Origin of the sequence: Bacillus sp. PSXD-155, assembly GCF_049310765.1 — a bacterium.
Lineage (GTDB): Bacteria > Bacillota > Bacilli > Bacillales > Bacillaceae_G > Bacillus_A > Bacillus_A cereus.
In genome coordinates this window covers 1-115,063 of sequence record NZ_JBMOWC010000006.1, presented here as the reverse complement: position 1 = coordinate 115,063, position 115,063 = coordinate 1, and the positions used below count along the sequence as shown (strand labels likewise).

Sequence of the window (115,063 nt, the reverse complement as noted above, 5' to 3'; positions counted from 1 at the left end):
GCTGTAAAATAACACCTTTTTGACGTGTTTGAGCACTACCAGCAATTTTTCTTCCTTCCACTACAATTTCATACCAAGATGGTGCATCAAAACATACACCTGAACGTGGATTTTTCAAATTTTCACGATCTGCTTCTGTTTTTGGAACTGCATAATATGCTTCTAACCCTAATGCCTTAAAACCATCTAATAAGCCTTGCGAAATAACACGATATGCTTCTGTAACTGTTTTCGGCATATTCGGATGATCTTCAGACACAATAACACTATACGTTAACTCTTTGTCATGTAGTACACCCCTGCCGCCTGTTTGACGACGAACGAATCCATATTTCTTTTCGTTAACTACATCCATATTAATATCTTTCTCAACACGTTGAAAATATCCAACTGTTAATGTTGGTACTTCCCATTCATAAAAACGAATTGTTGGTGGCATTTTCTTTTCACTTTGCCAATTTAACAAACATTCATCTAACGCCATATTAAATGCCGGTGAACATTGACCAGAGTTAATATAACACCATTTTTCTTTTCCCATCCTGCACCTCATATAACCAATTATTTTTCACATTCTCTAGTCTACCAAATTCGACAAAATTTGTGAAAGAATACGAAATTTCTTCTTATATGCAAATGAATCTGTTGCATAAATACATATGGGCATTATAATATTGAAAGTAGGATAAGAAAAAAGGGAGCGATAGAATCGTGTCAACAACTTGGATTATTTTATTAGCCGTAATCGTAGCATTTATCGGCTACACTGTATGGATGTACTTCTATCAGAAAAAATTAATTAAAACTCTTACAGAAGAAGAATTTCGCGCTGGCTACCGTAAAGCACAGCTTATCGATATTCGTGAAGCAGACGAATATAACGCAGGGCATATTTTAGGTGCACGTAACATTCCGTTATCACAAATTCGCCTTCGCCATAAAGAACTTCGTCAAGATCAACCTGTTTACTTATATTGCCAAAGCGGATTCCGTACAGGTCGTGCAGCGCAATACTTAAAAAAACAAGGCTACAAAGATTTCTACCAATTACAAGGTGGATTTAAATCTTGGACAGGCAAAATTAAAAAGAAATAATAACATACAAAAAACTAGCTGAATAAATCAGCTAGTTTTTTCATTTCATCTTATTCGCAATGTATAATAAATTCTGCTTGATTACCTTTTCATCGTTCTCTTCTACATTCCGATACAGCAGCTGATATTCAATTCCTTTCTCTTTCCATATAAGCGTAGCAAATTCGTCACCACGTTCATAATCATCTTTATTTTTAAAATAAGCAGACGTTCCATTATTCAGTTTCATTTGTTCTTGAAATCGCTTCTCTTCCATAAGATCCGGAAAACTATAAGGAAAGTTCGCGACATTTAACTCAATATACTCATTTCTACCTGGCTCCTTCTGTTTATATTTAATCGTTAAGACAGCGTTCTTTTTCCCAAGCGTTCTTACTTCACCCTTCACATCACTTGTAATGTCGTACGGTAAAAACGTTGGAACTTTAAACTTCACCGGAAAATATTTTGGAAGTTCCTTTAGCGGAATAGGATCCGTAACACGATCCATAGCTCCTCCTGTTGTTCCCACAAAGTGTTTTTCTTCTTGCATCGTTTGCTGAAACGAACACGAACTAAGTACAAAACTAGAAAACACGAAACAAATGATTCTTTTTTTCAATTTGTTTCCGCCCTTTCATACCGCTCTCTTAACGAACGAAGCGTTGATATGCTCTTCATATTCGCTTTGTCATCAAACTCCACCTTTGAAAACTTTCTACGTTATTCTCACACATTTTGACAACACTTTTTGCAAACAAAAAAGACCCCCTATCATTCTTACGCCCAAGTGAAAAGGTTACGCGAATAAAAAGAAGTCTTATTAATACCATAGTTTGTGAAAAGCTTTTCAGGTCAAGATTTTTTCTTTCTTATTATTTTCCCTTTATAATAAGTGAAAGAGGTGATACATATGGCCAATATAAAACAAATTGCTAAAACTGCTGGTGTATCGATATCAACTGTTTCTCGTGTCCTGAATAATCACCCTTACGTAAAAGAAGAAAAGCGTAAGCGTGTTCTAGATGCTGTTGAAGAATTAAACTACGCAAAAAATATAAATGCTGTCCATTTAATAAGAGGGAAAACATATACAATTGGCGTTATGCTTCCTTTCATTAACCTCCCCTACTTCAGTACCATTATTGAAGGAATCGGTAACGAAGCATTATTAGCTGGATATCACATTAATTTATGCCAAACAAATTACGATAGCCTTGAAGAAATTCGTGTTCTTGAAATGATGAAAATGAAACAATTTGATGGGATGATTATTTGCTCCCGAACGAGCTCTTGGGAACAAATCGAACCTTTCGCAAAATTTGCCCCTATTATTTCATGTGAAAAAATGAAGCACCCCCTCATTTCATCCATCTACGTAGATCATTATGAAGGTTTCCGTCTCGGTACTGCCTATTTACTAAGTAAAGGCCATGAAAAAATCGGAATTTGTTTAGCAAGAAAAACAAGTGTAAATTCCATGGAGCGCGAAAAAGCGTTCGCCGATACCCTTCGTAACGAAGGGAAAACGTTGCATCCTGAATGGATTTTCCACCAATGCTATACAATGCAGGACGGAGCACAAATACTCCATCGTATTTTAAATATGAAAAATCGTCCAACTGCTATTTTTACAGCGAACGATCAAGTTGCAGCTGGTTTATTAACAGAGGCTCGAAAACATGGCATTCGAGTACCTGAAGACCTTGCTATCCTCGGATTTGATAATCATGAAATTTCAAAGGCATTAGAAATTTCCACAATTGAACATCCCGGTCTCGCAATGGGCTCACATGCTTTTTCTTTATTCCATAAGCAGATCCAAAGCGAGCAAATTGTCGGCAGTGCAAAAGAACTTTCATTCCATTTAATTGAGCGAGAGACTGTCTAAAAAGAGCGTTACCTATAACGCTCTTTTTCAGCTCTTCACCTATTGACATTATATTTTTCATCTCATATAATGAACCTAACGAACGGTAGGTAGGGGATGAAAATGACAGCAAACCGCATTAAAGCTGTAGCACTTTCTCATTTCGCACGCTACGGCTATGAAGGAACTTCATTGGCAAATATTGCTCAAGAAGTTGGGATTAAAAAACCATCGATTTACGCACACTTTAAAGGAAAAGAAGAGCTATATTTCATATGCTTAGAATCTGCTCTCCAAAAAGATTTGCAGAGCTTCACAGGCGATATTGAAAGCTTTTCCAATTCGTCTACTGAAGAATTGCTTTTAAAATTATTAAAAGGCTATGCAAAACGCTTTGGTGAAAGTGAAGAATCAATGTTTTGGTTACGAACTTCTTATTTTCCGCCTGATGCATTTCGCGAACAAATTATTAATAAAGCAAATGTACACATTGAAAACGTCGGAAAACTTTTATTCCCTGTATTTAAAAGAGCAAGCGAACAAGATGAGCTGCATAACATTGAAGTAAAAGACGCCTTAGAGGCTTTTCTATGCTTACTCGACGGTCTTATGGTTGAACTACTATACGCAGGTTTAAATCGTTTTGAGACACGTTTAGACGCTTCTTGGAAAGTATTTTGGCGCGGACTTTCAAACTGACGGATTGCTCCTTTGCAATGCGTCGTTTTTAAGCCCTTTACCTAACGACTGGTAGGAAGGAGAAATGACATATGGCATGGATTTATGTAATCATCGCTGGTATTATTGAAATCTTTTGGGTGATTGGACTAAAAAAAGCAGAGGCACCACTTGAATGGGCTGGTGTTGCTCTATTAATTACAATTAGTTTCGTCTTATTATTTAGAGCTTATAAAGATTTACCTGTCGGCACTGTATACGCAGTCTTTACAGGAATTGGAGCTGGTGGAATTGTTCTTACAGAGATTTTCATCTTCGGAGAACCTTTCTCTATCGTAAAAGTTTTATTAATCGGTTTAATCTTCTTCGGAGTAATTGGTTTAAAACGAGTAACAGAAGAAAAAGAAGCGAAGGAGGCCGCATAAAATGGCTTGGGTATTTTTAATTCTAGCTGGTATTTGTGAAATTATTGGTGTACTCTTTATGAAAGTAGCCACTGAAAAGAAAGGCTGGGCACCAAAAGTTATTTTAATCGCTAACTTCGGCGTAAGCTTCTTCTTCTTATCTCTTGCGATGAACACATTACCGATGGGAACTGCTTACGCAATTTGGACTGGAATCGGAACTGCTGGAAGTGCACTTCTAGGCATTCTCATTTTCCGAGAATCAGCGGATTGGCGTCGTCTTGCTTTCTTAAGCTGCATTCTATGCGGCGCTGTTGGCTTAAAACTATTAAGCTAACGTGAGGTGAATGTCATGTGGAAAGAAAATATTAGCATGGATCACACTTGGTATCGTCATTCTATTACAAATAAGTTTTCATATAATAGAATGGTTGTTTCATAAAGTAGTATCCATTCTTACCTTCCTTCCTAGCATGGCACTTGAAATTGCATCTATTGCTTGGTCAATTATTGCCTCCATTGCAATCGTCATTATATGGAGTATCGCCAAGCTATGGAATAAGTTATTTAAAAAGGACAGTACTTCTGAAAAAGAGTAACTGTCCTTTTTTGTATTCATTCAGATTTTCTATAAAAGTTAGATGCAATAAGACAAAGAAGACCAACTATGACAATACTTATACCAATTCCTTTATGCAAATTAGGAAACGGTGATGGTATGTCTGAATAAAAACTTGCTAATATGAGACCGATTGAAACAAAAAGTACCCCTATTCTATATAACCATTTTCTTTTGTTCATCATTCTCCCCTCCTAAAATTTTTCATACACTCCTTTCTTTTGGACATACTACCTAAAAAAGGAGTGAATAATATGCAAAATTCTATACATAAGCAAATCCTATTTTTATTTTTCCTATTTCTTATCCTCATCATCGTTTTCAGCTTTATATTACATACTCCGAAAGATGTACCAAATAGCGTTTCTTTTTATAAACTACTGCTCTCGTATTGTCGTTATTGAAGAAGGTGCCTTTTTTAAGGCACCTTTTAAAATTCTCTTTTTTCATATATTTTTACTGAAGCGAAGATAGATGCTATGAACATGCATATTGAACCAATGAATAACAAGCTGTTATATAGCTGAATTTGTTCTAGGTTGATTCCAAAGAAAATAGAAGAAACAGCCATAGGTGCTATTAGTATAAAAATCGCAATAAAAATAGTTTTCTTATACCCTAGCCAAAAGGATAGCGGTAAAACCAAACTTAAATACACTAAAATAAAGCTAATACTAGCAACTATTGTCGTTTCAATAAATTCAAATAAGTTAACCCCACTCTTCATTCCCATCGTGAAACAACCGACCGTTACACTTATAAAAAGAATAATAATTGCTACTATATATTTCGCATACACAATTTGTTTTCTCAATATTGGTAAACTATTTACTATAACTTCACTCTCATTTTTACTATCTGCTTCAAATGTTTTTACTGTTGCCCCAATTGTAATAATTACTGACATAATGATGAATAAATTTTCCGTATCTGTTAAGGCCATATAAAAGAAAACAGGATACAGTATGTACCAAATTAAAAATTTCCATTGAATGATGAAATCTTTTAAAATTAGTTGCTTGATCATGTATTACACCTCCTAATATGCAAATGTCCCTTCTATAACTCTGCCTCCTGAAACATTTTCATTGAGAGGAACATTGATATGAATATACTCACTAATACTCCGATACCAAGAAGACCCATTGCTAGTGTAGCCTCTTGAGAGTGGAGTACTTTTAGCATAATTATTTTATCACCAAAAATATTGCACATAAGGCCAATCATACCCATTAAAGGAAAAAACATAATCACATTCAAGGCAGTAATAGCTTTATATCCCCCAATGTAATTAACAGGTATCGTTACTACACAATAAATCAAAGTTGCTACTATTGCTGAAAACACTGCATATCCAGGCATGACTATATCCCTGCCCAATAAAATATTTCCTAATATTAAGACTATAAAAGTTACACTCAAACCAGCCATAATAAATAATGTGCTTGAAATATATTTAGCTATAATTATCTCTTTTCTCGTTATAGGCAAGCTCACTAATACTTTTTCCGCTTTACTTTTCTCTTCATAATAAAAAGAAATATATATAATCGTACTACATGTTATAAATAATCCTATTGCAATCCCCATTGGTTCGACGGAATCCTTAAAAATAGATAAAATGGGTATTAAAAAATAGAAAGGAAACATCTTCTTCTGTAAGAAAAACTCCTTCAAAATCAATTGTTGCATATAGATTCTCCTCTCTATAAATCACGTGCTCCGTAAATTTTAATTGTAAGAAACATAGAAGCGATATAAATACTAACTAATGTAATGAATCCAACTATAAATACACCAAGATGTAATGGATTCACAATCCAATCAATAAATGATGTCGTAGCGCTTTCTCCGTCACCAATAAACATTCCAATAATAACACCTATCCCAGCGGCTCCACCTGTAAATATTCCACGTACTACTTTTGATTTTGTCCCATAATAACTCGGGAATAATGCTGTAATATAAACTAAAGAATATACAGCACCTCTGACTACTACATACCAAGGAATTTCAATATACAAATTTGGATGATACACTCCAATATCACCAATGACGGCGATACCTCTTATAAGAAAAACAACTAGCATAGTAGAAATCATGCCACCTACAATGAATATTACACCCGAAATATATTTAGCAATAATGATATCCTTTCGTCCAACAGGTAAACTATTTATAATAACATCACTTTTATTTTTTTCATCCATCGCTATTAGTATCATAGAAGATGATATCGTTATGAGTAAGCAACTCATCGGAAATAACAATTCACCATCTGGATCTAATCCAAAGAAAACAAGGGGCATAATAAAATACACTAACCACATAACCCGAAAAAAGAACAAATCTTTATAGATTAGCTGACGCATAAGCACCTCTCCCTTTCGCAGTGTAAACGATGATATCGTCTAATGTAGGCTTTTCTAGTACAACCTCATTTCCAAACCAATCGATAATTGCTTGTTTATCCTTCGCTAAACCTTCGAAACCGAATTTATTTTTTCGTAATCCAACAAATAGTTCTTTTCCTTCTCGATCTAATAAATCATTGCTTCCCTTTACGATTACGTAGTTCTCCATTAATTCATCTTTTTCACCAGTAAATATAATTTCTCCATCGTTGATAAACGTAATATAATCTGCAATACGTTCTAAATCCGTTGTAATGTGGGTTGAGAATAATACAGATACTTCATCTTCCATTACAATTTCTTGCAACATATCAAGTAATTCACTTCGGACAACTGGATCTAATCCTGCTGTCGGCTCATCCATAATGATAAACTCTGCATGATGTGAAAGTGCGATGGCAATCGCAAACTTCATTTTCATCCCTTTAGATAGCTCTTTAATTTTTTTATACTTTGGAACTTGCAATCTTTGCATATACGATTGGTATTGATTTTCGTCCCACTTTTTATATAACGGTGCAATAATACGTTTCATTTGTTCACACGTTAAATCTTCGTAATAATGATTTTCATCATATACAAAACCAATATTTTGTTTTATGTCCTTTTCAGCTTTCTTATTGTCTTTGCCAAAAATTTTTATATCGCCGCTATCTTTTCTAATTAAATTCATAATCATTTTGATCGTTGTACTTTTCCCAGCACCATTTGGTCCGACAAACCCCATAATATATCCTCGTGGTAATGCAAAACTTATATTGTTCACTGCAAAATCTTGATAACTTTTACAAACATTTTTTAGCTCTAACATCTCTTATTCCCCCTTATATAAACACGCAATCATCTGCTGCAATTCTTCAAGTGAAAGCTGCAACACTTTACTTTCTTTTACGATTTCTTCAGCCTTACTTTCCAATAGACGTAGCCGCTGTTCTTTTAATAGTTCATTATTTTTACGTGAAACATAAGTCCCCTTCCCAGCAACAGTTTCTATATATCCTTCTTTTTCAAGCTCCTCGTACGCACGCTTCGTTGTAATTACACTAATTTGCAATTCCTTCGCTAAGCTACGAATAGACGGTAATTGGTCTCCACCCTTTAAACCACCATTTAAAATAAGCTGGCTTAATTGTTTTCTTATTTGCACATAAATAGGGTCTTGGGAAGAATTCGAAATAATAATATTCATGTTTTCCTCCAGTGTGTGTATATACTGTATATACCTTATATATACAGTATATACACAGCATCCTATTTTTGGCAAGAAAAAAAGACCAACATTTTCCTGTTGGTCTTTCGTATATGTATCACTTTTCAAAGCGATCTAACATCTCATCTCTCATTCCGAAACTTACTACTGCAATTCCTATATACATAAACAGAAGGAATGCCGGATGAACCGTGTTGTACCAGCTGCTGTCAACGATTAAATAAATCGTTAATGCCACAACAAGAACAAACGCTAAGATAAACATATAAAAGTGTCTTGTACTACCCATGATAAACTCCTCTCTTCTCACTTCACCATTCAACAGTTTATTTTATCGAATAATTCGATATGACTCAAGGTTAACTTTCTGTTATGTAATCAAGTTCCACCTTTACAATGTCCTCACATGCTATTGAAATGATTGTTCCTTGTTTATCAATCGCCGTCACTTCTCTATTATCCATTACACGATTTGCTACTCTTTCTAACACTTTTCCTTGGTCTCGATAGCAAAATTCTTTTACATCTTTAATTGTTTCTCCATTTTCTAAATGGTATACCATTCTATAACATCGATATCCCACACTTTCACCCCCGTCTTGTTCGTTTTTTCACATATACATAAAAATGAGTAAGCTTTGCCTCATCACATCTTCTTAATTTCAATAAAATTCTAACAAAAATAAATACTTTTATCAAACCGACTTTTTCAACAAAACTACCTATAAAACTACACCTTTACACCATTAGGAAACAAAAAATATAATTTTTTAACATTTTCTTCACTATTTCTGCACAAATTCTCCATACAAAAAAAGAACCCGCCGCAGCGAGTTCTTCTTTTGTTATTCTAATCAAACTTGTACAGGAGCTGGCTTTGCATAACGTAAAACTGGTTTACGTGCAGCCATCGTTTCGTCTAAACGTTTAATGACTGTCGTATGCGGTGCTTCTTGTACAACTTCTGGATTTTCTTCTACTTCTTTAGCGATTTGAATCATCTTATCAATGAAACCATCTAATGTTTCTTTTGATTCTGTTTCTGTCGGCTCAATCATAATACATTCTTCCACATTTAATGGGAAGTAAATTGTTGGTGGATGGTAACCGAAATCAAGCAGACGTTTTGCAATATCTAATGTACGTACGCCAAGTTTCTTTTGACGACGACCTGATAATACAAATTCATGCTTACAATGTCTATCGAATGGAAGATCGTAGAATGGCGCTAATCTTCTCATCATATAGTTCGCATTTAATACAGCATACTCAGTTACTGCACGCAAGCCATCTGGACCCATAGAGCGAATATACGTGTATGCACGAACGTTAATTCCGAAGTTACCATAGAATGGCTTCACACGACCAATTGCTTCTGGACGGTCGTAGTTGAAGTGATAACCATTTTCCGTTTTTTCTAAAATCGGTTTTGGTAAGTACGGAATTAAATCAGCTTTCACACCTACTGGACCAGAACCTGGGCCACCACCGCCGTGAGGACCTGTAAATGTTTTATGAAGGTTTAAATGCACAACGTCAAATCCCATATCTCCTGGGCGTGCTTGGCTTAATACCGCATTTAAGTTTGCACCATCATAGTATAACTTACCGCCTGCATTATGGACGATTTCTGCCATTTCTAAAATATTTTCTTCGAATAGACCTAATGTATTAGGATTTGTTAACATAAGTGCTGCTGTTTCTTCGTTTACAACACGTTTTAAGTCTTCTAAGTCAACAAGGCCATTTTCATTTGATTTTACTGTAATTGTTTCAAAACCAGCTACAGTTGCAGATGCCGGGTTCGTTCCGTGAGCAGAGTCAGGTACAATTACTTTCGTACGGTTAAAGTCACCTTTCGCTTCATGGTATGCACGAATTAACATTAAACCTGTCCATTCTCCGTGTGCACCAGCTGCTGGTTGTAAAGTAACAGTATCCATACCTGTAATTTCAATTAAATGCTCTTGTAAGTCATACATTAATTCCATTGCACCTTGTACTGTCTTTTCATCTTGCAGTGGATGAATATTTGCAAATCCTGCGAAACGAGCTACACTCTCATTAATTTTCGGATTATATTTCATCGTACAAGATCCAAGTGGATAGAATCCAGAATCAACACCGTGGTTACGGTTTGAAAGTGCTGTATAGTGGCGCATAATATCAAGTTCAGATACTTCTGGTAGCTCTGCATCTTCTACTCGAATATAATCGCTCTCAAACACATCTTCTAGTTTCACTTCTTCTACATCTAATTTGGGTAAGCTATATCCTATGCGTCCTTCTTTACTCACTTCAAAGATAAGTGCTTGGTCTTGATTCTTCATTGGATAGCCCCCATTTCGTTTACAAGTGTGTCAATTTCCTCTTTTGTACGAAGCTCAGTTACTGCTACAAGCATATGGTTTTCATGCTCTTTATAATCACGGCCTAGATCGTAACCACCGATAATATTCTTTTGTAATAATGCATCGTTTACTTCTTTCACTGGACGTTTGCAATCTACAACAAACTCATTGAAGAATGGTCCAGCAAATGTTACTGTGAAGCCTTTCGCCTCAAATTGACGTTTTGCATACTGTGCTTTAGAAATGTTTTGACGTGCCATTTCTTTCACACCTTGTTTGCCAAGTGCCGTCATTGCAACAGAAGCTGCTAATGCATTTAACGCTTGGTTTGAACAAATATTAGACGTCGCTTTATCACGGCGAATATGCTGTTCACGTGCTTGTAACGTTAATACAAATCCACGTTTACCATCTGAATCTACAGTTTGTCCAACAAGACGTCCTGGAATTTTACGCATAAATGCTTTCGTTGTTGCAAAATAACCACAGTGCGGTCCACCAAACTGCGTTGGAATACCGAATGGTTGTGCATCACCGATTACAATATCAGCACCAAATTTCCCTGGTGGTGTTAATGCGCCTAATGATAATGGATTTGAAGAAACGATAAATAATGATTTTTGTTGATGAACGATTTTTTCAATATCAGCTAATTTTTCAACTTGTCCGAAGAAGTTTGGATATTGAACGATTACACAAGCAACTGTATCATCTACTTCACTTTGTAATACGTCTAAATCTGTTACACCATCTTTATGATTAATTTCAACAACTTCAAGATTTTGACCTTTTGCATACGTTTCAAGTACTGCTCTTGATTCTGGATGAACCGCGCTAGATACAAGAATTTTCTTTTTGCGAGTATGGCCAGCTGCTAACATTGCCGCTTCAGCTAAAGCTGTACCCCCGTCATACATAGAAGAGTTTGCTACATCCATTCCTGTTAATTCACAAATCATTGTTTGGAATTCAAAGATTGCTTGTAATTCCCCTTGTGAAATTTCCGGTTGGTATGGTGTGTAAGCTGTATAAAATTCTGAGCGAGAAATAACATGATCTACAATTACTGGAGCATAATGATCGTATACGCCTGCTCCTAAGAAAGAAGCGTATTCTTTTAAGTTAGCATTTTTACTAGCCATTTGAGATAGCTCTTTTAAAAGCTCTGGCTCTGATTTTGCTTCTTTAATTTTTAAATCCCCTTTAAAACGAACACTCTCTGGAATATCAGAGAATAATTCATCGATCGTTTGAACGCCGATCGTTTGTAACATTTCTTTTTTGTCTTCTTCTGTCATTGGAAGATAACGATGCAACATGAAATCTACCCCTCTCCCCGTTACTTTGAACGTTTGTAAAATGGTGTTGGAACAACTACTGCTTTGACGCGTTTATTACGAATTTCAATTTCTACTTCTGTATCAACTGCTGCGTATTTTACATCAATTAGTGCTAAACCAATGCTTTTCTTTAACGTTGGAGATTGTGTACCACTCGTTACTTCTCCAATTTTTTCTTCACCAATAAATACAGGGTAATGCGTACGAGGAATTCCACGTTCGATTACTTCGATGCCGACTAATTTACGAGGCGCACCGTTTTCTTTTTGCTCTTTTAACGTTGCTTTTCCAAAAAAGTCTGCTTCTTTATTTGTTTTTACCGCAAAGCCAATTCCAGCCTCAATCGGTGTAATATCTTTTGATAATTCTTGTCCATAAAGTGGTAATGTTGCTTCGAATCGAAGTGTATCACGAGCACCTAAACCACATGCTTTTAAGCCCTCTTCTGCTCCAACTTCAAGAAGTTTCTCCCAAAGTTTTGCAGCATCTTCACTCTTACAGTAAATTTCGAATCCATCTTCACCTGTATAACCTGTACGAGATACAAGTGCTGGAATTCCATCTACAAGAATATCGTTTTTAAATTTAAAGAACTTAATTTCTTTCAAATCTTCTGACACAACTTTTTGTAAAATGCCTTCTGCTTTTGGTCCTTGAATTGCAAGCTGTGCAACTTCACTAGAAACATTGACTACTGTCGCATCGCCAATTACATGACTTGCTAACCATTCGTAATCTTTCTCGATATTTGATGCATTGATTACTAATAAATAGTCTTCTTCACCACGTTTGTAGATTAATAAATCATCTACTGTACCACCATTTTCGTAGCACATAGCTGTATATTGTGCGCCCCCTACCTTTAAGGTAGATACGTCATTTGTAACAACACGTTGTAAAAATGCTAAACTATCTACACCTTTTACTTCAACTTCTCCCATATGAGACACATCGAACAAACCTGCAGCTGTACGTACAGCTTCGTGTTCTTCTTTAATGCTTGAAAATTGAACTGGTAATTCCCAACCACCGAAGTCGATTGTTTTCCCACCATACTTCGCGTATACATCAAATAACGGTGTACGTTGTAATGTAATCATGCTCTCTCCCCCTTATGCTTTGACAAATCAATAAAAGTTGCTTCCCTTTTCTAAACATTTTCATTCTGAAAAGATAGGATATACGGAATCTCATTATATTTTTTTATGAAAGCGTAAATAAAAAATCACTTTCTTGGATAAAATACGAAAGATTCCACACATTTCACACCATTATCCTAACATCATTCGCTATATTTCATCAATATTCTAGCATAAAAAATAATTTAGAATTTTTTATGTTAAAACACAATAAATACAGCTTTTGAGATTTAATACTTTATTATTGTCTATCATATAGCCTTTAATAACGATAATTATGCCTTCTTTTAAGGCAAATCATCATACATTAAAAAATAATTACTTTAGTTTATAAAAGGTGGGAGAGTCGTAATGAATGTCGATATTTCCGTAGATCGGACGTGGCAAAACAATTTTTTAAATAGAATTGATGAAGATGGTCCTTGGACAAACTGGGATTTATATCACTTAGCTTATGAAACAGAAAAATCGTTACTTGTTCCTACTTTTGATGGACTACAAGCACCGAAACATTTATCCCATTTCACACCGCTTCCGCATCAATTAGAAGTCGCTCAAAATGTAATTGAACAAATGAATGGTAAAGCGATTCTAGCAGATGAAGTAGGTCTTGGAAAAACAATCGAAGCTGGACTTATTTTGAAAGAATACATGGTCCGCGGGCTTGTGAAAAAGGTACTTATACTTGTCCCAGCTTCTCTCGTATCACAATGGGCATACGAGCTGAATACAAAGTTTTTCATTCCCGCTGTAGCACAAAAGAAAAGCTACTCGTGGGAACAAGCTGACGTAATCGTATCATCAATTGATACTGCGAAACGTTCACCACATCGCGATATCGTGTTGAACTTAGAATATGACCTTATTATTATCGATGAAGCACATAAACTGAAAAATAATAAAACAAAAAACTATGAATTTGCACAACGATTAAAAAAGAAGTTTTGTTTATTACTAACTGCTACTCCTGTTCAAAATAAGATTGATGAAATTTTTAACCTTGTTTCTTTATTAAAGCCAGGACATCTAGGCAATCAATCCAACTTTGAAGAATATTACGCTTCCAAAAATCGTTCAGCCGAATCAGATGAAGACTTAAAAGCTCTCATTAACAAAGTAATGGTGCGAAATAGACGACATAATACCGGTATCGATTGGCCGAAGAGACATGTACGTACAATTTTTGTTGAGTTTAATGAACAAGAACAAGCTCTATATAATGATATCGAAAATTGGCGAGGACAAGACGCCTTCACATCTGCTTTCTCATCGTTAACTTTAAAACGGGAAGCGTGTAGTAGTCGTGAGGCTGTTTACTATTCATTGAAAAAGCATGTAGAAAAAAGACAGAAAGAAAATGAACATTATATAAAAGATCCACATATCGATGTGCTAATGGACAAAATTAATCATATTCCTTTCAACTCGAAAGCAACTAAAGCTCTAGAGCTTATAAAAGAAATTGACGATAAAGTCGTCATTTTCACGGAATACCGAGCATCACAGATGTACTTACAATGGTTTTTACAACAACACGGTATTTCTTCTGTCCCATTCCGCGGCGGATTTAAACGCGGGAAGAAAGATTGGATGAAGGAACTTTTCCAAAATCGTGCCCAAGTGTTAATTGCAACGGAAGCTGGCGGAGAAGGCATTAACTTACAGTTTTGTAGCCATATGATCAATTATGATTTGCCATGGAATCCAATGCGTCTTGAGCAAAGAATCGGACGTATTCACCGTCTCGGTCAAAAGAATGATGTTCATATTTATAACTTAGCTACAAAGCATACTGTTGAAGAACATATTCTGAAACTGTTATATGAAAAAATCAACTTATTCGAGCGTGTTATCGGTGAACTCGATGAAATTTTAACGAGAATTAATATGAAAAACATCGACGCGCATATTCAAGAAATTTTCGCGCAATCAAAAAGCGAAGGTGAAATTAGAATTAAGATGGAAAACTTAACATCTATTATCGACTTTGCGAAACGAAATGAAGCTGAGGTGCAAGGCTATGCAGCAACATGAAATTCATAATTACTTATACAATTTCTTTGAGGCGAATAACTGTGAAATTTTAGAACGTTCTCCTCATTTATTAGATGTACAGTTAACAATTGAGATGGATAAATTATTAATGAATCGCCCTTTTTATTGGCACTATCTTGAGAAAACAGGAGGCGTACCGAATCCGATGCGCCTTACTCTTATTACAAATCCAGAAAATGAAGAAAATGATGGTGAGCTTATTCACTACGGTTCACCACGTCTACATCAAATTTTCCAAACGACAAAAGAATTAGGCTCTTACATACGTTTATATGAGGATGTAAGACATAATGGGGCAACACATACACCGCTCCACCCTTGGCTCGGTATTAATATAAAAGTTTCCTATCAATGTGATCGAAAAAAAGACATCCTTCACTCGATTGGCATTCATCTCATTTCTGGAACAATGATGGCAAACTTTCATGAAACATTAACAAACATTAAACTTACACCAAAAATACCTGATTTTTGTTTTACGCTCTCGCCCATCATTAAACCTCAAAGTGGTTTACAACGCATAGAAGACGCTTTAAAAAATATAATTGCAGAAGATGACCATACGTGGGCAAAAGAAGCAAGAGTGCGTTGGAATCATGATTTAGACCTTTTAAACCGTTTTTATGAAGAAAGTGACGAACTTCCTGAGAGCTATGAAATTGAAAAACAAGCTCTGCAAGAACAGTATGAACCACGTATTACAGTGCAAATTATTAACGGTGGCCTTTTTTATGTTACCGCGAATCATTTTCTATCTTGAAGAAGCTCCTTCTGCTTTAGAAGGAGCCTCTTTTGAGCTATTTTCTACCCTACTCGCTATCGCCACTACGCTCTTGCTGTTTTTTCTGTGCCATACGTTTCTGCTGTGCACGATCCTTTGCGCTCACATGATTTGCATCAGTTGGAAGATTTTCTTTCGAACGTCCAATTCCATTGCTCATCTTTCCCACTCCTTTTTGCGTTTTTCAAAATACATGTTTATTTTCAGCTAGAGTTACAATCCTTATACAAAAAATAAGAGCAGCCATTGGCTACTCTTACTCGCTCACATATTTTTGAAACATATCATGGATGCCTTTATTTACTAGGTTCGAGATCTGCTCGTCAGATTTATTCGGATAACGATCACGCAATCTGATAGATGCCTTCACCATTAAATTTTCTAATACAGAACGGCCACCTTCTCCATAAATAATTTCAGCATATTTAACAAGCCTTCCATCCTCTACTGTTGCTGGATTATGATTGAAGAAAAATTTACTCATTGTCTCCACCTCTCTCTTTTGATAACGTTTACATTTATATAGATTATTTATGTTATTTATTTCACAATATTGTATGCATGTATATTTAATTAGTTTCATTATAAAGCAACATATCGATAGTAAATATGTGATTTTCCGTCCATTTTGTGAACAAACTAAAAATGAAAGCGTTTCCTTTATTATATACTAAAAAAACTTACTACGCTAGGGGCAATTTTTTTCAATCTACTAATCCCTCAAAAATTGATATATTTTTTCTTTTCCCATTAAACCTTATACAATTTTCAGAAATTATATTATAAAATATATGTATGACTTAAGGAGGCTTTGTATGAATCAAAATAAAAAAGCTATATTAGATCTTGTCTTTTATCTCGTAATCCCATTCCTCATTTGGAAATTTGCAAAACCTTATATCGATCCTTATTACGCGATGTTACTTTCCTCTGTTCCGGGGATTATTTATACACTGTATACCTTTAAAAAAGAAAAACAGTTTAACGTGACAGGGTTCTTTATTTTAATTACACTCATTTCTAATACAACGGTAGATCTATTATCTGGGTCAGCTGAACGAATGTTATGGAACGATGCGTATTATCACATCGTACTCGGTATTATCGTCATATGTACAATTTTTATAAAAAAACCACTTATGTTATATTTCGCAGCAGATATTGCCGCACTTCAAGGTCATGACCGTGATAAAAGTCGTGAGCTTTATCGTGATAGTCGTATCTATCCAGCACTGCAATATTTAACGTTATTTTTCGGGCTACAATTTATATTAAAAAGCTTTTTAAAAATTTATTTCATCTCTGTTTTTGGTGTAGATGGCTATGGTGAAATGAGAGCGATTATGACCGCTGTCGGCTGGGGCATTTCTATTTGTATCGGAATAGGGTTCGTATGGGTGAACAATAAAATACATGCCGTTACGGAAGAACAAGAATCCGTGCAGTAAACAAAGATGCCCTAGTGTATTACGACACTAGGGCATCTTTATTTTGCTAGACATATGACTAAAATTTAACTTGATTTTTTTCTTTTACTTTTTACATTTCGATAAAACAAAGCAGCACTCAGCGGCATAACACCAAACCACTTATTCATAAATGGCTCTTTTTCAGCACGGCGTTGTTCTTTCTTTTGTTTTCGATCTTCTTTTGGAGCATCCATATACGACACAAACTGCTGCGTCACAAAGCGAACATAATCATTAGTAGACATATTATCATCACCTCTACTTGATTAGTATGTCCACTTTTTTATACATTAATCTTTTCCTTTAATTCATTCATAATTTGCTTTACAGACTTATTTGTCGTATCGATATGAATATGAGCCTCTTCATAATAAGCTCGGCGTAATTCAAATTTCGTTACAAATGCATCTATATCTTTCTTTTGAAATAATGGACGTGTCGTATCTTCACGAAGCCTTTCTGCAATTACATGCGGATCACAATATAAATACACGACAGTTCCGTTCTCTTTCATCCACTTGCGATTTTCCGCTCGTTCAATAATTCCCCCACCAGTTGTAATAATGACATTATGGACTGGTAGCGAACGTAACATTTCGCTTTCATATTCCCGAAAAGCCGTTTCGCCTTCTTCGGCAAAAATATCACGAATTGCCTTCTCTTGCTTCTCTTCGATTTTTTGATCAGTATCTACAACATCCATTTGAAGTTCTTTACTTAACGCTTTTCCAATTGTTGTTTTCCCTGCTCCCATGTAGCCGGTTATGTATATAGATTTCATTTTCTGTCCTCTCAATCGTCATTTATTAATTGTTATTATAACGAAAGATGCTACTTTGTTTAATAAAAAAACGTTTTGTTCTTATACTATGAAGAACAAAACGTAACACTCGCTTTTACTTATAAGTACCTCTTCTCACCCACTGCGTTGCAATCCATTTCTCGCCTTTCGTTACAGGTGCCCCTCCGTGTAACGTAAGCTCATTTAGTGATTGATCTTGATAAAAATACTCAAAGTATACTGCCATTCCCTTTCTAGGATGTACAGAAAGATTTAATTTCGGGAAGTACGTTTCCCCGCCTTCTTCTACATCATTTAAGTACATTACAAGCGTACTAATACGATTGTTAGCAGCTGATCTACTATGTTCCGCAAAATAATCATAGTGTGCTTTATATTGTTGATCCACTTCATAATTTAAAATGTGTAATCCTTCACCATGCGACGCAGGAACATTCATGATAGATGAAATTCGTTTTTCAATCTTTGAAGTAAGTTCATTGTCTTCCAAAAATGCACCGCTACTTGTTCGAATATCATTTACATCACGTGATGAACCAACTTTAGACCGCTTCATTTTATTTTTAGACATTTCAATCAATTCACCACACTCTTCATCACTTAGTACATTTGCTAATACGACAATAAGAGGTTCTTCGAATTTTGAAATAATGTGTATTTCTCTATCCTCAGTCATAATCTTATTTCCTTTATGATCAAAAATAGTTTGTTCCTTATTTTCACCTATTTGATTGTTGTTTGTCATTTCCCTATTCTCCCTAAAAATAATGATTGGATAGCATGAATATATCACATTCTTTCTACCTTTCTCTTTTTTGAGAAAATTTAAACTTTTAATCGTTATATTTATCCATTTCTTCTAAAAAATCAATTCAATTTACAATAGAAATCCCTGGTTTTTCTTCTTATTTTTACATATTATCCTTCTATCCAATCGACTATTTTTCCATCCTTCTTTCTATACCGAAAGCTCACCGTATAGAAAGCTTCCTGTTTGAGTGTACACTGCAACGCAACGAGAATTAAATCATTTTCAAAGATATAATTTCCACTCACTTCTCCCTTTTCATACTGAAAGAAAAATGCACCTTCTTTTTCTTTTTGCTGTAAGTCTTTTTTTATATCTGTAATAGATCGGTTAAGTAGTTCATCCAGTAAAAACTTTTGTTCTATTTCTATATAAAAATTTTTATCTGTAAACAACATATTTGTTTCGTATATAAAAAAAGAAGTTAATAAAATAAGAAAGATGAGTGTTCCAGGCATTGTAAACCCATTTTTCCCTCTCATACATTCATTTCCATTTCACTATATCGCATAACTACACCTTCATATATTTTTCCGCTAGTATCTTTCACATTTATAATGAGTACATGAGGTGTTAGTTTGTAAGAAACCGTTCCAATATTTTGTAAAACAACTTCCCTCCCGCGCCTATTTACCTTTCTTATAAGACGACTATTCTCTTTTTCATACGATACTTCACTCCCATTACGCGATCGAAATCGTAAAATACTTTCTCCATTTTCAAATGCTAGCTGTTCTCCAGATGATACTTCACGAAACTCCAATTGCATTTGACCTAAAAATACATCCCACTCCCAATCATTTAATCCTTTTGACTGTTTATTTTCCATTTCAATGAAATGTAGGCGGGGAAAGAGCAAAAAAAATATTGATAATAGAAACAGACATACAATCATTTCTATTAATGAAAAACCAAATTCTAATTTATTTTTTCTCCTACATAAAAGCATTGTTCCATCACTCTGTCTTTCACATCTCTCCACATGGTACAAACTTCATTGCCTCCCCAATATGTGTAATACACAATTCCATTTATATTCTTTTCTATTATTCGCTTTTCTTCATTTCCATACATATATATAATTGCTTCCTTTTTTAATAATCCAGATGCCTTATAACGAATTTGTATATTTTTTCTTTCTTGCATAACTAATACTGTTTGCGGTAGTAGTAACGATACAGCCATCATTAAAATACTTAACGATACAATCATTTCAGCCATTATGGATCCTTTTTGACATTTCACGATACGTAAATCTCCCTCTTCCAAGCTGAAATACAATTTCATATTTATAATTTCGATATGAAATTATAATCGTACCACCTCTATTAATATTTCCACTTGGATTATATGTCATCGGATTTGGAAACGTATGCAAATCAATTTGTATATCTTCTTCATACTCCCGCTTGACGATATAATACTTTGTACCTGACTCTTTTATAGCATACATATTTCTATCTTTATGCCAACGTAATGTATAGTGCTTTTGACGATTTATCGCTAATTGCTGCATATACAAAATATCATTTGAAAACTGTCTCAAAAATTGTTCAACTTTTTGTCGCTCGTATAAGGAATGAACACTAAAATACGTAACTACACTTAATACAGAAATAGCAAATAAAACGAGTAACATTTCTAAAAAAGTAAACCCCTGTTGTTTCACAATGCCCTAATTGATACTGCGCCATCATCTGAAATATGAATAGATTCGCCATTCGGGCACTTATCAGTTGTAATATACTTTTCATCTGTCAGTTCTTTTAACGATGGAATTTTATTATGTTGTAATTGATATACTTGTATTTGTGCTTCTATAGATTTCACGTAAGCTGCACACCCTTTTCCTTGGACCGATGAACGCTGTGTAACTACATTTGGAATAATTAATAGTAATAATATAGTTATGACAACCATTACTAATAGCATCTCTAACAGAGTAAATCCTTCCTCATTCCGCATACAAATGCCCCCTAAATAGAATTTATCATTTGAAACATTGGCATAATCATCGCTAAATACATAAGGACAACGATTCCTCCAATACATGTAAATAAAATAGGCTGAATGATAACTAACATATGTTTAATTTTCCGTTCCATCTTTTCCATAATAAGATCGCTATAGTCACCTAATTCAATCGCTAAATTGCCGTTTGCTTGTCCATGCGTAATAACATAAGAAAGTTCTTTCTCGTAATACCCACTTTTAGCAATGATAGATTGTAACCGTTCTCCTCCAATTAATTGTCTTTCAATCCGGCTCGCTTCATATTGAAAGAACGGATGATATCTTTGCTCCATCATTATTGTTAAAGCTTCGCATACTGATAGTCCACCATTTAATAAACCACTCAACTGAGTAGCAAAATAATGTGAATGCTTTAAAATAAGAAATGTTTTGATGAGGGGCATACGAAGCATGATTTTTACCTGGCTAATATGTGGAAGTTTCCTAAAATACAACATATACAAACTACATCCAATAATAACAGTTAAAATAACGGTTAAAATAATGTAAGGCAGCAGTTTTATTGCACTTAAAATTTGTTCTGTAAGTAGTGGTGTATTAGAACCGAACGAACTATAAACCATTTCAACCTGAGGTAATAAAATGAGGTTGAAAATAAAAAGCATGATTAGTAGAAAAAACATTAAAAACATAGGATACTGCATGATTTTCATCATGTCTCTCCTATACTTATCTTTCTTATAAAGAAGTGCACTTCCTTGTTGCAAAGCAAAAGAAATATCACCATGTCGCTCGGCATAAAATAAATAACTTAACATGTCCTGATGAAACTTTAACTGATGAAAAGAATCGTGTAGACTTTTCCCATCTTTTAACCCCTCAATCATGTGCTGCAATTGTACTTTCTTTTCTACAGGTAATTGAAACTGTAAAAATTCTAATGCTTGTAAAAGAGAGTAGCCTTTTTCTAGTAATTCTCCTAAACGTTTCAACAATACTACTTGATCACTTAAACTCCAAGTTTTCTTAAACATAAACATCATCTTCTAAAAAACCTAAAGCATATCCTTTTCTTATTGACGATTCTAAAGTCTCATGTTTGTAAGTAACACATTCTCCATCTGCTTCTTTAAGCGCTTGTTTTAACTCATATCCATATAGCAGCTCATAAATGCTTGCTTGCCTTACTTGCCTCATTGATTTACATAAAGTTGAGCACTTTCCTCTGCAAAACGGACACTTCAATTCGACAAGTCGCTGTGCAGCTACAGCCAATAAAGACTGTTCAATCTCTTGCCTCGTTATACCATAATCCATGAAACGAATGATTGCTCCTTTCGCATCATTCGTATGCAACGTTGTCATGACTAAATGTCCTGTCAAACTTGCTCTTATAGCTATTTTTGCTGTTTCTTCATCACGGATTTCACCGACTAAAATAATATCTGGATCATGACGTAAAATAGCCTTTAATCCTGTTTCATATGTGAGACCCGCTTTTTCATTTATTTGAATTTGTAATACATCGTCACTTCTTTTTTCAACCGGATCTTCAAGTGTAATGATGCGACGTGTTTTCTTTTTTCTAATTACCTCTAATAATGCATACATTGTCGTTGTCTTCCCAGAACCAGTCGGTCCAGTAAACACGAGTAGCCCCTGTGAATAGCGTAAAAACGAGAGTAGTTTTGCTGCCGTACTTGGAAATAACGAAAGATGTGATAAGGGCTGCACAGATGCTTGTAAATGAAGGCGAATAACGAGACTTTCTTGATATACTGTTGGAAGTGTTGAAAGGCGTAAATACACTTCTTGTCCATCAATTTGCAAATACAACGAACCATTCTGTGGCTTCCGTTTCTCTCCTATGTCCATAGATGCTAAAAATTTAAAATGTGAGACAAGTTTTTCTCCAAACTCCTTTTTAATACAATGTCTCGTCATTAAATCTTTTCCTATACGTAGTTGCACCGCTACATCCTTCTGCCGGGGCACAATATGTAAATCTGACGCTTGTACCCTACACGCTTCTTTTAAAATTGTATTCGCAAAAATTTCAATCCCATTCATCACTTTTCCCTCCTCACTATGTATATAGCATGAAAACATGCACAATAAAAATTTTGAATTTTGTATTTTGACTAGAACAAAAAGGAAAAATATGTTTGTGAAATTATGAACAATTTCCGAATTATTGTCTGAAATTACCTATACTCATGTTTATCTGTATTATAATGTTATTATCTTGGATAAAGTGATAAAGGTGGAGATCCTCATGGAACAAGCTTTAAAAATTACAGGTGTATTATCTGACCCAACTCGTTATTACATTTATAAATATATTTCGCAAAAACATAGTTACGTAACGGTACAAGAAATTGCAGATGAGTTTGACATTCATCCAAACGTAGCGCGTTTACATTTATCTAAACTAGAAGATGTTCATATGCTAAAATCGGAAACGAAGAAAACTGGAAAAGGCGGACGACCGAGCAGATTGTATGTCTTATCTGAAGATGTTATCCAATTACAATTTCCATTCCGTGATTATCAATTGTTAGCAAGAATCGCATTTAATTCTTTACTTAGCCTTGGCGCTGCTGGTGAAAAAGCGCTATACGAAACAGGAAAACAATTCGGGGCCGAATTAATGCAACAACATATGCAACGTTTAAATGTGAGTGAAGATGCTTTAACAGTAGAGCAAAAAGTTCAAATTGCAAAAGAAGCTTTCTCAACAGCCGGCTTATCACCTGCATTTGAATTAAGTGCAGATGGAACAAAAATTTTCTATGATGTACACAATTGTCCATTTAAAGAAGTTGCTGTTCATCATCCAACTGAAATTTGTAACATGCACGGAGATATGATGAAAGGCATTTTTGAAATCCTATTCCCTAACATGGAATTAACTCGACATGATAGTCTATTAGATGGATGTAAATCTTGTAATTATAAACTAACAATTTAATTTATCATATAAAAAGAAGCCAATAATAATTGGCTTCTTTTTATATGAACGAATATTTACAATAGTAAGAAAAATAAACTATAATGAAAAGAGGTTTTACTTTTTCTAGAAAAGGAGGGAAATAGCATGGATCGCATGTTTCGCGTTCTCGGCTTTTGGACTGGAATTTTCTCGGTTATGTTTTACGTAGGAGATATGCAACAGGCTGCACTACTATTTTTAGGACAAACAGGTTTCTTCGTACTTTTAAGCTATTTAAAATTAACAGAGCGTATGTATATATACGTATTCGGGGCATATTTAACTGTTTTCTTCATAGGATTTACATACTACACGACATTTTTACTTGTCCCTGGGGCTGGACATTAAAAGATGGCATTTTGCCATCTTTTTTTTAATCCCGGAATTTCCTAGTTGACTTATAGGTTTTATTACCTTATATTCTATATAACAGATTGGAATTAGGGGGAATCAACATGAATACACTGCTTGTCGGAATTAACGTTGCAGTCATGCTCATCTTAGTTGGCGTATTATATTATATGCAACGTAAGCATGTATCTTTTAATAAACGTGTATTTACCGCTTTAGGAGTCGGAATTTTATTCGGTCTTATATTACAATTCATTTATGAGCCAACTTCTAAAGTAATTATTGAATCAAATACTTGGTTTGGCTTAATTGGTAACGGTTATGTGAAATTACTTCAAATGATCGTTATGCCACTTATTTTAGTATCTATTATTTCAGCATTTACAAAATTACAGTTAACGAAAAACCTTGGTAAAATTAGTGGTCTTATTATAGGAATTTTAATTCTTACTACAGGTATCGCTGCAGCTGTCGGTATCGCTGCAAGTGCAGGATTTGATGTATCTGCAACAGGCTTGCAACAAGGTGATGCAGAATCTGCTCGTCTGAAACTAGTTGAAGAAAGATTTACTTCTATTGAAAAGACAACAATTCCAGATAAATTATTAGAGCTATTGCCTACAAATCCGTTTCTTGATTTAACAGGCGCTCGTCCAACATCAACAATTTCTGTCGTAATATTTGCAGCCTTTATCGGCATTGCCTTTATAGGTGTAAAACGAAAATATCCAGAACAAGCAGAGCTATTTAAGAAAATGCTTGATGCTGTATATGCAATCGTAATGCGTATGGTAACATTAATTTTACGCCTTACTCCATACGGCGTATTAGCTCTTATGGCAAAAACAGTTGCTGGTAGCGATATAAATGCTATTTTAAAGCTTGGTAACTTCGTGTTAGCCTCTTATGTAGCACTTATCGTAATGTTTATCATTCACTTATTATTAATTGCATTGTCTGGTTTAAATCCAATTCAATATTTGAAAAAAGTGTTCCCTGTACTAACTTTTGCATTCACATCTCGCTCTAGTGCTGGTGCGATGCCATTAAATATTGAAGCTCAAAAAGAAAAGCTTGGTATCTCCGAAGGAATTGCAAACTTCGCAGCTTCATTTGGGGTATCTATCGGACAAAACGGTTGCGCAGGTATTTATCCAGCAATGCTTGCAATGATGGTCGCTCCAACTGTAGGAATTGATCCATTACAACCACAATTTATTTTAACTTTAATCGCTGTTGTTGCTATTAGCTCATTCGGTGTTGCCGGAGTTGGTGGCGGTGCAACATTCGCAGCTTTAATCGTACTATCTACAATGAACTTACCAATCGGTATTGTTGCTCTAGTTATCTCGGTTGAGCCATTAATCGATATGGGTCGTACAGCTCTTAACGTAAGTGGTTCTATGACAGCAGGTCTTATTTCAAGTAAATGGCTTGGTGAATTAGATCAAGATACGTACAATCAAGATGATACAAAAACTGGTGAAATTGCTTCATAATGAAAAAAAGACGCTAACATACAATTGTTAGCGTCTTTTTTATTCCGTTCCCTCTTTATAAATCTTATCTTGAGAATTATCACTCCAAGTATTCTTCTAATTGCTCTTTTAACTCTTCCTCAATCTCATAACAAGATTCATCAGCGAGTTCTCCTACTTTCTTACTACCCAAAATGTTTGATTGAATTGGCATTCCTAAAAAGATTCTTTCACATTCCTAAATTGGAATATTGTGAAATTTAATCATCTCTTTTTCTTCATCTAATATAGCTATAGCAACTGTTGAATAATAACCCACCTCAAAGGGATTCTCTTTTTCTCTTGCAAATCCCATATCTAATTCCATGTTTTTTCTATGTATAAATGCGAATACTCTTTATACAATTTAAGTGACATTCGCTCTATTTCCTTCTCCATACATTGAATGTTCTCTTTTAACTCCAACGTAAACTCCTGTTCTTTATATTTCATTTTCGCCTCCTTAAACATAGAAAAAGAGAATACAATAATATATTCTCTTTCCTCAAATATATTTCATTATCTCACAGCCCGTCCTTTTCACAAATAACCATTTTGTTCGCACCATTTATGAAATTGTCCTACGTCTACTCCAACTAACACGATATCCTTTAGCTCTACATCAATAATTTGTTCTCCAATTACAATAGCAAACTGCGATGCTAATTTTGTCTCGTTTTTCTTTACAATTCCAATTCGGTTCCGATGCGGTCCATCTTTTATATATGCTTTTTGTCCTACAATATCAAAGTTCAAGATTCTCACCTCTTTTACTGCGCTCAAATTGGAAATACGATCTCCACCTCGGAAAATTTCCTTTCATTGCACTATTTCTCTATATATATGACGAAACAATAAAAGAGTCCTTCCTTCTTTACAATTATTTTTTCTTTGTTTCATTTTTGTGATTGAAACGTAAAGTTTATAATAAAATACACTTGGAAGCGCTTTCTATGTAATTTTTTATGTTATAATATAAAAGTAGAACTTCGTAAAGAGGGTTAAAAAAATGAATACAAAAATGATTAAAAAAGTAATTGAAGCATTAAAAGTATATGGCTTTCAGGATGTATCATTCTGTGACAAAACGAGGCAATTTTTATTTCATAACGAAACCGATATTATGAGCGGCTATGCAGAAATAACATATAGTAGTCAATTTGAAAAATTCAACGTACAAATTCATCCAATTGAAACACATCACCAAGCAGAGTTACAAGAGGTTGAAAGACATATACAAGCTTGTATAAGAAAAGTGGAATATTTAAACGCACTTCTTACCGGGCAGACAAAACTAGATGATAAAATTATTATTATGTAAAAAAAGAACGTGATTGAATCACGTTCTTTTTTCATTATATGTTCATCTTTTCCTTTAGTTGTAATCCTGTAACAGATTCTAATACATCCATCGATTCTCCAAATGTCATATCAAAAATTGTATTGTCCTCTATGTACGGAAACTGTCTGAAACGCTTTTCTAACACCTTTACAGCATCTGATGTAAAGTTTGCACTATCAATGCCAAATTCTGTTTCAAGAAGAACGATCCAATCTAACACATGAAAACCTAATCCATTGACGAATGCAATAAGTTTTTCTTCTGGGTTTGAAGATAAGAATACTTGGCGTTCCATCTCACTAAAAAGTTCTTCTCCTAAGATTTCAGCTAACTCATCATCATGTTCACGTTCAACAAGTTCTTCGTAGCCGTAATCATCCACAAGCTCTTCTACTTCTTCACTATCCTGACAAAGCAATTGACTAAGAAGTGCCTCTTTCTTAAATTCACTATTTTGTACGACTTCTAAAAAGCTCGTTTCCCATCCATTTTCTAATTTCATATTATGTACTCCTTTATATACGTTTCTTATCATCACTGTACCCAAAAGATCACTTTTATAACCTTTTAGGTAGTTACTATTATTTCACATGATTCATAACATAAGATGCAAACTCAGCTACATCTCCTTCAAAAATATTTATTTCTGGCAAGTGATAGAACGTTGTTTGGAGCGGGTTTCCTGCATGATATACATATATCGTTTTCTCTAGTGCAATCGCCATTCCAAACTCTGTATGGCTCCCGTTTCCGCCATCTAATATAAGTAAAAACACATCCGCTTCTTTTACAGCATTTTTTTCTGCCTGACCAATTTCTCTTAATTGTTCTTGATTCACTGCTCTTTCGTTTTTGGTCCAATCATATGTATGGTGCCATCCTGCATGTTTCAGTTCATTTGCTACGGAACATACTAGATGTTTATTTTGGAAACCTGAGGCGATATAAAAATTCATTTATATACACTCCTTCATTATGTATCGGGAAACTCCTTTTTAGCGTTATTTGTTATAGCTATAATAAATAACAACTTCAAAAAAAATCCCCATCTTTAAAACTTATTTGCGTTTAAATGATGGGATGCTTCATGGTCTTCTTTTATTTTTTGTTTTTTATAACTTTCATCAGCTAACATTTCTAGTTCAGCTGTTATCTCTGATTTTTCAAGCTCTCTTTCTTGCGAAAATTTCCTTGAAATATAAACAATAACACTACCAACGTACAACACAAAGCATATAATAAGTGCAGTATTTTCATAGAGACTTAGCTCCAACACAGTCACTCCTAATCCATTCGTATTTTCACGCTTCATTAATTGGAATTTCCCTATTAACCCATTTGTTATCCCGCTATTTGAGGGCAGTAAACCCCCCTCCTCAAATTCCAGTGAAAGCAAAGAAGTTAGATGGAGGATGCCCCCAACTGATTAAAGTTTCACTTTATTGTAACATAAAAATATCAATTCTTGGAATCTTTCACCCTACTAAAAGAGGCATGATTGTTTCATCATGCCTCTGAAATATTTTGAATGATTGTTTTAATTGCTTCTTTTCCATTATATTTTTTTAGTGCTGTTTTATACTTCTCATTATTTTGATTCAATTCTTCGACATACTTTATAAGAGATTTTACAGTTACATCTTCTTCATATAATACGGAGGCATACCCTTGCCTTTCAAAGGACTCTGCATTTAATATTTGATCTCCACGGCTTGCAAATTTCGATAATGGAATTAAAACCATCGGCTTTTGTAATGTTAAAAATTCAAAAATTGCGTTGGAACCCGCGCGTGAAATAACAAAATCTGTTACCGCTAATATATCTGGCAGTTCTCCATGTACATATTCAAATTGTCTATATCCTTCTTTATTTTGTAAACTTTCATCAAGGTTACCTTTTCCGCAAAGGTGAACAATTTGATACTTTTTAAGAAGTTCTGGTAATGCTTCTCGAGCCGTATCATTAATTTTTTTCGCGCCCAAGCTACCTCCCATAATCGTAATAACTGGCTTTTTACGTGAAAAACCTAAAAATGCTAAACCTGTTTCTCGATTTCCCTTCAGCACTTCTTCACGTACAGGAGATCCCGTATATATTACTTTTTCTTTCGGTAAATGTTTCGCTGCTTCTTCAAATGTAACAAATATTTTCGAAGCAAAACGAAGCGCAATTTTATTTGCTAGTCCTGGCGTCATATCAGATTCATGTAATAAAACTGGTACTCTATTTAGCCATCCTCCAATTACGACTGGTACAGATACGAAACCGCCTTTTGAAAAAATCACATCTGGTTTTAGTTTTCGAATCCTTACATACGCATCCATAACACCGATACGATAAACTTAACTAAATCTATACAATTCAATCAAATTTACACGAGTTAGTGCTTCATCGTGTTCTCGCAGCCCCAAAGGGACGAGGGGTATAACACTCCACACGAGGCAGTATCGTTACCTCCTATTATCAAGCATTTATTTTACCCATCTTGATAAATTTATCGCAGCATTTACATCCCTATCGTGATAGCTATTGCATGAAGCACAACGCCATTCACGAATCTTTAAACTCCACTGTCCTTCTGGTTGAACTGAATGGTCGTATTTCACTCCGCAACATGAGCAAATCTTGCTTGAAGCGAACCATTTATCAGCTTTTACATACGCAATGCCGTACTTCTCGCACTTGTATGACAAACATTGAAAGAAGAAGTTTAATTTTTGAAATGAAAATGCTTTCGATAGTTTTTTGTTTTTTAACAGGTTTGAAATAGATAAGTCTTCCACAACAATCCTCATTGGTTTGGTTTTCACCAATTTAGCTGTTGCTTGATGGATATGGTTATTTCGGATATTCATAATTTTCCTAGATAACCGCAGGTGCTCAGCTTTCGCTTTTTCATATCCAGCAGATTGAATTTTCACACCTTTTTTAAATCTCCTAGACATATCTCTTTGCGCTGACTTTTTCCTTTTCAAAAATTTTTTAACCTTGGCATCTTTGTTTATATTTCGTTCTTTCGTACCATTAGAAGCTACAAAAAGCTCTTTTAAACCAACATCCACACCAATCGACTCATCGGTTAATTCTTGTGATTCAAAGTCTTCTTGGAACCCTACACTCATCCACCAGTGACGACCGTCAAAGGTAACTCTTGGATTGGATGGTTTTTTATTCCTTGGTAGTTGTTGGCTTGTTTTCACTTCTCCAATAGACTGAATATGAACTACTTTCTTTCCTATAACCAGTCTTTCATAATTGGCATAAAATCCTTGGATTAAATCTTTTTTGGATTTATAAGAAGTGTGATAACCATTTTTGTACTTTTTGAACGAATGTTTTCTCGCCGTATCAAAATCTTTTGAAGCCTGTTTGGGAACTTGTGCGTTGATGTCATTTAACCACTCATATCTCTTTCGCTTCTTGATCTTTGTAAATCGTTTCTGTAAAGCTAACTGTGAAACAGATTTTCCAAATAGCTTATAATACCTATCACTCATTCTTTTACAATAGTTATAAGCGAATCTTGCAGCACCAGCATGGTTTCTAAGCACTTTTTCTTGTTCAGGCGTTGGAATCAGTCTGACTTTCTTCGCTAATATCATCAGAATGTAACTCCTTTAATGAAAGATTTGTTCTTCTGAATCGTAGCGTGTTCCACCAGCATTCTCGTAAGACTACTCGGATGCAAACCTGTTAATTCTGATACTTGACTAACTCGTGAAAATTTCATTATTATTCTTACCTCATTGAACCCACAATAGCACATGCGTTCGATAGATTCAATGAGGTTTGATAGATTTAATTAAATGTATCTCGTTCAACTAAGGGCGCAATTCCTTAGCCAGTTCTCTTATGAACTTCTCATGTTTTCACATGAGCGCAGACTATATGTTTATCTCTTTAGAGATAGAGGATTTTTCCATCACCATAGGCTTGTGATGTACTCTCGTCAGTTATACGAGATAGTCGTTGAACGTTCATCTTATCGCTTTTGACTTAGATGATTCGAGGCGGAAGACCCATTGTTCTAGTGTTTAGGATTTAACCTTGCACGATCTGATTGATTTTTTCTGCTTTCGCAACATTCACGCTCGCCATTTCTAGCCACGTTGTAGTTCAATCAGCTTTAGGGATTGCCCGCAGTTAACCCTCACTACTAGCCAATCACTTGACTAGCAGGGCTTACTGATATATTTAATTAACTTTCGTTATAATTGGTTAAATAAATCGTAACAGTTAGTTACCCTTTATTACAAGAAAAGGATCTTTTATATTTTTCAAATCAAAATAACGACGTAGCTTTCCACTCGAAATACTATAGTAGGGAATGCCTTCCTTTTCTATAATCGTTTTCTCAATACCTTGATGAGAACCAATGTAAGAGATATCCCAGTTGTCTTCTTGTAAATATGGGATAATGGCTAAATTAGGTGTTACATGTCCTGCCGAACCGCCACCTGTAAAGACTATTTTCTTCATACGTCTCCCCCTTCTAGACTATAATACACTAAAATATCTTGCCTCAGGGTGAGAAAATACCATAGCCGTTACGGACGCTTCTGGCTCCATCATGAATCCTTCTGTTAATGAAATACCTATTTCCTCTGGATGAATTAAGCGAAATAGCTTTTCTTGATCTGCAAGTTCTGGACACGCCGGATAACCAAATGACACGCGTATTCCTCTATATTTCGTACGGAAACGTTCTTCCATCGTCAGTTCAGGTGAGTCTGGAATGCCCCAGCGGTCACGAATGAGCATATGTGTTTTTTCAGCAAGTCCTTCTGCTAATTCAAGCGCTAACGATTGAATGGCATGACTACGTAAGTAATCACCTTTCGCCTTCCACTCTTCAGCAATGTCCCGAACTCCTTCCCCAACCGTAACAGATAAGAAAGCAACATAGTCCATCTCATCTCCAATTGGGCGCAAATAATCGCCTAAAGTACGATAGGGAGCCTTTCCTTGTCTAGGGAATGTGAAACGCTCTATAACACGCGTATGATTTTCTGGATCATATATTACAATGTTTTGTCCGTCGCTTTGCGCTGGGAAAAATTGATACACTGCTTTCGGCTTTAACCAAGATTGTCCTTCCTGCAATAATTCATCTATTAAATCATTTAATTCATGTGCTCTCTTATCTCCCTCTTTCAAAAGCTTCTTCACATTTCCTTTTAATCCAAGGTGATGCCCAAGTAGCATTTGTCTATTTAAAAATGGAGCGAGATGAAGAGCCGGAATATCACGTAATACAATTCGTTTTGTTGAATCAGGCACCATAACCTCAGCCTTCGGTAATGGCTCAATTACTGTTGGAATTTCTATTTTCTTCTCCTCTTTTTTTACGATATGAAGATGACGTTCTTTTTTATCCTGTTTCATCTTCTCACGCTCTTCTTCTTTTTGAAGCTTATTAATAATATCGAGCCCCGTCATCGCATCACTCGCATAACAAACGAGCCCTTTATATGATGGTGAAATTCGATTATCTGTAAACTTTCTCGTTAACGCTGCACCACCTACAACAATGGGCACATCAATATTTGCTGCTTTTAAATCTTCAGCAGTCGTTACCATTTGTTGCGCTGATTTTACTAATAAACCTGAAAGGCCTATAATGTCCGGCTTCTTTTCTTGTACTTCTTGAACAATTCGATCCGAACGTACATTAATTCCTAAATTAATAATCTCATATCCGTTATTCGCTAAAATAATTTCAACGAGATTTTTCCCAATATCATGCACATCACCTTTTACAGTTGCTAATAATACTTTCCCTTTTTTTGCACTATCGCTAGATTCCATATGTGGCTCTAAATAACTTACAGCAGCTTTCATACTTTCGGCACTTTGCAATACTTCAGCAACAATAAGTTCATTATTATTAAATAGTCGTCCTACCTCATCCATCCCTGTCATAAGCGGACCGTTAATAATATCAAGAGGTTTTCTTCCTTCTTCAAGTGCAAGACTTAAATCCTCGTGTAATCCTTGTTTCGTACCTTCTACAATATAATTTGCTAGTCGTTCATCTAGCGTTAACGTTTCTTGCACAACGACATCTTTCTTTTTAGCGACTCGGTAAAAGTTTGTAAATTCTTCTAACGTCTCTTTCGTCGTTTCAAACAGTAATGCATCTGCAAGGTGTTTTTCTTCCTCTGGAATCGACGCATAGCGTTCTAATTTTTCCGTATTAACAATCGCGTAATCTAATCCAGCCTTCGTAGCATGATATAAAAAGACGGAATTCAATACTTCACGTCCAGCCGGTGGTAAACCAAATGATATGTTACTTACACCTAAAATCGTTAAACACTCTGGTAACGCTTCTTTAATAAGGCGAATGCCCTCTATAGTCGCTGCCGCTGAACCAATATATTCTTCATCACCTGTCCCTACTGGAAACACAAGTGCATCAAAAATAATATCTGACGGGCGTATCCCATATTTCGTCGTTAATAATTCGTAACTTCTTTTTGCAATTTCTAATTTTCTTTCAGCACTTACTGCCATACCATCTTCATCGATTGTACCAACTACAATTGCAGCACCATACTTACGAAGAAGCGGTGTTACCTTTTCAAAACGCTCTTCTCCATCTTCTAAATTAATAGAGTTGATAACAGCTTTTCCTTGAATATAAGTAAGTGCTCTTGCCATAACATTTTCATCCGTTGAATCAATCATAATCGGTACTTTTAACACTTTCGTAACTTCTGTCAAAAATTTCTCCATATCTTCTATTTCATCACGATCAGGATCTGCCATACAAATATCAATAATATGAGCATTTTTCTTCACTTGCGCTCTTGCCACTTCAGCAGCCTCTTCAAATTTCCCTTCTGCTACTAATCGTTTAAATTTACGTGATCCAATAACATTCGTTCTTTCACCTACAAATAACGGTCTCATAGACTCATCATATTGCAGTGCCTCTAATCCACTAATTCCATGTCCTTCTCTCTCATGATGGTCACGAGGCTTAAGAGATGCTAGTGCTTCTTTCATTGCTTTTATATGTTCTGGTGTCGTGCCACAACAACCACCGATAATATTAACCCATCCTTCTTCAGCAAATCGCTTCACCTTTTCAGCGAGAGAAGATGGAGACTCATGGTAATGTCCATCTTCATCAGGAAGACCTGCATTTGGATAACAAGAAATGTAACACTCCGATAAATCAGATAGTGAACGAATATGGTCCCTCATAAACTCCGGACCAGTCGCACAATTTAACCCAACAGATAATGGTTTCATATGTTCTACTGATAAATAAAAAGCTTCAATTGTTTGCCCAGCCAGAGTCGTTCCCATTGGCTCAATCGTTCCTGAAATCATAATAGGAACCGTTTTTTTCAGTTCTTCAAAAGCAGCTTGAATTCCAATATAAGCTGCTTTCACGTTACGCATATCTTGACTCGTCTCAACGAGTAATACATCAACTTCTCCCTTTAATAATCCTCGTGCCTGCCTTGTATAAGCCTCAATCAATTCTTCAAAAGTCACACCACCAGTAACACTAATTGCTTTCGTTGTTGGTCCCATCGCTCCCGCAACATATACTTCCTTACCGCTTTCTTTAACAGCTTGCTTCGCCAAAAGTGCTGCCTTTTCATTTAGTTCTTCATCTAAATGAGACAGCTCATAATCACTTAGTACAATATTCGTTGCCCCAAATGTATTTGTTTCAATAATATCCGCTCCAGCTTCAATATAAGCTTTATGAATCTTTAAAATAACGTCTGGTCTTGTTTCTACTAAATATTCATTACAGCCCTCGTACTCTTCTCCTCCGAAATCTTCAGCAGTTAAATCCTCTTGCTGAATCATTGTTCCCATTGCACCATCTAATATTAAAATGCTATTTTGTAATTTTTCTTCTATACACTTCATCAATTAATACCTTCTTTCACTTCTTGCTTTTCTCTTACATATTTAACAAGATGTTCTGTAATTTCATATTTTAAAAATGGTGTAATAAGATAAATACCATTAAAATATTTCATCGCTGCGTCGATCAATTCTTGCGAAATGCGAATCCCTTCCTCAATTGCCGCCTCTTTCGTTTCGTGTCCATCCATTCTCTCTCTTATTTCTTCTGGAAGAGTAATACCCGGTACCTCAAAATGAAGAAAATCTGCATTCCGCTTACTTACTAACGGCATAATTCCAATAAAAATAGGTTGTTCCAAATGCTTTGTCGCTTCATACACTTCTTCAATTAACGCGATATCGTAAATTGGCTGAGTTAAAAAATATTCCGCTCCAGCATCTATTTTTCGTTCCATTCGCTTAACCGCTGCTTTTAAGTGCCTCACGTGAGGATTAAATGCGCCGCCTACAGAAAACCTTGTCGCCGATCCAATTGATTTCCCTAAAATTGAACGTCCATCGTTCATTTCTTTAATCATTTTAATGAGCTCAATAGAGGACAAATCGTATACAGAAGTTGCACCAGGAAAATCACCAACGCGCGCTGGATCACCAGTTAAAGCTAACACTTCTTCCATCCCTAACGCCGATAAACCTAACAAATGAGATTGTAGTCCAATGACGTTATGATCCCTACACGTTAAATGTGTCAATACCGGGATATCATGCTTCGTTAATAACGCACCCATTGCCATATTAGAAATACGAGGCGATGCTAATGAATTATCTGCTAGAGTAATAGCATCTGCTCCCGCTCTTTTTAAAGCTCTTGCTCCTTCAAAAAACCGCTGTGTATCTAACGTTTTCGGTGGATCTAATTCCACTACAACTGTCGTTTGTTTTTTCGCTTTCTCTGCTAGAGTGACGTGAGCCTTCGAACGTTTCTCATGCGTATGAACAACTTTCGGCCTTTGAATGGTGTCTTTTTCTATTACAGGTGTAACATTCGCAACAGCGTGCTTCATACTTTGAATATGTTCTGGAGTCGTACCACAACAACCACCTAATAACCGAATACCTTGCTCAATAAATCTCGGCGTCATCGCCTCAAAATAAGCTGGGCTTCCCTCATATACGTAACGTCCCTCCACATAATTCGGGAGACCTGCATTTGGGTATGCTGATAAATAGCCATTTTGCGGAATCGATATCATTTTGAAAGCCTCCGTCATATGAAGCGGCCCTAGTTGACAATTTAATCCAACAACATTTGCACCGTAATCTATAAGTTGCTTTAATATTTCATTGACATCATTTCCATTTTGAGTCGTACCTGCTTCATGTAACGCTAATTGAGCAACAATTGGAATGTTCGTTTGCTTACGCAATACTTTAACAGCATGAAGTAATTCAAATTCATCGTAAAAAGTTTCTAATAGTAATCCATCAACCTGTTCTTCTAGTAAAGCCCCTGCCTGTTCAAGTAGCATAAACTCCCTTTCCATATCAGTCGTTGTAACGGCTCCGATATGTTTCATACCACCAATTGTTCCTAAAATTGCATTTTTATCTGTAACAGATGCTTTCGCCAGTTTTACTGCCGCTCTATTAATTTCTGTAACTTGATTTTCTAAGCCGTACATACGTAATTTCGCCTCATTTGCTCCATACGTATTCGTTTGAATTACATCTGCTCCAGCAGCTACATATTGTTTATGAATCGATATAATTAAGTCTGGATCAGATACATTCAATTCTTCAAAGCTACTTTGCAAGCCATGTGAATGCAATAACGTCCCAACCGCACCATCACCTATTACAATTCCTTTTGATAATAAATCTAGTAATTTCACGAATCTCCCTCATTTCTATCAATATAAAAACCCCCTCTTCACTTTGAAGAGGGGGACATAATCGTTCCTCCTCTTATTATGCAAAACATTCGTTTTGCAGGTATTAGCACCGTTTCAAACATTTCGTTTGAAGGTTGCCGGGTTTCACAGGGCCTTTCCCTCCACCGCTCTCAATAAGAGTTGTCTTTATTATTTTATTTATGTAGCTAAAAGGAAATGCGTTCCCCTTTTAACAATGTTTGTTAATTTTTTAATAAATTTAGCATGCACAAAAGTAAAAGTCAATGACACTTGCGGAAAAATAAAAAATATTTAAAATAAAGTTGCAATTCAATTATCTTTTGTTGTAAAGTTAAAAACATAATAAAAATTTCATACGAACATTCTTATCTAGAGAGGTAGAGGGACTGGCCCTGTGACGCCTCAGCAACCATTAACATTTTGTTAATAAGGTGCTAATTCCAGCAAATTGTGAAAGATTTGACAGATGAGAAGAAGACTCTATTCAAACCGAAAGCCTTCTTCTTAGAAGGCTTTTTTTATTTTATATTCACTTAATGTTTCAATTTAAAAAGGAGGAATTTTCACATGTCAACAATCGAAACAAAACTAGCACAAATCGGCAATCGCAGTGAAACTACAACTGGAACGGTTAATCCACCAGTTTATTTCTCAACCGCTTATCGTCATGAAGGAATTGGTAAATCTACTGGCTTTGACTATTCACGAACTGGCAATCCAACTCGAGGTCTTTTAGAACAGGCAATCGCAGACTTAGAATATGGCGAACAAGGTTATGCCTGTAGTTCAGGGATGGCGGCTGTTCTCCTCGTCCTTTCTCTATTCCGCTCTGGAGACGAACTTATTGTATCTGAAGATTTATACGGTGGAACGTATCGATTATTTTCTGAACATGAAAAAAAGTGGGATGTTCGATGTAGATACGTAAATACACAGTCTATTAAACAAATTGAGCAAGCTATCACAACTGAAACGAAGGCTATTTTCATAGAAACTCCAACTAATCCATTAATGCAAGTTACTGATATTGCTGCTGTCGCAACTGTAGCGAAAAGGCACGGACTACTTCTTATTGTAGACAACACATTCTACACACCTTATATACAGCAACCATTAACAGAAGGTGCTGACATTGTACTTCACAGCGCAACGAAATATTTAGGGGGACATAACGATGTACTAAGCGGACTTGTCGTTGCAAAAGGAAAGGAACTTTGTGAAGAAATCGCTCATTATCATAATGCATCAGGTGCAGTTTTAAGCCCATTTGACTCATGGTTATTAATTCGCGGTATGAAAACGTTAGCGCTTCGCATGAGACAGCATGAAGAAAATGCGAAAGCAGTTGTTGCATATTTAAATGATGAAGACGGGGTGACAGATGTATTTTATCCTGGAAGAGGCGGCATGATTTCATTTCGCCTTAAAGATGAAGCTTGGATTAATCCATTCTTACAATCTTTATCCTTAATTACATTTGCCGAAAGTCTTGGTGGTGTAGAAAGTTTAATGACTTATCCAGCAACGCAAACACATGCTGATATTCCTGAAGAAATTAGAACAGCAAACGGTGTATGTAATCGTCTTCTTCGATTCTCCGTTGGCATTGAAAATAGTAACGATTTAATTCAAGACTTAAAGCAAGCCATTAAACTTGTAAAAGAAGGTGTAAGAATATGAGTTATTCTATAGATACACTCTTACTACACAACCAATATAAACATGACTCGCAAACAGGAGCTGTGAACGTTCCTATCTATAACACATCAACTTTTCACCAGTTTGATGTAGATACGTTCGGAAAATATGACTATAGCAGGTCAGGAAATCCAACTCGTGAAGCTCTTGAAGATATCATTGCTTTATTAGAAGGTGGAACAAAGGGATTCGCCTTTGCATCAGGCATTGCAGCGATTTCCACTGCATTCCTCCTTCTTTCACAAGGTGATCACGTACTCATTTCAGAAGATGTATACGGAGGCACTTACCGAGTGATAACTGAGGTACTCTCCCGTTACGGTGTTTCACATACATTTGTTGATATGACCAATTTAGAAGAAATAAAACAAAGCATTAAACCAAATACAAAGCTCTTTTATGTAGAAACACCTTCTAATCCACTTTTAAAGGTGACAGATATTCGCGAGATTTCTAAACTTGCAAAATCTATTGGGGCTCTTACTTTTGTTGATAATACATTTTTGACACCACTATTCCAAAAACCACTTGAACTTGGAGCTGATGTTGTTCTTCATAGTGCCACAAAATTTATTGCTGGGCATAGTGATGTTACTGCCGGATTAGCAGTAGTAAAAGATGCAGAACTCGCTCAAAAGCTTGGATTTTTACAAAATGCATTCGGCGCTATTTTAGGACCTCAAGATTGTTCTCTCGTACTTCGCGGTCTAAAAACATTACATGTACGCCTCGAGCATTCAGCTAAAAATGCCAATAAAATTGCACATTATTTACAAGAGCACGCTAAAGTACAAAATGTCTATTATCCGGGATTACAAACACATCTCGGATTTGATATTCAACAATCTCAAGCAACATCAGCTGGAGCAGTCTTATCATTTACTTTGCAGTCAGAAGATGCACTCCGCCAATTTTTATCAAAAGTAAAATTACCTGTTTTTGCAGTTAGTTTAGGAGCTGTAGAGTCAATTCTTTCTTATCCAGCAAAAATGTCACATGCAGCACTGTCGCAAGAAGCTCGTGATGAAAGAGGAATCTCTAATTCATTACTTCGGTTATCAGTCGGTCTTGAAAATGTTAACGATTTAATATCCGATTTTGAAAATGCCCTTTCTTATGTAGAAGAACCTGTAAATGCATAGAGAAAAAAGAAGATATGAGAATAGGTTTTCATATCTTCTTTTTATGCGATTTAGTTATAGTCATTTGAAATTTTTCTTATAGTCCATAAAAAATAAAAGTATATCATCTATTTCTAAATAATGGGTTAATTGATATATTAAGAAATAAAAAAGGGGTAAAAATAATGGATACTTGTGCAGATATTTTAATCGTTATCGATTTACAAAATGGCGTATGTTATGGCGGAGAGCATTTATTTGATTTACAGAACTTACTAACAAAAGTAAATAAAAGAATTTCTTCATACAGAAAATTAAATAAACCAATCCTTTTTGTTCAACATTGTGATGATGATTTAGTACCCGAGAAAGAACTTTGGGCTATTCATACCGATCTTGATGTTCAAGAACAAGATTTTTTTGTAAGAAAAACACATGCAAATTCATTTTATAAAACAAACTTAAAAGAAATTTTAGATCAATTATCTGTAAATCGCATTGAATTTTGCGGTGCCCAAACAGAGTACTGTATGGATGCTACGATTAAGTTTGCCCACGGACTGGGATACGAAAACTTTATGGTACAGAAAACAACCTCTACGTTGAATAATCCTTTTATGTCCGCAAAAGAGACAATTGATTTTTACGAGAACATATGGAATCACAGATTTTTAACGTTGCTAAAAGATGAATTTTAGAATAAATGACTAATGACTTGATTATCCTAAGATTTATCAGCCGTAATCAAATATTTTATGATCACCATAAAGAAGCGAATTACATTCAGCTTCTTTTCTTTTAACCTGTTTTATATTCTATATATATCATTATAATTCCTTTGTCATATTATTTTAAAAATTTTGTATATTCATTTGAAAGAATAAGAAAATCATGATAAAATTGTGTTACAAATATATCTATATCTTTCAATTTTTAAAACGCATCGAAATTTTCACCCAAAAATGTCATTTTACAAAAACGTGCTAATTTACCTATTTTATTTACATCATGGTCTCTTTTCTTACAATTTCTTTACTTTAGGACTTTTTTTCTGCAACAACTATTTTCTTTTCTTTAAATTTTTGGTATGTATAGTATGGTATAATAGCTCACACGGAGGTGGAAAAGAACATGTTAGAAACCTTTCAAAAAGAATTAGAACTATATGAAAGTAATGCAGAATTATTAAAAGTGCTGGCTCATCCTGTTCGTTTATGTATCGTAAAAGGATTAATTGAGCGCGGTCCAAGCAACGTTTCTACAATGTACACTGGCTTAAACATGCCACAATCTACAATTTCACAGCATTTAGCAAAATTAAAAAGCGCTAAAATCGTTTCTAGTGAAAGAAAAGGATTAGAAATTTATTACAAAGTAGAGAACGAAACAATAATTCAACTCGTTCGCGTATTATTAGGTTAGGGACTAATAATCGAAGAAAAAGAACGTATTCTATATTTTTTATCTCATATCTTTAATATAAATATATATCATGAGAGGAAATATATAATACTACATAAGTCGTATTAAAAAACAAGACACAGTATATACTGTGTCTTGTTTTTTATATTGTTACATACCGCTCCAAATGTAAATGTTGCATATCTTTTGTATGTATAACAACATCAAACGCACTCCCTACTCCTCCATTCAAAATCATAGAACGAACTGCTCGATTTTGTTTTTGCGTTTCAGAAAAAGGATTCATATCTTGATGGCTCGTAAGCTGTTCTAATATCCCTGCAGCTAACAAGAACTCAGATTGTTTCTTATGCCATACTGCACTCATTCCTTGCAGACTAAACATCTCCTTTAGCTCGTCCCAATGAATATGAGTAGTAAGATCCATTTCACCTGGATGCGCTAGTGGGTTACGTATTAGCTTATGCTGATAATAACCTCGCAAACTTCCTTCACGGTGTGCTGGATGCATCCATTCTTCTTTTGTGTATCCGTAATCAACTGTAATACATATACCTTTTTGAAACCATTTCGCAATTTCTTTTACATACTCCTCCATCACAAGTGGTACTTCAAAACGTTGCCCTTCAGCAATATGAATATTATATTTCAATAAATATCGACCAATTCTTTTATCTAACGGCCTACATACTTCTGAAAGGTTTCCTTCCTCTGTATATGTAATACGCACTTCATACAACATACCATTTCTTTTCTCAATTATTTCAACAGGAAATGCATCAAACAACTCATTCGAAAAGAGAATTCCCTCAAAAGAATCTCCCATTTCACTATAGGAGGTATAGTACGATACATTAGAAAATGAGCCAAGTTGCTCCTGCTGTAATTTCCTATGAAAAGGGCTCACTTCAATCATTGAATAGTTTAAATCAATAAAGGTTTTTGGAGATAATTGCTTCCATTCTTGTAAAACATCATAGGCAAACTTTCCAGTTCCCCCACCAACCTCACAAATATTCGAAGCAACTTCACCACTTTCAACAAGACGAATAAAAAATTTAGCAAAAGTTTTTGCAAAAACAGAGGATACATTGCTACTTGTAAAAAAATCCCCTTGTCTTCCAATCTTTTCACGTTCTTTCATATAATATCCATGACCTTCTGTATACAATACAAGGTTCATATACGTACTATATGAAATTGAATAATCCTTTTCTTTCCTCATCCATTCTCTTAAAATGAGCTCCATTCCCATAATGATTCCTTATTGTAAAAACGGATTATTTTCTTTTTCAAAACCAATGCTTGTTTCTGGACCATGTCCACATAACACCGCTGTCTCATCTGGTAATACAAATAATTTCTCTTCAATACTTCCAATTAATTCAGCAAAACTTCCACCAGGCAAATCTGTTCTTCCAATGCTCATTTGGAACAATACATCTCCTGAGAATACAGCATTTGCCTCTTTACTATAATAAGAAATACTTCCTGGAGAATGTCCTGGCGTCTCAAAAATTTCAAAATTAAATGATCCAATTGTTAATGTACCTTCTGCATCAATAATATGATCCGCTGGTTTTGCTGTAATACTGCGGTTCATCATAAAAATTTGAGAGCCGTTTACAGTTGCATCTCCTAACCAATCTGCTTCTTCTTTATGTACGTATACAGGAATATGAAAAGCGTCTCTTACCGCATCAACAGCACCGATATGATCAAAGTGAGCATGCGTTAATAAAACAGCCAATGGTTTTAATTGTTCTTCTTGTAAATATGTAACGAGCTTTTCACCTTCGTGACCGGGGTCAAAGATAATGCACTCTTTTTGATCATTCATTAAAATATAAGCATTTGTTTGTAATGGGCCTAACGGCATTTGTATCCATTTCATATGAAAATCTCCTCCAGTTATTAAACTTACTTTTAATGATACAACATTTCTTTCTCTTAGGAAAAGAAAGGATGCTATCTCGACAATCATTTTTAAAACATGTACAATATAAAAGAGTAAATATTCCAAAAACTCATAATAAGAAATGGGTAGACAGAGGAGGATATTGCATGGGCCTTGTTATTATTTTTACACTTGTCACTCTGTTAGCTGTATTTGCTACGCTTAGAACACTTCGTGAAAAAAACTTTTTCGCGAGCGGCTTTGCAATTGCAACTGTACTCGTTTTCGGATGGTTTACGATCATGACTGTTCTATATAACGGGTATCCACCAGCAGCTTAATTCGTTTACACTTTATTCTTCATCGAGATTTCACACAAAAAGAGGAAGGGTTCCCCTTCCTCTTTTCATATTTCAAAACTTATATCATCTTCGCTTCGTATTTGTGCTTTTTTACAAGCCAAGCTCCTCCGATAACACCTGCATCATTACCAAGTGTTGCAATAGCTAACTTCGTGCTCTTTACAGCACGTGAGAAAGCGTATTGCTCGAAATAGCGTTGAATTGGTTCTAATAGCGCATCTCCAGCTTTAGACACGCCTCCACCAATAACAATTTTCTCTGGATTCAACGTACTAGATAGGTTCGCTACAGCTAACCCTAAATAAGAAGCTACTTTTTCTACTACTTCGCCTGCTAATTCATCACCTTGTCCAAGTGCTTCAAAGACATCTTTTGATGTAATACGTCCTTCTTCAGCTAACATAGAACGCAACATGCTTTCTTTATTAGTCTCTTGTATTTTTTGCATAGCAACACGTACAATACCTGTCGCAGATGCTACTGTTTCTAAGCAACCAGACTTCCCGCAATTACATGGGAAAGCATTTTCTGTAACTACTGTAATATGTCCAATCTCACCAGCAGCACCACTCACGCCGTGTACAATCTCACCATTGGCGATTACACCACCACCAACGCCCGTACCAAGTGTCATGCAGATTAAATCTTTTGCACCTTCACCAGCACCTTTCCACATTTCACCAAGCGCTGCTAAGTTTGCATCATTATCAATAACAACAGGTAATCCTGTTTCTACTTCTAATAAATCTTTTAGCGGATAGTTTTTCCACCCTAAATTAACCGCTTCATAAATCATTCCAGATGCCACATGTACAGGGCCAGGAGCTCCCATACCAATACCAATTAACTTGCTCTTCAATTCGCCTAATTCTTCTAGCTTTTTATCAATTGCTTTCGCAACATCAAGTGTAATATGTTTTCCTTGCTCACCTGTATTTGTAGGGATTTCCCACTTATGTAAAATTTCGCCGTATACATTAATAAATGCTAATTTAATCGTTGTACCACCAAGGTCAACACCAACTAACCATTTCTCTTCCATGTTGCTTACCTACCTTTATCTAATTCTTATTTAGCTCTTTTTGAATTTCTTGCTTCAATAAAAATAAAGCTGTTTGATAGTCTTGTGGATCGATTAGCTGTGATTGATTTAATTCACGCAATTCATCTTGCATTAATTGTAAATCTGCAATTCGATCTCCCGTATAAATAATCGTACCAAATTTCTTTAGCAATTGCTGAATATCATAAATAGATACCATTTCATCACCCTCTATGCTCACTTACTATAAAAATTATAATAAGAAAACGTTCACATATTTTATTATAATCAAGAAGAAAAAGTCTCGTCAATTTTTATTTGTCTATACAAGCTCATTTATAAGCATTGTTCCTTTTTCTGTAATAATTTTTTCTATATTTTTATCAAATGGCTCTACCGGAATGTGTTTTACCATTTGAAAATCATATGCTAATGATAGCGTTTTCCCTTTATAATGCACGAGATAACGATCATAATAGCCCCCGCCGTATCCAATCCGTTCTCCTCGTTCTGTATAAGCTACGCCTGGCACAATTTGAAGATCAATGTCATCCGCACTGACCTCTTCCGTAAGTCCCGGAATCGGTTCACGTAAATTCATATACACCGTTTCTAATTGATCAAAATCACTAATTTTCCGGAAGGACATCGTTCTTGTTCCTTTATTACACTTAGGAACTACAACTTTCTTTCCTTCTTCCCAAGCTTTTTCGATAATAGGATATGTATTCACTTCATTTTCCATTGAAAGAGTAATTCCAATTGTTTTAGCTTCAACCCACTCTTTTTGCGCATACAACGAAAATGCAATCTGTTCTGATAAAGTTGTATACTGTTCTTCTGATAAAGAATTCATGTGTTCTATTATTTGTTTACGCAAACGCACTTTCTCTTCTTTCACACATTCTCCTCCTTACAGTGACACTTTACTCTATGATGATAGTGTATCACTTTTAACATAGGAATCGAATAAAAAAAGAAACAGTAGGAAAATATTCCTACTGCTTACTTTGTTTCACGGTGTAACGTAGACTTCTTGTCACGCTTGCAATACTTTTTAAGCTCGATACGCTCAGCGTTGTTACGTTTATTTTTCTTTGAGATATAGTTACGATCTCCGCATTCTGTACATGCTAGAGTAATATTCACACGCATTCTTATTTCCCTCCAGTACTAATAACTTAAATCAGACTATACTATAATACCACTTTTAAAATAAAAATTCTACACCTTTTGATATTGTCTAATTTTTTCTATAAGATTTTTCATGTTTTCCCTTGCTATTACTGGGTTTCTAGCATGTGAATACACTAAAAATTTTGGTTGTTTTGTGTCAGAAACGATATAAGACCACTCTTTTTCAGTATATTTGAACTGTACTCCTTCAAATATGCCTTCTCCCTTCCTTTCAATATCATCCAATAATTTCCTCATAATTTTCCCTTTTTCATTCCATGAACATACCACTTCATCATAAAGTAAATAGAGCGGAGGTGATTGCTCTACTATGCTGAGAAACGTTTTTCCTTGCAATGCTATTAGCTCAAATAATTTTCCAATTCGATATAAAATATCTCGCTTCCACCTTACTTGAAACGACTTCCTTTCATCCTGCGTATAAAACAGAAGATAACATTCTCCTAATTTCAAAGACATTGGGTAAATATTTCCTGTAGATTCGAGTAAGAAATCTGGAATATCTACCTCTTCTAAATCTGTACCCTGGTAAATATTACTATGTTTATCGTATAACTCGAAATGATTTCCTTGCTCAGAAAACATAAGAGCCATATTCGCTTTACTTGATTTCATCAAAGCTTTCACATGATCTTTTTGTTCGCTTGCATAAATCCATGTAACTGTACAACCAAGTCTTTGTAGAAAGAGCATAAGTAAATGTTGCAACGTATCATTTCTCTTATTAATAAGAAGATGAAACTTCTGCATCTGTATTTTCTCGATATCAATATGCCCCAATATAACTTCTATATACTCATTCATAGAAACATGAACCAGCTTATTTCGCCCCATCTCTTTCTCATGCACGTAATAAAACAATTCGGACATATATACTTGTTCTATCTCTTTTTGCTGCTTATACGTTAACGGCATGCCAGCTTGACCATACAACTTTATAACAATCTCATTCTCATTCTCCACTTGAATGAAAACCCCACCTGCACATTGCAAATGATGAACACTATATTGAAAAAGTGACTCGTTCATTTCTTTGCATTCCATCGTATGAATCCCTATACCATGAATAGCATGTAAAAATAAATTTTTATAAGAGGTTGTTTCTATATTTTCTTGACTTCCAATTAATATACTTTCTCCTTTTGTAAAAAGAGAGCCATACGCCATCGCAATCTTCACGATAAACTGGGGAGTAATTTCAACATTCCCTCTTCCTACAATGCGGCTTTTTTGTAACCACCCTGCACTCATTTCACTCTCTTGAATACCAGCCGCTCCTACTATCGAATGACTATCAATCGCCTTATAAGGCCATAGTTTTCCTTTTTGCTTAATTATCGTACTTCTCCCGATATGACAGTGATCCGCTACAATGCTTTTTTGAAACAGTGTAACGTCATCTTCAACTATTGTACGCTCTCCTATTGTCGTTTCTAATAGTTCACAATACTTTCCAATATGGGCATTTGCAAAAACAATACTTTTTTGAAGATGAGAATAATTTGAAACGATACTATTTTTTCCAATAATAGAATATGGCTCAATTACAGCTCCTGTACCAATCTTTGCTCCTTCTCCAATGAAAGAGGGGCCATGAATTTTTGTCCCTTTCCCAATCGTCACCCCTTCTCCCATCCATACCATCGGTAATACTTCCGTATAAGGAATAGGTACTTGTAACTTTTTCGTTAACAAATCAAATTGTGCTTGTCGATATTGATTAAATGTGCCGATATCTAACCAATAACCTTCTGACAAATATGCGAATAACACATTTTTGTTTGCCAATAACGGAAACACATCATGACTGAAATCAAAAAATTGTCTAGGCGGTATGTAAGAAAAGATTTCTGGCTCCATAATATATATGCCTGTATTCACAACATTAGATACTACCTCATTCCAGCCCGGCTTTTCTATATATCGTGTAACCTCCTGGTCTTTATTCATTACAACCAATCCAAATGAGAGTGGATTTTCTACTTCTTTCACAAACATTGTTACCATTCTTCTCTTTTGTTCATGAAACCTAATTCCTTCTGATAATTGAAAGTCAGTTAATGCATCCCCGCTTATTACAACAAATGTTTCATCTAAAAATTGTTCTGCTTGTTTAATACTCCCTGCTGTACCAAGCGGAGGAGAGTCTTCAAAATAATACAAGTTAACTCCCCATTTACTACCATCACCAAAATATCGCTTAATCGTCGTAATCATATATTGAACAGTAATTGCAATTTCACGAATACCATGCTGGCGTAATAACTCAATATTGTATTCTAAAACTGGTTTTTCTAATAATGGTAACATCGGCTTTGGAGTATTACATGTTAATGGTCTAAGGCGTCTTCCTTTTCCTCCAGCTAAAATAACCCCCTTCATATACTTCAGCCTCCACTTATATAATGTTCAGTAGCTCCATATACCATATGTATATTCTCTATCCCACATGAACTAGCAGCATAAACTTGATTAGTTAAACGAATCCTCATTTAAAAGACCCTATAATTAAATTTCCCACCTATAAAAACGTACGTTTAAAACGACAAGAAAGCGCTTACTATTAATTGATAAATAATACTTATTAACGAACAACATATATACTAATTTTCCCATTACATTATGATACATCTTATCATCATAAACTAAAGGAAACAACGAGCTTTTTTTGTCATGTTTTGACTAAAAAAAGCAGGTGATTTCTCATCACCTACTTTCATTCCTACTCATTCAATAAATAATGCTTTCCTTTTACTAAATAAAATACATTTTCAGCAATATTTGTAATATGGTCTGCTACACGCTCAATATATCTCGCCACAAATGATAATTGTGTAATTTGCGTAATTGCTTCTGGTTGTTCCGGAACTGAAGATATAAACTCACGAATTGCTTTTCCATATATTTCATCAACGGAATCATCCATTTCAGCAATTTGTTTCGCGAAAGTTAAATTTTCTTGTTCATATGCTTCTAACGCTAAATGCAACATCTTATTTGCAACCGCAAACATTTCATCCAGGTTGTGCAAACTAACAGCCACTTCTTTTTCCCCAAGACGAATTGTAGCCTTTGCAATATTAACAGCATGATCTGCAATACGCTCTAAATCTGTCGCTGTTTTAATTGAAATAAAGATCCTTCTTAAGTCACTTGCTACAGGTTGCTGCTTCGTAATGAGCATAAGCGCAAGATCGTTTATTTCCTCTTCTAAATTATCCATACGGTAATCACCATCAATGACCTCTAACGCTTTCTCTACATCCCTTGTATGCAGACCTTCCATAGCAATCAATAAAGCCGCATTTGCTAATTCGCCAAGCTCAATCACCTTTTGCTGTAACACTTTTAAATCACCTTGAAACTGTTCTCTTACCATTTTTTCTTCCCCCTCAATATTATGTGCCATTATATACAAAGTGAAACTTTAATCACCCCTCATCAATCGGGCTTTTACAGGCCGCCCGCCCACCTAACTTCTTTGCTTTTGCTGAATTTTGAGGTGGGGTCTTACTGCCCGCAAATAGCGGGATAAACCTCCTACATAACCTCTTACGCTTGTAATAAACCTTAAGATAAAGAGAAGGTATTACTTCCCTATTAAAGTGAGATAAAAATAAGAAATGCCCTCTGTTAAGAGGGCATTTTCTCTTAGCTTTGCAACGATATCAACCAAAGCGACCTGTAATATAATCTTCTGTACGCTTATCTGAAGGCGTCGTAAATAATTTGTTTGTATCTGTATACTCCACAACTTCCCCGCTTAAGAAGAAAGCGGTTTTGTCTGAAATACGCGCTGCTTGTTGCATATTATGCGTTACGATAACAATACTAAAGTCTTTCTTTAACTCTTGAATTAATTCTTCTACTTTTAATGTTGAAATTGGATCTAGTGCCGATGTTGGCTCATCCATTAAAATAACGTCTGGCTCTATAGCTAAGCAACGTGCGATGCATAGACGCTGTTGCTGTCCACCAGATAAACCGTATGCATTATCGTGCAAACGATCTTTTAACTCATCCCAAATCGCTGCTCCGCGTAAACTTTTCTCAACAATTTCATCTAATGTCTTTTTGTCACGAATACCATGGATTTTTGGACCATATGCTACATTCTCATAAATAGATTTTGGAAATGGATTTGGCTTTTGGAACACCATTCCTACGTGCGTTCTTAATTCTTCAACTGGATATGATTTATCAAATATATTGCGTTCTCTATATTCAATTACACCTGTAGTTCGAACGATCGGTACTAACTCTACCATGCGATTTAACGTTTTTAAGTACGTTGATTTACCACAGCCACTTGGACCGATAATTGCTGTAACTTCATTCTCATGAATACTTAAATTAATATCTTTTAAAGCATGGTCTTCCCCATACCATAAATTTAAGTTTTTCGTATCAAATACTACTTTCTTTGGCGCAGTCTCGATTTTCTCTTCGTTTTTCACCTGTACATTTACTACTGTTGCTACCATTTGAATTCCCCTTTCATCCACTTCCAACTTATTTTCGATTTCGTAACCATAAAACAAATATATTGATAAATAGCAACAAACCTAACAAAACAATCATCCCAGCTGCTGCTACATACTGAAATTCTTCTTGTGGCCTACTCATCCAATTAAAAATTTGAATTGGTAAAACTGTAAATCTATCAAACATACTAAATGGAACATAATTTGCAAACGCAAGTGCCCCAATAACTAATAGTGGTGCTGCTTCTCCAATTGCTCTTGATATCGCTAACGTACAGCCCGTTATAATCCCCGGGAAAGCATATGGCAATACAATTTGATACATCGTTTGCCACTTCGTAGCACCTAATCCGTAAGAACCCTCTAATAATGCACTTGGTACTGATCGGATTGCTTCTTGACTCGCCACAACAACTGTTGGTAAGACGAGTAAACTCATCGTCAGTGCTGCTGCAACTATACTCTCTCCTAAATGAAGAGCATATACAAAAATAGTTAAACCAAGCAATCCAAATACAACGGATGGTACTCCTGCTAACGTTTGATTATTAATCTCTACTATTTTTTTAAATAGAGATTCCTTCGCATATTGCTCTAAATAAAGAGCTGTTCCAACTCCAAATATAAAAGAAACAGGTATAACAATACTCATAAATAATATTGTCCCTGACAAAGCTGCAGCAATACCAGCTTCTTTCGGATTACGCGAAGCGAAATTTGTAAAGAAATCTATTGAAAGATAGCTTATACCTTTTTCAACAATTTGAAACAGTAACACAAACAAAATTACGATTGAAAATAAAATTGCTATATAAAATAACAATTTGTAAATTCGATCTTTTAAAAAGCGTGATGCCATATTTTTTTGTATTTTTTTATGATTCAACATCCGCATATTATGTCATCCTCCTAAAACGGCGCATAATTGACTGCGAAATGATGTTCATAATAAAAGTAAACAAAAATAATGTTGCACCTACAGCATACATGCTGTAATACGTAATCGTTCCATGCGGAGCATCACCTAAACTTACTTGCACAATATAGGCTGTTAACGTTTGAATAGAATGTGTCGGATCAAGCGATACATTTGGTGTGGATCCTGCCGCAATTACAACAATCATCGTTTCACCAATTGCACGCGAAGCCGCTAATATAATTGCTGCCATAATCCCTGTAAAAGCGGACGGAAACACCACTTGTTTTACCATTTCAAACCGCGTCGCTCCGAGTGCTAATGAAGCTTCTTTCGTCCCTTTCGCCACAGCTCTCATCGCGTCTTCAGATAGAGATGCAACTGTAGGCATCATCATAAATCCGATAACGATTCCTGGGCTAATCGCATTAAAAAACTGTAAATCTGGTATAATCCTTTGTAAAAGCGGCGTAACAATTGTTAATGCAAAAAAACCATATACAATTGTCGGGATACCTGCTAATAGCTCTAACATCGGCTTTAATATTTTCCGTGCACTATTTGAAGCATATTCGCTTAAAAATACGGCACACGCTAAACCGATAGGAATTGCTACAAACATAGCGATTGCTGTTACAAGGAACGTTCCACATATAAGTGGTAATATACCGAATTTAGGATTTTCAAAAAACGGTAACCATTCTTTCTCCGTCAAAAAGGAGTACAATGATATTTTTTGAAAAAACATGATTGTTTCATTAGAGAGCGTAAAAACAATTCCAAGTGTCGTAACAATAGAAACGCTAGCAATTATTTTTAGTAACAAAGGCATTATTCGATTGATTCGCTGCGTTTTTTTTCTTTGTTTTGTATTTCTTTCAATCAAATGTTGTACAGAAAATGTAATTTGACTTTTGTCATTATGAGCCAAAGATGAAAACCCCTTTCCACCCTGACATTACCTTATTATTTCTGTTAACATACGCAGCTGTTCATTGTATTTTTCTTTTCGTAATTTTACATACCCGACCTCTTCAGCGAGGTTACCAACATGCTGAATCATAAACTCAACATAGTTTGCTACATTCATTTTATTTCGGATAGATGCATTATTCACATAAGTAAGTAGCGGCCTAGATAACGGCTTATACTTCCCTGACTGAATGGTCTCTTTCGTCGGAAATACACCATTCACTTTTATTGCTTTCACCTTATCTCGATTAGCCATATAATAAGCATATCCTACAAAAGCAATGGCATGTTTATCATTCATTACCCCTTGCATAATAACTTGATCATCTTCAGACAAAGAGACTTTTTTTACAATGCGATGATTTTGTAAGATGACATTTTGAAAATAATCATAAGTACCAGAGTCTACGCCTGGTGCATAAAACTTCACTTGTTCACGTGGCCATGTTGAATGAATTTGTGACCATCGCTTCTCTCTTCCATCTTCACTCCACAGTAAACGTAACTCGTCTACTGACATATCGTCTACCCATGTATTGTGCCGATTCACAACAATTGTAAGACCATCGTTAGCGACCTCAAAAGGTGTGAACTGAATAGAGTTTTTCTTCATCTCATTTTTCTCGACTTGTTTCATTACTCTCGAAGCATTATTTATATCTACTTCTCCTTTACTGAAACGATTAAATCCTCCTCCAGTTCCAGAAACACTGATGGAAATTTTCACGTCTGGATGCACCTTTGTATATTCCTCCGCTACTGCTTCTATAATAGGAAAAACCGTTGAGGATCCATCAACTCTCACTTCTCCCATATCATTTAAAGCAAATGCAGTAGACATTTCAAAACAGAGGAACCATATCGATAGTACGAAAATTATAATCGGTGTACGCATCCATTTCACGTGTTCTTCCTCCTAGAAGTAACCGGAAATAACAGGATTACAGATATAAGAATACTGCTAAACTATTAATTCGGTTTTAATTGTTTGTAAAAGTTTTGTAAAGTTCCACAAAAATCAACATACGATAAAGTGAAACTTTAATCAGCCCTCACCAATCGGGCTTTTACGGACAGCCCGACCCCCCACCTAACTTCTTTGCTTTCGCTGAATTTTGAGATGGGAGTCTTACTGCCCGTTAATAGCGGGATACAATTTTAATCGGTAGTAGTTATTCATTTTCTCTGATAATTCCCCTATAAAACAGTTATCCCCTATCTCATCATATACAAGTATTATTTATAAGGCCGCGTGTTTTCCCAATATTTTATACTTGTCCACATTTATTACACGATATGCATAAACCATAAAAAAAAGCACACTATCTTTTCAGATAGTGTGCTTTTTTACAACTTTTTTATTCATCATCTTGCTCTTTATTTTTATTGTCTTTATCATCTTTTGGAGCTTCACCATTTACTTCTTTGTTTTTCAAATCAAAGTAAGCGTCCATAATTTCACGACCAATATATCCATTAATACCAGTCTTATCATCATGTACCCACGGAACGACAACAGAGAATGCTACTTCTGGATCTTCAAGTGGCGCATAACCTACTAATGTTAAGTTATATGTTTCCACACGTTCACCGTTTGCCTTTCTACCAATCTCTTTATCTCCGCCATACACAGTTTGCGCGGTACCTGTCTTCCCTGCCGCTTTATATTTTGCACCTGTAAAGTATTTTGTAGCTGTACCACCTGAATCATTATACACTTGTCTAAATCCTTCTTGAACACGTTTAATTTGCGATTCTGGCATATCAACACGATTTAATACTTTCGGTTCCATAGATTGAACAACTTTCCCAACTTCATCCGGTTTCACTGCCGGTTGACGAATTTCTTTTACAACTTGTGGTTGCATACGATATCCGCCATTGGCAATCGTCGAAATATATTGCGCTAATTGAAGCGGTGTATACGTATCATACTGTCCAATTGATAAATCTAGTAAGAAACCTGGTTGACTACTTCTACCCATCTGACCAGCAGATTCATTCGGTAAATCAATTCCTGTTTTTACACCAAGTCCAAACTGTCCGAAATAATAACGCATCGTATCAAATGCTTTTTGAGGTATATCTAACGTACCACCTCTCACATACTGAACACCGGCGATATTCATCGCTGTTTTAAACATATAAACGTTAGAAGACATTTTTAAAGCTGTAAGATCATTAATGTATCCCATCGTTTTCCAAGACGACTTCGTAGGTGTACCTTTTAATTTAATTGGTTCATCCAATTGCACCGATCCTGGTTGAATCGCACCAGTTTGATATCCAGTAAGTACTGTTGCACCTTTTACAGTTGATCCCATCGGATAAGAACTTGTCATGGTACCTAATGCAAAGTCATTTACTTTCGTTTGACCATCTTCGTTAACTAATTGTTTCCCCGCCATAGATAAAACTTCGCCATTTTTTGGGTTCATCATTACAACGAATGCGCGATCTAAAAGAGGTTCGCTTCCTTTAAACCTCATTAAATTCTTCGCAAGAATATCTTCCACGCGCTTTTGTAATTCCATATCAATTGTTAAGTTCAGGTCATTACCACTTTGTCCTTTTGATACATTAATCGTTTCTAAAATATTACCGTTTTTATCTGTAACATTTCTAACTTCTGCTTTCGTACCGTGTAGGCTATCTTCATACTGTTGCTCAAGATAACTTTTTCCTACTCGGTCATTTCGATTATAATCACGAACAAGATAGTAATCTAGTCTTTCTCTAGGTAAGCCTTCATCAGATGTCGACACCCCACCAAGTACACTTCGGAATAAATCATCGTACGTATATTTTCGATCCCAATCAACATTCGTATCTACACCTGGTAATACTGCTAAGTTTTCACTAATAATCGAATATTCCTTTTCTGTAGCATCCTTTTTAATAACTTGAGGTGTCATTGCATATCCGCCATCCATCTTACTCTTAATCGCTAGTATTTCTAGATCTTTTGCGGATAATTGATTAACCTCTTCTTCTGTTACACGACTTCGCTGGCGCTCGTCTAATTCTTTATCATCAATTTTTTTATCTTTAAACTCTTGACGATCTTTATTCGTAATTTTTTCTTTAGCTTCCTCTTTATGCATAGCAAGCCAATAATCCTTTTTATCGCGATCCGTTAATTTATCTGTCGGTACTTCAATCAAATCTGCTAGCTTTTTCGCTGTTTCTAAGCGATCTTCTGCAGTTGATCCTTTCATTTTTGTAAATGTAATAGTACGAATGGCTACATTATCTACTACAGCTCGCCCATAACGGTCAAATATTTTCCCACGCGGTACAGGATTACTTATCGTTGAGTTTTCTTTCTTCTCCACTTCATTCTTATATTCTTCACCACGAACAATTTGTACATATCCGAGCCTTACAATAACCGCGGAGAACATTAAAAACACGCAGAAAAACAGCACGTTTAACCGAAAAGGAACGTGGGTCTTTTTCTTATTTTGCTTCTGTTTCTTGCTCATACAAACCCCCTCTACCAACAGCTATGTAATGTGAAAGGGACACCTTCATACAGGTGTCCTCACTGCTGTCTTACATCTTTTTCTATTCTAGCATAAAACAAACGAGAAGTTAACCTTCTGGTTCAGTTTGGTTTTGCGCGTTCCCTTGCGTTACAACACTTGCTTTACTCGCATTTCCCTCATCATATTTGACATTTTTAACTGCAAAATAAATAAGAAAATGTCCAGCACCTAAAATACATAATAAGTAAGGTAAACTTTTTTCAGGTGGAAAGAATAGTACAGCACATAAAAAACTTAAAATGGAACAGATTCTTCCGGCGTTTAACCACAGCTCCCGAACAACGACATATTCCACACGCCATTCTCTCGCATTTTTCGCTCTACCAATTACGTCATATGTCATTGATCCGTACGGAACAAGTAAAATAGGATATGCAATTGCAATACATGCCGCATAAATAAGTAATTTCGTGTATGTAACATTGAAAATAACTAAAAAGACGACAGCATATAAAATAATGCCTCCAAGTAAAATTGCTTTTTTTCGCCACTCCTTCTTTAACATACGAGCAACTAAGTAATAACATACAAAGGATACAGCAGAGTTCACTAAACTGTATTTCCCTAATGCAAACTCACTATTAGTTGCTAAATAAACATATACTGAAATGACAAAAATAAACGTTCCTTCTCTCAATCCTTGGAAAAAATGAGCTCGTGTAATCTTTCCCCAATTTTTATCAATCCGTCGTTCTTTCAATACTTGCACGATTTCATAACGCCCTTCACATTCTCTTTTAGATAAAAAGAAGCTTAAGACGACAGCAATTGCAAATAGAACTAATGAAAGAAAGAATATAACAGTATAACCACTCCATTTCTCCATACGTGAAATTGTGTATCCTGCTGCTATTGGTCCGATCATCCCAGAGAAGGATGTAAGAAGTCCAAGAAACCCATTAAAGAAATCTCTTGTTTCTGGTTCTGTAATTTCAAATGTCAATAAGTTAAAAGCCAACCAGTAAAAACCGTATCCTACTCCTAAAAGAGCCCCCATTAATAAAATATACTGAGAAGCACTTTTCCCCGCTACTAAGACAACAATAAAAAAAATTGCGAGCGTTCCTACTCCTATTCGTAATAAAATCGAGCGATCGATACGTTTCGCTAATTTTCCCCCTACAAGAAATGTGAGAGGCTGTAATATAACGCTGGCCAAATTATACAAGCCAAGATTCACATAATTTTGTGTTTGTTTCCATAAATAAATATTTACAAACGTATTCGATAAAGAAATTGCGAGCGTGTATAAACCTCCTATAAGGAGCAATAACACTAAATCCCGATTCACTTCAACGTCACCAATTATATGTTTCCACTTCATACACAACTCTCCTTTACTTCATGTTCTAGTCTTCCAAAGACAAGCCCAATTATGTAAAAGGAAAGCATAGAAAAAAAGCTAGGGGTTCTCCCCTAGCTTTTTTCTATATTTATTACAATTATTTTGCTTCTTGGTAACGTTTTTCAGCAGCGTTCCAATCTACAACGTTCCAGAATGCACCGATGTAGTCTGGACGACGGTTTTGGTAGTTTAAGTAGTAAGCATGCTCCCAAACATCTAAACCGATAACTGGCGTTTTACCTTCAGTTAAAGGAGAATCTTGGTTTGGAGTGCTTGTTACTTCTAGCTCACCATTGTTTACTACTAACCAAGCCCAACCAGAACCGAAGCGAGTTGCGCCAGCTTTTGCGAATTCTTCTTTGAATGCATCGAAGCTACCGAATTTTGCTTCAATTGCAGTTGCAAGTTCACCTACAGGTTGTCCTCCGCCGTTTGGAGATAGGATTGTCCAGAAGAATGTATGGTTAGCATGTCCGCCACCATTGTTACGTACTGCTGTACGGATTGCTTCTGGTACTTCGTTTAAGTTTGCAACTAATTCTTCTACGCTTTTGTCAGCTAATTCTGCATGACCTTCTAAAGCAGCGTTTAAGTTTGTAATGTACGTGTTGTGATGTTTTGTATGATGGATGTTCATTGTTTCTTTGTCAAAGTGAGGCTCTAAAGCATCATACGCATAAGGTAAATTTGGTAATTCGTGTTTTGCCATTGTTATATTCCTCCCAGTTTATGTATTGCCACTTAAGTGACATACAACTTCATTCTACCCTAATTGCCATAGGGTGCAAACAAATAAATCACATTGTCTTGCTATCATTAAAGTAGCAAAATTCCCACTTCTTTTCAATTAAAATGCTCATATATTCCGTAAAAAAAGCTTCCTTCTACAAGGAAGCTTCCTGCTAACATAATAAACATGCGAAATGGATATGGACCCTGTAGGACTCGAACCTACGACCGGACGGTTATGAGCCGTCTGCTCTAACCAGCTGAGCTAAGGGTCCACAATTATGTATGTAACAACATATCAAATAAAGGAATTCCTATCGGATATGCCCTTTAAGAAATGTAAGATAAATTTACCATATAGAAAAGAAAAGTGTCAATTGTATTTTTCTTATTTAAAAGAAGAAAGTTAATAAAAAGAAATTTAGTTATCTCCACTATATGTAAATATAATATATCTTGAGATTCTCTAGATTCCTACGTTACAATGATTTTATACATACATAAAGGAAGTGAATCTATGTCCATATTTACCCAATTCGTAAAAAGCATATACTCGCCTAAAGATATGGCGCTATTCCGTTTTCAAAAAATCGGTAAAACCATTTTGTATATTATGCTACTTTGCTTAATTACTACTATTCCAAGAACTTTTTTGTACGGTAGTTTTATCCAAGATGGTGTAGGCATGGTAAATCAAGTCATCGATAAAGATTTACCTGATTTTAAAATTGAAAATGGCGAACTAAAAGCCGATATTGATCAGCCTATTGAAAAAGAAGAAGGAAATGCACTTTTCGTATTTGATCCAAATTCAACAGACCTAGAAAAATATCAAAATAAAACAGGTTTATTTGTTTTAAAAGATAAAGTAGTCTCTATGGGAAATGGTCAAACACAAACGTATTCTTATAACGATTTGTTAGGTGCATCTCTTGAGAAAAAAGATCTACAAGAATTTATTTCTTTATTCGATAATATTTATCCAATTTTATTATTTGTTATTGGATTCTTAGTGTACCTATTCCAATTATTCATCACTTTTGTAGGCGTGACTTTACTTGCGTTCATCGGTTCTGCTATGAGCGGTCAACGTAAACTATCCTATAAACAAGTTTGGACACTAACTGCATACAGCTACACAATCCCAACCATTTTCTTCATGATTATGGATTTATTCAAAATCGTCGTACCTGGGGCAACATTCATTTATATCGCTGTTGTTTTAATCGTTCTATACTTAACGATTAAAGAGGTACCCCAACCGAAAGAAAAATAAAAAAATGCCTAAATAGGCATTTTTTTTTTGGACAAGCATATATTCCTAGCAAAGGAGTGAAGAATATGAAGAGGTTAGGTATATTCCTATTCGTGCTTGTTCTCGGTTATATATTTTATTACGATATAAAAATCGGTACTTTACCGATGTTAAGTTCATATAAAAAAACAACTGCTGCCCAAACGATTAAAAAAGAAAACACAGACAGCCAACAAAATAAAGAGAATAAAACAGAAAAAGAAACGGATACATCTTATAAAACAATTGAAGTAAAAACTGGCGAGACAGTTCTTTCTATTACAGAACAAATTAACAAGAAAAAAATTCCTTCCATAGAAAAAGTCATTGACGACTTTAAACAATTAAACAAAAGTACATCTGCTACAAAAATACAAATTGGAAAGTCTTATAAATTCCCGTTATATCAATAAGCCATCACTTAATCCTTGTCAATTACATAAAGGCGCTGATACAATAGTAAAAGTGAAACCGAGCACTTCGGTTTCTATAGCCCTATATCACGTATACTATTATTGATATGAGGGACTAAATAAGAAACTTCTTTTATAAGGAGAGCGATCTATTCGTGAATGAAATGACTCATCGTACAAAAACACGTCCAGTTAAAGTCGGTAATTTAACAATCGGCGGTAATAATGAATTAATTATACAAAGTATGACAACAACAAAAACACATGATGTTGAAGCAACAGTTGCTGAAATCAAGCGTTTAGAAGAAGCTGGCTGTCAAGTCGTTCGTGTTGCCGTTCCAGATGAACGCGCAGCAGATGCTATTGCTGATATAAAAAAACAAATCAACATTCCACTTGTTGCTGATATTCATTTTGATTATCGCCTTGCTTTAAAAGCAATTGAAGGTGGCATCGATAAAGTACGTATCAATCCAGGTAATATTGGTCGTCGCCATAAAGTAGAAGCTGTTGTAAATGCAGCAAAAGAGCGCGGTATTCCAATCCGTATTGGTGTAAACGCTGGTTCATTAGAGCGTCACATTTTAGAAAAATACGGGTACCCAACTGCAGATGGTATGGTTGAGAGCGCGCTACATCATATTAAAATTTTAGAGGACTTAGATTTCCACGATATTATCGTATCTATGAAAGCCTCTGATGTTAACTTAGCAATCGAAGCATACGAGAAAGCTGCTCGCGCTTTTGATTACCCATTACATTTAGGTATTACAGAATCTGGAACATTGTTTGCTGGAACTGTAAAAAGTGCCGCTGGTCTTGGAGCAATCTTAAGTAAAGGCATCGGAAATACACTACGTATTTCATTAAGTGCTGATCCAGTTGAAGAAGTAAAAGTTGCTCGTGAATTATTAAAATCATTCGGTCTTGCTTCTAACGCAGCGACACTTATCTCTTGTCCAACTTGTGGTCGTATTGAAATCGATTTAATTAGCATCGCTAACGAAGTGGAAGAATACATCTCTACACTTCAAGTACCAATTAAAGTTGCAGTACTTGGTTGCGCTGTAAATGGTCCTGGTGAAGCTCGTGAAGCTGATATCGGTATTGCTGGTGCACGTGGAGAGGGATTATTATTCCGTAAAGGGCAAGTCGTTCGTAAAGTACCAGAAGAAACAATGGTAGAAGAACTGAAAAAAGAAATCGACGTAATTGCTGCTGAAATGGCTGCTGAACGAGAAAAAGAAAAAGAGACACAAGAACAATAAAAAGAAGGTTGCCACAATATTTGTGAGCAACCTTCTTTTCTACGTAAAAAAGCTCGTCAGTTATATAACCGACGAGCTTTTACTTTGCACATTTTGGACAACGACCATATATTTCAAACTTATGACCCGTTACTTCATAACCAGTAAAATCTTTATTCATAAAATCCATTGGGCAGGAAGTAATCTCTTTCGTCCCCCCACAATCCAAACAAATAAAATGATGATGATGTTCCATAATAGAACAAGTGAAACGAAAATGTTTTTCACCATTTAATTCCGTTTGTTCTAAAACACCAATCTCAGCAAAAACTGTTAAGTTACGATAAATCGTATCAAAACTAAGCCCTGGATAATCGTCTTTCATATGCTCTAAAACGTCTTTCGCAGTTAAATAACGATTATGTGCTGCAAATAATCTGAGCATCTCTTCTCTTTTTCCAGTATGTTTGTATCCTTTTTCCTTCATTAGGCGTAAAGCTTCTGTTAGATTCATACCTATCCCTACTTTATGCAGTTTTTTTCTTCTTCCATAAAATCGCACCGATTAAAATAAGAACTGCTATCATAACAATTGTACCACCTGGTGCTAGATCAAGTTGATACGAAGCAAACATTCCACCAATTACTGCAATTTCACCAAATAAAATGGAAAAGAAAATTGTTTGTTTAAATCCTTTAGCAATACGAATACTTGCTGCAACTGGTAACGTCATTAATGATGATACGAGAAGAACCCCTACTACACGCATTGATACTGCAATGACAAGAGCAACTAATATAATGAAAATAAAGTGAATCCATTTCGCTCTTAAACCAGTTGATACTGCGTATTCCTCATCAAATGATAGTAGAAACAGCTCTTTATATAATAAAATAATTGTCGCAACAACAACAATTGCTACAATCCCAATAATAATTAAATCCGTACTTGTTACAGCACTGACACTACCAAATAAATAACTAAATAAGTCTGTGTTAAATCCATTTGCAAGTGAAATGAAAATAACTCCAACTCCCATCCCTGCCGAAAGGATAATCGGAATTGCTAATTCTTGATAGTGCTTATATACAGTTCTTAACTTTTCGATTAATAGCGCTCCACCAATTGAAAAAACCATCCCCATATATAAGGGGTTTAAAAACCCACCTGTAAAAATGGTTTTTTCAAGTAATAAACTTGCTGCAATACCTGATAACGTCACGTGACTTAATGCATCCGCAATAAGAGATAAACGACGAATAACAACAAACACACCTATTAGTGGTGCAACAAGTCCAATTAAAATACCTGCGTATAAAGAATTACGTAAAAAGTCATATTGTAAAAAATCTTGTATCATTATATCCTCCCGTGATGCTCATGTTCGTGTTCTAAACGATGAACATGATGTCCATATAAGACGGACATTTCTGCATCTTCTAACTCTCGGAACTTCTCTACATTTCCATGGAAATGTAGATGTTGGTTTAGGCATGCAACATGTGTTACTTTTTCGGTAACAGCTCCCATATCATGAGTAACAAGAATTAATGTGATCCCGAGCCTTTTGTTTAAATCCTCTAATATTTCGTAAAAACTTTCCACATTTTTTACATCGATTCCAACAGTAGGCTCGTCTAAAATAAGCAATTCAGGATCACTAACGAGCGCACGAGCAATAAATACACGCTGTTGCTGTCCACCAGAAAGCTCTCCAATATTACGACCTTGAAACTCACTCATCCCTACATCAGCAATTGCTTTTTCTACCTTTTTCTTATCCTCTTTTGTGAAAAAGCGAAAAAGCCCTTTTTTCGAAACAAGTCCCATTGACACAACTTCAGAAACAGTTGCTGGAAAACCAGAATTGAAACTATTTGCTTTTTGGGATACATAACCAACTTTATTCCATTCCTTAAACTTCTTACTATCAACGCCAAACACACGAATGCTTCCTTCTTTTGGCTTTAAAACGCCTAATAAACACTTAAGTAAAGTTGATTTACCTGAACCATTCGGTCCCACTAAACCTAAAAAAGCTCCCTTCGGAACTTGCAAATTAATATTTTCTAACACATTCCGATCTTCGTATCGGAATGTTAAACCTTCAATCTCTAATATATTATTCATAGCATCTCACCTATTTTAATTCAGAATGATTCCGATTTATATCTATTTGAATTATAGTACAGCTTATTATAGTTGTAAACCAATCTGCCTAAAATATATCTATTTTTTCAAGAAACCTTACTATTATAACAAAAAGCAGAGAAAAATTCTCTGCTTTCGAAAAATATTCCTATATACGTTTAGTGAATAGCCGATTTAAACTTACCACCATTTGTCTCTTGCGTGCTCATAATCGTAACAAACGCATTTTCATCAATTTCATGCACAATTGACTTTAACTTCGTCACTTCTAGACGCGTTACAACTGCATAAATAACTTCTTTTTCTTTATCTGTATAACCACCTTTTGCTACAAGCTTTGTAGTTCCACGGCCGAGTCGATGTAAAATCGCATTTGATACTTCCTCATATTGATCAGATACAATTAAAACTGCTTTCGTTTCATCTAGCCCTTGAATTACTGTATCGATTGTTTTAAATGCAATATAGTACGTCATAACAGAATACATCGCTTGTTCCACACCAAACACAAATGCTGCCCATGCAAAAATAAATAAGTTCACAAACATTACGAATTCACCAACAGAGAACGGTAATTTCTTCGTTAATAAAATCCCCATAATTTCAGTTCCATCTAACGATCCACCATGACGAATTACAAGTCCTACACCAAGACCTAAAATAAGACCACCAAACACAGTCGCTAAAATAGGCTCTGTTGTAAACGGTGGCACCGCATGTAACGTGGACTCAATGAATGCTAGTGCTACAATACCAAATGCCGAAGATAACATAAATGTTTTTCCAATTTGCTTATAACCCGAATACATAAATGGGATATTGAGAACAACGACTAAAGTAGAAAAACTTAACCACCAAATATTAGGAGTAAGATAATCTAATATAAGAGAAATACCAATAATTCCACCATCAATAATTTTATTTGGCATTAAAAATAGTTCAATTGCTACCGCCGCGCATGCTGCCCCAAAAATAATCATAACTAAACGATAAATGAGATGAATAACACTTTCTTTTCGATGTTGCTTTTGCTCCATAGGTCCTCCCTTTACTCTTTTTCTGTAGTTTTGTCCTTATATTATAACATACGCTTCTTTTCCTCATGAAAAAAGAAACTCTATACGAATATGTACAAGCTATATGCTCATATATTTCGATAGAAGAACGCGTGAAGGAGGATAACAAGATGAACCTCATTAAACAAATTGTTAATAAAAAATTAAATCATATTTCTACAAAAGAGTTATTAAAATATAGCAAAGAATATGAAGTTTCTATTACGACTGCACAAGCTGACCAAATCGTTTTACTTATGAAAGGTAAAAATATTAATATTTACGATAACAACGAGCGACTAGAGCTCTTAAAACAGATTGCAAAAGTAACTTCCCCTGCCACTGCCCAACAAGTAAATACATTATTTCAGCAATTACTAAAATAAGGAGGGGAAATCCCCTCCTTATTGCGCTTTAATTTTTTCAAGAAGCCCTTCATCAAAAGTACCGTTTTTCAGCATTTCGATTTCCAATTTGTATGGTGGCTTCTTATCTTTTTTATCTTCCCCTACATACGGTGTTTCAAGAATTTTTGGTACATGCATTAACTGTGGATGATGTACAATGTGATGCAACGCTTTATACCCAATGTGACCAAATCCGATGTTTTCATGACGGTCTTTTCCTGCTCCGCGTACATTTTTACTATCATTAATATGAAGTACTTGTAAACGATCTATACCAACGATCTTATCAAATTCGTTTAATACACCGTCAAAGTCATTTACAATATCATATCCTGCATCGTGCGTATGACACGTATCAAAGCATACAGATAGCTTTTCATTATATTTTACGCCATCAATGATCTTTGCAATTTCTTCAAAGCTACGACCACATTCTGTTCCTTTTCCTGCCATCGTCTCTAACGCAATATTAACCGTCTGTTCTGGCGTTAGTACTTCATTAAGCCCTTTAATAATTTGTTGAATACCAGCATCTGCTCCAGCACCAACGTGCGCTCCTGGGTGAAGAACAATTTGTTTCGCTACACCTAATGCCGATGTTCTTTCAATTTCCATACGAAGGAAGTCTACACCTAATTGGAATGTTTCTGGCTTCGTCGTATTCCCAACATTAATAATATACGGCGCATGGACGATAATTTCCTCAATACCATTCAGCTCCATATGTTTTCTTCCTGCTTCTATGTTCAATTCTTCAATTGGTTTTCTTCGTGTATTTTGCGGTGCACCTGTATAAATCATAAACGTTGTTGCACCGTATGAAACAGCCTCTTCACTTGCTGCTAATAACATGTTCTTACCACTCATGGAAACATGAGATCCAATCTTTAACATACAATCACCTCTTCAATATACAATAGATATAATGATAGCATAATTTGTAGAAATATGTAGTGAATTGTTTGTTCACAAAAGACGCACTACACAAATTTATATGAGTATTTAAACAGACTATACTCTTCATTTAAATTAGCGGGATTAAAAAAAGATAAGGGAAACCCCTTATCTTTTTTTATTGCTATATTTTCTCTTCACTTTGTCACGTTCTGTTGCAAGTTTACGTTTATAGTTTGGTTTTACTTTTTTCGGTTTTTTAATAACTTTCGTTGCCATAACATCAAGTTCGTCATTTGGTTTTTTACGGCTCTTACGACGACGACGCTCACCTAAATCCGCCCACTCATCTCCGCGTAAATCTACATGTTTAAACTCGATATGACGTTGTTTTTCTAAGCTATCTAATGCTTCTTCGTTTGCTGGATCATAAATCGTCACTGCAATACCAGAATGCCCCGCACGTGCTGTTCTTCCAACGCGGTGAACGAAGAAATCTAAATCTGATGGTAGTTCATAGTTAATAACATGGCTAATTCCTTCAATATCAATACCACGTGCTGCTAAATCAGTCGCAACAATATATTGGAATTCAAGGTCACGAATTTGTTTCATCATTTTTTTACGATCACGTGGTGATAAATCCCCGTGAATTCGTCCAACTTTTAAGCCGCGTTCCATTAATCCATCAGCAACTTGATCTGCCATTTTTTTCGTATTCGTGAAAACAACTGCTAAATACGGTTTAAATTGAAGTAGCATTTTATTCACTAAATCAATTTTATTACGATGTTTAGAAGGCACTAAATAGTGTTCAATGTTTCCAGCTGCAACTTGTTTTGGATTGATATGAATATGCTCTGGATTCTCCATATATTTCTTCAGAAACGGTTTTAGTTTTTGAGGAATTGTTGCAGAGAAAACTAGCATTTGCAAGTTTTTAGGCATGCGTGCTGCAATTTTATCTACATCGTGAATGAATCCCATATCAAGCATTAAGTCAGCTTCATCGACAATAATCGTATTTGCTTTATGAACAAATAATGCTTGTTCTTCTACTAAGTCTTTAATACGTCCTGGTGTCCCGACTACGATATGAGGTTGTTTTTTCAACTTTTCAATTGAACGTTGTTTATCAGTTCCACCAATTAAACAACGCGCTGTAATCATTTGATCTTCCGCACAGAATTTTGTTAATTTCACAATCTCTTCGTAAATTTGTTGTGCTAACTCACGAGTAGGTGCTGTAATAACAAGTTGTACTTCTTCACGGCTTGCATTAATTCTGTTCAATGTAGGAAGTAAGTATGCATGTGTTTTCCCAGAACCTGTTTGGGATTGTCCAATTACACTTACACCTTTTTTCACGACCGGGAAAATTTTCTGCTGAATTCCTGTCGGCTCTGTAAAGCGTAGTTCACGAACTGCATCTATTAAAAATGGTTTAAAATCATACTGTGTAAAAGTTTGTTGTGTCATAAGTTACACCTTCTTTCTAAATTTCTACTGCGCGCACAAATCAGTCAAGTCTACATTATATCGAAATCTACAAGTAAAATCCATCTTTAGTTTAGGTTTTCCCTTCAAAAACTAACCTTCTTCCCCCTTATTGCATATTGTATGTGTATATACCTAACTGAAGAAAGGAGGATTTCTCACATGTTTCCAAAATCCCCCACAAGACAAATGTATCCAAATCAAGGGCAGCAACCTTATACACCATATCCAATTCCACAACTACCACCGATGGCACAAAAAAAGAAAGGGTTCCTTGCTAAACTCTTTAAAAAACACGATCCAACCGAACCTTACATGCAAATGGTTCCGCCTTATCGACAAATGGAAGGACCGCCACCAATGATGCACCAGCACCAGCAACCGCCACCTCAATATCGGCAACAATATCAACCCCAATATCAACAGCAATACCCACAGCAGTACTCACAGCAATATCAACCATACATGCAGCAGCATCCAGAGCAAATGATTCCCCCTCAAATGTACGAATCAAACGAAACGCGCGGCGGTGCAACAACTACAGCAGCATCCAGTAGCGGCATCGGCAGTTTTTTTGCGAATTTAATTTCGAATCCAACTAATATGATAAACAATATAGAAAAAGTATCCCAAGTCGTTCAATCTGTAAGCCCTGTCGTCGAACAGTACGGCCCTATTATGCGTAACCTACCAAGCATTGTTAAAATCCTCACCTCTGGAAAAAGTACGGAAGAAGATTCAACTAAAAATCAGGCTGAAGACATAACAGAAAAGGTTGAGGTAGCAACTCCGCCTCCTCCACAAAAAAAAAGAAAAAGAAAAAAAATAGTGATTGAGCCAGTCATAGAAAAAGAATTACGAGAGGAGCCTGTTCAAAAAACAGCAACAAAACCAAAACTATATGTGTAACAATCCTTTGTTTTCTATCCACTCCTCCTTTATAATGTAAAAGACTATGCACAAAAGTATCCCTTGTTTAGAAGGAGAGGATTACTCATATGAAAATTGTTAAAATTTCCCCTCGTGGTTATTGCTACGGTGTTGTCGATGCAATGGTAATTGCACGTAACGCCGCATTAGATAAATCATTGCCGAGACCCATTTATATTTTAGGTATGATTGTTCACAATAAACATGTTACAGACGCTTTTGAAGAAGATGGAATCATCACATTAGACGGTCCAAGTCGCTTAGAAATTTTAGATAAAATTGATTCTGGTACTGTTATTTTCACTGCACACGGTGTTTCTCCAGAAGTTAAACAACGCGCAAAAGAAAAAGGTTTAACAACAATCGATGCCACTTGTCCAGATGTTACCAAGACACATGACCTTATCGAAGCTAAGAAAGCGGAAGGGTATCATGTCATTTATATCGGTAAAAAAAATCATCCAGAGCCAGAAGGCGCAGTTGGTATTGCACCTGACATCGTTCACCTTATCGAAAAAGCCGATGATTTAAAAACATTAGAAATCCCAACAGATAAAATTTTAGTAACGAATCAAACAACGATGAGTCAATGGGATGTTCAACATTTAATGGAGGACATTCAAAAAAAATTCCCAACAGCAGAATTCCATAAAGAAATTTGTTTAGCAACTCAAGTTCGCCAAGAAGCTGTCGCTAAACAAGCTGATGTTGCAGACTTAACAATTGTTGTCGGTGATCCGAAAAGTAACAACTCAAACCGTTTAGCACAAGTGTCACAAGAAATTGCTGGTACGAAAGCATACCGCGTTGCAGACGTAAGTGAGATTAAATTAGAGTGGCTACAAGGTGTAGAAAACGTAGCTGTTACAGCAGGTGCTTCTACTCCAACTCCAATTACAAAAGAAGTTATCGCTTTCTTAGATCAATATGACCCAATGAATCCCGCTACATGGGAGAGAGTTCGAAAAGTACCGTTACAAAAAATATTACCTCGTGTAAAAGTGAAAAAAGAACAATAATAAAAACCGTTGCCTATATGAGCAACGGTTTTTATTTTTCTTATACAAATGTAAATGGATCTGTATGTAATTGCGAAGCATGAATGTGTACATTGAGTTTCTTTGCATCCACTTTTTCTTGTAATTGCTTTTGCACACCTTGCTTCATTACTTTTTCAACGTTATGTCCTGGGTCAACTATATTTAAACCGAGCATCATCGCATCATGAGCAACATGATAATACATGTCACCTGTTACATATACATCTGCTCCTTTAAATTTAGCTTGATTGATGTATTTGTTACCATCACCACCAAGTACAGCTACTTTGCGCACTTTATCATCTAATTTCCCAACAACTCGTGCACCCTTTACATCTAATGATTGCTTTACATGTTCTGCAAACTGTCCAAGTGTCATTTCTTCTTTTAAGTATCCTATTTTCCCAAGCCCTAATGTTTCGCCTTTGTTATCAAGTGGATACACATCATACGCTACTTCTTCATATGGATGTGCCGTTACCATTGCTTTAATCACTTTTCGTTGTAGTGAAACTGGAATAATCGTTTCGATCCGCACTTCTTCTACGCGCTCTAACTGTCCAGTTTCCCCTACATAAGGATTTGTCCCCTCTTGAGGTACAAACGTACCTGTACCCTCGCTACTAAACGTACAGTGGCTATAATTGCCGATATGACCAGCACCTGCGTCTCCTAATGCTTTTCGTACTTCCTCTGCATGAGTTACTGGCACAAACACAACAACTTTTTTCATTTCTTCTGCATATGTCGGTGCCAAAACTTCTGTATTTTGCAACCCTAACGCCTCAGCAAGTAAATCATTTACCCCGCCCTTGGCAACATCCACATTTGTATGCGCTGCATAAATGGCAATATCATTTTTAATACACGTTTCAATAATTCTTCCGTACGCTTTATCTGTATGAATCGCTTTTAACGGATTAAAAATTAAAGGATGATGCGCGATAATGACATTCGCCCCTAATTGAATCGCTTCCTCCACAACTTCCTCCGTTACATCTAATGCAATTAATACGTGTTGTACAGATTTATTAAGCGCTCCAATCTGCAGACCAATTTTATCTCCTTCCATCGCCAGATGCTTCGGATACATACTTTCAAATAAAGAAATAATTTCATGGCCGTTTGGAATTTTACTCATGATAAAATCTCCCCTATCATTTTCATTTTCGCTTCTACTTCTGCACGTTTCGCTTTTGTTTCTTCAGAATTAGCCGCACGTTCTAACTGTTTTAAAATATTTTGGAAGTTTTTCAATTCCCCTTCCCATTTTTCAACGAAAGCTTCACTTTTTTCTTTTATTAAAAATGGCCCCATAAACAATCCCGCTTGTTTATTTTCCGAGTAAGGTGCTTCGACATTTCCTCGCTCTCCTACTAAAATCTCATAAATTTTCCCATCTTCTTTTACGATTTTTTCATGGATAAGCTCCCAACCATTTTCAACAAACCATTCACGAATATGATGTGCTGCAATATTCGGCTGTAAAATTAAACGTGTTACACCTTCTAATTTTTCTTTACCACTTTCTAAAATGTCACGAATTAACGCTCCGCCCATTCCAGCAACCGTAATTACATCTACTTCTCCTGGCGCTATAACAGCTAATCCATTCCCTTTACGCACATCTACTTTATCTTGCAAGCCACTTTCAGCTACAGTTGCTTGTGCAGAGCGAAACGGTCCATCTACAACCTCTCCAGCAACTGCTTTTGTAGCAATATTATTTATAATTGTATAACACGGTAAATACGCATGATCCGATCCAATATCAGCAACTGTAGATCCTACCGGTATTTCACGCACAACTTCTTCTAATCGTTTTGAAAGCTTTACTTCATTCATGTATTTCCATTACTCCTTCTCTTGTCAGTCTGTCTCCATGATAATGAATTTATAGTAGTTGTTGCAAGCCTATAACAACAATTCACTTCTCTATCATTCATCGTATTTTAGAAAATATAGAAAAACAAGCCCTTTGCATAAGCAAAAGACTTGTCATACGGAACTTTATTTTTTCTTCGATAACCAATCAGCTACTTTAGTGGCTTGATCAGCTGGAACTATATTAGCAGGCATATTGCCCTTTCCTTTCGAAAGAATTTCTTTAATTTCATCCTTTGAAAGTTTCCCACCAATTTTTTGTAAGTTAGGTCCTACTGCCCCTTGTAACTGATCACCGTGGCAGCTCGTACAGCTTTGCTTCACAATATCCTCTGGTTTTGATGCTGTTTGTGCTGGCTTCCCGCCATTTTTTGCATCAGCTAACTCTTTAGATTTATTTAGCCCCTGAAATGAAAATACAAACATAACGATAATACCCAATGCTGCAATAAGAGCGAACGGAATCAGCGGATTACGTTTCATATCTCTTCTCCCCCCTCTATACCCCTAAATAGTTAGATGATTCAGTCATTTCCATTGTACTTGAAAACGCTCTATCAGAAAAGAGAAAACTACTACTTGTTAAAAATATTCCATAAATTCAGTTTATTGTTTTTTATTGTCATATAGCTTATTATTTCGATAATTATTAACGTTTCTCATCATATTTTTCGCTTTTCTACATATATTTTTGTATAGAATAAACAAAATTAATCGAAAAATCGAAAAATGAGCATTTGCAAATCAAAAGACAATTCTGTAAAATAAATTACAAGAAATTGTAATCGTTGCCGATAGCTAAATTTTAACAAAAATTAACAAAATAAAAAAGTTTACTTCACAAAGGTGAAGTAAACTTAAAAAATAACCTATTCTAAGAAATCCTTAAGACGCTTACTACGACTTGGATGTCTTAATTTGCGAAGTGCTTTTGCTTCAATTTGACGGATACGCTCTCTCGTTACGCCGAATACTTTCCCAACTTCTTCAAGCGTACGAGTTCGTCCATCATCTAAACCGAAACGAAGACGCAGAACATTTTCTTCACGATCTGTTAGTGTATCTAACACATCTTCTAATTGTTCTTTTAGCAATTCATAGGCTGCATGGTCCGCAGGCGATGTTGCTTCTTGGTCTTCAATAAAGTCACCTAAATGGGAGTCATCTTCTTCACCAATTGGTGTTTCAAGAGAAACTGGCTCCTGTGCAATTTTTAAGATTTCACGTACTTTTTCTGGAGCAAGATCCATTTCTTCACCAATCTCTTCAGGAGACGGTTCGCGACCTAAATCTTGTAATAATTGACGTTGTACACGAATTAACTTATTAATCGTTTCAACCATATGAACTGGAATACGAATTGTTCGCGCTTGGTCCGCAATCGCACGTGTAATAGCTTGGCGAATCCACCAAGTTGCATACGTACTAAATTTGAAACCTTTACGATAATCGAACTTTTCAACAGCTTTAATTAGACCCATATTACCTTCTTGAATTAAGTCTAAGAAAAGCATACCACGGCCTACGTAGCGCTTTGCAATACTTACTACAAGACGTAAGTTTGCTTCTGCAAGACGACGTTTCGCTTCTTCATCGCCTTCTTCAATACGCGTTGCAAGTCGAATTTCTTCTTCTGCAGATAGTAAGTCTACACGACCAATTTCTTTTAAATACATACGAACAGGATCGTTGATTTTAACCCCAGGTGGTACACTTAAATCATTGAGGTCAAACTCTTCTTCTGTTTTTGTAATTTGGCGATTATTAGGGCCTTCTTCGTTGTCATTATCACCAACTAAGTCAATGCCTTGTTCACCTAAATATTCATAGTATTCATCCATTTGATCGGATTCAATTTCAAATCCATTCATGCGTTCTGCAATCTCTTCATATGTAAGAACGCCACGTTTTTTTCCGAGCTCAGTGAGTTGTTCTTTCACTTGCTCAAGGGTCATTTCAGTTTCAATTTGTTTAGAACGAGCTGGTTTGTCAGCCATCTGTTCCCCTCCTTACGCGAGATACAAACATTCATTATACTAAAACTTTATCAAAAAAGCTATTTTCTCGCTTTTTGATTTTGTAAATATGCTACATAATATTTAGCAGCCTCTACAGGATCTGTTTTTTCCATTTGTTTCACTTTAAAGATGATCTCCATCTTTTCAAGTTTTTCCTGATGCCGTCTAAGCGTCTCCAAATGGCCTTGCAACACTTCTTCTGTGTATTCTGGATTAATAAATTCATCCGTCGAAATATCAGTGATAATATTTTTCAACTTTTCATCAGAGAGCCAACTTAAAAATGTTCCGACTGAAGGTTCATTTCCCTTTTCATAATATGCGTATAGTTCATATAAAATCCCTTTATGTTCTTCTGTATGAAAATCTTCTATATGGGATTCCATACGAACAGCTACTTCTGCACTTTGCAACATATGGTAAATAATTTCTCTTTCCGCTCTTTCAAAACCTGTTAACTTCGGTTTTGTTTGAACGACTTGAGACGGTTTAGCAACCTGCTTTATTTGTTTTTGCTGTACCTTTTGTTCTTTGCGATATTGGTGCAATTGATTCAAAAGTGTTTCCATTGAATACGAAAATTCTTGCGATAATGACTTCAAATATGACTCTGCCTGCATCGCATCTTGTAACAACGATAACTCTTTTAAAACACTTTTCACATATTCTTCTTTGCCAGACTCATCTTGCAAATTTTTCCCTAAACGCAAATAATTTATTTTAAAACCAACAAAACTCACACTTGATTTCACAAGATTTTCAAAAGCGGTAGTCCCATATTGTTGCACATATTCATCAGGATCAAGCTTATCTGGCAAGGATGTGACTTTCACTTGGCAACCAACTTTTAGCAATAATTGCCCTGCTTTCATCGTCGCTTCTCGCCCTGCTTTATCACCATCATAGCAAAGAACAACAGTTTCAACGTTACGTCGCAGAAGTTTTGCTTGTTCTTCAGTTAAAGCTGTTCCCATTGTCGCAACAGCTTCTTCCACACCACTTTTTACCGCAGCTAGTACATCGGCATATCCTTCAAAAAGAACCACTTGCCCACGCTTTCTAATAAACGGTCTTGCTTGGTGGAAGTTATACAACAATTTACTTTTGTGAAAAATCGGTGTTTCAGGGCTATTTAAATATTTCGGAGTGTCATCCCCTAACGCCCTTCCACTAAACGCTATCACCTTACCTTGTAACGTATAGATCGGGAACATAACTCTTCCACGGAAGCGATCGTAATGACTACCATCCTTCTCACTTCTTATTAGAAGGCCAGCTTGTTCCATACTAGACAGCGATAAACCTCTTTTTTGTAAAATTTTCGTCGCTGCATCCCAAGCAGGTGATGCATAACCAATTTCAAACTTCTCAATCATCTCTTTCGTAATACCACGGTTTAATAAATATGAAAGTGCTTCATTTCCCTCTTCCGTATTTACTAATAAATGATGATAATACTTTTTCAATAATTCATGAGCTTGTTGCATGATGACAGTGTCATCAGATATGTCTTCTTGTTGTCCTTGTCCTGATGTGTACTCTGCAACCGCAATTCCATTTCTTTCGCCTAGCTTTTGAACAGCCTCGGTAAAAGCCAGTCCTTCCATTTTCATTAGAAAGGAAAATACATTTCCACCTTCTCCACATCCGAAGCAATGAAAAATTTGCTTATCAGATGAAACAGAGAATGAAGGAGAATTCTCACCATGAAATGGACAAAGGCCGAAATAGTTACGCCCCTGTTTTCTAAGTTGAACGTATTCACCAATGACTTCTACAATATCGGATGATGTCCGAATCTGTTCAACAACTTCTTCGGGAATTCTGTTCCCCATAACTCCATCTCCGTGTCGTATTTTGTATTCGATATAAATTAAAAAATTCCTTTATAATTCGACAATATTTTTCTAAACTTGTTAGAAAGTGTTGCCGATTACATTGTATAAACGATTTTGAACCTTCCCTATAGGTCCTTTATCTGCATAAATCGCATATACATACTTGCTATATAAAATTGTATACATTTGCTCATCTGTTACAAATGTATCTCTTAGAAACAATACATATACACCTTTTTACAAGAAGAGTAGCAAGCCACATATACTGTTTGATCTTGAGATCTGTAACTTTTTCATGTTGATCCATATAACAATCAACTCCATTTTGTTCAGTATCTACAATGATCCAATTGCCTTGCTATTTCCTTAAAGGATGAGCATATGATGCGACAAACAAAATTCCGACATGAAATTCCGCTCCAACTTGCACAATTTCAGCCTTCACGGGATATACATCTACACCAACTAATATGTTGTTGATGTTTTGCATATTTCTGTATTCTACATCCCTTCTGTGAATCCTTCCATAATGTGCGTTTTCTTGTATAGATTTTGTCGATTTAACGTAATTACATGTCTTTTTCGTAAATCCTATCCCTAGTTTATTCTGAAAAATTAAAGTCTAAACGTAAAATATAGGTTTTTATCACAATTTTTTATTATAATATATTTTCTTCAACTACGCTACATATCCCTTTATTTTTTCAGCTTACATTTCAGGATGACAAACTCACACCTTGAATATACTAAAAGACAAAGGAGTATAAGTATAACCATTACACTACAATCTATTACAAAATCCATAGGTATCATATTTCACACGAGCGAAAAAAGCACATTCACCTTTGGTAAATGTGCTAAAACATTTTTTGGTTTTGCACTGCATTCACAATAATATTTGCTGTTTCTTCAATCGCTTTATTCGATACATCGATTACTTGGCAATTTATTTTACTAATTACTTCCTCAAAGTGATCAATTTCTTCTTGAATACGATTAATATTTGCATATGTTGCTCCATCACTTAATCCAAGTGATTTTAATCGTTCTTTTCGAATATGATTTAACTTATCTGGCGTAATTTTCAAACCGAAACATTTTTCTTTTGCCACTTGATATAGTTCTTCAGGTGGGTCAACTTCTGGCACGAGTGGTACATTCGCAACTTTCAAGCGTTTGTTATGAGCTAAATATTGGGAAAGTGGTGTTTTTGATGTACGCGAAACACCAATCAACACGATATCTGCTTTTAAAATACCTCGTGCATCTCTGCCGTCATCATACTTCACAGCAAACTCAATCGCTTCAATCTTTTTAAAGTATTCTTCATCTAACCTACGGACAACACCTGGCTCATATCTCGGCACTTGCCCCGTAATTTCTTCAATTTGATCAATAAGAGGGCCGATAATATCGTATGCCTCTACCCCTTCTTTTGCAGCCTCTGTTACTAAATACTGGCGCATATCAGGCTTAACTAACGTAAAACATATAAGTGCTTGATTACTCTTAGCAATCGAAATCACTTCTTTTAATGTCCCTGTATCTTCTACATACGGTACACGTCTAATATCAGGAGCAAACGGGAATTGCCCCATTGCTGCTCGAACAACCAAATCAGCCGTTTCCCCTACAGAGTCAGATACGACATATACGATTTTATTATCCATTACATTACCTCACTTTAAACAAATTACACTTATTCGTTATTTACTAAATTTACAAACGCACGTGTAATATTTGTCTTTGTAATTCGCCCAATCACTTCTAAACCTTGTTTCGTATCTTTTACAACTGGCATTGCATCAATCTGTCTTTCTATTAATTCCATCGCAATATCATATAAAGAATCCTCTCTACGACACATCGCAATGTTTGGCATCCTTGTCATGATAATATTAACCGGAAGAGAGGTTAAATCCTGCTTTCCTAAGCTCGCTCTTAATAAATCTTTACGAGACACAACACCAACTAATAGAGTCATCTGATCTACAACGAACAATGTACCAACATCCTCTAAAAACATCGTACAAATTGCATCGTATACGGAAACATTTTTATCAATTACAACCGGTCTAGATTGATAATCTTGTACTTTAATTTTCTTAACAGCTTCAGATAATAGCTGCCCCCCAGTTTTACCCGTATAAAAATAACCTACGCGTGGACGTGCTTCTAAATAACCAGCCATCGTTAAAATTGCTAAGTCTGGTCTTAGCGTCGCACGTGTTAGACCCAATTGCGCTGCAATTGATTCCCCTGTAATAGGACCGTGATCTTTTACAATCTGAATGATATGTTCTTGCCGTTTATTCAGCTCTATGATAATCACCACCTTTAATGCACAACGAAAAAAGTTATACTATCTCTTAAATATTATATACTAAATATGCTATTCGAAAAAGAAAGTATGTAAAAAGGACCGTATACGGCCCAAAATTATATTTGAAACTTATCAAGTTGTTCTAAAAAACGTCTTGATTTCAAATAAATTCCGCAATATTCATCATAATATGTATTCAATACTAAACGCATTTGTTTTTTTGTGCTATCCTTTACCGATACATTTCCGAGCCTATGTAAATCGAAATGGAAGAAAAGACGTAATAATTTATGAACAGCTTCTCCTACCGGTATACGATATGGGTCTTGCTCTGCATGACGTGAGCACAGAAAACCGCCTTCCCTTACGGAGAAGGCGACAAAGTCTGTTTCTTGATGACAAATCGCACATGTATCAAAGTACGGGCGCATCCCTAATACCGGAAGCATTTTCGTTTGATAAATTAATGATAATACTTCTGGATCAACACCCTCACACATATAATGCAACGTTTGATATAACATTTCAAATAAATACGGATTATGTTTTTTATCTTCTGTTGCTTTATCAGTTAACTCAACAATAAATGATGCATAAGCAGTTAAAAATATATCCTCGCGAATTTCTTTCATAGTTGAAATAATCTCGCCTTGTTGCAATGTTCCAAGCCCAGATCCCATTTGAATAAGAAAATGGCCATGTGTCATTAATTGCGACACAGATGCTAATCGGCTTTTCGGTTTTTTTGCCCCTCTTGCCATTGCACTTACCTTACCAAGTTCTCTTGAGAATATTGTAACAATCTTGTTCGTTTCTCCGTAATCTGTCGTACGGATAACGATGCCCTCAACTTTTTGAAACATGTTCGTCACCATCCAAGGTTTGAACAAAACGGGTCAAGAAATTGGAGAGTCTAGATGCGCTAGCTCCTCTTCATGTTGATCCATCTCATCGTTTACGTCTTTTTCCATTTCTTTCAAAAGCAAGTACGTTTCAATGCTTCCTGTTTTGGAGAAAAACTTCCAGGTAAAATCTAGCATAAGAATCCACCTTTCTCAATAAGCGTAGCCTATAAACCAATTTCCTTTGTTGTTATTAAATTGACCCATTTTGTCCATTTTCATGTGAGAAAAATTTTTCCTAATTTATCAAAGTTCATAAAAACCAATAATCAGTGGATGAACCAACCATCCACTGATTACAACTTTACTCTATTTTAGTACTCATCCTCGCGGAAACCTAGGTCACGAAGCTGAGACATTTTATTACGCCAATCTTTTTGCACTTTTACCCATACTTCTAAAAATACTTTAGAACCAAGTAGCGCTTCAATATCAAAACGAGCTCGCTTACCAACTTCTTTTAACATTTTCCCTTGTTTTCCGATGATGATTCCTTTTTGTGATGCACGTTCAACAACAATCGTTGCATTTATATAAACTGCCCCGCCCTCACGCTTTTGAATCGCATCGATAACAACAGCCACAGAATGCGGCACTTCTTCACGTGTTAAATGTAGTACTTTCTCACGAATAAGCTCTGCAATAATAAATCTCTCCGGATGATCCGTTACTTGATTCTCTGGATAGTATTGTGGTCCTTCTGGTAAATACTTTTTAATTGTTCCAATTAAAGCGTCCACATTATTACCGTCTAACGCAGAAATTGGTACAATCTCTGCAAATTCATGTAGTTTACGATATTGATCAATTAACTCTAGTAATTGCTCTGGATGAAGTTGGTCAATTTTATTAATGACTAAAAATACTGGTTGTTTCGTTTCTTTTAATTTCTCAATGATGAATTCCTCACCACGACCAAATCCTTCAACTGCATTAACCATAAACAGAACAATATCAACTTCTTTTAATGTCGTTTGCGCCATCTTTACCATGAAGTCGCCTAATTTATGTTTAGGTTTATGTATTCCTGGTGTATCAATGAAAATAACTTGTGCATCATTTTCTGTATATACACCTTGAATTTTATTACGAGTCGTTTGTGGCTTATCACTCATAATAGCAATTTTCTGGCCGATAATACGGTTTAAAAATGTAGATTTTCCAACATTCGGTCTGCCAATAATAGAGACAAAACCTGATTTATAACCTTTTCTATTCATGTAAATCCTCCGCTAAAAATGCTCCTGGTAACAATTCTCCGACTGTCGTCTCTTGAACGTCACCATGTAAGTTTGATAAGTATACTTTCGTATCCTGTTTACATAATTCTACCATAACTTGTCGACATGCTCCACAAGGAGGTACTGGGCGCTTTGTATCTGCTACAACCGCAATGGCTACAAATTCTTTATCTCCTTCAGAAACCGCCTTAAATAAAGCTGTTCTTTCAGCACAATTACATAAGCCATATGATGCATTCTCAACATTACACCCACGATATACTTTTCCACCGCGCGTTAATAATGCTGCACCTACTTGAAATTTAGAATATGGTACGTACGCTTGTTTACGCGCTTCGATTGCTTCTAGAATTAATTGTTTACTATTCATATTCCCGCATCCTTCCTGTTCACAGCTATGAAGAGATACACTCTCTCATTAAAGGCCCTTACAGCACTTCCAAAGCTTAATAAAAGCTTCGGAATGCAACTATACCATATACGGTAAAAAGATAATAGCACCAATTATAACAGCTATAATTGCAAACAATAAAACCGCTCCTGCCGCAACATCCTTTGCAATTTTTGCAAACGGATGAATATCGGCAGTCGCTAAATCTACCGTTTTTTCCACAGCCGTATTTACCATCTCTAAACTCATTACACTCCCTATTACAATAAGTAATATCATCCACTCTATTTTCGTAATATGGAAATAAAAGCCGCAGCATATAACAATGACTGCGGCTAAATAATGGATTTTCATATTTCGTTCATGACGAAAACAAAAGAATATACCAGCTATAGCATATCCAAAACTATCTATAAGTTTTCCTTTTTTCATCGTCCTAATCCAAAAGCTTCTAAAATTTCTTTTTGTCTTCCGAACATTTCATTTTCATCTTCTTCTGTCATGTGATCATAACCAAGTAAATGTAAAAAGCCATGTAACGCCAAAAATCCAAGTTCACGATCGAAAGAATGTCCGTACTCTTCAGCTTGCTCTTTCGCCCTTGGAATAGAGATAATAAGATCCCCTAACATGCGCGGCATCTCTGCACCAACAATCTCCATTTCTCCTTCTCCCATCTCTTCCATGGCAAAGGATATTACATCTGTAGGTTGATCTTTATCTCGGTAATCACGATTAATTTCTCTAATGCGCTCATTATCTACAAATGTCACCGATACCTCCGCACCATCCTCGATATTTTCCATTTGAGCTGCTTTTTCTAACACTTCACGAATTAAACTCATATACTCTTCTTTTACTTCTTCTGTTTCATCAATAAAATCAATTAACAAACTCATTCTTTCTCCTTTTCTTCCGGAGGTTCCGGATATGTAATACGCGAATGGAAAATACCATTTAACGTTTCACACAACGTTTTCCCAACGATTTGTAGTTCCTTAAACGTCAAATCACATTCACTAAATTGACCGTCTTGCAGTCGATCTTTAATAATACTTTGCACCAAATTATTAATTTGTTCTGGCGTTGGGTGATTCATAGAACGTACCGCAGCTTCTACACTATCAGCAATACCAACAATTGCCGATTCTTTCGAAGTTGCTTTTGAACCTGGATAACGGAACATCTCTTCTGTATATTTTTCTTTATCTTCTTTAATAGCTTTATAATAAAAATATTTCAGTAACGTTGTACCGTGATGTTGCCCAGCGATATCAATAATTTCTTGTGGAATATGATATTCTTCGAGCATTCTTACTCCATCCGTTACGTGAGCAATTATAATATCTTTACTCGTTACAGGATCTAATTTATCATGCGGATTTTCAATTCCCATTTGGTTTTCAATAAAGAATTGCGGTTGTACTGTTTTTCCTACATCATGATAATATGCCCCTACACGCGCTAATACACCATTTGCCCCAACTGCTTCACAAGCAGCCTCAGAAAGATTCGCTACCATTACACTATGATGATATGTCCCTGGCGCTTCTAACAAAATTCTGCGTAAAAGCGGATGATTTGGACTTGATAGTTCCATAAGCTTCATACTTGATACGATTCCAAGTCCACTTTCTAAATATGGTAAAATCCCCATAGCCAAAACGGATGATATAATCCCTGAAAGTGAAGCCATTAATAATTGCGTACCAATTTCAAGAGGCGAAAAATTCCCATTACGTAATAATAAGAGCGCCGCTAATACGACTACATTTAATACAGAAACGAGTATACCAGCTTGTAAAATCATTGTACGACGATTTTTTTCTCGCAAGAAAATACTAACCGATAATGAACTTAACAATACGTAAATCCCTACACTATAATTTAATGTACTCGTTACTCCTTCATTAAACATAATACTTCCGCATACAGAAAAAATCATACTCGTTAAAAAGACAAATCGATCACCAATCATTAGTTTTACAAGTATTGTTCCCATCGCAACTGGGACAACATATGCAATCCCTGCGTATTCAAGTTTTTGAAACAAACTAATGATTTTCATTAAGACGATTGTGATAGACAAAATTGTAATATACGCTAAAACATACGGTCTATCTTCTCTTTTTCTCTTTAAAAATAATTCAAATTGTTTATGCATAAAGTATAGTAATACACCAATGAGTACCGCTAATCCAACATAAGGTTGAAAGCCGTTCCCTTTTTCTAACAAACCAACTAATTTCAACTGATTATACACATCACTTGAAATCGTTTCACCTTCTCTAACAAGAACTTGTCCTTGAAGAATATAAACAGGTGGAACTAAATCTTCCTCTGCTTTTCTCTTCTCTTTCGTTAAGATCGGGTCATAAAAATAGTTCGCTGAAATTGCATATCTTCCTAGCGCCTTAATTGACTCTTTTAAACCATTATCAACATTAACACTATTCATCTCACTTACATATCGTTCTTTCGCATCTTTCAATTCGTCCATTTTAATATGCTCAGTCATGATACTATTAATCGCTGTGACCGCAGCATCTTTCGCTAATACTAATTGGCTCGAATCTGCATTAATCAAATTTAGTAAGTTTGAATCAGATAATTCTTTCGTTAAGTCAGCGGGTAGTTTCTTTTTTAACTTATCCACTTTCTCAGCATCAGTCATCTTTTTTTGATCATCCGGTCCAACAGCTTTAATCTCTTGCACCACTTCATCCACTTTAGCAAAGACGTCATTCACAATATCAACTTTGTTTTGTTTATACTCACTTTTATATGTATATTGATCTTCAACTTTTGTAGCGGCTTCTTTTTTCTTTTTATCCGTTGTAACTTTATCTTCAATTTTTATAGGAGAATGGATTGTCTTTTTCGCAATAGAATACATATTAACATCTAATTGTTCTGGTTTTACATTATTCATAAGCGCAAAAAACAGCACTGCTCCTAACACAACGTAAGAAATCCAACTTAGTTTTTTCGAATGTTGTAAATTACGAAACCACTTAGAAATTTCTTGAGATCTTGACATGATTTCAATACCTTCTCCTCTCCAGAAATAAAGTGAAACTATTTATAGCTTTCATTTCTTCTACCCAACGATACTTTGAGGCAACATTTTACACACCAGTACCTATAGTTTATTTTCCTTATCTTTCATGATAGTAAAAAATATGACGTTCGCCAACCTTATCATACAAAAAGAAATGATCCTGACAAATAGGATCATTCCATTTTATCATATGCCTCAATAATACGTTGCACCAATGGATGTCTCACAACGTCCGTTTGTTCTAATGTAATAAATGACAGACCTGATACACCAGATAAAATATTAGCAGCTATAGATAGCCCTGATTTTACCCCTTTTGGCAAGTCTACTTGTGAAGGGTCCCCTGTAATAACCATTTTAGAGCTAAAACCTAATCTTGTTAAAAACATTTTTATTTGAGCACCCGTTGTATTTTGAGCCTCATCTAAAATAACAAATGAATCATCAAGCGTACGCCCCCTCATATAAGCAAGCGGAGCTATTTCAATTACTCCTCGCTCCATCATACGCTGCGTATATTCTTGTCCAAGAATATCATGTAAGGCATCATATAATGGACGTAAGTATGGATCTACCTTCTCTTTCAAATCCCCTGGTAAAAAACCTAAATTTTCTCCAGCTTCTACAGCAGGTCTTGTTAAAATAATTTTCTTTACATATCCTTGTTTTAAAGCTCTCACAGCCATTACTACAGCTAAGTATGTTTTTCCAGTTCCTGCAGGCCCTATCCCAAAGACAATATCATTCTTCTTCATCGCATGAATATATCTTCTTTGCCCCATTGTTTTTACACGAATGGATTTACCTTTTGCAGTCTTGAAAATTTCTTCTTCATATAACTCTTCAAATTGAGCAATTTTCCCTTGTTGCGCGAGCTGAATTGCATACGCAACATCTCTCTCTGAAATTGATATACTTTTACGAATTACAACAAGTAATTGCTGTAAGATTTTTTCTACGAGTGTCACCGTTTCAACTGCTCCAGATACATGAACAGTTTCTCCTCTAGTTACGATCGATACATTCAGTTCTCGTTCAATTACTTTTAAATGTGCATCATTGACTCCAAAAAGAGCGATTGCTTCGTTAGTATTTTCCAATTGTTGGTTCATTTCTACTAATTGTTCTGCCATTACTCAGTCTCCTTGAATATCGGATTCGGATATTGGTTGTGGCTCTGCAATATTTTCAACCACAGTATAATGCAATGTGACTTTTAGTTGATCCGCCTCAACCTCTTTACTCAAAATCTTATCACTTACAATCATAGCATGTTCATCCAATTTTTTCTTTAGTTCTTTTTCGGCCATCTCCTTCGCTACTTTCAGCGCTTGCTTTTCTGTATATTCTCGATTCGCTTCTTCCTCTTCTCTCACAACATCTTTTTCATATGCAATCGGCAGTGTAAAACCAAATAATTTCACATCATGCTTTACACTTTCAGTACGAGAGCGTTTATACTTATCATGCTGAAATCCCCATATTTTTATTTTCGTATCCCCGAATTTAAGAAAATGTTCATTGTATACATTACCAGTATACACTTGGAATTGCGTCTTTAGCGGAACATCTACCTTAGATGTATACCACGTTTCGCCATACACAATACCTTTCGCTGAAACAATCGTCGGACTTTCCTCATTACCATATATTCCCGATACGAGAATCTGCCCTTTTTCTACATGATCATTCTTCAGTACAACCGGCTTTCCAACTTCTACAAACGTTTTTGTAATAATCGCTTCTTTTTTTGCTACTAAATTTTGCGGCCTTTGTTCCTTTTCTTTTTTTGGTTCGTTTTTTTCAACAATTTTAAAATGATACGTCGTTCCTCTTACTTCTAGTCCCGCCCAAGTAATGGCATTAATATTATCTGTCAAATGGCGTTGTACATCTTCTACATTCGGCATTTGAAATTGTAGTTTCCCTTTTTTAATACCCATTTTATCCAATTCTTTCATCAATATATATTCTGTTTCGGGTTTTGCTCCTGTAATTTCAATTTTCCAAACCATATTTGACATTGCAATCACGCCAAAAAAGAAAATTAAAAACCCAATTAAAAATCCACTATTTTTAATTAAACGCTTATTCCAAAAAGGAAAACCATAACGTCCAATAAAATATAATTTACATTCATTTTTTCTATAAATTGGTTTTATTTTTTTCACATCGCGTAACAACATACAAAAAACTAACGTTTCATCAGCTATTTTCTTAACATCCCAAACTAACAAATTCCTCCGTACACATTCATTAACAAACCGTTCCGCTCCTCTACCTTCAATCCGCACTTTTACATATCCAAGCCACTTTATAAACCATTTATTTTTCATTTACCACCTTCACTGCCTTTCTAAAAGTAGATATACTACTTTTTATTTGAAGCATTAAAATAGCTCGTACTAAAATGAAACAAATTAAAACTGTAATCGGTCTCTATCAACAAAACTTTTACAGGATAAAGAAGAAAAACTTCACAAATGGAAGTTTCACTTCAATCACCTTTTTTTTCATTTTCTAAAAATGTTACTTGCTCAATTATCCCTTCGAGTAAAAGCTCTTCTGGAAGAATCGTTTTAATAACAAAGGATTGTCCTTTAATTAGTAATTGACCATGTTTTAAAAGCAATCGCACTTCTTTATCTGAAAACACTAATAGCCCCCGATGATTTTCTATATAAATATGTATTTGCCCAACAAGAGTAATCCGAGGCAGATCCATTAATACATCCACTGGTAGGTCTACTTGTTTTGTTAACCAATTTTTCATTTGTTCTAATTTCTTCATCTCGAAAGACCCCCTCCTCATCCCATATATATGTATTTCTTCACAAGTGCCTATCGTGTTATAACGACTTCACTAACATAACTATATTCTGTAAGAGTTCATCTCATGTTAATTAAAACAGTCGCTATATGAAATCATATTTATCAGGACAATGATGGATCAGAGAATGTTACCCATAATAATAGAAGTATTAATACAAGAATATGCACCCTCAGGGGATATCAGTACAAGTTAAATTAAGAAATTGAGCCTAGCAAGAAGTTGGAAACTTGAAAAAACCTGTTACAATTCGTTCTGGACGTGACATACTGACCATAGAATAAGTAGTTGTCATTCATTAGACAAATGAGATAAAATCCGAAAAAGGAAATTGCTCCACTCTGAATTTTGCGGTGTAAGTAAGAATATTTTATAGGTGGTTGTTATATGAATTTCAAAAAAATATTAGGATTCATTAAAAAACAAAAAAATGAATTAATAAGCGAAGAAATACGAAAGGAAATTGGATTTAGTCAAGAAATTTTGAATGTTATAAAACAAGCTACTAACAGCAGCATCCAGCCCTTTTATGCAACTGATTCAAAATCTAAAATAGCCGGAGTCTCTTTCGTTACCTTTGAGGATTATGCTGAACAGCAAGTTATAAAACTTCAATCTGAGGTTCAGAAGCTTGGATACTTAGCTTTTATTTGCGAAAGAAGTTTTAGTCAAGGAAGTAAGAGTGAGTGTAGAATTGCAATTACACAAGGAAATGGCCAATTTGATATCCTTACAATCCAACAAACAAATGGCGTTAATTACGAAGTTAGCAATATAGATGTTATTTTTAAACTAAGAAAATGGAATGATCGCTATCCTTTTATCATAATCGGTGCAGATCATGACTGGGTTGATGCCATTTTTAGCGCGTTACCTACAGACGAAGAAATGCAATCTTTCGCGCAAGAAATGTATGAATTTTGTCCAGATATAGTGGAACAAGGAACAGAAAGCATTGAGGAGTTAGTCGAAGAAATTAAGAAAACGAAAAAGCTTTTTTTATGGTGGGATTAATCATAACTAAGGCCGTTACTTTTTTTACATACCAGAGGCGTTTCTATCACTTACAGAAACGCTTTTTAAGCAATATAGCGTTTTTCCTTAATAAGAACAATAAAAAAACGTCTCATACGAAATGAGACGTTTTTTTATGCTAATAGCTGGATAACCAACTTATTCACAAGTGATCCGTCTGTTTTACCTTTTACTTTCGGCATAACAGCAGTCATCACCTTACCCATATCTGCTTTAGAAGTCGCACCAACTTCAGAAATAACTTGCTTGATTACATCAACTAGTTCTTCTTCAGTTAATTGCTCTGGCAAATATGCGCTTAAAATCTGAATTTCACTTTGCAGTTTATTAACAAGGTCTTCACGACCAGCTTTTTTAAATTCAAGGAGGGAGTCCTTATACTGTTTTACTTCACGAGCTAAAACTGTTACTTCCTCTTCTTCAGTAAGAGTATGTTGCAGTTTAATACCTTCATTTTGTAAAGCAGCCTTAACCATACGAATAACGGTTAATTTTTCTTTTTGTTTATTCTTCATCGCTTGTTTCATATCATCGTTTAAACGACCGAGAAGACTCATAACTTACACCCTCTCTTAGAATTTACGCTTTCTTGCCGCTTCAGATTTCTTCTTACGTTTTACACTTGGTTTTTCATAAAACTCGCGCTTTCTTGCTTCAGCAAGTGTACCAGTTTTAGAAACCGATCTTTTAAAACGGCGAAGTGCATCCTCCAAAGACTCGTTTTTACGAACGACTGTTTTTGACATTCTCTTTCCCTCCCTCCGAAACATCACACTTACATACTAACTTCAGCATGCAAAAAGAAACACTTCTTCAGCATGTCTTTTACGATTATAATACATTTTATCACTTCAGGTCAACTATTTGGCAGAATAAAAGAAGAATAGAAGCATTTCCTTTTCAAAAGTTATACAAATAGCTAGTATCCTTCTTTCATGAAGACAACTATATTTTTATCATTTCAACTTTTTTCATACAGGGATGCACGAAACGCCTCTCCACCTTCTAGTACTTAACCGCTTCAAATAAAGAAAGCATGCAAACCGTTTCCGGTTGCACGCTCTTTTTTATGCGCTTGCTGATTCTTTTTTCACATCATCTTCAATAACACGAACAAATTGCGCTTCGTTATATGGATAGCCAGCTTTCGTAATTTTCACTTTCACTAGCTTACCAATTAATTCTTCTGATCCTTCAAATACAATTTTCAAGTAGTTATCTGTATACCCTACATATAACCCTTCACGGTCGCCGTCTTTAAATTGCTCTTCTGGAATGATTTCAAGCACTTCACCTTCAAACGCTGATGCATATTCTTTCGCTAATTGATTAGATAGCTCAATTAAACGATGAACACGATCGTTCTTCACATCTTCAGGAACTTGATCTTCCATGCGTGCTGCAGGTGTTCCTGTACGTTTTGAATAAGGGAACACGTGTAACTCAGAGAAGCGGTTCTCTTTAATGAAATTGTATGTTTCCATGAATTCTTCTTCTGTTTCACCTGGGAAACCAACGATTACGTCAGATGTAATCGCAAGGCCTGGTAACGCTTCTTTCAAACGATCTAAACGCTCTTGGAAGAATTCCATCGTATATTTACGACGCATACGTTTTAATACAGTATTAGAACCAGATTGCAACGGAATATGCAAGTGACGTACAACTACTTCAGATTTATCTAACACTTCAATTACTTCATCTGAAATTTGACTCGCTTCAATAGAAGAAATACGAAGACGTTTTAATCCGCCTACTTCCGCTTCCATATCACGAAGTAATCCAGCTAAGTTATAATCTTTTATATCTTCGCCGTATCCACCTGTATGAATACCCGTTAATACGATTTCTTTATAGCCTGCATCCACTAATTGTTGTGCTTGTTTAATAACCTCTTTTCCATCACGAGAACGCATTAAACCACGCGCCCAAGGAATGATACAGAATGTACAGAAGTTATTGCAACCCTCTTGTATTTTTAAAGACGCACGTGTACGATCCGTGAAATAAGGTACATCAAGTTCTTCGTACACACGTGTTTTCATAATATTGCGGACAGCATTAATTGGTTGACGCTCTTTACGGAATTCTTCGATGTAACCTAACATCTTTTCACGATCCTGTGTACCAACTACAATATCTACACCTGGAATCGCCATAATTTCAGCTGGAGATGTTTGTGCATAACATCCCGTTACGCAAATAACTGCATCTGGATTTTGACGCACAGCACGTCTGATTACTTGACGGCTTTTTTTGTCCCCAGTATTCGTTACTGTACATGTGTTAATAACATATACATCAGCTTTCTTTTCATATTCTGTTCTTTCATAACCACCTTGTTTAAACAATTGCCAAATGGCTTCTGTTTCATAGTGGTTTACTTTACAACCTAACGTATGGAACGCAACAGTTGACATTGATCATCACCCCATCAATTCAAAATGATACGAAGCAGCACTTAACGCGTATAACGGCGCCGTTTCTGTTCTTAAAATTCTTGGTCCTAAACTACATGGTACAAATTTATGTTCACGAAGCGCTGTAATCTCTTCCTCAGCTAAACCGCCTTCTGGGCCAAATACAATCAATAGCTTTTGACCTGGTTTCATTGTCGTTAAAGCTTTCGCAAAATTAGATTTCTCGCCTTGTTTCGCTTCCTCTTCGTAAGCAACAAGACAAACATCATACTCACCACTCATTGTAAGCAGTTGCTTAAATGATGCCGGAGCATGTACTTCCGGAATTTCACTTCTATGTGATTGTTCCGCAGCTTCTTTCACAATTTTTCTTAAACGCTCAACCTTTTTATCAGCTTTTTTCGCATCCCATTTTACGATAGAGCGAGATGCTTGAAATGGTAAGAATGCAGCTGCCCCAAGCTCAGTTCCTTTTTGAAAAATCAACTCTAGCTTGTCTCCTTTTGGCAGTCCACTTGCAATCGTCACGAAAACAGGAAGTTCACTTGACGCCTCTACCCATTCTACAATAGCCGTATTAATAAATTCACTGGTAATTTCATCAATTGAACATACTGCTGTTTTTCCGTTTACACAGCAATAAATTTGATCGCCAGCTGTCATACGCATTACTCTCGCAATGTGATGTACATCATCACCTACAATGCGAATTTTTGCTTCACTTACATGTTTTTCTTCTACAAAATAACGTTGCATATAATCACCTTAGTAGAGTTTCGTTCCTTTCGTAAGTCAACACTTACGAAAAGAACGAAACATTATCATTTTTCATATAACAAACGGCAAGTCCCTCACCTTATAGTGAGAGACTCCCCTTTTCATTATAGACTAAAATCTATATTACGCATTTCGTGCAATAATTGCTACCCAATCTTCCATTCGTAACACTTCTTCAATTGTAAATCCAGCTTGTTCTAACGCCTCAGAAATTACTTTTTCCTTCGCAGCAATAATGCCCGATGTAATAAATAATCCACCTGACTTCACAACTCTCGCTGCATCTTCAGGGAATAAAAGAATAATTTCTGCTAATAAGTTAGCTACGATTAAATCAACAGGACCTTCAATACCTTCTAAAAGACTATTTTGCCCAACAGACACGATATCATCTGTTTTATTTAAACGCACATTCATTTCTGCACTTTCAACTGCAACCGGATCTAAATCATATGCTTGAACAGAAGACGCACCTAATTTTGCCGCTGCAATACTAAGCACACCAGAACCTGTTCCTACATCAATGATAGTGTCACCTGGCTGTACTGTTTTTTCTAAAGCACGAATACACATCGTTGTTGTTGGATGAGTTCCTGTACCAAACGCCATACCTGGGTCTAATTCAATGATTTTTTCATCAGGAGAAGATGGTGTATATTCTTCCCACGTCGGTACGATTGTGAATGTATCAGAAATTTGTACTGGATGGTAATATTTTTTCCAAGCAGTAGCCCAATCTTCTTCATTGACTTCGTTAACGGTAATATTTCCAGTACCAATTTCAATGTCGTAAGATGGAAGCACATCAATAGATGATTTTACACCTGCAATCGTTTCATGTAAAGAATCCGTTTGCGGGAAATATGCTTTTATTAATACACCTTCCGCCGGATATTCATCTGGATTCAATGCATAAATTTCACCATATTGTTGCTCGCGCTCTTTCGTTAACTCCGCTGGATCCTCAATCGCAACTCCGCTAGCACCAGCTTCATGTAAAATATGAGAGACAGCTTCTACTGCTTCTTCTGTTGTATGAATACTAATTTCTGACCATTTCACAATTTACCAACTCCATTTTTTATTTCCATTATTCCCCTTTGAAAGCACGTTTAAGCTTTCCGAATAAACTATCATCCTGCTCTTCTTGTCCTGCAAATTCACGTAATAAATCTTTTTGCTGTGAAGTCAATTTCGTCGGTACAACAACACGAACGACTACATATTGATCTCCTTGGCCATATCCACGTACGTTCGGAGCACCTTTTCCTTTTAAGCGGAATTCTGTTCCAGTTTGTGTTCCTGCTGGAATTTTCAGCTTCACTTTACCATGAACAGTAGGAACTTCCACTTCATCACCAAGCGCCATTTGCGCAAATGTTAATGGCATTTCGCAAATAATGTGATCTCCTTCACGCTCGAAGAATTCATGATTTCTTACATGAACGACAACATATAAGTCTCCTGCTGGTCCGCCATTTACGCCGGCTTCACCTTTTCCAGACACACGAATTTGTTGACCATTATCGATACCCGCTGGAATTTTAACATTGATTTTTTTACGCTTACGAACTTTACCTGAACCGTGACATGTCGTACATTTTTCTTTAATAATTTGTCCAGTTCCTGAACAATGACCACAAGCTTGACGGTTTACGATACGACCAAACGGTGTGTTTTGTTCTACACTCACTTGACCAGAGCCTGAACAATGTTTACATGTTTCTTTTGAAGTTCCTGGTTTTGCTCCACTACCTTTACAAGTATCACATGGATCTTCTACTGGAATTTCCACATTTAATTCCTTACCAAAAATAGCTTCTTCAAAATCTAAAGTGACTTGATATTGTAAGTCAGCACCTTGGCGCGGAGCATTTGGATCACGACGTCTGCCGCCGCCACCGCCAAAGAAAGAACTAAATATATCTTCAAAACCGAAGCCACCGCCGAAGTCTCCTCCACCGCCAAATCCACCGAATCCTTGATTTGCACCAGCATGACCAAATTGATCGTACTGCGCACGCTTTTGATCATCACTTAACACTTCGTATGCTTCTTGTACTTCTTTAAACTTTTCAATTGCATTTTCTTCTTTGCTTACGTCTGGATGGTATTTTTTAGCCAAACGACGATACGCTTTTTTTATTTCATCTGTTGAAGCGCCCTTGCTAAGTCCAAGGACCTCATAATAGTCTCGTTTACTCATAAATTTACAACCCCCGAATCTTTCACATAAACGTAATTTTAACACCGAAAGAAAGTGCTTTGCAACAAAGTTTCCTCACTTACAGTATGCAAAGCGAAAAACTTAAGATCCTCACACATCGCTTCTCATTCGTGAAAAAAGCCAAAGTCAAGGCACGCTTGACTTTGACTTTTTGTCATCTTACTTATTATGTTTACAGTTGAATTACTTGTCTTCTTTTACTTCTTCAAACTCAGCGTCAACTACATTGTCTTTCTTCGTGCCAGCGTCTTGTGCACCTTGCGCACCTTCTGCTTGACCAGCAGCTGCTTGAGCTTGCTCGTATAATTTAACAGTTAATTGTTGTACGATTTCTTGTAAAGCATCTTTTTTCGCACGAATTTCTTCAAGCTCGTTTTTCTCAATTGCAGCTTGTAATGCTTCTTTCGCTTCTGTTGCTTTTGCAACTTCAGCTGCATCTACTTTACCTTCTAAATCTTTTACAACTTTGTCTGTTTGGAATACAAGTTGGTCAGCTTCGTTACGAAGTTCAACTTCTTCCTTACGTTTTTGATCAGCGTCAGCATTTGCTTCCGCTTCTTGTACCATACGTTCTACTTCTTCATCAGAAAGACCTGAAGAAGATTGGATTGTAATAGCTTGCTCTTTGCTTGTTCCTAAGTCTTTCGCACGTACGTTAACGATACCGTTCGCATCAATATCGAATGTTACTTCGATTTGTGGAATACCACGTGGTGCTGGTGGAAGGTCAGTTAATTGGAAACGACCTAACGTTTTGTTGTCAGCTGACATTGGACGCTCACCTTGTAATACGTGAATGTCTACTGCTGGTTGATTATCAGCAGCTGTCGAGAATACTTGTGACTTACTTGTTGGAATTGTAGTGTTACGCTCGATTAATTTCGTGAACACGCCACCCATAGTTTCAATACCTAAAGAAAGTGGAGTTACGTCTAATAATAGAACGCCTTCTACATCACCAGTAAGTACGCCACCTTGAACTGCAGCACCTAATGCTACAACTTCATCAGGGTTTACACCTTTATATGGCTCTTTACCAGTTTCACGTTTAATAGCTTCTTGTACAGCTGGGATACGAGTAGATCCACCAACAAGAATAACTTTATCTAATTCGCTTGGAGCAAAACCAGCGTCTTTTAATGCACGACGAGTTGGCTCTAATGTTCTTTCAACAAGACCTGCTGAAAGCTCTTCGAATTTCGCTCTTGTTAACGTTAATTCTAAGTGTAATGGACCAGCAGCTCCAGCACTAATGAATGGTAATGAAATTTGAGTTTGTGTTACACCAGAAAGATCTTTTTTCGCTTTTTCAGCTGCATCTTTCAAGCGTTGAAGCGCCATTTTATCTTGGCTTAAATCAATGTTATTTTCTTTTTTGAACTCAGCTACTAAGTGATCGATGATAACTTGGTCAAAGTCATCGCCACCAAGACGGTTGTCACCAGCAGTTGAAATAACTTCGAATGTGCCGTCTGCTAACTCAAGGATAGATACGTCAAATGTACCGCCACCTAAGTCATATACTAAGATTTTTTGTTCTTCGTCTTGTTTTTCTAAACCGTAAGCAAGTGCTGCTGCTGTTGGCTCGTTAATGATACGCTCAACTTCTAAACCAGCGATACGACCAGCATCTTTCGTTGCTTGACGCTCTGCATCGTTGAAGTATGCAGGTACTGTAATAACAGCTTTCGTTACTGTTTCACCTAAGTATGCTTCAGCAGAAGCTTTTAAGTTTTGTAAAATGATTGCAGAAATTTCTTGAGGTGTATAATCTTTACCTTCAACTTCTACTTTGTAGTCTGTACCCATATGACGTTTAACAGACATGATTGTATTTGGGTTTGTAATTGCTTGGCGCTTTGCAACTTCCCCAACTTGACGTTCTTCATTTTTGAAAGCTACAACAGAAGGTGTTGTACGGTTTCCTTCTGGATTTGGGATAACCTTTGGTTCTCCACCTTCCATAACAGCTACACAAGAGTTTGTTGTACCTAAGTCAATACCGATAATTTTACTCATGGCGAATCCTCCTAGTTTTATGTAAATTATTGATTTACTTTTACCATTGATGGGCGAATCACACGGTCTTTTAATTTATAACCTTTTTGGAATTCTTCCACAACCGCGTTTGATTCAAATTCACTATCTTCCACTTGCATAATAGCTTGGTGTTCATTAGGATCAAACTGTTTACCAACAGCTTCAATCACTTCCACACCTTCTTTAGTCAGCGCTTCTAACAATTGACGATGCACCATTTCCATACCTTGTAACAAGGATTTCGTTTGCTCATCAGTCGCTTCCACTTGCATTGCTCTTTCAAAATTATCAAGAGCTGGCAAGATGTCTGAAACTAGACTTTGTGCTCTATATTTTTCAGCAGCCTGTTTATCCATTTGGACACGGCGCTTATAATTTTCAAAATCAGCTTGTAGACGTAATGTGCGACCTTCCGTTTCCGTTAGTTTCGCTTGTAACTCATCTACTTTTTCTTGTAAAAGAGCAGCCTCACTTTTTTCTTCTACAGTTTCTTCACTGTTTTCTGGCGTGACAGCTTCTTCAACTTGCGCTTCTTTTACTTCTTCTACCACTTGTTCGTTACGCTCTTCCACAATATTCACCTCCTTAAAAGGTATTAGGTATCATGCATAGCATGATTACCTAAGCATTATATATTACACACAGCAATGAAAATTTCATCACTTGAGCGAATGTATTACTCTCATTTACTTTTTAAGTCCATCAGTAAATTGTCTCGTAAATAACTGTAACAAACTAATTACACGAGAATATTGCATTCTCGTAGGACCTAAAATAGCAATTGTTCCAAGTTGCTCTTCGCCGATCGAATATGTTGCAGAAATTAAACTGCAATCCTCCATAGCCGTCGAAGTGTTTTCCCTACCAATTTTCACTTGAATCCCGACTTGTTTATGACGCAAAATGTCATAAAATTCGGCTTCATTATCAATCATGGTAAGCAAAGATCTAACCTTTTGAATGTCATGGAACTCTGGCTGCGAAAGCATATTTGCTTTTCCTCCAAAGTATATCTTTTCCGATAACGGAACTTGAAATGTACCATCTAACATTTTTATTGCACTATCGTAATTATGAACATACCCACGTAAAACTGTAACAATTTCCTTAAAGATTTTATTATGAAGTTCTTCCATCGGTACGCCAGATAGCTTTTCATTTAAAACATTAACCATTTTTTCTAAATCTGATAAATCAACAGATTCCGGAACGGTAATCGTTTTACTTTGTACATGCCCTGTATCAGTTACAATAATAGCGACTGCAGTTTGACGATCAAGCGGCACAATTTGTACATTTTTAAGTTTATTTGTACTTAACTTCGGTCCAAGAACAATGGCCGTATAATTCGTAAGTTCTGATAAAATTTGAGCAGATTGCTGTGCAATTTTTTCCGCTTCAAAAATTCTTTCAGCAAATAAATCTTTAATTTGTACAATTTCAGCGTTCGGTAAGTTTTGCGGCGCTAAAAGATGGTCTACATAAAATCGGTAGCCTTTCTCAGAAGGAACACGTCCAGAAGAACTGTGCGTTTTTTCAATAAAACCTAATTCTTCTAAGTCCGCCATTTCATTTCGAATAGTAGCTGAACTAAATGTGATTTCATCTTTTTTAGCCAACGTTCTAGACCCAACAGGCTGCGCTGATCCAATAAAGTCATCAATAATTGTTTGTAAAATTAAGAGCTGACGTTCCGTAAGCATCTCATCATCACCTCTGTTAGCACTCTTTGTCTTTGAGTGCTAAATCTATTAATAACTTACCAAAATTGACATTCAATTGTCAACGGAAACGTCACGAAATAATGAAACTTTTTCACGCCTATGGAACATTTAATTAGTCAATCAAAAATGATTGGAATACTTCATTCCCTAATAATTTTCCTTTTCGCGTTAAACGCACATGTCCATTTTCCTCTTCAAGTAATCCTTGTTCTTGATTGCTTTGTAACTGCTTCGCGAAAACTTGATCCATCTCCACATTAAATTTATTGCGGAATGCCGTTTTAGAAACACCTTTTGTTTTTCGAAGTCCTAAGAACAGTTCTTCTTCCATTCTTTCTTTCTCCGTCACCTTATGAACATCTAAATACGGAAATCCTGTTTCATCAATTTTATTAAAATATTGCTTCAGCGGACCTACATTTTGAATACGTTCCCCATTCACATAACTATGAGCTCCAGCTCCAAAGCCATAATACTCTTCATTATTCCAGTATGTGAGATTATGTCTACTTTTATTGTCACCTTTTGAGAAATTACTAATTTCATACTGGTTATAACCGTGTTTCTCCATTTCATCCATTACCATTTCATACATTTTAGCTTCATGGTCTTCACCCGGAAGACGCAATTTCCCTTTATTCATTAAGTTATAAAACACTGTTTTAGGTTCCACAATTAATGAATATGCCGAGAAATGTTGTACACCAAGCGTAAAAGCAATGTCTAATGTTTCCTTCACATCTTCTATCGTTTGTCCTGGCAAAGCATAAATAATATCTACATTAATATTTTTAAAGCCTACTTCCTGAGCTTCTCGAATTGCTAGGAATGCATCTTCCCTCGTATGCTTGCGCCCGATTTTCTCAAGCAGTTCATCACGGAATGTTTGCACACCAAAACTAATTCGATTCACTCCACCTTCTAGTAGTACATTCAACTTCTCTTTCGGTAGATCTCCTGGATTCGCTTCAAATGTCAATTCACAATTCGGAGCAAACGGACGCAAATGACGATTAATAATCTCGAGTAATTTTTTTGTCTGTTCCATATTTAACGCTGTCGGAGTTCCACCGCCCACAAAAATCGTTTTCATACTATCAAACGGAACTTTTTGAACCGTATTTATTATTTCCTTCTCTAAATAATCTAAATATTGATCAACCGGTTGGCGTTCAATAAACACTTTATTAAAATCACAATAGTGACAAATGTGCTGACAAAACGGAATATGAATATATGCAGCTTGTACCAAATATAACTCCTACCTTTCTAAAAAGAAAACCTCCGCACTCCGGAGGATTCTCTACTTCTCTAACGTATTACGAATTTGTTCCATTCGCATTTTTCCCCAATCATACATCATTTCAACGATCGGTAAAAGTGACATGCCTAGTTCCGTCATATAATACTCAACACGAGGAGGAATTTCGGGATATACTGTTCGATCAACAATCCCATCTTCCATTAACTCTTTTAATTGGTTCGACAAAACTTTATGAGAAATGCTTGGGAATAACCGTTGTAATTCACTAAAACGATGAGGCCCTTCCACACCAAGATGCCACAGTATCACAACTTTCCACTTTCCACTAATAATAGAAAGCGTCAATTCCTTTTCACAATTAAAATTGCCATTTTGTATTTTATCTTGAATATCTTTTCGAATATTTTCGGACATTAACAATCTCCTAACTCTATATGAACTAAAAAGCTCTCTCATTATTGTAAATGAGAGCTGCTCAGATGTCTAAAAAGTAATTATACAGAAAAAAGAAGCCGCATAAACGACTTCTTTTTTATTTCAAATATTAGTTGTCATCCATTTTCAGTACAGCCATAAATGCCTCTTGTGGCACTTCTACAGAACCAACAGACTTCATACGTTTTTTACCTTCTTTTTGCTTATCAAGAAGTTTACGCTTACGAGAAATGTCACCGCCGTAACATTTTGCAAGTACGTTTTTACGCATCGCCTTAATTGTAGAACGTGCTACAACTTTATTTCCGATAGTCGCCTGAATTGGTACTTCGAACTGTTGTCTCGGAATTAATTCTTTTAATTTCTCTACAATTACTTTACCACGGTCATACGCTGAATCACGGTGTACGATAAATGATAAAGCATCCACTTGTTCATTATTTAAAAGAATATCCATTTTCACAAGTTTAGATGGTTTATAACCAATTAACTCGTAGTCAAATGATGCATACCCTTTCGTATTTGATTTCAATTGATCGAAGAAGTCATATACGATTTCTGATAACGGGATTTCATATGTTAATGTAACACGCGTTTCATCTAAATATTGCATATCAATAAACGTTCCACGTTTACCTTGGCAAATTTCCATTACAGCTCCAACATAGTCATTCGGAACCATAATTGAAGCCTTCACAAACGGCTCTTCTACACGATCGATAGACTGTGGATCTGGCATATTAGATGGATTATCAACAATAACATCTTCACCGTTTGTTAAATAAACTTTATAAATAACGCTTGGCGCTGTTGTAATTAAGTCAATCTTAAATTCACGTTCAATACGTTCTTGAATGATTTCCATGTGAAGAAGTCCTAAGAATCCACAACGGAAACCAAATCCTAACGCTTGAGATGTTTCTGGTTCAAACTCAAGAGCAGAATCGTTTAACTCTAATTTTTCTAACGCATCACGTAAATCGTTATAACGAGCAGAATCAATTGGATACAGCCCACAGAATACCATCGGGTTTAATTTACGGTAACCTGGTAACGCCTCTGCAGCTGGACGTTTCGCATGTGTAATCGTATCACCAACACGTGTATCACCTACGTTTTTAATAGATGCTGCTAAGAAACCTACATCACCTACTGTTAACTCGTCACGTTGCGTAGTTTTCGGTGTAAATACACCTACTTCTGTTACTTCAAATTCTTTACCCGTTGCCATCATACGTACTTTATCGCCAACTTTTACCGTTCCATTTACAACACGGATATAAGCAATTACACCACGGTACGGATCATATAAAGAGTCGAAAATCATACATTGTAACGGCTCTTCTGAATCACCTGCCGGAGCTGGTACTTTTTCAACAATTTGTTCTAAAATTTCTTCAATACCAATTCCAGCTTTCGCAGAAGCAAGTACCGCTTCTGATGCATCTAAACCAATTACATCTTCTACTTCTTGACGTACACGTTCTGGATCCGCACTTGGTAAGTCGATTTTATTGATAACTGGTAAAATTTCTAAGTTGTTATCGAGCGCTAAGTATACGTTCGCTAACGTTTGAGCTTCAATACCTTGCGCTGCATCTACTACAAGAATCGCGCCTTCACAAGCCGCTAAACTACGAGATACTTCGTACGTAAAGTCGACGTGTCCTGGTGTATCAATTAAATGAAGAATATATTCTTCACCATCTTTTGCTTTATAGTTTAATTGAACTGCGTTTAATTTGATTGTAATACCACGCTCACGCTCTAAATCCATAGAGTCAAGCAACTGAGCTTTCATTTCGCGTTGTGTTAACGCATTTGTTTTCTCTAAAATACGGTCTGCTAACGTTGATTTTCCGTGGTCAATATGAGCAATAATAGAGAAATTACGAATTTTGGACTGTCTTTTTGCTCTTTCTTCTTTGTTCATCTATGTTCTCAACTCCTAATAGTCTCGCCAATATACACTAGCACTGATTATATCAATAGAGCAACAAAGATTCAATGAAAACTCGTGCTGCTTACGATACAAATCATTCTATCTATATCTTATGCGAATAAACCATAAGAGACAAACCCTTTTCAAATTTTAAAACGGTTGTCTTACAAATCAGTAAAACAACCATCTCCCATGCTACTCTTAGCTAAAAATCCCCTTTATTTTCCCAACAACTATATCCGTTCCGAACTTCGTCATTTCATAAGCTACACTTGCTACCGCCATCCCAATTCCTTCTACAACATTAAAACTTCTTAAACGTTCTAATTGTTGTTGTTTTTCTGAAGCTGAAAACGAACTACCCAAAATTTCTGATTCAACACCTGTACTCTCTGTCCCTGTCATATGAGCTATTTGTTCATACGACAATTGCCGATAACCTTTCATACTTTTCAAACCATGATTAGCAAGTGACACTCCTGCTATCATCATAAGTAAACATAAAGCTACACTACATATACACAAAAGCGCAAAACGACTCAAACTATTATCATCTTTCTCCCTCAATGTGTATACGCTCCCGTATTATCTTGATCAATTTGATGATGCAGCGCTGCATTTAAACCACTCGCTATTACATTCGCCATATCCTCAATAAAAGTATCTACTTCTTTTGGGGTCACCATTAAGTTATGACCAAGGGGCGATAGCACTTCATAAATCAACCTTCTTTTTTCTTCTTCTTCTAACGTACCAACAGCACCTAAAAACATATTTCGGCTCTTTTCATCTGGCATATCTTCTTCTGTTAATTTTTTCTTTTCTCCAAATGAAAATCCCGCTGGTAACAAAGATCTTGAAGGTTTGTTTCCTTCTTTCATCTCTCGACCAAAATGTTTCAAAATAAAATCAATTGTATCACTTGTAATCGAAACGGCATCGACCACAGTCGGAACACCAATTGCGATAACAGGGATACCTAATGTCTCGTTACTTAGTTCCTTACGTTTATTCCCAACCCCTGATCCAGGATGGATTCCAGTATCAGAAATTTGTATCGTGCTATTTACTCGTTCAATAGAACGAGCAGCTAATGCGTCAATCGCAATTACAAAGTCTGGATTTGTCTTCTCAATAATCCCATAAATAACATCGCTCGTTTCGATGCCTGTAATCCCCATTACCCCCGGCCGAATTGCACTAACAGGCCTGAATCCTTCTTCTACACTTTCAGGCTGCAATTGAAACAAATGTCTCGTTACTAATACATTTTCTACAACTATTGGCCCAAGAGCATCCGGTGTTACATTCCAATTCCCAAGGCCTACAATTAAACAGCTCGCTTCTTTTGTAACACCAACCTCTTCTAAGAAATAAGAAAATTCTTTTGCAAAAATACGCTCCACTTTTTGTTGAAGTTCTGTATCTTGCTGACGTATACCTTGTACTTCAAGCGTTAAATAATTTCCAGGTTTTTTACCCATCGCTTCAGAGGCAGCTTCATCAATTGTTACTTTTGTAATTATAGTACCTTCTTCTTCCCTCTCTTTTACAATTACCCCCTGTATCCCTTTTTGTTCTTCTTGGCTTTCTTGCAACATTTGATGAGCTTCTACAGCAAGGTCAGTTCTAACGCTATATTTACTTAAATCCAATGGTTCTTTCATCGTATCTCCTCCGTAATTCATAGTAAATATCGTTAGATTTCCCAAAGTTATATAAGGTCATTCTTTCCTTTACGTGAAATTTCATGGATATACTATTGCAATTCTCTTCACCGTTTGATAGAATATCACTTGTTCTATGTAAGAATCGAGTCATTCGATTGCACCAGGGAGGTGAAAAGTATGGCAAACATCAAATCTGCTATCAAACGCGCTAAACTTAGCGAAGAGCGTCGTGCACATAACGCTTCTATCAAGTCTGACATGCGTTCTGCTGTTAAAACTGTAGAAGCTTTAGTTACTAATAACGATCTTGAAAATGCTAAAGAAGCTTTCAAAACTGCTTCTAAAAAACTTGACAAAGCAGCTCGTAAAGGTCTTATCCACCAAAACGCTGCATCTCGTCAAAAATCTCGCTTAGCGAAACAAGTAAACGCGTAAGGCGTTTAAAAAACGATCCATTTGGATCGTTTTTTTATATACAAAAAAAGTTCATGCACTAGGTACATGAACTTTTTTGTGTCATCACATATGATTTAATCGCATTAAGAAAAACTCGAGCACAAGTTTCTTATCCATCTTTCCCGTCTTCATACTATAATCAGCTTCTGCTAATTCTATAATCACTTTTTTTAATTCTTCAAAAGAGAAAAATTTCGTTTGATTCATCGCCAATTTTACACGATACGGATGTACACCAATATGAGATGCAATTTGATTTTGCCCATAACCACGTTGCTGTAACTCTTTCACTTGATACAACAAACGGAATTGACTCACTAATAACGCAAGCAATTTAATCGGCTCTTCCTGCTGCGTAAATAATCCATCCAAAATTCGCATTGCACCTGCAATATCTTTTTTCACCACTTTTTCTGTCAAAGCAAATACATTTTGCTCAACTGATTTTGGCACAAGCTCTGCAACAAGTTTCGTCGTAATCTCTCCGCCCATACCAACGTATAACGTTAACTTGTCCATTTCCTTCGCCAACATCGTTACATTACTTCCCACAAGCTCTAGCAACAAACTAACAGCCGCGTTATCAATGTGCACATGCACTTCATCTGCACGAGCAATAATCCACTTCTGAACATCCTGCACTTGCATCGCATTCGCTTCTACTACATCTGCTGTTTTCTTTAATAGTTTTGTAATTTTTTTTCGCTCATCAAGTTTTTCGTAAGGCGCAACAAAAACAAGAATAGAAAATGGAGAAGGTTCACCAATGTATTCTTCTAAAATTTTTATATTTTGCTCTAACTTTTCTTTTTGCGAAGTCAGAAATAGCGGTGATTTTATTAACAGTACTTTCCGTTCTCCAAAGAAAGGAAGCGTACGCGCATCCTCAACCACATCTTCTAAATATGCTTCTTCCAAATCGTATGTCACAACATTAAACTCTCGATCTTCTTCTTCAAGTGCTTCTGTCGTAATAAGCTTTATCGTTTCATTTATAAAAAAAGCTTCCGTTCCATATAGTAAATATAACGAAGCAAACTGTTTCTTTTTAATTTTTTTATGTATATCACTCATACTTTTTCCTACTCCCTAACTTAGCAATATATATTTATACTAATGCCCTAGCTTTTGTTTTACAAGTACAAAGGAACAGGCTTTATAACCCGTCCCTTTATTTATATTAAACGCCACGCAATAAGCCCCGGGTTTCTTATTGGTGTGCGGTAATCACCTTCCCTTTATTATTCACAATAAAAATTCGAGTATAAGTGCCAACTGTTAACATGCTTGGAAACAAAAAACTCACGTTACTTCATGATCTAAAAGTAGCAAAAAAGCTCATTTTCTCTTCATATGGAAATTGTAGATTTTTTTCTGACAATATTCTATACTAAAGTGGAATGTTGGGGAGGGATTCTAAATGAATGATTTTGAACAAAACGTTCAAAGTAAACGCAATGACGCTATTGATTCAGGGGTAGGATTTATCGTCTCATTTGGTTTTTTCGCAACACTTTTCATCATTGCAACTGTTATTAAATTTATCGGTTCTTAAAGGCTGCCACTTCATGGCAGTCTTCTCTTTTTCACCTATTATATGTCTTATCGTATGTGATTTTACTTTGAAAGGTTCCATTTTCCCCTTTAAAAACATAGGAAATAGCACCTTGCTTGTCCGTGCGCCATATCGCACTCCCCATCTTCTCCAAACGCTCTATCACTTCTTTATGCGGGTGTCCATATCTATTCTGCTTACCAACAGATATAATCGCTACACGGGGCTGTATAACGTTCAAAAAAGACTCTATAGATGACGTGTTACTTCCATGATGAGCAACTTTTAAAACATCTACTCGCAAATCTGGATACGCAGATACTAAAAACTGCTCTCCTTCTTCTTCTAAATCGCCTGTAAATAGCCACGTCAATCCTCCAAATTTTGCCCATATTACAATTGAAGCATTATTTTCACTTTTTTCTTTTCCTTTTGGAGCTAAAACGAAAAATTCAGCTTCATTTACACTCCAATTTTCCCCTTCCCCCACTTCAGTTATTTTCATTTCCTTTTCTAATGCCTGTTTCTTTACTACTTTTTCTAATACTGCATCTTTTCCCTTCCGGCCAAACACAACTTCTTTTACAGGTATATATGATAATAATTCTTGCGCAGCACCTATATGATCTGCATCTCCATGCGTTACGATTAATTTATCAATTGTTTTAATACCTTCTTTTTGTAAATAGGGTATTAAAACATCATTTCCAACAGAAAATTCATGCTTTTTTTGTTGCCACTCTTCCTTATTGACACGAAGCGTTCCACCTGTATCAATAAGATAAACCCCTTTATCATACGGAAGGCGAATTAATATTGCATCACCTTGTCCAACATCAATAAATGTTACACTTCCACTTCCTCTAAAATATGGATATACATAATGACACGTGCTAATAAAAAGAAATATACTCACAACTATACAAACCATTTTTTTCGGCGCTCTCCTTTCCCAAACCATCAATATACTGACAATACTCGCGCAATATACAGCTACAAGATTGAAGGACGTTTTCCCGAAAATAAGCTGGTTAAATGGTAAACTTTCACAATAACTTAGAAAAACATTAGACATACTCAAGCCTATTGATAACACATCCGCAAATCCTTTTGCGAGAAACGGGACAATTGGCATACACAGTAAAATAATAATGCTACATGGTAATACAATGGTAGATAAAAACGGAACGTATAAAAGATTGAGGAAAATGCTATATGGAGAAAAATAACCAAAGTGATATAACAAAATCGGAGTACTAACGAGCTGTGAAATGATAGAAATATAAATAGAATTTCGGATTACTCCGTTGCTACTCACTAACAATAACGGAGCAGACAAAAGTAAAGCGAAGCTACCTACAAAAGAAAACTGAAATCCAATATTAAAAACAAGATAAGGGTCATATATAAGCATACATATAGCTGTTACACTTAAAGCATCTAAACTAGATAAACGAATCGAGCACATAAAAGCAATCAACGTCAAAACTCCTGTTATAGAAGCCCTTATAACAGAGGGTGACGCTCCTGCTAAAACCATATACAAAGGAATACAAATGATAAGGCAAATTGTTGCTACCTCCCTCGTCGCACCACTTCTTAGCAAAATAAAATATACTATCACCATTAACAATACAATGTGCGAACCTGAAATTGCTAACAAATGTACAAGACCAAACTGTTGATATTGCTCTTCCACTTCAAACGTCATTTGTTGTCTATCACCAAATAGTAACGCATTCATAAAAGCACCTGATTGCTCTGGAAACATCTCTGTAACTTTCGAGATTACTTGTTGCCTCAAAAGGAGAATCCGTTGTATGAGCGACAGTGATGTTTTATAGCATTCAGAAATATATGTAGCCTCAAATGTGAAATGAATATGTTGCTTGTATAAATAATCACGGTAATTAAAACCATGAAAATTCCGAGCTGTTTGCGGTTCTTTCCTCTCACCCTCGAATACACATGATATCCCTGCGTATAATTGTTGCATTTTTTCCTTTTCCAAGGCTGATTTTATTCTATAACTTAACTGCACTATATTTTTATTGTGATCTTCAAACTGAAAAGATAGGCGATCTCCATTAACAAGCGGTGTATTTTGTATAACCCCTCTTGTAACTCCATAGGACTCTCCTAGAGACTTATTCCACCCTTGAACATAGGAAGTGTATATAGCGCCACTAAAGCACGCTACAATGCAAAAAAAGAAGGTTTTACGCGAAGTGCGATATAAACAGAAGAAAACATTTAAAAAGAGGCAAAAAACTATCAATAAAAGTGACGAGGAAAAGGCAATTGCAATCCCTATTATAAACGAGATTGCAACATACCCCCATTGTTCCTGCAACTTATACTCACTCCTTATAGCATCATTTTTGCTTTCGTGAATACATGCTGTAATTCTTCCATTGATAAATTATCTTTTTCTAAAGACGCAAATAATTCTTTTAACTCCGTATAACGTTTTTGCTCCTCTAATGCAGCGATATCATATTCTAGCGGAACGTGCTTCACTGTTACATTCGCTTGTTCAAATAACTCTATGGCGTATGGATGATTTTTATAATCCTGCGCATAATAAACCGCTGTAATACCACTTTGAATAATTGCCTTACAACATTGTAAACAAGGGAAATGCGTAACGTAAATTTCTGCTTCCTCTGTTTTCGCACCAAACTTGGCACATTGTAATAAAGCATTCATTTCGGCATGAATTGTCCGAACACAATGATTATCGATTACGTAACAACCATCATCTATACAATGTACGCCACCTTTAATCGAACCATTATATCCACCAGCAATAATTCGTTTATCGCGAACGATTGTCGCTCCTACCGCAAGCCTTGTACATGTACTACGTAACGATAGTAGATGGCTTTGCGTCATAAAATATTGATCCCATGAAATTCGTTCCATATTTTTCACCTACTTTTTTGTCTACTTGTAGTGTAGCGAAAGAAGAAAAACTTCGTCAATCTTTTACGGAATAATAATTTGATCTTTTATCTTTTCAAGAGACTTCGCACCAATCCCATCAATCTCTAATAAATCTTCTATTTTCTGAAACGGACCATGCTCTTCTCGATATTTCAAAATACTTTCTGCCTTTCGAGAGCCAATCCCTGTAATTTTTTCCAATTGCTCTTTCGCTGCTGTATTTATTCGAATCTTGCCATCTTCCTTAGAAGAAGTAAACATCCCTTGTTCTGACTCATTTTTACTCGGTATATAAAGAAGCATTTGATCTTGTACAATTTGTGCTAAATTCACTTTTTTCATATCTACTTCTGATAAAAAACCACCAGCCTTTTGAACCGCATCCTTTACGCGATCTCCTTCCTTCATTTCATATACCCCTTCTTTATTAACCGCTCCTTTCACATCAATTATAATTGTTCTTTTCTGTTCCTTTGTATCCGATATTTTCGGTTTACCCTTTTTTTCTATCTCCTTCTCTTGCACATTCATTGTAATAGGCGTTCGTTCTACACTCTGATTCGTTTTCCAAAAAACAAGAAAAAGTAAAGTTCCAATAATAGCCACTAAACCTAACCACTTTTTCGGAAAATCCCACATCATTTTACACCTCTAATCATAAATTTATAACATCATTCATATTGTTTAGGAGAAAGCTGTTACGAAGGAGGGATGAAACTTTGAACATAGGAATTATAGGGACAGGAAACATGGGGAATATACTAATCGATGCATTTTTAGAAACCCGTGCTGTCAAACCTTCGTGCCTTACAATCATTAATCGGACGCCTGCCAAAGCATATCATATAAAAGAAAAATACCCTTCTGTTCATATAGCAAAAACAATCCCGGAAGTAATCGAACAATCACAACTTATTTTTATTTGCGTTAAGCCGATAGATATATACCCTATCCTAAAAAAATACGCTGAACATTTTTCTGATGAAACGTGCTTAGTTTCTATTACAAGTCCAATATCTCCATCACAATTAGAGACTCTCGTACCGTGCCACGTCGCACGTATCATTCCAAGTATCACAAATCGCGCCCTCTCTGGCGCCTCACTATTTACATTTGGAGATAATTGCTCTGAAGAATGGCAACAAAAACTACTTCGTCTATTCAAAAATATTTCTACACCTCTTGTAATAGAAGAAGATATAACACGTGTTTCATCTGATATAGCAAGTTGCGGTCCTGCTTTCTTTAGTTATTTGCTACAATGCTTCATTAACGCTGCTGTAGATAAAACAAATATTACACACGAAGAGGCTACTACTTTAGTAAGTGAAATGGTCGTGGGGATGGGGAAATTACTTGAAAAAGAAATCTTCACATTACCTACCTTACAAGAAAAGGTTTGCGTGAAAGGCGGCGTTACCGGGGAAGGCATTCGGGTTTTAGAAGAACACGTTGGAGATATGTTCCATAAGTTAATCGAGCGAACACATGAAAAATTTGATGAAGATTTAGAATGCGTTGATCAGCAATTCAATAAACACACATAATAAATACGTCATTTTCATTCCAAATCCTTTTTATAAATACTTACTTTTTTACAATACATTTTCACTTCAACTACTATTCCCACACTTTACGCATACGATCTTCAGATTATGCTAGAACTAAAAATACATCTTCTTTATAAAACAAAAGCAACCTTCTCGGTTGCTTTTGTTTTATTTGTTTTATCCGTTTTTCTTCGCCATGAAGAAAATACGCTCTGTTTGTTCTGTAACTTCAAGTCGCTCAAAATCACCTGTTACACGAAGAACTGTAAAACCTGCTTCTTCAAGCCATTTCGTTAACTCTTCCACTTGATATGCACGTTGCACGTGACATTCGTCAAACCGATGGTACACATCTTCTTCCGGATCTTGAACAAAGAATGTCAAATCATGCTCTACACTATTTGATTCTTCACCAGGGAAGCAATTCCAAATAAGAGATATTTCTTCTCCATTCACTGTATACGTTTCATTTTGAAATACATGATGTATTTTATATAAAGAATGTACATCAAATAAAAACAAACCATCTTGACGCAAATGGTGAAACACTCTTCTAAATGTTTCTTGTACTCCATCTTCTTGCAATACATAATTTAATGAATCACAAAAGATAGTGACGCAGTCAAACTCACCTGGAACATCAAGCTCTCGCATGTCTTGTTGGTAAAAAGGAATAAAGTATCCCTCTCCTCCTAGTTTTTGCTGAGCGACTGTTAACATTTCTTCTGAAAGATCGACACCTATTAAATCGTAACCCTTTTGCACAAGCGGAAGGGTTACATTACCCGTACCGCATGCTACATCAAGAATTTTTGCCTCTTTCATATCTGCCTGCTGCAGGCTTTCCTCTGTGAATTCTACCCATTTATCATAAGGGACATCATTCATCAGTTCGTCGTACAACAATGCAAATTGTTCGTATTTCATTGGCCTAGCTCTTCTGTTATATCTTCACGTGGCACATCGCCCCATAGACGCTCTAAATTATAGTGATTACGCTCATCTTTATGGAATACATGGGCAACTACATCTCCAAGATCAACTAATACCCAACGTGCTTCGTCAAAACCTTCCATACGTTGTACGTCGATTTGGAACTCATGTGCTTTTGATTTAATTTCACGTGCAATTGCTTGCACTTGTTTATCTGAATTACCGTGACAAATAATGAAATAATCTGCAATTGGTGAAATACCTTGCATATTTAGGACAACCATATCTTCTGCTCTTTTATCATCAGCTGCTTTTGCCGCTAACACTAATAAATCTTTATCGTTCATTTACTCATTTCCTCCTTGATAACTGCATTGTATGTTTGGAATGTTAATGGATAAATCGTCTGATTTTTTTCCATTAAAAATTGAATTGTTCTCTTTAAGGCAAATAATAAAGCTTGATTTATATCCGTATATGCGAGTTTACGAGCCTCTTCCACACCTGGAAACTTTCGCCCTGGCTCAATGTAATCAGCTACATAAATCACTTTATCTAACATCGTCATGTTCTCATGACCACTTGTATGATATGTAATAGCTTGCAATATTTCAGAATCCGTAATGCCTACCTCTTTTTCTACTAAGTATGCCCCAACAGGCGCATGCCACAACTCTTTATTATAGCAAAGTAAATCTTTCGGCAAATCTTCACGTTTAATAATCTCTTCCATCTCTGAAATTGCTCTACATTTCGCATAATCATGGAATATAGCTGCCATCTCTGCTTTTTTCTCGTCCACACCGTATAACTTAGCAAGCTCAATCGCTGTCTCCATTACACCAATTGTGTGTATATAACGTTTTTCATGCATTTGTTGTTTGACAATATGAAGTGCATTCTCACGATTCATACAACCCATTCCTCTCGATATATACCTGTACTTTTTCAGGAAGTAAATATTTACACGTTTTCTTCTCCTTATATCTCTCACGTAATAAGGATGAAGAAACTGCAAATTCCGGAATTTCCACTGTAGTAATCTTATATGGTGTATGCAATGTATACCCAGGTCTTGCAACTCCAACAAATGTTACAAGATTAAGTAAAGCTTCAATGTTATACCACTTCGGTAAATACTCAACCATATCCCCACCGATAATAAAGTGAAACTGCACATCCGGATACTTCTTCGTCAATTGTAACATAGTGTCATACGTATAAGATGGGCCCTTCCTGCTTAGCTCTTCTAAACAAATAGAAAAGTGTTCTTCTGCCTCAGTCGCAAGCTCTAACATATGTAAACGACTTTCTATACTTGTAATATTACGTCCTTGTTTATGTGGCGGAATCTGGTTTGGCAAGAACCATACTTCTTCCAATTCCAAAGCGTGATATACTTCATTTGCAATTAGCAAATGTCCATAGTGAGGCGGATCAAATGTACCGCCAATGATGCCAATTTTCCTCAAAAGAAACGCCCCTTCCTTTTACATACAGCAACTCTCCTTGGTTAGGAACGAAGAGAGTTGCTATTAATAAAAGTTCAATTGGTTTCGCTCTCTACATCATTACGCATCAGCGATAAAAAATAGCGCATGCTAATCTTTTTATCGAGGAAGCTTAATTTGTTTATTTTCTCTTGATTCTTTGTATAAAACGATTGTACTTCCAATTACTTGAACGATTTCAGCACGTGCACCTTTTGCAAGTTCTTCCGCAACCTCACGGCGATCAAATTCACAGTTTTGTAATACACTCACTTTAAATAGTTCACGAACTTCTAACGCTTCTCCAATTTGTTTTACCATATTTTCATTTACTCCGCCTTTTCCTACTTGAAAAATTGGTGTTAAATGATGTGCTTGTGCACGTAAAAATCTTTTTTGTTTTCCTGTTAACATATATGTTAGCCTCCAAGCTTTTCTATAACTAATTGTTTCATTCGATCAATATTTGGTACACGTCCTGTCCACATTTCAAATGCAAGTGCTCCTTGATAAACAAACATATCAATACCATTTTGAATGATTGCACCTTGCTCTTTTGCCTCACATAAAATTTTCGTTTCAAATGGATTATAAATTATATCTGATACAATCGTTCCTTTTTTTAACGAACACATTTGTAATGGCGTATGTTCGACGTGTGGATGCATACCTATCGTTGTCGTCTGAATGATAATATCATAATTTCCTTGTTCTTCTGTCGCTTTTTCTAACGACAAAGCAACAGAATTAACATCGGCCGTACGTGCAGCAATAAGTTCTTTCGCCTTATCTACTGTACGATTGGCTACATCAATCTCTTTTACACCTACATCAGCAAGAGAAAAATAAATAGCTCGGCTAGCACCACCTGCACCAAGTAACAAAATACGTTTCCCTTGAAGTGGTTCATTACTAATTGACTGCAGCGCTCGAACAAAACCAATTCCATCTGTGTTGTAGCCAATTAACCTTCCATTCTTATGAACCACTGTATTTACTGCACCGATTTTCCTTGCCAATGGATCAATCTCATCCAAATACTCCATGATAGCAACCTTGTGCGGAGTTGTTACATTAAATCCTGAAATACCTAATGCTTTTAAACCTCTTACTGCTTCCCCTAGCGCTTCCTCTTCAACAAGGAATGCATGATAATGGGCATCCATATTCAAGTGTTCAAATGCATCGTTATGCATAACGGGTGATAATGAATGTCCAATTGGATTTCCGATTACACCATATAATTGTTTCATAAATCCCTCTCCATATTAAATTAAAGATTTACGTAGTGAAACACTTACTCCTTTTGGTACGTGTGCAACAATTTTTGCGCCTGGTTCGTTCACAGTAACCCATCCTAATCCAGAGAATACAACATCCGTCTTTGGTTCACGAATATTAAATTCGTATTTCACTAACTCAGGCATATTTGCTAATTCTTCTGGTGTTGGCGGGCTTAGTAAATCTCCAGCATGATTTTTATATAATTCATCTGCTTTCTCAAGCTTTGTACGATGGATTGTTAAACGATTCGAGAAGTGACAAGTAAACGCACGACGACCACCACTTACATAATCAAAACGTGCCAATCCACTAAAGAATAACGTTTGTTCTTCATTTAATTGGAATACCATCGGCTTAATTTCTTTTGTTGGTGTAATAAGCTTTAAGCTTTGCTTCCCAACATAATGAGCCATTTGGTGGTGGTTAATAATACCTGGCGTATCATATAAAGAAGATTCTTCGTCTAATGGAATATCAATTAAATCCAGTGTTGTTCCTGGGAAATGAGATGTTGTAATTACATTTTCAGTCTCATCACTAAATTCTTTAATCATACGATTAATAAATGTCGATTTCCCTACATTCGTACATCCAACAACGTAAACATCTTTGCCGCCGCGATAATACTCAATAGCATCTGCTAGTTCAGCAATTCCTTGTCCCTTCGCTGCACTAATTAAAAAGACATCTTCTGGTTTTAATCCTAGCTGCTTTGCACTATAGCGCATCCAATGCTTTACTTTATCATGTTTTACTGACTTTGGAATTAAATCAGCTTTATTTCCAACAAGTAATACTTTATTATTTCCTACGAAACGATGTAAGCCAGGTAACCAGCTACCATTAAAATCAAAAATATCTACAATTTTGACTACTAATGCATCTGATTTTCCAATTCCATTTAAAATGCGTAGGAAGTCATCATCTGTTAACGATACATCTTGAATTTCATTGTAATGCTTCAAGCGAAAACAACGTTGACAAATGACTTGTTCTTTCTCTAAAGATGAGGTAGGAGCATACCCCACTTCGTTTTTATTTTCTGTTTGAATTTCTACACCGCAACCAATACATTTAATTGTTTCAGTCAAACTTTATTCCTCCCAGTTAATTAAACCTTTTTTCTTCATATTTTTCATGATTCTTCGTTCAATTTTTCGATTAAAGCGCGTCACTAATCCGTCCGTTTGTGCTACCGGTACAACTAAAATTGTATGAAGCCCTACTCGGTTTCCACCAAGCACATCAGTCAGTAACTGATCTCCAATTACTACAACTTCCTCTGCCTGCAGATGCATCTCTTGTATCGCACGCTTAAACGCTCGAACAAATGGTTTACGTGCACTATGAATAAATGGAATACCTAATGGGTCAGCAAAATCTTTTACACGTTGCTCATTATTATTTGAAACAACCGTTACTTGGATGCCTTGCTCTTTCATTTTTAAGAACCATTCTTCAAGTTGCGGGGTTGCATTTGGACGATCCCATTCAATTAAAGTGTTATCTAAATCAGTAATAACACCTTTAATCCCACGTTTTTTTAAATCTTCTGGTTGAACATGATATACATTTTTCACGTATTCATTTGGTAAAAATAGCTTCAATTTCTTTCACCTCTTTGAGGATTTTTCATAAAATTTTTCGACAACATTTTTCGATATATAACCTGTGGATAAAATTGTACACATTTTCCACATTAATCTTTCAGCTAATTTGGAATTTACTAACAAACTATACACACTTTATCCACCTAGGTATGTGGATAACCACTCGTTTGTGACTGTCATACTTTTTTGGTACATTAAATGCATCAACGAATCAATCCTTATATTATTAGGAGGTGACTCACCTTGAAAACAAAACATATGGAACAGTTATCCACTGAGTTACTCACTGAGTCTTATTATAAAGCAAAAGAACTAAAATTAAATCCCGACTTCATTTTACTTATAAAACAAGAAATCATTAGACGCTCATTAGAGGACAAGCTTGTCAAATCTTCTTGATTACATATAAAGTGAAAGTTTAATCAGCCCGTACCAATCAAACAGTTACAGGATACATTATTGAATGCCCTGTAAAAAGAGCCATCCTACGATGGCTCTCGAATAAACAAGTACTCCCATCTAGGGGATTTCATCATTAAGTATCTTTGCCCATAACTCTTACTTACGGTTATAAAAGCTTTTCTTTATTTATGAGCTAATCGAGTAGCTATTTTTTCACCAAGACGCAGCTCTTGTCCACTCTTTAATTCCTGCACTACTTCTATCATATCTTTTTCAAACAATAACACAACTGTTGAACCAAATGTAAAGTATGCCATTTCTTCACCTTTTTGAACAGTGTCTCTCTCATGCAAAAGCTCAATACTATTAACAAACATGGCCCCTACTTTTACAAGAGCCATATGTTCGCCATCACTGCTTACTTCTGTAACAGAACGATAATTTTTTGACAGCGGTTCTTTCCCGTATTCCATACCAGCTGCATTTACCGGATACGATTTTCTACCGAGTACAAATCTTTCAGTCACAGAACCAGAAAGCGGACTATGAATGCGATGATAGTGACTTGGACTCAAATAAATTACCATATATGTACCGCCTGCATATCGCGTTGCACGTTCTTCATTACCTAGCATATCCACAATTGAATAGCGCTTTCCTTTAATATCAAATGTTTTTGTATCCTCAATAGGACCATGATCTGCAAAAACACCATCAACAGGACTAACGATACTCGATGCATCTGTATCAATACTACGCTTTCCTTCTTTTAGCTTACGCGTAAATAATTCATGCAATGTTCTATATTCCTTCAAACCCTTTTCCATCTCATCTTGATTAATTTGAAAAACTTTCGCATACGATGGAATAATGATAGAGCTCAAACGAGATTGTGCAAATTTACGTAATATATAAGAAGTAAAGCGACCATTTGTAAGTTCTATCATAAGTCGATATAATGTACGTCGCAAATTGCGAAACCCCCTAATCAGTCTATAACTTTAGTTTTCCCTTATTTTCTTTCTATATCATACGTAAAATTGGTTCTTATTCCCACATATCATATAAAGCAGCCTTATTATACATACAGAAAACTAAGTATGGTATTATTCTTAAATTATTTAGCACCTTCTAATATTACAGATAGAATCCGTCATTTTCAACAGTGAACATGTATTTCTTCTTAGCATAACGCGTTTTCTTTTCTTATTTACAATAAGAAAAGCAGCCTATTTTAAAATATGGCTGCTTCTAATACACTTTACTCTTTCGCTTTTTTCTCTTTCTCTGCCCTTACAAACTCGTGGAACATTTTCATTAAAGCACGCTTTTCGATCCGTGATACGTAACTTCTAGAAATGCCAAGCGCCTTAGCTATTTCCCGCTGTGTTTTCTCCTTATCTAGCCCAAGTCCAAAACGTTTCACAATCACTTCTTTTTCTCTTTCGTCTAAAATATCGATATACTCTTTAATTTTTTCTAACTCCATACTAAGCTGAATCATATCAATTACATCTTCAGACTCTGATTTTAATATATCAATAAGCGATATTTCATTGCCCTCTTTATCTTGCCCGATCGGATCATGAAGTGAAACATCTTTTTTCGTTTTCTTTAGTACACGTAAATGCATCAAAATTTCATTTTCAATACAGCGTGCTGCATACGTCGCAAGCTTCGTTCCCTTTCCTGCAGAATAGCTCTCGATCGCTTTAATGAGCCCGATCGTACCAATTGAAATTAAATCTTCTGCATCTTCTCCTGTGTTCTCAAATTTTTTAACGATATGAGCTACAAGCCGTAAATTATGTTCAATTAAAAGATTTCTCGCTTGAGCATCACCTTGCTCCATTAACTCTAAGTACTTTCTCTCATCATCTGATGATAACGGCTGCGGAAACGCATTATTTTTCACATAAGAAACAAAGACAAACACTTCTCGAACCATATATCCAATTGCGGCGAATAGACTCAAACCTTTCACCTCCGCCAAAATAGTGGTCTTTATTATGTGTATGTGGGCTTGAGGTTGTTTGTGTCTGTACAGTTTATTTATAAAACTCAACACTTCCAACATTTAAAATATTTTATTGTTATATTATAATTATATAAAATTGTTATTTATATATGAATATGCTATTAAAGGGGAAACTATTCATGCTTACATTAGATCGATTATTAAATGTAACAATTTATTTAGGGGTATTTTTACT

130 protein-coding genes, 1 tRNA gene, 3 pseudogenes and 2 riboswitches (1 of these 136 cut by a window edge) are annotated in these 115,063 nt (G+C 35.8%); of the genes and pseudogenes, 30 read left to right on the top strand and 104 right to left on the bottom strand.

Annotation, left to right across the window (positions count from 1 at the left end; translation table 11 throughout):
* Positions 1-541 carry the 5' portion of a lipoate--protein ligase family protein gene (locus ACO6VI_RS08765; RefSeq protein ID WP_000514081.1) on the bottom strand. It extends 296 nt beyond the left edge of the window, so 541 of the gene's 837 nt are visible here — the first part of the coding sequence; its start codon is at positions 539-541; its stop codon lies off the left edge, out of view.
* Between the two features lie 170 nt (positions 542-711).
* Here ACO6VI_RS08765 and ACO6VI_RS08760 point away from each other — a divergent pair, with 170 nt between their 5' ends.
* Positions 712-1,095 (top strand): rhodanese-like domain-containing protein, encoded by a 384-nt coding sequence (locus tag ACO6VI_RS08760; RefSeq protein ID WP_000108653.1) that lies wholly within the window; start codon positions 712-714, stop codon positions 1,093-1,095.
* A gap of 40 nt (positions 1,096-1,135) precedes the next feature.
* Here ACO6VI_RS08760 and ACO6VI_RS08755 read toward each other — a convergent pair whose 3' ends face one another.
* Positions 1,136-1,672, bottom strand: coding sequence for a hypothetical protein (locus ACO6VI_RS08755; protein ID WP_033695179.1), 537 nt, complete (start codon positions 1,670-1,672; stop codon positions 1,136-1,138).
* A gap of 315 nt (positions 1,673-1,987) precedes the next feature.
* On the opposite strand from ACO6VI_RS08755, the gene ACO6VI_RS08750 reads away from it, so the two are divergent.
* The 5 genes from ACO6VI_RS08750 (at position 1,988) to ACO6VI_RS08730 (ending at position 4,625) form a co-directional block, all read left to right on the top strand.
* The gene (locus ACO6VI_RS08750) at positions 1,988-2,965 is read left to right on the top strand and encodes a LacI family DNA-binding transcriptional regulator (RefSeq protein WP_001273986.1); all 978 of its coding nucleotides are present in this window, start codon (positions 1,988-1,990) and stop codon (positions 2,963-2,965) included.
* 96 nt (positions 2,966-3,061) lie between these two features.
* Positions 3,062-3,643: a TetR/AcrR family transcriptional regulator gene (locus tag ACO6VI_RS08745; protein WP_002005730.1), complete on the top strand. Its 582-nt coding sequence runs from the start codon at positions 3,062-3,064 to the stop codon at positions 3,641-3,643.
* Positions 3,644-3,714: 71 nt separating this feature from the next.
* Positions 3,715-4,047 carry a DMT family transporter gene (locus ACO6VI_RS08740; RefSeq protein WP_000312339.1) on the top strand — a complete coding sequence of 111 codons (333 nt, stop codon included), beginning with the start codon at positions 3,715-3,717 and terminating at the stop codon, positions 4,045-4,047.
* 1 nt (position 4,048) lies between these two features.
* Positions 4,049-4,363: a DMT family transporter gene (locus tag ACO6VI_RS08735; protein ID WP_000312623.1), complete on the top strand. Its 315-nt coding sequence runs from the start codon at positions 4,049-4,051 to the stop codon at positions 4,361-4,363.
* Between the two features lie 10 nt (positions 4,364-4,373).
* A complete protein-coding gene (locus ACO6VI_RS08730) occupies positions 4,374-4,625 on the top strand; it encodes a DUF3975 family protein (RefSeq protein ID WP_161520075.1) in 252 nt (83 codons plus the stop codon).
* 16 nt (positions 4,626-4,641) lie between these two features.
* Here the strand turns inward: ACO6VI_RS08730 and ACO6VI_RS08725 are convergent, their stop codons facing one another.
* From ACO6VI_RS08725 to gcvT, 11 genes are all read right to left on the bottom strand, one after another.
* Positions 4,642-4,830: a hypothetical protein gene (locus tag ACO6VI_RS08725; RefSeq protein ID WP_003271658.1), complete on the bottom strand. Its 189-nt coding sequence runs from the start codon at positions 4,828-4,830 to the stop codon at positions 4,642-4,644.
* Positions 4,831-5,075: 245 nt separating this feature from the next.
* Positions 5,076-5,672 carry an ABC-2 transporter permease gene (locus ACO6VI_RS08720; RefSeq protein ID WP_063548628.1) on the bottom strand — a complete coding sequence of 199 codons (597 nt, stop codon included), beginning with the start codon at positions 5,670-5,672 and terminating at the stop codon, positions 5,076-5,078.
* A gap of 32 nt (positions 5,673-5,704) precedes the next feature.
* Positions 5,705-6,337: an ABC-2 transporter permease gene (locus tag ACO6VI_RS08715; protein ID WP_063548630.1), complete on the bottom strand. Its 633-nt coding sequence runs from the start codon at positions 6,335-6,337 to the stop codon at positions 5,705-5,707.
* Between the two features lie 14 nt (positions 6,338-6,351).
* Positions 6,352-7,017: an ABC-2 transporter permease gene (locus ACO6VI_RS08710; RefSeq protein WP_001249424.1), complete on the bottom strand. Its 666-nt coding sequence runs from the start codon at positions 7,015-7,017 to the stop codon at positions 6,352-6,354.
* The gene (locus tag ACO6VI_RS08705; protein WP_000891323.1) at positions 6,998-7,870 is read right to left on the bottom strand and encodes an ABC transporter ATP-binding protein; all 873 of its coding nucleotides are present in this window, start codon (positions 7,868-7,870) and stop codon (positions 6,998-7,000) included. The genes ACO6VI_RS08710 and ACO6VI_RS08705 overlap by 20 nt, the downstream gene beginning before the upstream one ends.
* Positions 7,871-7,873: 3 nt before the next feature.
* A complete protein-coding gene (locus tag ACO6VI_RS08700; protein WP_001021349.1) occupies positions 7,874-8,248 on the bottom strand; it encodes a GntR family transcriptional regulator in 375 nt (124 codons plus the stop codon).
* Positions 8,249-8,366: 118 nt separating this feature from the next.
* Positions 8,367-8,558 carry a hypothetical protein gene (locus tag ACO6VI_RS08695; RefSeq protein ID WP_000535933.1) on the bottom strand — a complete coding sequence of 64 codons (192 nt, stop codon included), beginning with the start codon at positions 8,556-8,558 and terminating at the stop codon, positions 8,367-8,369.
* Positions 8,559-8,628: 70 nt separating this feature from the next.
* Positions 8,629-8,832: a DUF3929 family protein gene (locus ACO6VI_RS08690; RefSeq protein ID WP_000262496.1), complete on the bottom strand. Its 204-nt coding sequence runs from the start codon at positions 8,830-8,832 to the stop codon at positions 8,629-8,631.
* Positions 8,833-9,123: 291 nt separating this feature from the next.
* Entirely contained in the window at positions 9,124-10,599 is a 1,476-nt protein-coding gene (gcvPB, locus tag ACO6VI_RS08685) for an aminomethyl-transferring glycine dehydrogenase subunit 2 (protein ID WP_000795695.1), read from the bottom strand.
* Positions 10,596-11,939: an aminomethyl-transferring glycine dehydrogenase subunit 1 gene (gene gcvPA / locus ACO6VI_RS08680; RefSeq protein ID WP_000903240.1), complete on the bottom strand. Its 1,344-nt coding sequence runs from the start codon at positions 11,937-11,939 to the stop codon at positions 10,596-10,598. Before gcvPA ends, gcvPB begins: the two co-directional genes overlap by 4 nt.
* Before the next feature lie 20 nt (positions 11,940-11,959).
* Positions 11,960-13,060: a glycine cleavage system aminomethyltransferase GcvT gene (gene gcvT, locus ACO6VI_RS08675; protein ID WP_000631769.1), complete on the bottom strand. Its 1,101-nt coding sequence runs from the start codon at positions 13,058-13,060 to the stop codon at positions 11,960-11,962.
* A gap of 390 nt (positions 13,061-13,450) precedes the next feature.
* Between gcvT and ACO6VI_RS08670 the strand changes: the two genes are divergently transcribed.
* Both ACO6VI_RS08670 and ACO6VI_RS08665 read left to right on the top strand, forming a co-directional pair.
* Positions 13,451-15,133, top strand: coding sequence for a DEAD/DEAH box helicase (locus tag ACO6VI_RS08670; RefSeq protein ID WP_001100040.1), 1,683 nt, complete (start codon positions 13,451-13,453; stop codon positions 15,131-15,133).
* Entirely contained in the window at positions 15,120-15,914 is a 795-nt protein-coding gene (locus ACO6VI_RS08665) for a YqhG family protein (RefSeq protein ID WP_001183963.1), read from the top strand. Before ACO6VI_RS08670 ends, ACO6VI_RS08665 begins: the two co-directional genes overlap by 14 nt.
* 49 nt (positions 15,915-15,963) lie before the next feature.
* Here the strand turns inward: ACO6VI_RS08665 and ACO6VI_RS08660 are convergent, their stop codons facing one another.
* Together ACO6VI_RS08660 and ACO6VI_RS08655 are read right to left on the bottom strand one after the other, a co-directional pair.
* Entirely contained in the window at positions 15,964-16,095 is a 132-nt protein-coding gene (locus ACO6VI_RS08660) for a hypothetical protein (protein ID WP_000064665.1), read from the bottom strand.
* Positions 16,096-16,191: 96 nt separating this feature from the next.
* Entirely contained in the window at positions 16,192-16,419 is a 228-nt protein-coding gene (locus ACO6VI_RS08655; RefSeq protein ID WP_000032702.1) for a hypothetical protein, read from the bottom strand.
* A 73-nt stretch (positions 16,420-16,492) separates the two neighbouring features.
* Between ACO6VI_RS08655 and ACO6VI_RS08650 the strand changes: the two genes are divergently transcribed.
* Both ACO6VI_RS08650 and ACO6VI_RS08645 read left to right on the top strand, forming a co-directional pair.
* Positions 16,493-16,609: a hypothetical protein gene (locus ACO6VI_RS08650; protein ID WP_003279814.1), complete on the top strand. Its 117-nt coding sequence runs from the start codon at positions 16,493-16,495 to the stop codon at positions 16,607-16,609.
* Positions 16,610-16,750: 141 nt separating this feature from the next.
* Positions 16,751-17,383 (top strand): VC0807 family protein, encoded by a 633-nt coding sequence (locus ACO6VI_RS08645; protein ID WP_001073111.1) that lies wholly within the window; start codon positions 16,751-16,753, stop codon positions 17,381-17,383.
* Positions 17,384-17,448: 65 nt separating this feature from the next.
* Here ACO6VI_RS08645 and ACO6VI_RS08640 read toward each other — a convergent pair whose 3' ends face one another.
* From ACO6VI_RS08640 to comGA, 10 genes are all read right to left on the bottom strand, one after another.
* Positions 17,449-17,649 (bottom strand): YqzE family protein, encoded by a 201-nt coding sequence (locus tag ACO6VI_RS08640; RefSeq protein ID WP_000106083.1) that lies wholly within the window; start codon positions 17,647-17,649, stop codon positions 17,449-17,451.
* A 38-nt stretch (positions 17,650-17,687) separates the two neighbouring features.
* A complete protein-coding gene (gene aroK, locus ACO6VI_RS08635) occupies positions 17,688-18,185 on the bottom strand; it encodes a shikimate kinase AroK (protein ID WP_000836649.1) in 498 nt (165 codons plus the stop codon).
* 115 nt (positions 18,186-18,300) lie between these two features.
* Positions 18,301-18,951: a 2OG-Fe(II) oxygenase gene (locus ACO6VI_RS08630; protein ID WP_000183853.1), complete on the bottom strand. Its 651-nt coding sequence runs from the start codon at positions 18,949-18,951 to the stop codon at positions 18,301-18,303.
* Positions 18,952-19,124: 173 nt separating this feature from the next.
* The gene (gene comGG, locus ACO6VI_RS08625) at positions 19,125-19,496 is read right to left on the bottom strand and encodes a competence type IV pilus minor pilin ComGG (protein WP_001214374.1); all 372 of its coding nucleotides are present in this window, start codon (positions 19,494-19,496) and stop codon (positions 19,125-19,127) included.
* Positions 19,493-19,963, bottom strand: a complete 471-nt coding sequence (comGF, locus tag ACO6VI_RS08620; RefSeq protein WP_000923097.1) for a competence type IV pilus minor pilin ComGF — start codon at positions 19,961-19,963, stop codon at positions 19,493-19,495. Before comGF ends, comGG begins: the two co-directional genes overlap by 4 nt.
* Positions 19,933-20,235 carry a hypothetical protein gene (locus tag ACO6VI_RS08615; RefSeq protein ID WP_000829462.1) on the bottom strand — a complete coding sequence of 101 codons (303 nt, stop codon included), beginning with the start codon at positions 20,233-20,235 and terminating at the stop codon, positions 19,933-19,935. The genes comGF and ACO6VI_RS08615 overlap by 31 nt, the downstream gene beginning before the upstream one ends.
* Positions 20,228-20,683: a competence type IV pilus minor pilin ComGD gene (gene comGD, locus ACO6VI_RS08610; RefSeq protein ID WP_002094140.1), complete on the bottom strand. Its 456-nt coding sequence runs from the start codon at positions 20,681-20,683 to the stop codon at positions 20,228-20,230. Before comGD ends, ACO6VI_RS08615 begins: the two co-directional genes overlap by 8 nt.
* Positions 20,680-20,979 (bottom strand): competence type IV pilus major pilin ComGC, encoded by a 300-nt coding sequence (gene comGC / locus ACO6VI_RS08605; RefSeq protein ID WP_001243321.1) that lies wholly within the window; start codon positions 20,977-20,979, stop codon positions 20,680-20,682. The genes comGD and comGC overlap by 4 nt, the downstream gene beginning before the upstream one ends.
* An 11-nt stretch (positions 20,980-20,990) precedes the next feature.
* The gene (gene comGB / locus ACO6VI_RS08600) at positions 20,991-22,028 is read right to left on the bottom strand and encodes a competence type IV pilus assembly protein ComGB (protein ID WP_422423247.1); all 1,038 of its coding nucleotides are present in this window, start codon (positions 22,026-22,028) and stop codon (positions 20,991-20,993) included.
* Positions 22,015-23,058: a competence type IV pilus ATPase ComGA gene (gene comGA / locus ACO6VI_RS08595; RefSeq protein WP_001013177.1), complete on the bottom strand. Its 1,044-nt coding sequence runs from the start codon at positions 23,056-23,058 to the stop codon at positions 22,015-22,017. The genes comGB and comGA overlap by 14 nt, the downstream gene beginning before the upstream one ends.
* A 205-nt stretch (positions 23,059-23,263) precedes the next feature.
* Here comGA and ACO6VI_RS08590 point away from each other — a divergent pair, with 205 nt between their 5' ends.
* From ACO6VI_RS08590 to ACO6VI_RS08580, 3 genes are all read left to right on the top strand, one after another.
* Positions 23,264-23,959 (top strand): helix-turn-helix transcriptional regulator, encoded by a 696-nt coding sequence (locus ACO6VI_RS08590; protein WP_000434124.1) that lies wholly within the window; start codon positions 23,264-23,266, stop codon positions 23,957-23,959.
* Between the two features lie 126 nt (positions 23,960-24,085).
* Entirely contained in the window at positions 24,086-24,328 is a 243-nt protein-coding gene (locus tag ACO6VI_RS08585; RefSeq protein ID WP_000375619.1) for a DUF2626 domain-containing protein, read from the top strand.
* Between the two features lie 107 nt (positions 24,329-24,435).
* Entirely contained in the window at positions 24,436-25,830 is a 1,395-nt protein-coding gene (locus ACO6VI_RS08580; RefSeq protein ID WP_001094344.1) for an L-cystine transporter, read from the top strand.
* Positions 25,831-25,909: 79 nt separating this feature from the next.
* Here ACO6VI_RS08580 and ACO6VI_RS08575 read toward each other — a convergent pair.
* Together ACO6VI_RS08575 and ACO6VI_RS08570 are read right to left on the bottom strand one after the other, a co-directional pair.
* Positions 25,910-26,301, bottom strand: a pseudogene (locus ACO6VI_RS08575) (hypothetical protein).
* A gap of 87 nt (positions 26,302-26,388) precedes the next feature.
* Complete coding sequence (locus ACO6VI_RS08570; RefSeq protein WP_001008326.1) at positions 26,389-26,604, bottom strand: DUF3912 family protein; 216 nt, start codon at positions 26,602-26,604, stop codon at positions 26,389-26,391.
* Between the two features lie 253 nt (positions 26,605-26,857).
* Here ACO6VI_RS08570 and ACO6VI_RS08565 point away from each other — a divergent pair, with 253 nt between their 5' ends.
* The gene (locus ACO6VI_RS08565) at positions 26,858-27,169 is read left to right on the top strand and encodes a hypothetical protein (RefSeq protein WP_001093240.1); all 312 of its coding nucleotides are present in this window, start codon (positions 26,858-26,860) and stop codon (positions 27,167-27,169) included.
* 34 nt (positions 27,170-27,203) lie between these two features.
* On the opposite strand, the gene ACO6VI_RS08560 is transcribed toward ACO6VI_RS08565, so the two are convergent.
* From ACO6VI_RS08560 to ACO6VI_RS08520, 9 genes and pseudogenes are all read right to left on the bottom strand, one after another.
* A complete protein-coding gene (locus ACO6VI_RS08560) occupies positions 27,204-27,692 on the bottom strand; it encodes a hypothetical protein (protein WP_000764263.1) in 489 nt (162 codons plus the stop codon).
* Positions 27,693-27,771: 79 nt separating this feature from the next.
* Entirely contained in the window at positions 27,772-28,146 is a 375-nt protein-coding gene (locus tag ACO6VI_RS08555; protein ID WP_001012331.1) for a nucleoside 2-deoxyribosyltransferase, read from the bottom strand.
* 95 nt (positions 28,147-28,241) lie between these two features.
* On the bottom strand, positions 28,242-28,502 hold the full coding sequence (locus tag ACO6VI_RS08550; protein WP_000817964.1) for a DUF3966 domain-containing protein: 261 nt from the start codon (positions 28,500-28,502) through the stop codon (positions 28,242-28,244).
* Positions 28,503-28,696: 194 nt separating this feature from the next.
* Positions 28,697-29,521 (bottom strand): annotated as a pseudogene (locus ACO6VI_RS08545) (undecaprenyldiphospho-muramoylpentapeptide beta-N-acetylglucosaminyltransferase); the annotation flags it as partial.
* Positions 29,522-29,662: 141 nt separating this feature from the next.
* Complete coding sequence (locus tag ACO6VI_RS08540) at positions 29,663-30,793, bottom strand: RNA-guided endonuclease InsQ/TnpB family protein (protein WP_063548636.1); 1,131 nt, start codon at positions 30,791-30,793, stop codon at positions 29,663-29,665.
* On the bottom strand, positions 30,793-30,921 hold the full coding sequence (locus tag ACO6VI_RS08535) for a hypothetical protein (protein ID WP_000672787.1): 129 nt from the start codon (positions 30,919-30,921) through the stop codon (positions 30,793-30,795). Before ACO6VI_RS08535 ends, ACO6VI_RS08540 begins: the two co-directional genes overlap by 1 nt.
* Before the next feature lie 512 nt (positions 30,922-31,433).
* Positions 31,434-31,670: pseudogene (locus ACO6VI_RS08530) on the bottom strand (glycosyltransferase); the annotation flags it as partial.
* A gap of 18 nt (positions 31,671-31,688) precedes the next feature.
* Entirely contained in the window at positions 31,689-35,087 is a 3,399-nt protein-coding gene (metH, locus tag ACO6VI_RS08525) for a methionine synthase (RefSeq protein ID WP_063548638.1), read from the bottom strand.
* Positions 35,087-36,919 (bottom strand): bifunctional homocysteine S-methyltransferase/methylenetetrahydrofolate reductase, encoded by a 1,833-nt coding sequence (locus ACO6VI_RS08520; RefSeq protein ID WP_023523019.1) that lies wholly within the window; start codon positions 36,917-36,919, stop codon positions 35,087-35,089. Before ACO6VI_RS08520 ends, metH begins: the two co-directional genes overlap by 1 nt.
* A 70-nt stretch (positions 36,920-36,989) precedes the next feature.
* Positions 36,990-37,099, bottom strand: a riboswitch (SAM riboswitch).
* Between the two features lie 203 nt (positions 37,100-37,302).
* Positions 37,303-37,413, top strand: a riboswitch (SAM riboswitch).
* Positions 37,414-37,507: 94 nt separating this feature from the next.
* Between ACO6VI_RS08520 and metI the strand changes: the two genes are divergently transcribed.
* The 4 genes from metI (at position 37,508) to ACO6VI_RS08500 (ending at position 41,181) form a co-directional block, all read left to right on the top strand.
* A complete protein-coding gene (gene metI / locus ACO6VI_RS08515; RefSeq protein WP_063548640.1) occupies positions 37,508-38,620 on the top strand; it encodes a cystathionine gamma-synthase/O-acetylhomoserine thiolyase in 1,113 nt (370 codons plus the stop codon).
* The gene (gene metC / locus ACO6VI_RS08510; RefSeq protein WP_063548642.1) at positions 38,617-39,780 is read left to right on the top strand and encodes a cystathionine beta-lyase; all 1,164 of its coding nucleotides are present in this window, start codon (positions 38,617-38,619) and stop codon (positions 39,778-39,780) included. The genes metI and metC overlap by 4 nt, the downstream gene beginning before the upstream one ends.
* 164 nt (positions 39,781-39,944) lie before the next feature.
* Positions 39,945-40,457 (top strand): cysteine hydrolase family protein, encoded by a 513-nt coding sequence (locus ACO6VI_RS08505; protein ID WP_000379154.1) that lies wholly within the window; start codon positions 39,945-39,947, stop codon positions 40,455-40,457.
* A 433-nt stretch (positions 40,458-40,890) separates the two neighbouring features.
* Positions 40,891-41,181, top strand: coding sequence for an ArsR/SmtB family transcription factor (locus ACO6VI_RS08500; RefSeq protein WP_000894377.1), 291 nt, complete (start codon positions 40,891-40,893; stop codon positions 41,179-41,181).
* Positions 41,182-41,323: 142 nt separating this feature from the next.
* Here ACO6VI_RS08500 and ACO6VI_RS08495 read toward each other — a convergent pair whose 3' ends face one another.
* Both ACO6VI_RS08495 and ACO6VI_RS08490 read right to left on the bottom strand, forming a co-directional pair.
* Positions 41,324-42,436, bottom strand: coding sequence for a class I SAM-dependent methyltransferase (locus tag ACO6VI_RS08495; RefSeq protein WP_063548644.1), 1,113 nt, complete (start codon positions 42,434-42,436; stop codon positions 41,324-41,326).
* A gap of 9 nt (positions 42,437-42,445) precedes the next feature.
* The gene (locus ACO6VI_RS08490) at positions 42,446-43,075 is read right to left on the bottom strand and encodes an MBL fold metallo-hydrolase (RefSeq protein WP_000871225.1); all 630 of its coding nucleotides are present in this window, start codon (positions 43,073-43,075) and stop codon (positions 42,446-42,448) included.
* Between the two features lie 170 nt (positions 43,076-43,245).
* Between ACO6VI_RS08490 and ACO6VI_RS08485 the strand changes: the two genes are divergently transcribed.
* Positions 43,246-43,419, top strand: coding sequence for a DUF2759 domain-containing protein (locus ACO6VI_RS08485; RefSeq protein ID WP_000524852.1), 174 nt, complete (start codon positions 43,246-43,248; stop codon positions 43,417-43,419).
* A 79-nt stretch (positions 43,420-43,498) separates the two neighbouring features.
* Here the strand turns inward: ACO6VI_RS08485 and glcK are convergent, their stop codons facing one another.
* From glcK to ACO6VI_RS08415, 14 genes are all read right to left on the bottom strand, one after another.
* Entirely contained in the window at positions 43,499-44,482 is a 984-nt protein-coding gene (gene glcK / locus ACO6VI_RS08480; RefSeq protein ID WP_000391701.1) for a glucokinase, read from the bottom strand.
* A gap of 19 nt (positions 44,483-44,501) precedes the next feature.
* Positions 44,502-44,702, bottom strand: coding sequence for a YqgQ family protein (locus ACO6VI_RS08475; protein ID WP_000253699.1), 201 nt, complete (start codon positions 44,700-44,702; stop codon positions 44,502-44,504).
* Positions 44,703-44,804: 102 nt separating this feature from the next.
* On the bottom strand, positions 44,805-45,383 hold the full coding sequence (locus tag ACO6VI_RS08470; protein ID WP_000656861.1) for a 5-formyltetrahydrofolate cyclo-ligase: 579 nt from the start codon (positions 45,381-45,383) through the stop codon (positions 44,805-44,807).
* Between the two features lie 104 nt (positions 45,384-45,487).
* Positions 45,488-45,637 (bottom strand): 50S ribosomal protein L33, encoded by a 150-nt coding sequence (gene rpmG / locus ACO6VI_RS08465; RefSeq protein WP_001265616.1) that lies wholly within the window; start codon positions 45,635-45,637, stop codon positions 45,488-45,490.
* Between the two features lie 69 nt (positions 45,638-45,706).
* Positions 45,707-48,061 (bottom strand): sugar phosphate nucleotidyltransferase, encoded by a 2,355-nt coding sequence (locus ACO6VI_RS08460; protein ID WP_088021660.1) that lies wholly within the window; start codon positions 48,059-48,061, stop codon positions 45,707-45,709.
* A gap of 340 nt (positions 48,062-48,401) precedes the next feature.
* A complete protein-coding gene (gene phoU / locus ACO6VI_RS08455; RefSeq protein WP_000251246.1) occupies positions 48,402-49,058 on the bottom strand; it encodes a phosphate signaling complex protein PhoU in 657 nt (218 codons plus the stop codon).
* Between the two features lie 289 nt (positions 49,059-49,347).
* Entirely contained in the window at positions 49,348-50,163 is an 816-nt protein-coding gene (gene pstB, locus ACO6VI_RS08450) for a phosphate ABC transporter ATP-binding protein (protein WP_000226681.1), read from the bottom strand.
* 28 nt (positions 50,164-50,191) lie between these two features.
* Positions 50,192-51,058 (bottom strand): phosphate ABC transporter permease PstA, encoded by an 867-nt coding sequence (gene pstA / locus ACO6VI_RS08445; protein ID WP_029443309.1) that lies wholly within the window; start codon positions 51,056-51,058, stop codon positions 50,192-50,194.
* Position 51,059: 1 nt separating this feature from the next.
* Positions 51,060-52,010, bottom strand: coding sequence for a phosphate ABC transporter permease subunit PstC (pstC, locus tag ACO6VI_RS08440; protein ID WP_000940904.1), 951 nt, complete (start codon positions 52,008-52,010; stop codon positions 51,060-51,062).
* A gap of 27 nt (positions 52,011-52,037) precedes the next feature.
* Positions 52,038-52,946, bottom strand: a complete 909-nt coding sequence (locus ACO6VI_RS08435) for a PstS family phosphate ABC transporter substrate-binding protein (protein WP_153596372.1) — start codon at positions 52,944-52,946, stop codon at positions 52,038-52,040.
* A 463-nt stretch (positions 52,947-53,409) separates the two neighbouring features.
* Positions 53,410-55,536 carry a peptidoglycan D,D-transpeptidase FtsI family protein gene (locus tag ACO6VI_RS08430; protein WP_000038978.1) on the bottom strand — a complete coding sequence of 709 codons (2,127 nt, stop codon included), beginning with the start codon at positions 55,534-55,536 and terminating at the stop codon, positions 53,410-53,412.
* Between the two features lie 109 nt (positions 55,537-55,645).
* Complete coding sequence (locus tag ACO6VI_RS08425) at positions 55,646-56,923, bottom strand: MFS transporter (protein WP_000871362.1); 1,278 nt, start codon at positions 56,921-56,923, stop codon at positions 55,646-55,648.
* A 118-nt stretch (positions 56,924-57,041) separates the two neighbouring features.
* The gene (gene sodA / locus ACO6VI_RS08420; protein WP_001052031.1) at positions 57,042-57,653 is read right to left on the bottom strand and encodes a superoxide dismutase [Mn]; all 612 of its coding nucleotides are present in this window, start codon (positions 57,651-57,653) and stop codon (positions 57,042-57,044) included.
* A gap of 221 nt (positions 57,654-57,874) precedes the next feature.
* Positions 57,875-57,948, bottom strand: a tRNA-Ile gene (locus ACO6VI_RS08415).
* A 242-nt stretch (positions 57,949-58,190) separates the two neighbouring features.
* On the opposite strand from ACO6VI_RS08415, the gene yqgB reads away from it, so the two are divergent.
* The 3 genes from yqgB (at position 58,191) to ispG (ending at position 60,648) form a co-directional block, all read left to right on the top strand.
* Complete coding sequence (gene yqgB, locus ACO6VI_RS08410; protein ID WP_000021895.1) at positions 58,191-58,949, top strand: protein YqgB; 759 nt, start codon at positions 58,191-58,193, stop codon at positions 58,947-58,949.
* Between the two features lie 65 nt (positions 58,950-59,014).
* Positions 59,015-59,380 (top strand): protein YqfZ, encoded by a 366-nt coding sequence (gene yqfZ, locus ACO6VI_RS08405; RefSeq protein ID WP_000825415.1) that lies wholly within the window; start codon positions 59,015-59,017, stop codon positions 59,378-59,380.
* Positions 59,381-59,544: 164 nt separating this feature from the next.
* Complete coding sequence (gene ispG, locus ACO6VI_RS08400; protein ID WP_153578351.1) at positions 59,545-60,648, top strand: flavodoxin-dependent (E)-4-hydroxy-3-methylbut-2-enyl-diphosphate synthase; 1,104 nt, start codon at positions 59,545-59,547, stop codon at positions 60,646-60,648.
* A 79-nt stretch (positions 60,649-60,727) separates the two neighbouring features.
* On the opposite strand, the gene ACO6VI_RS08395 is transcribed toward ispG, so the two are convergent.
* The 4 genes from ACO6VI_RS08395 to ACO6VI_RS08380 all read right to left on the bottom strand — a co-directional run bounded on the left by ACO6VI_RS08395 (position 60,728) and on the right by ACO6VI_RS08380 (position 63,816).
* Entirely contained in the window at positions 60,728-61,141 is a 414-nt protein-coding gene (locus ACO6VI_RS08395; protein ID WP_001054516.1) for a Fur family transcriptional regulator, read from the bottom strand.
* Positions 61,142-61,154: 13 nt separating this feature from the next.
* Positions 61,155-61,988: a metal ABC transporter permease gene (locus tag ACO6VI_RS08390; RefSeq protein WP_000613817.1), complete on the bottom strand. Its 834-nt coding sequence runs from the start codon at positions 61,986-61,988 to the stop codon at positions 61,155-61,157.
* Positions 61,988-62,758: a metal ABC transporter ATP-binding protein gene (locus ACO6VI_RS08385; protein ID WP_001059662.1), complete on the bottom strand. Its 771-nt coding sequence runs from the start codon at positions 62,756-62,758 to the stop codon at positions 61,988-61,990. The genes ACO6VI_RS08390 and ACO6VI_RS08385 overlap by 1 nt, the downstream gene beginning before the upstream one ends.
* Positions 62,759-62,937: 179 nt before the next feature.
* Positions 62,938-63,816, bottom strand: coding sequence for a YitT family protein (locus tag ACO6VI_RS08380; protein WP_000435960.1), 879 nt, complete (start codon positions 63,814-63,816; stop codon positions 62,938-62,940).
* A gap of 149 nt (positions 63,817-63,965) precedes the next feature.
* Between ACO6VI_RS08380 and ACO6VI_RS08375 the strand changes: the two genes are divergently transcribed.
* The gene (locus ACO6VI_RS08375; protein WP_001048958.1) at positions 63,966-64,220 is read left to right on the top strand and encodes a DUF2624 domain-containing protein; all 255 of its coding nucleotides are present in this window, start codon (positions 63,966-63,968) and stop codon (positions 64,218-64,220) included.
* Between the two features lie 18 nt (positions 64,221-64,238).
* Here ACO6VI_RS08375 and ACO6VI_RS08370 read toward each other — a convergent pair whose 3' ends face one another.
* Positions 64,239-65,135: a deoxyribonuclease IV gene (locus ACO6VI_RS08370; protein WP_000912471.1), complete on the bottom strand. Its 897-nt coding sequence runs from the start codon at positions 65,133-65,135 to the stop codon at positions 64,239-64,241.
* Positions 65,136-65,303: 168 nt separating this feature from the next.
* A complete protein-coding gene (locus ACO6VI_RS08365; RefSeq protein WP_000194023.1) occupies positions 65,304-66,614 on the bottom strand; it encodes a DEAD/DEAH box helicase in 1,311 nt (436 codons plus the stop codon).
* Positions 66,615-66,794: 180 nt separating this feature from the next.
* Between ACO6VI_RS08365 and vrrA the strand changes: the two genes are divergently transcribed.
* The gene (gene vrrA / locus ACO6VI_RS08360; protein ID WP_000484179.1) at positions 66,795-67,541 is read left to right on the top strand and encodes a VrrA/YqfQ family protein; all 747 of its coding nucleotides are present in this window, start codon (positions 66,795-66,797) and stop codon (positions 67,539-67,541) included.
* Between the two features lie 89 nt (positions 67,542-67,630).
* Positions 67,631-68,581, top strand: coding sequence for a 4-hydroxy-3-methylbut-2-enyl diphosphate reductase (locus ACO6VI_RS08355; protein ID WP_000706657.1), 951 nt, complete (start codon positions 67,631-67,633; stop codon positions 68,579-68,581).
* Positions 68,582-68,621: 40 nt separating this feature from the next.
* On the opposite strand, the gene ACO6VI_RS08350 is transcribed toward ACO6VI_RS08355, so the two are convergent.
* The 18 genes from ACO6VI_RS08350 to yqfC all read right to left on the bottom strand — a co-directional run bounded on the left by ACO6VI_RS08350 (position 68,622) and on the right by yqfC (position 85,051).
* A complete protein-coding gene (locus tag ACO6VI_RS08350) occupies positions 68,622-69,743 on the bottom strand; it encodes a Nif3-like dinuclear metal center hexameric protein (RefSeq protein ID WP_000036248.1) in 1,122 nt (373 codons plus the stop codon).
* A complete protein-coding gene (locus ACO6VI_RS08345) occupies positions 69,740-70,447 on the bottom strand; it encodes a tRNA (adenine(22)-N(1))-methyltransferase (protein WP_001006547.1) in 708 nt (235 codons plus the stop codon). The genes ACO6VI_RS08350 and ACO6VI_RS08345 overlap by 4 nt, the downstream gene beginning before the upstream one ends.
* 165 nt (positions 70,448-70,612) lie before the next feature.
* Positions 70,613-70,969, bottom strand: a complete 357-nt coding sequence (gene cccA, locus ACO6VI_RS08340; RefSeq protein WP_000828142.1) for a cytochrome c550 — start codon at positions 70,967-70,969, stop codon at positions 70,613-70,615.
* A 386-nt stretch (positions 70,970-71,355) separates the two neighbouring features.
* Positions 71,356-72,483 carry an RNA polymerase sigma factor RpoD gene (gene rpoD, locus ACO6VI_RS08335; RefSeq protein ID WP_000764066.1) on the bottom strand — a complete coding sequence of 376 codons (1,128 nt, stop codon included), beginning with the start codon at positions 72,481-72,483 and terminating at the stop codon, positions 71,356-71,358.
* Between the two features lie 59 nt (positions 72,484-72,542).
* On the bottom strand, positions 72,543-74,339 hold the full coding sequence (gene dnaG, locus ACO6VI_RS08330) for a DNA primase (protein ID WP_000528221.1): 1,797 nt from the start codon (positions 74,337-74,339) through the stop codon (positions 72,543-72,545).
* 81 nt (positions 74,340-74,420) lie between these two features.
* Positions 74,421-74,564, bottom strand: a complete 144-nt coding sequence (locus tag ACO6VI_RS08325; RefSeq protein WP_000479733.1) for a hypothetical protein — start codon at positions 74,562-74,564, stop codon at positions 74,421-74,423.
* A 635-nt stretch (positions 74,565-75,199) separates the two neighbouring features.
* Positions 75,200-76,012, bottom strand: a complete 813-nt coding sequence (locus tag ACO6VI_RS08320; protein WP_000368944.1) for a pyruvate, water dikinase regulatory protein — start codon at positions 76,010-76,012, stop codon at positions 75,200-75,202.
* A gap of 29 nt (positions 76,013-76,041) precedes the next feature.
* Complete coding sequence (locus ACO6VI_RS08315) at positions 76,042-76,674, bottom strand: helix-turn-helix transcriptional regulator (RefSeq protein ID WP_000583756.1); 633 nt, start codon at positions 76,672-76,674, stop codon at positions 76,042-76,044.
* Between the two features lie 107 nt (positions 76,675-76,781).
* Positions 76,782-77,528 (bottom strand): DNA repair protein RecO, encoded by a 747-nt coding sequence (recO, locus tag ACO6VI_RS08310; protein ID WP_000487009.1) that lies wholly within the window; start codon positions 77,526-77,528, stop codon positions 76,782-76,784.
* A gap of 33 nt (positions 77,529-77,561) precedes the next feature.
* Complete coding sequence (locus ACO6VI_RS08305; protein ID WP_000883924.1) at positions 77,562-77,705, bottom strand: YqzL family protein; 144 nt, start codon at positions 77,703-77,705, stop codon at positions 77,562-77,564.
* Positions 77,706-77,881: 176 nt separating this feature from the next.
* On the bottom strand, positions 77,882-78,787 hold the full coding sequence (gene era / locus ACO6VI_RS08300) for a GTPase Era (protein ID WP_001080230.1): 906 nt from the start codon (positions 78,785-78,787) through the stop codon (positions 77,882-77,884).
* Positions 78,780-79,178 (bottom strand): cytidine deaminase, encoded by a 399-nt coding sequence (locus ACO6VI_RS08295; RefSeq protein ID WP_001086285.1) that lies wholly within the window; start codon positions 79,176-79,178, stop codon positions 78,780-78,782. The genes era and ACO6VI_RS08295 overlap by 8 nt, the downstream gene beginning before the upstream one ends.
* A 99-nt stretch (positions 79,179-79,277) precedes the next feature.
* Positions 79,278-79,631 carry a diacylglycerol kinase family protein gene (locus tag ACO6VI_RS08290; protein WP_000715464.1) on the bottom strand — a complete coding sequence of 118 codons (354 nt, stop codon included), beginning with the start codon at positions 79,629-79,631 and terminating at the stop codon, positions 79,278-79,280.
* The gene (gene ybeY / locus ACO6VI_RS08285) at positions 79,628-80,098 is read right to left on the bottom strand and encodes an rRNA maturation RNase YbeY (RefSeq protein WP_000054685.1); all 471 of its coding nucleotides are present in this window, start codon (positions 80,096-80,098) and stop codon (positions 79,628-79,630) included. The genes ACO6VI_RS08290 and ybeY overlap by 4 nt, the downstream gene beginning before the upstream one ends.
* Positions 80,095-82,239 carry an HD family phosphohydrolase gene (locus ACO6VI_RS08280; protein ID WP_000091512.1) on the bottom strand — a complete coding sequence of 715 codons (2,145 nt, stop codon included), beginning with the start codon at positions 82,237-82,239 and terminating at the stop codon, positions 80,095-80,097. Before ACO6VI_RS08280 ends, ybeY begins: the two co-directional genes overlap by 4 nt.
* Before the next feature lie 194 nt (positions 82,240-82,433).
* On the bottom strand, positions 82,434-83,393 hold the full coding sequence (locus ACO6VI_RS08275; protein ID WP_000840520.1) for a PhoH family protein: 960 nt from the start codon (positions 83,391-83,393) through the stop codon (positions 82,434-82,436).
* 3 nt (positions 83,394-83,396) lie between these two features.
* On the bottom strand, positions 83,397-84,596 hold the full coding sequence (yqfD, locus tag ACO6VI_RS08270) for a sporulation protein YqfD (protein WP_000792498.1): 1,200 nt from the start codon (positions 84,594-84,596) through the stop codon (positions 83,397-83,399).
* 161 nt (positions 84,597-84,757) lie between these two features.
* Positions 84,758-85,051, bottom strand: a complete 294-nt coding sequence (gene yqfC, locus ACO6VI_RS08265) for a sporulation protein YqfC (RefSeq protein WP_000732269.1) — start codon at positions 85,049-85,051, stop codon at positions 84,758-84,760.
* A gap of 426 nt (positions 85,052-85,477) precedes the next feature.
* Here yqfC and ACO6VI_RS08260 point away from each other — a divergent pair, with 426 nt between their 5' ends.
* On the top strand, positions 85,478-86,104 hold the full coding sequence (locus ACO6VI_RS08260; protein ID WP_001009613.1) for a DUF4253 domain-containing protein: 627 nt from the start codon (positions 85,478-85,480) through the stop codon (positions 86,102-86,104).
* A gap of 134 nt (positions 86,105-86,238) precedes the next feature.
* Here the strand turns inward: ACO6VI_RS08260 and ACO6VI_RS08255 are convergent, their stop codons facing one another.
* The 14 genes from ACO6VI_RS08255 to gpr all read right to left on the bottom strand — a co-directional run bounded on the left by ACO6VI_RS08255 (position 86,239) and on the right by gpr (position 100,621).
* Positions 86,239-86,682: a GatB/YqeY domain-containing protein gene (locus ACO6VI_RS08255; protein WP_000054582.1), complete on the bottom strand. Its 444-nt coding sequence runs from the start codon at positions 86,680-86,682 to the stop codon at positions 86,239-86,241.
* Positions 86,683-86,697: 15 nt separating this feature from the next.
* Positions 86,698-86,871 carry a 30S ribosomal protein S21 gene (gene rpsU, locus ACO6VI_RS08250; RefSeq protein ID WP_000048061.1) on the bottom strand — a complete coding sequence of 58 codons (174 nt, stop codon included), beginning with the start codon at positions 86,869-86,871 and terminating at the stop codon, positions 86,698-86,700.
* A gap of 321 nt (positions 86,872-87,192) precedes the next feature.
* Complete coding sequence (gene mtaB / locus ACO6VI_RS08245; RefSeq protein ID WP_000108678.1) at positions 87,193-88,545, bottom strand: tRNA (N(6)-L-threonylcarbamoyladenosine(37)-C(2))-methylthiotransferase MtaB; 1,353 nt, start codon at positions 88,543-88,545, stop codon at positions 87,193-87,195.
* Positions 88,546-88,551: 6 nt separating this feature from the next.
* On the bottom strand, positions 88,552-89,301 hold the full coding sequence (locus ACO6VI_RS08240) for a 16S rRNA (uracil(1498)-N(3))-methyltransferase (protein WP_001190142.1): 750 nt from the start codon (positions 89,299-89,301) through the stop codon (positions 88,552-88,554).
* A 144-nt stretch (positions 89,302-89,445) separates the two neighbouring features.
* Positions 89,446-90,384 (bottom strand): 50S ribosomal protein L11 methyltransferase, encoded by a 939-nt coding sequence (gene prmA, locus ACO6VI_RS08235; protein ID WP_000872103.1) that lies wholly within the window; start codon positions 90,382-90,384, stop codon positions 89,446-89,448.
* 28 nt (positions 90,385-90,412) lie between these two features.
* Positions 90,413-91,528: a chaperone protein DnaJ gene (gene dnaJ, locus ACO6VI_RS08230; protein ID WP_000043947.1), complete on the bottom strand. Its 1,116-nt coding sequence runs from the start codon at positions 91,526-91,528 to the stop codon at positions 90,413-90,415.
* 204 nt (positions 91,529-91,732) lie between these two features.
* Positions 91,733-93,568 carry a chaperone protein DnaK gene (gene dnaK, locus ACO6VI_RS08225; protein WP_000034701.1) on the bottom strand — a complete coding sequence of 612 codons (1,836 nt, stop codon included), beginning with the start codon at positions 93,566-93,568 and terminating at the stop codon, positions 91,733-91,735.
* Between the two features lie 26 nt (positions 93,569-93,594).
* On the bottom strand, positions 93,595-94,161 hold the full coding sequence (gene grpE, locus ACO6VI_RS08220; protein ID WP_000392711.1) for a nucleotide exchange factor GrpE: 567 nt from the start codon (positions 94,159-94,161) through the stop codon (positions 93,595-93,597).
* Between the two features lie 114 nt (positions 94,162-94,275).
* Positions 94,276-95,292 carry a heat-inducible transcriptional repressor HrcA gene (gene hrcA, locus ACO6VI_RS08215; protein ID WP_000954942.1) on the bottom strand — a complete coding sequence of 339 codons (1,017 nt, stop codon included), beginning with the start codon at positions 95,290-95,292 and terminating at the stop codon, positions 94,276-94,278.
* Between the two features lie 133 nt (positions 95,293-95,425).
* Positions 95,426-96,565 carry a radical SAM family heme chaperone HemW gene (gene hemW / locus ACO6VI_RS08210; RefSeq protein WP_000249436.1) on the bottom strand — a complete coding sequence of 380 codons (1,140 nt, stop codon included), beginning with the start codon at positions 96,563-96,565 and terminating at the stop codon, positions 95,426-95,428.
* A 51-nt stretch (positions 96,566-96,616) separates the two neighbouring features.
* Complete coding sequence (locus ACO6VI_RS08205) at positions 96,617-96,991, bottom strand: winged helix-turn-helix transcriptional regulator (protein WP_001293539.1); 375 nt, start codon at positions 96,989-96,991, stop codon at positions 96,617-96,619.
* A 130-nt stretch (positions 96,992-97,121) separates the two neighbouring features.
* Complete coding sequence (gene lepA / locus ACO6VI_RS08200; RefSeq protein ID WP_001030948.1) at positions 97,122-98,945, bottom strand: elongation factor 4; 1,824 nt, start codon at positions 98,943-98,945, stop codon at positions 97,122-97,124.
* Positions 98,946-99,155: 210 nt separating this feature from the next.
* Positions 99,156-99,521, bottom strand: a complete 366-nt coding sequence (locus ACO6VI_RS08195; RefSeq protein ID WP_001207095.1) for a YqxA family protein — start codon at positions 99,519-99,521, stop codon at positions 99,156-99,158.
* Positions 99,518-100,621, bottom strand: a complete 1,104-nt coding sequence (gene gpr, locus ACO6VI_RS08190; RefSeq protein WP_000662646.1) for a GPR endopeptidase — start codon at positions 100,619-100,621, stop codon at positions 99,518-99,520. Before gpr ends, ACO6VI_RS08195 begins: the two co-directional genes overlap by 4 nt.
* Before the next feature lie 180 nt (positions 100,622-100,801).
* Between gpr and rpsT the strand changes: the two genes are divergently transcribed.
* A complete protein-coding gene (gene rpsT, locus ACO6VI_RS08185) occupies positions 100,802-101,059 on the top strand; it encodes a 30S ribosomal protein S20 (protein ID WP_001274012.1) in 258 nt (85 codons plus the stop codon).
* An 84-nt stretch (positions 101,060-101,143) separates the two neighbouring features.
* On the opposite strand, the gene holA is transcribed toward rpsT, so the two are convergent.
* Positions 101,144-102,154 (bottom strand): DNA polymerase III subunit delta, encoded by a 1,011-nt coding sequence (gene holA / locus ACO6VI_RS08180; RefSeq protein ID WP_001279934.1) that lies wholly within the window; start codon positions 102,152-102,154, stop codon positions 101,144-101,146.
* Between the two features lie 346 nt (positions 102,155-102,500).
* Between holA and ACO6VI_RS08175 the strand changes: the two genes are divergently transcribed.
* Complete coding sequence (locus ACO6VI_RS08175; RefSeq protein ID WP_000997609.1) at positions 102,501-102,635, top strand: YqzM family protein; 135 nt, start codon at positions 102,501-102,503, stop codon at positions 102,633-102,635.
* Between the two features lie 31 nt (positions 102,636-102,666).
* Here the strand turns inward: ACO6VI_RS08175 and ACO6VI_RS08170 are convergent, their stop codons facing one another.
* The 3 genes from ACO6VI_RS08170 to ACO6VI_RS08160 all read right to left on the bottom strand — a co-directional run bounded on the left by ACO6VI_RS08170 (position 102,667) and on the right by ACO6VI_RS08160 (position 106,223).
* The gene (locus ACO6VI_RS08170) at positions 102,667-104,988 is read right to left on the bottom strand and encodes a DNA internalization-related competence protein ComEC/Rec2 (protein WP_098277043.1); all 2,322 of its coding nucleotides are present in this window, start codon (positions 104,986-104,988) and stop codon (positions 102,667-102,669) included.
* 14 nt (positions 104,989-105,002) lie between these two features.
* Positions 105,003-105,560: a ComE operon protein 2 gene (locus ACO6VI_RS08165; protein WP_000439773.1), complete on the bottom strand. Its 558-nt coding sequence runs from the start codon at positions 105,558-105,560 to the stop codon at positions 105,003-105,005.
* Positions 105,561-105,623: 63 nt separating this feature from the next.
* Positions 105,624-106,223, bottom strand: a complete 600-nt coding sequence (locus ACO6VI_RS08160) for a helix-hairpin-helix domain-containing protein (protein WP_000989936.1) — start codon at positions 106,221-106,223, stop codon at positions 105,624-105,626.
* Between the two features lie 77 nt (positions 106,224-106,300).
* Between ACO6VI_RS08160 and comER the strand changes: the two genes are divergently transcribed.
* The gene (gene comER / locus ACO6VI_RS08155) at positions 106,301-107,128 is read left to right on the top strand and encodes a late competence protein ComER (protein WP_001020554.1); all 828 of its coding nucleotides are present in this window, start codon (positions 106,301-106,303) and stop codon (positions 107,126-107,128) included.
* A gap of 180 nt (positions 107,129-107,308) precedes the next feature.
* On the opposite strand, the gene ACO6VI_RS08150 is transcribed toward comER, so the two are convergent.
* From ACO6VI_RS08150 to ACO6VI_RS08115, 8 genes are all read right to left on the bottom strand, one after another.
* The gene (locus ACO6VI_RS08150; RefSeq protein ID WP_000873069.1) at positions 107,309-108,058 is read right to left on the bottom strand and encodes a class I SAM-dependent methyltransferase; all 750 of its coding nucleotides are present in this window, start codon (positions 108,056-108,058) and stop codon (positions 107,309-107,311) included.
* Entirely contained in the window at positions 108,055-108,411 is a 357-nt protein-coding gene (gene rsfS / locus ACO6VI_RS08145) for a ribosome silencing factor (protein ID WP_000998173.1), read from the bottom strand. Before rsfS ends, ACO6VI_RS08150 begins: the two co-directional genes overlap by 4 nt.
* Complete coding sequence (yqeK, locus tag ACO6VI_RS08140) at positions 108,408-108,977, bottom strand: bis(5'-nucleosyl)-tetraphosphatase (symmetrical) YqeK (RefSeq protein WP_001078478.1); 570 nt, start codon at positions 108,975-108,977, stop codon at positions 108,408-108,410. The genes rsfS and yqeK overlap by 4 nt, the downstream gene beginning before the upstream one ends.
* A complete protein-coding gene (nadD, locus tag ACO6VI_RS08135; protein ID WP_001226037.1) occupies positions 108,967-109,536 on the bottom strand; it encodes a nicotinate-nucleotide adenylyltransferase in 570 nt (189 codons plus the stop codon). The genes yqeK and nadD overlap by 11 nt, the downstream gene beginning before the upstream one ends.
* Before the next feature lie 138 nt (positions 109,537-109,674).
* Complete coding sequence (gene yhbY, locus ACO6VI_RS08130; RefSeq protein WP_000955227.1) at positions 109,675-109,968, bottom strand: ribosome assembly RNA-binding protein YhbY; 294 nt, start codon at positions 109,966-109,968, stop codon at positions 109,675-109,677.
* Between the two features lie 5 nt (positions 109,969-109,973).
* The gene (gene aroE / locus ACO6VI_RS08125) at positions 109,974-110,807 is read right to left on the bottom strand and encodes a shikimate dehydrogenase (protein WP_000812072.1); all 834 of its coding nucleotides are present in this window, start codon (positions 110,805-110,807) and stop codon (positions 109,974-109,976) included.
* A 15-nt stretch (positions 110,808-110,822) separates the two neighbouring features.
* Positions 110,823-111,929 (bottom strand): ribosome biogenesis GTPase YqeH, encoded by a 1,107-nt coding sequence (gene yqeH, locus ACO6VI_RS08120; RefSeq protein WP_000140807.1) that lies wholly within the window; start codon positions 111,927-111,929, stop codon positions 110,823-110,825.
* Between the two features lie 3 nt (positions 111,930-111,932).
* Positions 111,933-112,445 (bottom strand): YqeG family HAD IIIA-type phosphatase, encoded by a 513-nt coding sequence (locus ACO6VI_RS08115; protein WP_000765307.1) that lies wholly within the window; start codon positions 112,443-112,445, stop codon positions 111,933-111,935.
* Positions 112,446-112,691: 246 nt separating this feature from the next.
* On the opposite strand from ACO6VI_RS08115, the gene ACO6VI_RS08110 reads away from it, so the two are divergent.
* Positions 112,692-112,847, top strand: coding sequence for a sporulation histidine kinase inhibitor Sda (locus ACO6VI_RS08110; protein ID WP_000850094.1), 156 nt, complete (start codon positions 112,692-112,694; stop codon positions 112,845-112,847).
* A gap of 185 nt (positions 112,848-113,032) precedes the next feature.
* Here the strand turns inward: ACO6VI_RS08110 and ACO6VI_RS08105 are convergent, their stop codons facing one another.
* A complete protein-coding gene (locus ACO6VI_RS08105; protein ID WP_001255000.1) occupies positions 113,033-113,821 on the bottom strand; it encodes a phosphatidylserine decarboxylase in 789 nt (262 codons plus the stop codon).
* A gap of 290 nt (positions 113,822-114,111) precedes the next feature.
* A complete protein-coding gene (gene sigK, locus ACO6VI_RS08100) occupies positions 114,112-114,825 on the bottom strand; it encodes an RNA polymerase sporulation sigma factor SigK (protein WP_000051382.1) in 714 nt (237 codons plus the stop codon).
* Positions 114,826-115,063 lie beyond the last annotated feature (238 nt).

Bases quoted from the DNA above. Each gene is read 5' to 3' on its own strand.
- ACO6VI_RS08750 (WP_001273986.1), top strand. From the start codon at position 1,988: ATGGCCAATATAAAACAAATTGCTAAAACTGCTGGTGTATCGATATCA.
- ACO6VI_RS08745 (WP_002005730.1), top strand. From the start codon at position 3,062: ATGAAAATGACAGCAAACCGCATTAAAGCTGTAGCACTTTCTCATTTC.
- ACO6VI_RS08740 (WP_000312339.1), top strand. From the start codon at position 3,715: ATGGCATGGATTTATGTAATCATCGCTGGTATTATTGAAATCTTTTGG.
- ACO6VI_RS08735 (WP_000312623.1), top strand. From the start codon at position 4,049: ATGGCTTGGGTATTTTTAATTCTAGCTGGTATTTGTGAAATTATTGGT.
- ACO6VI_RS08730 (WP_161520075.1), top strand. From the start codon at position 4,374: ATGTCATGTGGAAAGAAAATATTAGCATGGATCACACTTGGTATCGTC.
- ACO6VI_RS08725 (WP_003271658.1), bottom strand. From the start codon at position 4,830: ATGATGAACAAAAGAAAATGGTTATATAGAATAGGGGTACTTTTTGTT.
- ACO6VI_RS08720 (WP_063548628.1), bottom strand. From the start codon at position 5,672: ATGATCAAGCAACTAATTTTAAAAGATTTCATCATTCAATGGAAATTT.
- ACO6VI_RS08715 (WP_063548630.1), bottom strand. From the start codon at position 6,337: ATGCAACAATTGATTTTGAAGGAGTTTTTCTTACAGAAGAAGATGTTT.
- ACO6VI_RS08710 (WP_001249424.1), bottom strand. From the start codon at position 7,017: ATGCGTCAGCTAATCTATAAAGATTTGTTCTTTTTTCGGGTTATGTGG.
- ACO6VI_RS08705 (WP_000891323.1), bottom strand. From the start codon at position 7,870: ATGTTAGAGCTAAAAAATGTTTGTAAAAGTTATCAAGATTTTGCAGTG.
- ACO6VI_RS08700 (WP_001021349.1), bottom strand. From the start codon at position 8,248: ATGAATATTATTATTTCGAATTCTTCCCAAGACCCTATTTATGTGCAA.
- ACO6VI_RS08695 (WP_000535933.1), bottom strand. From the start codon at position 8,558: ATGGGTAGTACAAGACACTTTTATATGTTTATCTTAGCGTTTGTTCTT.
- ACO6VI_RS08690 (WP_000262496.1), bottom strand. From the start codon at position 8,832: ATGGTATACCATTTAGAAAATGGAGAAACAATTAAAGATGTAAAAGAA.
- gcvPB (WP_000795695.1), bottom strand. From the start codon at position 10,599: ATGAAGAATCAAGACCAAGCACTTATCTTTGAAGTGAGTAAAGAAGGA.
- gcvPA (WP_000903240.1), bottom strand. From the start codon at position 11,939: ATGTTGCATCGTTATCTTCCAATGACAGAAGAAGACAAAAAAGAAATG.
- gcvT (WP_000631769.1), bottom strand. From the start codon at position 13,060: ATGATTACATTACAACGTACACCGTTATTTGATGTATACGCGAAGTAT.
- ACO6VI_RS08670 (WP_001100040.1), top strand. From the start codon at position 13,451: ATGAATGTCGATATTTCCGTAGATCGGACGTGGCAAAACAATTTTTTA.
- ACO6VI_RS08665 (WP_001183963.1), top strand. From the start codon at position 15,120: ATGCAGCAACATGAAATTCATAATTACTTATACAATTTCTTTGAGGCG.
- ACO6VI_RS08660 (WP_000064665.1), bottom strand. From the start codon at position 16,095: ATGAGCAATGGAATTGGACGTTCGAAAGAAAATCTTCCAACTGATGCA.
- ACO6VI_RS08655 (WP_000032702.1), bottom strand. From the start codon at position 16,419: ATGAGTAAATTTTTCTTCAATCATAATCCAGCAACAGTAGAGGATGGA.
- ACO6VI_RS08650 (WP_003279814.1), top strand. From the start codon at position 16,493: ATGCATGTATATTTAATTAGTTTCATTATAAAGCAACATATCGATAGT.
- ACO6VI_RS08645 (WP_001073111.1), top strand. From the start codon at position 16,751: ATGAATCAAAATAAAAAAGCTATATTAGATCTTGTCTTTTATCTCGTA.
- ACO6VI_RS08640 (WP_000106083.1), bottom strand. From the start codon at position 17,649: ATGTCTACTAATGATTATGTTCGCTTTGTGACGCAGCAGTTTGTGTCG.
- aroK (WP_000836649.1), bottom strand. From the start codon at position 18,185: ATGAAATCTATATACATAACCGGCTACATGGGAGCAGGGAAAACAACA.
- ACO6VI_RS08630 (WP_000183853.1), bottom strand. From the start codon at position 18,951: ATGACAAACAACAATCAAATAGGTGAAAATAAGGAACAAACTATTTTT.
- comGG (WP_001214374.1), bottom strand. From the start codon at position 19,496: ATGAGAGGGAAAAATGGGTTTACAATGCCTGGAACACTCATCTTTCTT.
- comGF (WP_000923097.1), bottom strand. From the start codon at position 19,963: ATGCTTTTATGTAGGAGAAAAAATAAATTAGAATTTGGTTTTTCATTA.
- ACO6VI_RS08615 (WP_000829462.1), bottom strand. From the start codon at position 20,235: ATGGCTGAAATGATTGTATCGTTAAGTATTTTAATGATGGCTGTATCG.
- comGC (WP_001243321.1), bottom strand. From the start codon at position 20,979: ATGCGGAATGAGGAAGGATTTACTCTGTTAGAGATGCTATTAGTAATG.
- comGB (WP_422423247.1), bottom strand. From the start codon at position 22,028: ATGTTTATGTTTAAGAAAACTTGGAGTTTAAGTGATCAAGTAGTATTG.
- comGA (WP_001013177.1), bottom strand. From the start codon at position 23,058: ATGAATGGGATTGAAATTTTTGCGAATACAATTTTAAAAGAAGCGTGT.
- ACO6VI_RS08590 (WP_000434124.1), top strand. From the start codon at position 23,264: ATGGAACAAGCTTTAAAAATTACAGGTGTATTATCTGACCCAACTCGT.
- ACO6VI_RS08585 (WP_000375619.1), top strand. From the start codon at position 24,086: ATGGATCGCATGTTTCGCGTTCTCGGCTTTTGGACTGGAATTTTCTCG.
- ACO6VI_RS08580 (WP_001094344.1), top strand. From the start codon at position 24,436: ATGAATACACTGCTTGTCGGAATTAACGTTGCAGTCATGCTCATCTTA.
- ACO6VI_RS08565 (WP_001093240.1), top strand. From the start codon at position 26,858: ATGAATACAAAAATGATTAAAAAAGTAATTGAAGCATTAAAAGTATAT.
- ACO6VI_RS08560 (WP_000764263.1), bottom strand. From the start codon at position 27,692: ATGAAATTAGAAAATGGATGGGAAACGAGCTTTTTAGAAGTCGTACAA.
- ACO6VI_RS08555 (WP_001012331.1), bottom strand. From the start codon at position 28,146: ATGAATTTTTATATCGCCTCAGGTTTCCAAAATAAACATCTAGTATGT.
- ACO6VI_RS08550 (WP_000817964.1), bottom strand. From the start codon at position 28,502: ATGAAGCGTGAAAATACGAATGGATTAGGAGTGACTGTGTTGGAGCTA.
- ACO6VI_RS08540 (WP_063548636.1), bottom strand. From the start codon at position 30,793: ATGATATTAGCGAAGAAAGTCAGACTGATTCCAACGCCTGAACAAGAA.
- ACO6VI_RS08535 (WP_000672787.1), bottom strand. From the start codon at position 30,921: ATGAAATTTTCACGAGTTAGTCAAGTATCAGAATTAACAGGTTTGCAT.
- metH (WP_063548638.1), bottom strand. From the start codon at position 35,087: ATGAAGTGTATAGAAGAAAAATTACAAAATAGCATTTTAATATTAGAT.
- metI (WP_063548640.1), top strand. From the start codon at position 37,508: ATGTCAACAATCGAAACAAAACTAGCACAAATCGGCAATCGCAGTGAA.
- metC (WP_063548642.1), top strand. From the start codon at position 38,617: ATGAGTTATTCTATAGATACACTCTTACTACACAACCAATATAAACAT.
- ACO6VI_RS08505 (WP_000379154.1), top strand. From the start codon at position 39,945: ATGGATACTTGTGCAGATATTTTAATCGTTATCGATTTACAAAATGGC.
- ACO6VI_RS08500 (WP_000894377.1), top strand. From the start codon at position 40,891: ATGTTAGAAACCTTTCAAAAAGAATTAGAACTATATGAAAGTAATGCA.
- ACO6VI_RS08495 (WP_063548644.1), bottom strand. From the start codon at position 42,436: ATGGGAATGGAGCTCATTTTAAGAGAATGGATGAGGAAAGAAAAGGAT.
- ACO6VI_RS08490 (WP_000871225.1), bottom strand. From the start codon at position 43,075: ATGAAATGGATACAAATGCCGTTAGGCCCATTACAAACAAATGCTTAT.
- ACO6VI_RS08485 (WP_000524852.1), top strand. From the start codon at position 43,246: ATGGGCCTTGTTATTATTTTTACACTTGTCACTCTGTTAGCTGTATTT.
- glcK (WP_000391701.1), bottom strand. From the start codon at position 44,482: ATGGAAGAGAAATGGTTAGTTGGTGTTGACCTTGGTGGTACAACGATT.
- ACO6VI_RS08475 (WP_000253699.1), bottom strand. From the start codon at position 44,702: ATGGTATCTATTTATGATATTCAGCAATTGCTAAAGAAATTTGGTACG.
- rpmG (WP_001265616.1), bottom strand. From the start codon at position 45,637: ATGCGTGTGAATATTACTCTAGCATGTACAGAATGCGGAGATCGTAAC.
- ACO6VI_RS08460 (WP_088021660.1), bottom strand. From the start codon at position 48,061: ATGAAGGGGGTTATTTTAGCTGGAGGAAAAGGAAGACGCCTTAGACCA.
- phoU (WP_000251246.1), bottom strand. From the start codon at position 49,058: ATGGTAAGAGAACAGTTTCAAGGTGATTTAAAAGTGTTACAGCAAAAG.
- pstB (WP_000226681.1), bottom strand. From the start codon at position 50,163: ATGGTAGCAACAGTAGTAAATGTACAGGTGAAAAACGAAGAGAAAATC.
- pstA (WP_029443309.1), bottom strand. From the start codon at position 51,058: ATGCGGATGTTGAATCATAAAAAAATACAAAAAAATATGGCATCACGC.
- ACO6VI_RS08435 (WP_153596372.1), bottom strand. From the start codon at position 52,946: ATGCGTACACCGATTATAATTTTCGTACTATCGATATGGTTCCTCTGT.
- ACO6VI_RS08430 (WP_000038978.1), bottom strand. From the start codon at position 55,536: ATGAGCAAGAAACAGAAGCAAAATAAGAAAAAGACCCACGTTCCTTTT.
- ACO6VI_RS08425 (WP_000871362.1), bottom strand. From the start codon at position 56,923: ATGAAGTGGAAACATATAATTGGTGACGTTGAAGTGAATCGGGATTTA.
- sodA (WP_001052031.1), bottom strand. From the start codon at position 57,653: ATGGCAAAACACGAATTACCAAATTTACCTTATGCGTATGATGCTTTA.
- yqgB (WP_000021895.1), top strand. From the start codon at position 58,191: ATGTCCATATTTACCCAATTCGTAAAAAGCATATACTCGCCTAAAGAT.
- yqfZ (WP_000825415.1), top strand. From the start codon at position 59,015: ATGAAGAGGTTAGGTATATTCCTATTCGTGCTTGTTCTCGGTTATATA.
- ispG (WP_153578351.1), top strand. From the start codon at position 59,545: ATGACTCATCGTACAAAAACACGTCCAGTTAAAGTCGGTAATTTAACA.
- ACO6VI_RS08395 (WP_001054516.1), bottom strand. From the start codon at position 61,141: ATGAATCTAACAGAAGCTTTACGCCTAATGAAGGAAAAAGGATACAAA.
- ACO6VI_RS08390 (WP_000613817.1), bottom strand. From the start codon at position 61,988: ATGATACAAGATTTTTTACAATATGACTTTTTACGTAATTCTTTATAC.
- ACO6VI_RS08385 (WP_001059662.1), bottom strand. From the start codon at position 62,758: ATGAATAATATATTAGAGATTGAAGGTTTAACATTCCGATACGAAGAT.
- ACO6VI_RS08380 (WP_000435960.1), bottom strand. From the start codon at position 63,816: ATGGAGCAAAAGCAACATCGAAAAGAAAGTGTTATTCATCTCATTTAT.
- ACO6VI_RS08375 (WP_001048958.1), top strand. From the start codon at position 63,966: ATGAACCTCATTAAACAAATTGTTAATAAAAAATTAAATCATATTTCT.
- ACO6VI_RS08370 (WP_000912471.1), bottom strand. From the start codon at position 65,135: ATGTTAAAGATTGGATCTCATGTTTCCATGAGTGGTAAGAACATGTTA.
- ACO6VI_RS08365 (WP_000194023.1), bottom strand. From the start codon at position 66,614: ATGACACAACAAACTTTTACACAGTATGATTTTAAACCATTTTTAATA.
- vrrA (WP_000484179.1), top strand. From the start codon at position 66,795: ATGTTTCCAAAATCCCCCACAAGACAAATGTATCCAAATCAAGGGCAG.
- ACO6VI_RS08355 (WP_000706657.1), top strand. From the start codon at position 67,631: ATGAAAATTGTTAAAATTTCCCCTCGTGGTTATTGCTACGGTGTTGTC.
- ACO6VI_RS08350 (WP_000036248.1), bottom strand. From the start codon at position 69,743: ATGAGTAAAATTCCAAACGGCCATGAAATTATTTCTTTATTTGAAAGT.
- ACO6VI_RS08345 (WP_001006547.1), bottom strand. From the start codon at position 70,447: ATGAATGAAGTAAAGCTTTCAAAACGATTAGAAGAAGTTGTGCGTGAA.
- cccA (WP_000828142.1), bottom strand. From the start codon at position 70,969: ATGAAACGTAATCCGCTGATTCCGTTCGCTCTTATTGCAGCATTGGGT.
- rpoD (WP_000764066.1), bottom strand. From the start codon at position 72,483: ATGGCTGACAAACCAGCTCGTTCTAAACAAATTGAAACTGAAATGACC.
- dnaG (WP_000528221.1), bottom strand. From the start codon at position 74,339: ATGGGGAACAGAATTCCCGAAGAAGTTGTTGAACAGATTCGGACATCA.
- ACO6VI_RS08320 (WP_000368944.1), bottom strand. From the start codon at position 76,012: ATGGATAATAAAATCGTATATGTCGTATCTGACTCTGTAGGGGAAACG.
- recO (WP_000487009.1), bottom strand. From the start codon at position 77,528: ATGTTTCAAAAAGTTGAGGGCATCGTTATCCGTACGACAGATTACGGA.
- ACO6VI_RS08305 (WP_000883924.1), bottom strand. From the start codon at position 77,705: ATGCTAGATTTTACCTGGAAGTTTTTCTCCAAAACAGGAAGCATTGAA.
- era (WP_001080230.1), bottom strand. From the start codon at position 78,787: ATGAATAGAAAAGGTTATAAATCAGGTTTTGTCTCTATTATTGGCAGA.
- ACO6VI_RS08295 (WP_001086285.1), bottom strand. From the start codon at position 79,178: ATGAATAGTAAACAATTAATTCTAGAAGCAATCGAAGCGCGTAAACAA.
- ACO6VI_RS08290 (WP_000715464.1), bottom strand. From the start codon at position 79,631: ATGAAAAAAGGAAAACTTATAGATAGTTTTGGATATGCTATAGCTGGT.
- ybeY (WP_000054685.1), bottom strand. From the start codon at position 80,098: ATGAGTTTGTTAATTGATTTTATTGATGAAACAGAAGAAGTAAAAGAA.
- ACO6VI_RS08280 (WP_000091512.1), bottom strand. From the start codon at position 82,239: ATGTCAAGATCTCAAGAAATTTCTAAGTGGTTTCGTAATTTACAACAT.
- ACO6VI_RS08275 (WP_000840520.1), bottom strand. From the start codon at position 83,393: ATGGCAGAACAATTAGTAGAAATGAACCAACAATTGGAAAATACTAAC.
- yqfD (WP_000792498.1), bottom strand. From the start codon at position 84,596: ATGAAAAATAAATGGTTTATAAAGTGGCTTGGATATGTAAAAGTGCGG.
- yqfC (WP_000732269.1), bottom strand. From the start codon at position 85,051: ATGAAGAAATTAGAACAAATGAAAAATTGGTTAACAAAACAAGTAGAC.
- ACO6VI_RS08260 (WP_001009613.1), top strand. From the start codon at position 85,478: ATGAATTTCAAAAAAATATTAGGATTCATTAAAAAACAAAAAAATGAA.
- ACO6VI_RS08255 (WP_000054582.1), bottom strand. From the start codon at position 86,682: ATGAGTCTTCTCGGTCGTTTAAACGATGATATGAAACAAGCGATGAAG.
- rpsU (WP_000048061.1), bottom strand. From the start codon at position 86,871: ATGTCAAAAACAGTCGTTCGTAAAAACGAGTCTTTGGAGGATGCACTT.
- mtaB (WP_000108678.1), bottom strand. From the start codon at position 88,545: ATGTCAACTGTTGCGTTCCATACGTTAGGTTGTAAAGTAAACCACTAT.
- ACO6VI_RS08240 (WP_001190142.1), bottom strand. From the start codon at position 89,301: ATGCAACGTTATTTTGTAGAAGAAAAACATGTAAGTGAAGCAAAAATT.
- dnaJ (WP_000043947.1), bottom strand. From the start codon at position 91,528: ATGAGTAAACGAGACTATTATGAGGTCCTTGGACTTAGCAAGGGCGCT.
- dnaK (WP_000034701.1), bottom strand. From the start codon at position 93,568: ATGAGTAAAATTATCGGTATTGACTTAGGTACAACAAACTCTTGTGTA.
- hrcA (WP_000954942.1), bottom strand. From the start codon at position 95,292: ATGCTTACGGAACGTCAGCTCTTAATTTTACAAACAATTATTGATGAC.
- ACO6VI_RS08205 (WP_001293539.1), bottom strand. From the start codon at position 96,991: ATGTCCGAAAATATTCGAAAAGATATTCAAGATAAAATACAAAATGGC.
- lepA (WP_001030948.1), bottom strand. From the start codon at position 98,945: ATGAACAAAGAAGAAAGAGCAAAAAGACAGTCCAAAATTCGTAATTTC.
- gpr (WP_000662646.1), bottom strand. From the start codon at position 100,621: ATGAAAGAACCATTGGATTTAAGTAAATATAGCGTTAGAACTGACCTT.
- rpsT (WP_001274012.1), top strand. From the start codon at position 100,802: ATGGCAAACATCAAATCTGCTATCAAACGCGCTAAACTTAGCGAAGAG.
- holA (WP_001279934.1), bottom strand. From the start codon at position 102,154: ATGAGTGATATACATAAAAAAATTAAAAAGAAACAGTTTGCTTCGTTA.
- ACO6VI_RS08175 (WP_000997609.1), top strand. From the start codon at position 102,501: ATGAATGATTTTGAACAAAACGTTCAAAGTAAACGCAATGACGCTATT.
- ACO6VI_RS08165 (WP_000439773.1), bottom strand. From the start codon at position 105,560: ATGGAACGAATTTCATGGGATCAATATTTTATGACGCAAAGCCATCTA.
- ACO6VI_RS08160 (WP_000989936.1), bottom strand. From the start codon at position 106,223: ATGATGTGGGATTTTCCGAAAAAGTGGTTAGGTTTAGTGGCTATTATT.
- ACO6VI_RS08150 (WP_000873069.1), bottom strand. From the start codon at position 108,058: ATGAAATACGAACAATTTGCATTGTTGTACGACGAACTGATGAATGAT.
- rsfS (WP_000998173.1), bottom strand. From the start codon at position 108,411: ATGAACGATAAAGATTTATTAGTGTTAGCGGCAAAAGCAGCTGATGAT.
- yqeK (WP_001078478.1), bottom strand. From the start codon at position 108,977: ATGAATCGTGAGAATGCACTTCATATTGTCAAACAACAAATGCATGAA.
- yhbY (WP_000955227.1), bottom strand. From the start codon at position 109,968: ATGTTAACAGGAAAACAAAAAAGATTTTTACGTGCACAAGCACATCAT.
- aroE (WP_000812072.1), bottom strand. From the start codon at position 110,807: ATGAAACAATTATATGGTGTAATCGGAAATCCAATTGGACATTCATTA.